Annotated in this window: 105 protein-coding genes and 1 other RNA gene (2 of these 106 running past the window's edge); 59 read left to right on the forward strand and 47 right to left on the reverse strand. The window is 64.2% G+C overall.

The window, feature by feature from the left end; translation table 11 throughout:
* The 16 genes from CR917_RS04840 to yaaA form a co-directional block, all read right to left on the reverse strand.
* On the reverse strand, positions 1-413 hold the 5' portion of the coding sequence (locus CR917_RS04840) for an SDR family oxidoreductase (RefSeq protein ID WP_054914855.1). The gene continues 412 nt to the left of window position 1, outside the view; 413 of the gene's 825 nt are visible here — the first part of the coding sequence; the start codon lies at positions 411-413; the stop codon falls past the left edge of the window.
* A complete protein-coding gene (locus CR917_RS27255; RefSeq protein ID WP_158255577.1) occupies positions 304-783 on the reverse strand; it encodes a thioredoxin family protein in 480 nt (159 codons plus the stop codon). Before CR917_RS27255 ends, CR917_RS04840 begins: the two co-directional genes overlap by 110 nt.
* A 76-nt stretch (positions 784-859) precedes the next feature.
* Positions 860-1,324 (reverse strand): hypothetical protein, encoded by a 465-nt coding sequence (locus CR917_RS04850; RefSeq protein ID WP_043860996.1) that lies wholly within the window; start codon positions 1,322-1,324, stop codon positions 860-862.
* Positions 1,325-1,460: 136 nt separating this feature from the next.
* Positions 1,461-2,912, reverse strand: coding sequence for a mannose-1-phosphate guanylyltransferase/mannose-6-phosphate isomerase (locus CR917_RS04855; RefSeq protein ID WP_043860997.1), 1,452 nt, complete (start codon positions 2,910-2,912; stop codon positions 1,461-1,463).
* A 33-nt stretch (positions 2,913-2,945) separates the two neighbouring features.
* Positions 2,946-3,593 (reverse strand): alginate O-acetyltransferase AlgF, encoded by a 648-nt coding sequence (locus tag CR917_RS04860; RefSeq protein ID WP_043860998.1) that lies wholly within the window; start codon positions 3,591-3,593, stop codon positions 2,946-2,948.
* Between the two features lie 12 nt (positions 3,594-3,605).
* Positions 3,606-4,769: an alginate O-acetyltransferase gene (locus CR917_RS04865; RefSeq protein WP_054914853.1), complete on the reverse strand. Its 1,164-nt coding sequence runs from the start codon at positions 4,767-4,769 to the stop codon at positions 3,606-3,608.
* Between the two features lie 11 nt (positions 4,770-4,780).
* The gene (locus CR917_RS04870) at positions 4,781-6,238 is read right to left on the reverse strand and encodes an MBOAT family protein (protein ID WP_054914852.1); all 1,458 of its coding nucleotides are present in this window, start codon (positions 6,236-6,238) and stop codon (positions 4,781-4,783) included.
* Between the two features lie 127 nt (positions 6,239-6,365).
* Positions 6,366-7,472 (reverse strand): mannuronate-specific alginate lyase, encoded by a 1,107-nt coding sequence (locus CR917_RS04875; RefSeq protein ID WP_058541092.1) that lies wholly within the window; start codon positions 7,470-7,472, stop codon positions 6,366-6,368.
* Positions 7,473-7,479: 7 nt separating this feature from the next.
* Entirely contained in the window at positions 7,480-8,922 is a 1,443-nt protein-coding gene (locus CR917_RS04880) for an alginate O-acetyltransferase (RefSeq protein ID WP_043861001.1), read from the reverse strand.
* Positions 8,923-8,933: 11 nt separating this feature from the next.
* A complete protein-coding gene (gene algG / locus CR917_RS04885) occupies positions 8,934-10,493 on the reverse strand; it encodes a mannuronan 5-epimerase AlgG (protein ID WP_043861002.1) in 1,560 nt (519 codons plus the stop codon).
* Positions 10,494-10,511: 18 nt separating this feature from the next.
* A complete protein-coding gene (locus CR917_RS04890; protein WP_104571966.1) occupies positions 10,512-11,996 on the reverse strand; it encodes an alginate export family protein in 1,485 nt (494 codons plus the stop codon).
* On the reverse strand, positions 11,993-13,381 hold the full coding sequence (algK, locus tag CR917_RS04895) for an alginate biosynthesis TPR repeat lipoprotein AlgK (protein ID WP_218278972.1): 1,389 nt from the start codon (positions 13,379-13,381) through the stop codon (positions 11,993-11,995). Before algK ends, CR917_RS04890 begins: the two co-directional genes overlap by 4 nt.
* A gap of 103 nt (positions 13,382-13,484) precedes the next feature.
* Positions 13,485-14,651, reverse strand: a complete 1,167-nt coding sequence (locus CR917_RS04900) for an alginate biosynthesis protein Alg44 (protein ID WP_043861005.1) — start codon at positions 14,649-14,651, stop codon at positions 13,485-13,487.
* Between the two features lie 36 nt (positions 14,652-14,687).
* Positions 14,688-16,178, reverse strand: coding sequence for a mannuronan synthase (gene alg8, locus CR917_RS04905; protein ID WP_370409113.1), 1,491 nt, complete (start codon positions 16,176-16,178; stop codon positions 14,688-14,690).
* Between the two features lie 62 nt (positions 16,179-16,240).
* On the reverse strand, positions 16,241-17,557 hold the full coding sequence (locus tag CR917_RS04910; RefSeq protein WP_104571967.1) for a nucleotide sugar dehydrogenase: 1,317 nt from the start codon (positions 17,555-17,557) through the stop codon (positions 16,241-16,243).
* Between the two features lie 796 nt (positions 17,558-18,353).
* Entirely contained in the window at positions 18,354-19,133 is a 780-nt protein-coding gene (yaaA, locus tag CR917_RS04915; RefSeq protein WP_043861008.1) for a peroxide stress protein YaaA, read from the reverse strand.
* A 132-nt stretch (positions 19,134-19,265) separates the two neighbouring features.
* Here yaaA and CR917_RS04920 point away from each other — a divergent pair, with 132 nt between their 5' ends.
* The 6 genes from CR917_RS04920 (at position 19,266) to CR917_RS04945 (ending at position 24,334) form a co-directional block, all read left to right on the forward strand.
* Positions 19,266-20,384 carry a polysaccharide deacetylase family protein gene (locus tag CR917_RS04920; RefSeq protein ID WP_104573146.1) on the forward strand — a complete coding sequence of 373 codons (1,119 nt, stop codon included), beginning with the start codon at positions 19,266-19,268 and terminating at the stop codon, positions 20,382-20,384.
* Positions 20,385-20,721: 337 nt separating this feature from the next.
* Positions 20,722-22,116, forward strand: coding sequence for a PhoH family protein (locus CR917_RS04925; protein ID WP_043861009.1), 1,395 nt, complete (start codon positions 20,722-20,724; stop codon positions 22,114-22,116).
* Between the two features lie 97 nt (positions 22,117-22,213).
* On the forward strand, positions 22,214-22,687 hold the full coding sequence (moaC, locus tag CR917_RS04930) for a cyclic pyranopterin monophosphate synthase MoaC (protein ID WP_058540865.1): 474 nt from the start codon (positions 22,214-22,216) through the stop codon (positions 22,685-22,687).
* Positions 22,684-22,929: a MoaD/ThiS family protein gene (locus tag CR917_RS04935; protein WP_043861011.1), complete on the forward strand. Its 246-nt coding sequence runs from the start codon at positions 22,684-22,686 to the stop codon at positions 22,927-22,929. Before moaC ends, CR917_RS04935 begins: the two co-directional genes overlap by 4 nt.
* Before the next feature lies 1 nt (position 22,930).
* A complete protein-coding gene (gene moaE / locus CR917_RS04940; RefSeq protein ID WP_043861012.1) occupies positions 22,931-23,377 on the forward strand; it encodes a molybdopterin synthase catalytic subunit MoaE in 447 nt (148 codons plus the stop codon).
* A gap of 177 nt (positions 23,378-23,554) precedes the next feature.
* Positions 23,555-24,334: an ABC transporter substrate-binding protein gene (locus tag CR917_RS04945; RefSeq protein WP_043861013.1), complete on the forward strand. Its 780-nt coding sequence runs from the start codon at positions 23,555-23,557 to the stop codon at positions 24,332-24,334.
* A gap of 28 nt (positions 24,335-24,362) precedes the next feature.
* Here CR917_RS04945 and CR917_RS04950 read toward each other — a convergent pair whose 3' ends face one another.
* The 5 genes from CR917_RS04950 to algW all read right to left on the reverse strand — a co-directional run bounded on the left by CR917_RS04950 (position 24,363) and on the right by algW (position 29,747).
* Positions 24,363-24,989 carry a transcriptional regulator gene (locus CR917_RS04950; RefSeq protein ID WP_054914846.1) on the reverse strand — a complete coding sequence of 209 codons (627 nt, stop codon included), beginning with the start codon at positions 24,987-24,989 and terminating at the stop codon, positions 24,363-24,365.
* Between the two features lie 73 nt (positions 24,990-25,062).
* Complete coding sequence (locus CR917_RS04955) at positions 25,063-26,007, reverse strand: ornithine cyclodeaminase family protein (protein ID WP_104571968.1); 945 nt, start codon at positions 26,005-26,007, stop codon at positions 25,063-25,065.
* Between the two features lie 196 nt (positions 26,008-26,203).
* Entirely contained in the window at positions 26,204-27,670 is a 1,467-nt protein-coding gene (gene rhlB / locus CR917_RS04960) for an ATP-dependent RNA helicase RhlB (RefSeq protein WP_256589625.1), read from the reverse strand.
* Between the two features lie 102 nt (positions 27,671-27,772).
* The gene (locus tag CR917_RS04965) at positions 27,773-28,432 is read right to left on the reverse strand and encodes an alpha/beta hydrolase (protein WP_043861016.1); all 660 of its coding nucleotides are present in this window, start codon (positions 28,430-28,432) and stop codon (positions 27,773-27,775) included.
* Between the two features lie 157 nt (positions 28,433-28,589).
* Positions 28,590-29,747 carry a Do family serine endopeptidase AlgW gene (gene algW / locus CR917_RS04970; RefSeq protein WP_043861017.1) on the reverse strand — a complete coding sequence of 386 codons (1,158 nt, stop codon included), beginning with the start codon at positions 29,745-29,747 and terminating at the stop codon, positions 28,590-28,592.
* A gap of 240 nt (positions 29,748-29,987) precedes the next feature.
* Between algW and CR917_RS04975 the strand changes: the two genes are divergently transcribed.
* From CR917_RS04975 to cysN, 3 genes are all read left to right on the forward strand, one after another.
* On the forward strand, positions 29,988-30,746 hold the full coding sequence (locus tag CR917_RS04975) for a Nif3-like dinuclear metal center hexameric protein (protein ID WP_104571970.1): 759 nt from the start codon (positions 29,988-29,990) through the stop codon (positions 30,744-30,746).
* A 136-nt stretch (positions 30,747-30,882) separates the two neighbouring features.
* Complete coding sequence (gene cysD / locus CR917_RS04980; RefSeq protein WP_058540870.1) at positions 30,883-31,800, forward strand: sulfate adenylyltransferase subunit CysD; 918 nt, start codon at positions 30,883-30,885, stop codon at positions 31,798-31,800.
* Positions 31,801-31,814: 14 nt separating this feature from the next.
* A complete protein-coding gene (cysN, locus tag CR917_RS04985) occupies positions 31,815-33,716 on the forward strand; it encodes a sulfate adenylyltransferase subunit CysN (protein ID WP_088515546.1) in 1,902 nt (633 codons plus the stop codon).
* A gap of 155 nt (positions 33,717-33,871) precedes the next feature.
* Here cysN and CR917_RS04990 read toward each other — a convergent pair whose 3' ends face one another.
* Entirely contained in the window at positions 33,872-34,351 is a 480-nt protein-coding gene (locus CR917_RS04990; RefSeq protein WP_043861021.1) for an Lrp/AsnC family transcriptional regulator, read from the reverse strand.
* 127 nt (positions 34,352-34,478) lie between these two features.
* Between CR917_RS04990 and CR917_RS04995 the strand changes: the two genes are divergently transcribed.
* Positions 34,479-35,675 carry a methionine gamma-lyase gene (locus tag CR917_RS04995; protein WP_043861022.1) on the forward strand — a complete coding sequence of 399 codons (1,197 nt, stop codon included), beginning with the start codon at positions 34,479-34,481 and terminating at the stop codon, positions 35,673-35,675.
* A 25-nt stretch (positions 35,676-35,700) separates the two neighbouring features.
* Positions 35,701-38,382: an alpha-ketoglutarate dehydrogenase gene (gene mdeB / locus CR917_RS05000; protein ID WP_104571971.1), complete on the forward strand. Its 2,682-nt coding sequence runs from the start codon at positions 35,701-35,703 to the stop codon at positions 38,380-38,382.
* A gap of 129 nt (positions 38,383-38,511) precedes the next feature.
* Here mdeB and CR917_RS05005 read toward each other — a convergent pair whose 3' ends face one another.
* Positions 38,512-38,943 carry a YhcB family protein gene (locus CR917_RS05005; protein ID WP_043862040.1) on the reverse strand — a complete coding sequence of 144 codons (432 nt, stop codon included), beginning with the start codon at positions 38,941-38,943 and terminating at the stop codon, positions 38,512-38,514.
* A 137-nt stretch (positions 38,944-39,080) separates the two neighbouring features.
* On the opposite strand from CR917_RS05005, the gene CR917_RS05010 reads away from it, so the two are divergent.
* The 3 genes from CR917_RS05010 (at position 39,081) to zapE (ending at position 42,266) form a co-directional block, all read left to right on the forward strand.
* Complete coding sequence (locus CR917_RS05010; protein ID WP_054914842.1) at positions 39,081-39,716, forward strand: alpha/beta hydrolase; 636 nt, start codon at positions 39,081-39,083, stop codon at positions 39,714-39,716.
* A gap of 24 nt (positions 39,717-39,740) precedes the next feature.
* Positions 39,741-41,090 carry a tryptophan--tRNA ligase gene (locus tag CR917_RS05015; RefSeq protein WP_043862042.1) on the forward strand — a complete coding sequence of 450 codons (1,350 nt, stop codon included), beginning with the start codon at positions 39,741-39,743 and terminating at the stop codon, positions 41,088-41,090.
* A gap of 81 nt (positions 41,091-41,171) precedes the next feature.
* Positions 41,172-42,266, forward strand: a complete 1,095-nt coding sequence (zapE, locus tag CR917_RS05020; protein ID WP_043862043.1) for a cell division protein ZapE — start codon at positions 41,172-41,174, stop codon at positions 42,264-42,266.
* An 85-nt stretch (positions 42,267-42,351) separates the two neighbouring features.
* On the opposite strand, the gene CR917_RS05025 is transcribed toward zapE, so the two are convergent.
* Positions 42,352-43,248: a GlxA family transcriptional regulator gene (locus CR917_RS05025; protein ID WP_167400212.1), complete on the reverse strand. Its 897-nt coding sequence runs from the start codon at positions 43,246-43,248 to the stop codon at positions 42,352-42,354.
* Between the two features lie 215 nt (positions 43,249-43,463).
* The gene (locus tag CR917_RS05030; RefSeq protein WP_104571972.1) at positions 43,464-44,504 is read right to left on the reverse strand and encodes an NADP(H)-dependent aldo-keto reductase; all 1,041 of its coding nucleotides are present in this window, start codon (positions 44,502-44,504) and stop codon (positions 43,464-43,466) included.
* A 247-nt stretch (positions 44,505-44,751) separates the two neighbouring features.
* On the opposite strand from CR917_RS05030, the gene rplM reads away from it, so the two are divergent.
* From rplM to CR917_RS05065, 7 genes are all read left to right on the forward strand, one after another.
* Entirely contained in the window at positions 44,752-45,180 is a 429-nt protein-coding gene (rplM, locus tag CR917_RS05035) for a 50S ribosomal protein L13 (RefSeq protein WP_043862045.1), read from the forward strand.
* A gap of 14 nt (positions 45,181-45,194) precedes the next feature.
* Complete coding sequence (gene rpsI, locus CR917_RS05040; RefSeq protein ID WP_043862046.1) at positions 45,195-45,587, forward strand: 30S ribosomal protein S9; 393 nt, start codon at positions 45,195-45,197, stop codon at positions 45,585-45,587.
* 284 nt (positions 45,588-45,871) lie between these two features.
* The gene (petA, locus tag CR917_RS05045; protein WP_043862047.1) at positions 45,872-46,465 is read left to right on the forward strand and encodes a ubiquinol-cytochrome c reductase iron-sulfur subunit; all 594 of its coding nucleotides are present in this window, start codon (positions 45,872-45,874) and stop codon (positions 46,463-46,465) included.
* Entirely contained in the window at positions 46,465-47,676 is a 1,212-nt protein-coding gene (locus tag CR917_RS05050) for a cytochrome bc complex cytochrome b subunit (RefSeq protein WP_043862048.1), read from the forward strand. The genes petA and CR917_RS05050 overlap by 1 nt, the downstream gene beginning before the upstream one ends.
* Positions 47,676-48,455, forward strand: a complete 780-nt coding sequence (locus tag CR917_RS05055) for a cytochrome c1 (protein ID WP_043862049.1) — start codon at positions 47,676-47,678, stop codon at positions 48,453-48,455. The genes CR917_RS05050 and CR917_RS05055 overlap by 1 nt, the downstream gene beginning before the upstream one ends.
* A 118-nt stretch (positions 48,456-48,573) precedes the next feature.
* Complete coding sequence (locus tag CR917_RS05060) at positions 48,574-49,191, forward strand: glutathione S-transferase N-terminal domain-containing protein (RefSeq protein WP_043862050.1); 618 nt, start codon at positions 48,574-48,576, stop codon at positions 49,189-49,191.
* 17 nt (positions 49,192-49,208) lie between these two features.
* Complete coding sequence (locus CR917_RS05065; protein WP_043862051.1) at positions 49,209-49,637, forward strand: ClpXP protease specificity-enhancing factor; 429 nt, start codon at positions 49,209-49,211, stop codon at positions 49,635-49,637.
* A 45-nt stretch (positions 49,638-49,682) separates the two neighbouring features.
* Here the strand turns inward: CR917_RS05065 and CR917_RS05070 are convergent, their stop codons facing one another.
* From CR917_RS05070 to CR917_RS05090, 5 genes are all read right to left on the reverse strand, one after another.
* Positions 49,683-49,901, reverse strand: coding sequence for a YgdI/YgdR family lipoprotein (locus CR917_RS05070; protein WP_043862052.1), 219 nt, complete (start codon positions 49,899-49,901; stop codon positions 49,683-49,685).
* Positions 49,902-49,993: 92 nt separating this feature from the next.
* Positions 49,994-50,572: a BON domain-containing protein gene (locus CR917_RS05075; RefSeq protein ID WP_043862053.1), complete on the reverse strand. Its 579-nt coding sequence runs from the start codon at positions 50,570-50,572 to the stop codon at positions 49,994-49,996.
* On the reverse strand, positions 50,569-51,162 hold the full coding sequence (locus tag CR917_RS05080) for a phosphoheptose isomerase (RefSeq protein ID WP_043862054.1): 594 nt from the start codon (positions 51,160-51,162) through the stop codon (positions 50,569-50,571). Before CR917_RS05080 ends, CR917_RS05075 begins: the two co-directional genes overlap by 4 nt.
* Positions 51,163-51,297: 135 nt before the next feature.
* Entirely contained in the window at positions 51,298-51,669 is a 372-nt protein-coding gene (locus CR917_RS05085; protein WP_043862055.1) for a YraN family protein, read from the reverse strand.
* A complete protein-coding gene (locus CR917_RS05090) occupies positions 51,669-53,483 on the reverse strand; it encodes a penicillin-binding protein activator (protein ID WP_104571973.1) in 1,815 nt (604 codons plus the stop codon). Before CR917_RS05090 ends, CR917_RS05085 begins: the two co-directional genes overlap by 1 nt.
* Positions 53,484-53,671: 188 nt before the next feature.
* Between CR917_RS05090 and rsmI the strand changes: the two genes are divergently transcribed.
* The 18 genes from rsmI (at position 53,672) to lpxC (ending at position 73,057) form a co-directional block, all read left to right on the forward strand.
* Positions 53,672-54,547, forward strand: a complete 876-nt coding sequence (gene rsmI / locus CR917_RS05095) for a 16S rRNA (cytidine(1402)-2'-O)-methyltransferase (RefSeq protein WP_043862057.1) — start codon at positions 53,672-53,674, stop codon at positions 54,545-54,547.
* 67 nt (positions 54,548-54,614) lie between these two features.
* Positions 54,615-54,974: RNase P RNA component class A (gene rnpB / locus CR917_RS05100), an RNA gene on the forward strand.
* A 308-nt stretch (positions 54,975-55,282) separates the two neighbouring features.
* Entirely contained in the window at positions 55,283-55,738 is a 456-nt protein-coding gene (mraZ, locus tag CR917_RS05105; RefSeq protein ID WP_043862058.1) for a division/cell wall cluster transcriptional repressor MraZ, read from the forward strand.
* The gene (rsmH, locus tag CR917_RS05110; RefSeq protein ID WP_043862059.1) at positions 55,735-56,682 is read left to right on the forward strand and encodes a 16S rRNA (cytosine(1402)-N(4))-methyltransferase RsmH; all 948 of its coding nucleotides are present in this window, start codon (positions 55,735-55,737) and stop codon (positions 56,680-56,682) included. The genes mraZ and rsmH overlap by 4 nt, the downstream gene beginning before the upstream one ends.
* The gene (gene ftsL / locus CR917_RS05115) at positions 56,679-56,972 is read left to right on the forward strand and encodes a cell division protein FtsL (protein ID WP_043862060.1); all 294 of its coding nucleotides are present in this window, start codon (positions 56,679-56,681) and stop codon (positions 56,970-56,972) included. Before rsmH ends, ftsL begins: the two co-directional genes overlap by 4 nt.
* Positions 56,972-58,705: a penicillin-binding protein 2 gene (locus CR917_RS05120; RefSeq protein ID WP_162484872.1), complete on the forward strand. Its 1,734-nt coding sequence runs from the start codon at positions 56,972-56,974 to the stop codon at positions 58,703-58,705. The genes ftsL and CR917_RS05120 overlap by 1 nt, the downstream gene beginning before the upstream one ends.
* The gene (locus tag CR917_RS05125) at positions 58,705-60,171 is read left to right on the forward strand and encodes a UDP-N-acetylmuramoyl-L-alanyl-D-glutamate--2,6-diaminopimelate ligase (RefSeq protein WP_078479520.1); all 1,467 of its coding nucleotides are present in this window, start codon (positions 58,705-58,707) and stop codon (positions 60,169-60,171) included. Before CR917_RS05120 ends, CR917_RS05125 begins: the two co-directional genes overlap by 1 nt.
* Complete coding sequence (gene murF, locus CR917_RS05130; protein WP_058540877.1) at positions 60,164-61,531, forward strand: UDP-N-acetylmuramoyl-tripeptide--D-alanyl-D-alanine ligase; 1,368 nt, start codon at positions 60,164-60,166, stop codon at positions 61,529-61,531. The genes CR917_RS05125 and murF overlap by 8 nt, the downstream gene beginning before the upstream one ends.
* Entirely contained in the window at positions 61,531-62,613 is a 1,083-nt protein-coding gene (gene mraY / locus CR917_RS05135) for a phospho-N-acetylmuramoyl-pentapeptide-transferase (RefSeq protein ID WP_043862064.1), read from the forward strand. The genes murF and mraY overlap by 1 nt, the downstream gene beginning before the upstream one ends.
* 6 nt (positions 62,614-62,619) lie before the next feature.
* Complete coding sequence (murD, locus tag CR917_RS05140) at positions 62,620-63,966, forward strand: UDP-N-acetylmuramoyl-L-alanine--D-glutamate ligase (protein ID WP_104571974.1); 1,347 nt, start codon at positions 62,620-62,622, stop codon at positions 63,964-63,966.
* Entirely contained in the window at positions 63,963-65,177 is a 1,215-nt protein-coding gene (gene ftsW, locus CR917_RS05145; protein ID WP_054914837.1) for a putative lipid II flippase FtsW, read from the forward strand. The genes murD and ftsW overlap by 4 nt, the downstream gene beginning before the upstream one ends.
* The gene (gene murG / locus CR917_RS05150; protein ID WP_104571975.1) at positions 65,167-66,246 is read left to right on the forward strand and encodes an undecaprenyldiphospho-muramoylpentapeptide beta-N-acetylglucosaminyltransferase; all 1,080 of its coding nucleotides are present in this window, start codon (positions 65,167-65,169) and stop codon (positions 66,244-66,246) included. The genes ftsW and murG overlap by 11 nt, the downstream gene beginning before the upstream one ends.
* Positions 66,239-67,693, forward strand: a complete 1,455-nt coding sequence (gene murC, locus CR917_RS05155) for a UDP-N-acetylmuramate--L-alanine ligase (protein WP_043862068.1) — start codon at positions 66,239-66,241, stop codon at positions 67,691-67,693. The genes murG and murC overlap by 8 nt, the downstream gene beginning before the upstream one ends.
* Positions 67,690-68,646 (forward strand): D-alanine--D-alanine ligase, encoded by a 957-nt coding sequence (locus CR917_RS05160; RefSeq protein ID WP_043862069.1) that lies wholly within the window; start codon positions 67,690-67,692, stop codon positions 68,644-68,646. The genes murC and CR917_RS05160 overlap by 4 nt, the downstream gene beginning before the upstream one ends.
* Before the next feature lie 4 nt (positions 68,647-68,650).
* A complete protein-coding gene (locus CR917_RS05165; protein ID WP_043862070.1) occupies positions 68,651-69,517 on the forward strand; it encodes a cell division protein FtsQ/DivIB in 867 nt (288 codons plus the stop codon).
* Between the two features lie 15 nt (positions 69,518-69,532).
* Positions 69,533-70,786, forward strand: coding sequence for a cell division protein FtsA (ftsA, locus tag CR917_RS05170; RefSeq protein WP_043862071.1), 1,254 nt, complete (start codon positions 69,533-69,535; stop codon positions 70,784-70,786).
* A gap of 56 nt (positions 70,787-70,842) precedes the next feature.
* Entirely contained in the window at positions 70,843-72,033 is a 1,191-nt protein-coding gene (gene ftsZ / locus CR917_RS05175; RefSeq protein WP_043862072.1) for a cell division protein FtsZ, read from the forward strand.
* Positions 72,034-72,145: 112 nt separating this feature from the next.
* Positions 72,146-73,057, forward strand: a complete 912-nt coding sequence (gene lpxC, locus CR917_RS05180) for a UDP-3-O-acyl-N-acetylglucosamine deacetylase (RefSeq protein WP_043862073.1) — start codon at positions 72,146-72,148, stop codon at positions 73,055-73,057.
* A 99-nt stretch (positions 73,058-73,156) separates the two neighbouring features.
* On the opposite strand, the gene CR917_RS05185 is transcribed toward lpxC, so the two are convergent.
* Positions 73,157-73,606, reverse strand: a complete 450-nt coding sequence (locus tag CR917_RS05185) for a DUF721 domain-containing protein (RefSeq protein ID WP_054914835.1) — start codon at positions 73,604-73,606, stop codon at positions 73,157-73,159.
* A gap of 263 nt (positions 73,607-73,869) precedes the next feature.
* On the opposite strand from CR917_RS05185, the gene secA reads away from it, so the two are divergent.
* The 4 genes from secA to CR917_RS05205 all read left to right on the forward strand — a co-directional run bounded on the left by secA (position 73,870) and on the right by CR917_RS05205 (position 79,622).
* Positions 73,870-76,605 carry a preprotein translocase subunit SecA gene (gene secA / locus CR917_RS05190; protein WP_054914834.1) on the forward strand — a complete coding sequence of 912 codons (2,736 nt, stop codon included), beginning with the start codon at positions 73,870-73,872 and terminating at the stop codon, positions 76,603-76,605.
* 124 nt (positions 76,606-76,729) lie between these two features.
* Complete coding sequence (gene argJ, locus CR917_RS05195) at positions 76,730-77,947, forward strand: bifunctional glutamate N-acetyltransferase/amino-acid acetyltransferase ArgJ (protein ID WP_078479527.1); 1,218 nt, start codon at positions 76,730-76,732, stop codon at positions 77,945-77,947.
* A 101-nt stretch (positions 77,948-78,048) separates the two neighbouring features.
* The gene (locus tag CR917_RS05200; RefSeq protein WP_088515537.1) at positions 78,049-78,681 is read left to right on the forward strand and encodes a glutathione S-transferase; all 633 of its coding nucleotides are present in this window, start codon (positions 78,049-78,051) and stop codon (positions 78,679-78,681) included.
* Positions 78,678-79,622: a Nudix family hydrolase gene (locus CR917_RS05205; protein WP_043862078.1), complete on the forward strand. Its 945-nt coding sequence runs from the start codon at positions 78,678-78,680 to the stop codon at positions 79,620-79,622. The genes CR917_RS05200 and CR917_RS05205 overlap by 4 nt, the downstream gene beginning before the upstream one ends.
* A gap of 78 nt (positions 79,623-79,700) precedes the next feature.
* On the opposite strand, the gene CR917_RS05210 is transcribed toward CR917_RS05205, so the two are convergent.
* Genes CR917_RS05210 through CR917_RS05220 form a run of 3 tightly spaced genes read right to left on the reverse strand, consistent with a single transcriptional unit; the run spans position 79,701 to position 83,264 of the window.
* A complete protein-coding gene (locus CR917_RS05210; protein WP_043862079.1) occupies positions 79,701-80,261 on the reverse strand; it encodes a cob(I)yrinic acid a,c-diamide adenosyltransferase in 561 nt (186 codons plus the stop codon).
* A 2-nt stretch (positions 80,262-80,263) separates the two neighbouring features.
* A complete protein-coding gene (locus CR917_RS05215) occupies positions 80,264-82,300 on the reverse strand; it encodes an ATP-binding protein (protein WP_054914831.1) in 2,037 nt (678 codons plus the stop codon).
* Between the two features lie 46 nt (positions 82,301-82,346).
* Entirely contained in the window at positions 82,347-83,264 is a 918-nt protein-coding gene (locus CR917_RS05220) for a putative 2-dehydropantoate 2-reductase (RefSeq protein ID WP_043862081.1), read from the reverse strand.
* 116 nt (positions 83,265-83,380) lie between these two features.
* On the opposite strand from CR917_RS05220, the gene CR917_RS05225 reads away from it, so the two are divergent.
* The 3 genes from CR917_RS05225 (at position 83,381) to CR917_RS05235 (ending at position 86,269) form a co-directional block, all read left to right on the forward strand.
* Positions 83,381-83,866, forward strand: a complete 486-nt coding sequence (locus tag CR917_RS05225) for a YajQ family cyclic di-GMP-binding protein (RefSeq protein ID WP_043862082.1) — start codon at positions 83,381-83,383, stop codon at positions 83,864-83,866.
* Positions 83,867-83,983: 117 nt separating this feature from the next.
* Positions 83,984-84,829 carry a mechanosensitive ion channel family protein gene (locus CR917_RS05230; RefSeq protein ID WP_043862083.1) on the forward strand — a complete coding sequence of 282 codons (846 nt, stop codon included), beginning with the start codon at positions 83,984-83,986 and terminating at the stop codon, positions 84,827-84,829.
* A 195-nt stretch (positions 84,830-85,024) separates the two neighbouring features.
* Complete coding sequence (locus CR917_RS05235) at positions 85,025-86,269, forward strand: MFS transporter (RefSeq protein WP_104571976.1); 1,245 nt, start codon at positions 85,025-85,027, stop codon at positions 86,267-86,269.
* Here the strand turns inward: CR917_RS05235 and CR917_RS05240 are convergent.
* The gene (locus CR917_RS05240) at positions 86,266-87,819 is read right to left on the reverse strand and encodes an AmpG family muropeptide MFS transporter (protein ID WP_043862085.1); all 1,554 of its coding nucleotides are present in this window, start codon (positions 87,817-87,819) and stop codon (positions 86,266-86,268) included. The two genes, CR917_RS05235 and CR917_RS05240, sit on opposite strands and share 4 nt — an antisense overlap.
* 43 nt (positions 87,820-87,862) lie before the next feature.
* Complete coding sequence (locus CR917_RS05245) at positions 87,863-88,216, reverse strand: MGMT family protein (RefSeq protein WP_043862086.1); 354 nt, start codon at positions 88,214-88,216, stop codon at positions 87,863-87,865.
* Positions 88,217-88,359: 143 nt separating this feature from the next.
* On the opposite strand from CR917_RS05245, the gene CR917_RS05250 reads away from it, so the two are divergent.
* The 5 genes from CR917_RS05250 to groL all read left to right on the forward strand — a co-directional run bounded on the left by CR917_RS05250 (position 88,360) and on the right by groL (position 92,975).
* Complete coding sequence (locus CR917_RS05250) at positions 88,360-89,367, forward strand: DUF481 domain-containing protein (protein WP_043862087.1); 1,008 nt, start codon at positions 88,360-88,362, stop codon at positions 89,365-89,367.
* 100 nt (positions 89,368-89,467) lie between these two features.
* Positions 89,468-90,199 (forward strand): HugZ family protein, encoded by a 732-nt coding sequence (locus tag CR917_RS05255; RefSeq protein ID WP_104571977.1) that lies wholly within the window; start codon positions 89,468-89,470, stop codon positions 90,197-90,199.
* Between the two features lie 66 nt (positions 90,200-90,265).
* On the forward strand, positions 90,266-90,724 hold the full coding sequence (locus CR917_RS05260) for an FxsA family protein (protein ID WP_054914827.1): 459 nt from the start codon (positions 90,266-90,268) through the stop codon (positions 90,722-90,724).
* Between the two features lie 261 nt (positions 90,725-90,985).
* Entirely contained in the window at positions 90,986-91,279 is a 294-nt protein-coding gene (locus tag CR917_RS05270; RefSeq protein ID WP_009050540.1) for a co-chaperone GroES, read from the forward strand.
* 46 nt (positions 91,280-91,325) lie between these two features.
* Positions 91,326-92,975 (forward strand): chaperonin GroEL, encoded by a 1,650-nt coding sequence (groL, locus tag CR917_RS05275; RefSeq protein WP_043862090.1) that lies wholly within the window; start codon positions 91,326-91,328, stop codon positions 92,973-92,975.
* An 87-nt stretch (positions 92,976-93,062) separates the two neighbouring features.
* On the opposite strand, the gene CR917_RS05280 is transcribed toward groL, so the two are convergent.
* Positions 93,063-93,818 carry a phosphatase PAP2 family protein gene (locus tag CR917_RS05280; RefSeq protein WP_078479532.1) on the reverse strand — a complete coding sequence of 252 codons (756 nt, stop codon included), beginning with the start codon at positions 93,816-93,818 and terminating at the stop codon, positions 93,063-93,065.
* A 180-nt stretch (positions 93,819-93,998) separates the two neighbouring features.
* Between CR917_RS05280 and colR the strand changes: the two genes are divergently transcribed.
* The 5 genes from colR (at position 93,999) to CR917_RS05305 (ending at position 97,693) form a co-directional block, all read left to right on the forward strand.
* On the forward strand, positions 93,999-94,682 hold the full coding sequence (colR, locus tag CR917_RS05285; protein WP_043862092.1) for a two-component system response regulator ColR: 684 nt from the start codon (positions 93,999-94,001) through the stop codon (positions 94,680-94,682).
* A complete protein-coding gene (locus CR917_RS05290) occupies positions 94,672-95,973 on the forward strand; it encodes a HAMP domain-containing sensor histidine kinase (protein WP_043862093.1) in 1,302 nt (433 codons plus the stop codon). The genes colR and CR917_RS05290 overlap by 11 nt, the downstream gene beginning before the upstream one ends.
* Before the next feature lie 97 nt (positions 95,974-96,070).
* Positions 96,071-96,751 (forward strand): class I SAM-dependent methyltransferase, encoded by a 681-nt coding sequence (locus CR917_RS05295; protein WP_043862094.1) that lies wholly within the window; start codon positions 96,071-96,073, stop codon positions 96,749-96,751.
* A gap of 4 nt (positions 96,752-96,755) precedes the next feature.
* Entirely contained in the window at positions 96,756-97,469 is a 714-nt protein-coding gene (locus tag CR917_RS05300; protein WP_043862095.1) for a lipopolysaccharide kinase InaA family protein, read from the forward strand.
* Positions 97,466-97,693, forward strand: coding sequence for a hypothetical protein (locus CR917_RS05305; RefSeq protein WP_043862096.1), 228 nt, complete (start codon positions 97,466-97,468; stop codon positions 97,691-97,693). The genes CR917_RS05300 and CR917_RS05305 overlap by 4 nt, the downstream gene beginning before the upstream one ends.
* Positions 97,694-97,774: 81 nt before the next feature.
* Here CR917_RS05305 and CR917_RS05310 read toward each other — a convergent pair whose 3' ends face one another.
* The 9 genes from CR917_RS05310 to CR917_RS05350 all read right to left on the reverse strand — a co-directional run bounded on the left by CR917_RS05310 (position 97,775) and on the right by CR917_RS05350 (position 111,131).
* Positions 97,775-100,822, reverse strand: a complete 3,048-nt coding sequence (locus CR917_RS05310; protein ID WP_054914825.1) for a multidrug efflux RND transporter permease subunit — start codon at positions 100,820-100,822, stop codon at positions 97,775-97,777.
* A 13-nt stretch (positions 100,823-100,835) separates the two neighbouring features.
* Entirely contained in the window at positions 100,836-101,987 is a 1,152-nt protein-coding gene (locus CR917_RS05315) for an efflux RND transporter periplasmic adaptor subunit (RefSeq protein ID WP_104571979.1), read from the reverse strand.
* Positions 101,988-102,150: 163 nt separating this feature from the next.
* The gene (locus tag CR917_RS05320) at positions 102,151-103,248 is read right to left on the reverse strand and encodes a DUF1513 domain-containing protein (protein WP_088515534.1); all 1,098 of its coding nucleotides are present in this window, start codon (positions 103,246-103,248) and stop codon (positions 102,151-102,153) included.
* Positions 103,249-103,250: 2 nt separating this feature from the next.
* On the reverse strand, positions 103,251-104,315 hold the full coding sequence (locus CR917_RS05325; RefSeq protein WP_043862100.1) for an imelysin family protein: 1,065 nt from the start codon (positions 104,313-104,315) through the stop codon (positions 103,251-103,253).
* A 14-nt stretch (positions 104,316-104,329) separates the two neighbouring features.
* On the reverse strand, positions 104,330-105,757 hold the full coding sequence (locus CR917_RS05330; protein ID WP_043862101.1) for a di-heme oxidoredictase family protein: 1,428 nt from the start codon (positions 105,755-105,757) through the stop codon (positions 104,330-104,332).
* Positions 105,758-105,926: 169 nt separating this feature from the next.
* The gene (locus CR917_RS05335) at positions 105,927-107,258 is read right to left on the reverse strand and encodes an imelysin family protein (protein ID WP_043862102.1); all 1,332 of its coding nucleotides are present in this window, start codon (positions 107,256-107,258) and stop codon (positions 105,927-105,929) included.
* 144 nt (positions 107,259-107,402) lie between these two features.
* Positions 107,403-109,454 (reverse strand): bifunctional diguanylate cyclase/phosphodiesterase, encoded by a 2,052-nt coding sequence (locus tag CR917_RS05340; RefSeq protein WP_054914822.1) that lies wholly within the window; start codon positions 109,452-109,454, stop codon positions 107,403-107,405.
* Between the two features lie 294 nt (positions 109,455-109,748).
* Positions 109,749-110,345 carry a superoxide dismutase gene (locus CR917_RS05345; RefSeq protein ID WP_054914821.1) on the reverse strand — a complete coding sequence of 199 codons (597 nt, stop codon included), beginning with the start codon at positions 110,343-110,345 and terminating at the stop codon, positions 109,749-109,751.
* Positions 110,346-110,531: 186 nt separating this feature from the next.
* Positions 110,532-111,131: a LysE/ArgO family amino acid transporter gene (locus tag CR917_RS05350; protein ID WP_043862105.1), complete on the reverse strand. Its 600-nt coding sequence runs from the start codon at positions 111,129-111,131 to the stop codon at positions 110,532-110,534.
* Positions 111,132-111,253: 122 nt separating this feature from the next.
* Here CR917_RS05350 and CR917_RS05355 point away from each other — a divergent pair, with 122 nt between their 5' ends.
* From CR917_RS05355 to CR917_RS05365, 3 genes are read left to right on the forward strand one after another with little or no spacing between them, the layout of a single operon-like run.
* Complete coding sequence (locus tag CR917_RS05355) at positions 111,254-112,180, forward strand: LysR family transcriptional regulator ArgP (RefSeq protein WP_043862106.1); 927 nt, start codon at positions 111,254-111,256, stop codon at positions 112,178-112,180.
* A gap of 12 nt (positions 112,181-112,192) precedes the next feature.
* On the forward strand, positions 112,193-113,188 hold the full coding sequence (locus CR917_RS05360; protein WP_104571980.1) for an NAD(P)-dependent oxidoreductase: 996 nt from the start codon (positions 112,193-112,195) through the stop codon (positions 113,186-113,188).
* 39 nt (positions 113,189-113,227) lie between these two features.
* A complete protein-coding gene (locus CR917_RS05365) occupies positions 113,228-114,052 on the forward strand; it encodes a hypothetical protein (RefSeq protein WP_058540893.1) in 825 nt (274 codons plus the stop codon).
* A gap of 109 nt (positions 114,053-114,161) precedes the next feature.
* On the opposite strand, the gene CR917_RS05370 is transcribed toward CR917_RS05365, so the two are convergent.
* Positions 114,162-114,229 carry the 3' portion of an alkene reductase gene (locus tag CR917_RS05370; protein ID WP_043862109.1) on the reverse strand. Its footprint extends 982 nt past the window's final position, so the window shows 68 of its 1,050 coding nt (coding positions 983-1,050); the start codon falls outside the window, past its right edge; its stop codon occupies positions 114,162-114,164.

A 114,229-nucleotide genomic window follows, 5' to 3' on the forward strand; every position in this document is an offset into this window, starting at 1 on the left:
GGGGTGACCAGCACACCCGACACGCTGCCGATGTTCACCACCAGGCCGCGATTGCGTCGCAGCAAGGGGAACAGTGCACGGGTCACACCGATCAGTGCGAACACGTTGGTCTCGAACTGGCGCTGCATGGCCTCGACACCGCCGTCCAGCAGCGGCCCCATCGCGCCGTAGCCGGCGTTGTTGATCAGGATGTCGAGGCCGCCATGGGCCGTTTCGATGGCGTCGGCCAGGCGCACCAGGGCGTCCTCGTCGTTGACGTCCAGCTGGCGGCTGCTGAAGCCGGCCTTGATCAGCGTGGCGACGTCATCGGCCTTGCGCGCAGTCGCCCACACGTCGTAGCCGGCGGACTTGAAGCTGTCGGCGAGGGCGCGGCCGATGCCGCTGGAGCAACCGGTGATCAGGACGACGGGCATGGAAGGGGGCTCTCCTCAGAATGTGGTGTTCGGTCAGGGCGTCGATCAGCCGGGTGATGCTCGTGGCGCACACCACGAGGTTGGGGCCGGCGACGGGCAACAGGATATGTGAAGGCAGGTAGTGCAGCGACAGGCTCTGGAACAGGCAGGTCAGGGCCGGTTCTTGCGGGTGATCCTCGAACAGGTCGACGTTGAAATAGTGGAAGTCGACCTGAGGATGTTGACTGCCAAGCCGTGCAACATCGGGATGCATCGTGCGGCAAGGCGGGCAACTGGCCGAGCCCACCATGACCATGGCCGGGCGTTGGCGTGTGCAATCGTCGAGCAGCGCCTGGAGCTGGTCGAGGCGGGTCACGGGCCTGAGTGACATGGTGGTGCCTCCTGCAAGAATTGCGGTGCGCTCCATTCAACCCCGGCTGGCGTGTCTCAGGTAACTGGCAAAAATACTAGTTGGCAAAGCCACCCTGCAGGTGCTCGGCACGAAATTCCAGGGTTTGCGGGCGGTAGCCTGAGCGCAGGGGGGGCAGGGGCAGGCAGTCGTGCCAGCTGGCCTCGGGCTGCAGGTCGCCGGGGCCGCGGTAGCGCGGTGCGGCGTAGGTGTTCTCGGCCAGGTTGACGGTGTCGCCGGGGGCGTAGGCGGCCACGCGCCAGCGCAGCTCGACCAGCGGCACGCGGTTGGCGTTCTTTATCTGTACGCGCAGCGGCCGGTCGGCCGGGCAGGCGTCGGGGGCGTAGTCCAGGCGCAGTTCCAGGCGGGCCAGCTGGCTGGCCTCGCGGTTGTCCAGCCACACCACCCACAGGCCCACCAGGCCCAGGCCGAGCAGCGCGGCCATGGAGATCGGCAAGGCCTTGGCCGGGTAGCGCAGCAGCAGGACCAGCCAGGTGAGGATGAGCAGGATACCGATGAACATGGAGGGCGCCTTGGGTGCGGATGAAGGATCATCCTACCCTGATAAAAGCATCGCGGGTCAAGCCCGCTCCCACAGGTTCGATGGCGACCGTTGTGGGAGCGGGCTTGACCCGCGAAAGGGCCTTCCGGGCTTCAGATCACTGCGCGATGGTCTTGATCGACACCCCGCGCTCCACTGGCGTGGAGCGCCCGTAGATGTCTTCGAAACGCTCGATGTCGTCCTCGCCCAGGTAGCTGCCCGACTGCACCTCGATGATCTCCAGAGGGATCTTGCCCGGGTTGCGCAGGCGGTGCACCGAGGCGATCGGGATGTACGTGGACTGGTTCTCGCACAGCAGGAACACGTTCTCGTCGCACGTCACCTCGGCCGTGCCCGACACCACGATCCAGTGCTCGGCACGGTGGTGGTGCATCTGCAGCGACAGGCTGGCGCCGGGTTTTACCGTGATGTGCTTGACCTGGAAGCGCCCGCCCATGTCCACCGAGTCATACGAGCCCCACGGGCGGTACACCTCGCAGTGGTTCTGGGTTTCGTTGCGGCCCTGGGCGTCCAGGGTGTTGACCATCTGCTTGACCCCCTGAACCTTGTCCTTGTGCGCGATCATCATGGCGTCCTTGGTCTCGACCACCACGATGTTCTCCAGGCCGATCACCGATACCAGCTTGCCGTTGCCGTGGATCATGCAGTTGTGGCTGTCCTGCACCACCACGTCGCCCTTGGTCACGTTGCCGTTGGTGTCCTTCTCGTGCACGTCCCACAGCGACGACCAGCAGCCCACGTCGCTCCAGCCCGCACTCAGCGGCACCACGCAGGCGCGCTGGGTCTTTTCCATCACCGCGTAGTCGATGGAGTTGTCCGGGCAGCAGGCGAAGGTGGCCTCGTCGATGCTGATGCTGTCGCCGTCTTCCAGGCTGCGCTCCAGGGTCAGCAGGCAGGTGTCGTAGATGTCGGGGTCGTGCTTTTTCAGCTCTTCGAGGAAGCGGCTGGCGCGGAACAGGAACATGCCGCTGTTCCAGTAGTAGCCGCCACTTTTGACGAACTCGGTGGCGCGTTTTTCGTCAGGTTTTTCAACGAACTGTGCCACGCGGCTGATGCCTTCGGGCAGCAGGGCGTCCTGGCTCGACTTGATGTAGCCGTAGCCGGTTTCCGGCTTGGTCGCCGGCACCCCGAACAGCACCATTTCGCCGCGTTCGGCGGCCACCGTGGCCAGGGCCAGGGCGCGTTGCAGGGCCTTCTGGTCGTCCAGCACGTGGTCGGCCGGCAGCACCAGCATCAGCTCGTCGCGGCCTTCGTTGACCAGTTTCATGGCCGTGAGCGCCACGGCCGGCGCGGTGTTGCGCCCGAACGGCTCCATCAGGATCGCCTGGGTGTCCAGGTTCAGGTTGGCCAACTGCTCGTTGACGATGAAACGGTGGTCCTTGTTGCACACCACGATGGGCGCGTCCATGCCGTCGAACACCAGGCGCGACAGGGTTTGCTGGAACAGCGTGTGTTCACCGGTCAGGGCCAGGAACTGCTTGGGGAATTGCTTGCGCGACAGGGGCCACAGACGCGAGCCGCTACCACCGGACAGGATGACTGGAATCATGGGTAATCTCCGAACGTTGAAAGGGGCAGTTGATTAACGGGTGGACACAGGGCGCTTGACCCAGACCGGCGACAGGTTGCTGCCACTGCCGGTCACATACAGCACGGCCGCTTCGCCACGTTCGAGCGCAACGGGCTTGAGGTCGCTGACTTTCTTGTCGCCTTCATACAGCGCCAGGCTGACCTTGACCGGGTTGATCTCGCGCTCGCCGCGCGCCTTGGCCGCCACCGGCTTGACCACTTCGGTCTTGCCATCGGCGGTCTTCAGGGTCAGGGCCTGGTCGCTCAGGTTCTGCACGCGTACCAGGGATTTCTGCTTGTTCTTGAACGGCGGTTCCTCGACCAGTTGCGGCTGGCCGCTGCCGTGGTTGACCAGGGTGTAGTAGTGATCGCCCGCCAGCTTGACCGGTACGGTCTGGCTGCCGACCTTGGCGCTGTAGTCGCCCTGGGGCATGAAGCTGAAATCGCTGCTGCCCTGGGCGGCCACTTCGCTGATCTGGGTGTTGCCGACACTGGCGGCCACCGGCTGGTTGCCGGCGTTGTACAGGCGCACGAAGGTCGAGCCCTTGGGCGCGCTGGGGCCATACAGTGCGGCGTCGGCGCCGGCCCAGGCCTGCAGCGAGAGCAGGCTCATGCCGGCGGTCAGGGCGAATGCTTTGGCAATGCGGTGCTTGGTGGTCATGTGCAGTTCCTCTCAGTGTTGCGTCCGATTGGACGACAGGGCCATGTCTTGATTGGCGGTACGGGTTTGCTTCAGCTGGGCGATCCACTGCGGATCGAAGGCGCTGAGGTCGTTTTTCATTGGCAGATAACGTTCCGGGAACTCCCATACCAGCACCTGTGGGGCGCTGGTCTTGAAGGCGTCGGTCTGCAGGTACTTGAGCATCGGCAGCAGCGGGCCATGGCCGTCCTCGGCGTAATTGACCACGTCGCTGCGCAGCGCCTGCTGCAACGCACCGAGGAAGTTCCAGTGCGGGTTGGCGCTGTAGCTGGTGCCGATCAGCGCCACGGGGATCTCGTTGTCGGCAAACAGCGCGTCGTCGCTGTCGGCCTGGTCCTGGGCCCGGGCAGGGCGGGTGGTGCGTTGCTGCAGGCTGTCCGGGGCCGGCAGCAGGTGGCTGAACAACGGGTCCAGCGGCAGGAAGTTGGTGAGGTCGCCCTTGTACGGTGTGGCGGCTTTGGCTTCGGTGACGAACTGCTGCGGCGTGCCGCTGAGCAGGGTCTGGCGGGCCACGGCTTCGGCCAGGTGGCGTGCCACCACCTCGGCGCCCAGTGGTGTCCAGTGGGTGTCGGTGCGCAGGAACACCTGGCCCTGGGCCTTGGCCGCCTGCAGCGGGCCGAGCAGGTCCGGGGCGAACACGCCGGCCTGGCGCGCCTTGGCATGGAACTGGTTGTACAGGTCGGCATGCAGGCTGGCGGGCGTCTGCTCACCGATGTACTCCGGGTACAGGCGGGCCTTGGCCGGAATGATCGCCAGCACCAGTTGCACACCGTGCTGCTTGAGGGTGTCGCGCACGCCGCGGATCAGTGCGAGGTTCTCGGCCTCGAACTGTTCGCTGCCGGCCACCGGCTTGAACTCTTCATCGCTGAACAGCCATTGCTCGCGGCCCAGCACCACACCCGGGCGGCCTTCGTTGAACAGTTTGAAGTCCAGCGCCGCCCAGAGGTTGGTGCCCAGGCGCTTGATCGGGAACTGCGCGTCGTAGTGGGTTTCGGCGGCCTTGGCCAGCTTGCCGTCGAGCAGGGACATCTGCGCGGTGCGCTGGAAACTGCCCAGGCCCCCCAGCGACCAGATGCCCAGGCCCAGCAGCAGGGCCATGAACAGCACGGCGTAGAGTTTGCGTAATGATCGGGTCATGGTCGGCTCGCTCAGAACTGGAAGTAGAGGAACGGCGAGTAGCTTTGCGCCGAGAGTTTGAGGATCGAGGCCACGAACAGCAGCAGCACCAGCGCGCGGGTCATGTACAGGCCCCAGTCCAGGCTCACGCTGCCGTCGCCATGCACGGCCACCGGGCTGGCCTTGGCCGTGGGCTTGGCGTTGCGGTAGAAGTCGCGCAGGCCGAAGAACGCCAGGCTCAGGTAGGCGATCACCAGGGTGGCCACTTGCAGGCCGGTGAGGCTGGCGCGGTTGAGCTCCGACAGCTGCCATTCACCGAAGCTGAACATGGCGCCGTACATGCGCCCGGCCACGTGCAGGTTTTCGGCGCGGAAGATCACCCAGCCCATCACCACCAGCAGGAAGGTGAAGGCCCACTTGACCGGGTTGAAGCGCTGCGGGTTGGTGTCCAGGCCCAGTGCGCGCTCGATCGCCAGCCACATGCCGTGCCAGGCGCCCCAGATGATGTAGGTGAAGTTGGCGCCGTGCCACAGGCCGCCCAGCAGCATGGTCAGGAACAGGTTGCGGTAGGTGGCGAAGGTGCCGCCGCGGTTGCCGCCCAGGGTGATGTACAGGTAGTCGCGCAGCCAGGTGGACAGGCTGATGTGCCAGCGCCGCCAGAACTCGGTGATCGACTGGCTGATGTAGGGCTGCTTGAAGTTCTCCATGAAGCGAAAGCCCATCATCAGGCCCAGGCCGATGGCCATGTCGCTGTAGCCGGAGAAGTCGAAGTACAGCTGCGCGGTGTAGGCCAGTGCGCCCAGCCAGGCGTCGCCGGTGGTCGGGTTCTGCAGGGCGAAGCAGTGGTCGGCGACCACCGCCAGGGTGTCGGCGATGAACACCTTCTTGATGAAGCCCTGCATGAACCGCGTGCAGCCTTCGGAGAACTTGTCCAGGGTGTGGGTGCGGTGGTTGAACTGGTCGGCCAGGTCGCGAAAGCGCAGCACGGGGCCGGCGATCAGGTGCGGGAAGATCGCCACGAACGCGGCGAAGTCGATCAGGTTGCGGGTGGCCGGGGTGTCGCCGCGGTACACGTCGATGATGTAGCTGATCGACTCGAAGATGTAGAACGAGATGCCGATGGGCAACAGGATGTGGGTGAGGATGAACGGCTCCAGGCCGTACGAGGTCATGATCGCGTTGATGCTGTCGACGCCGAAGTTGGCGTACTTGAAGTAGCCCAGGATACCCAGGTCGACCACCACCCCCAGCAGCAGCCAGCGCTGGGCCGGCTTGGTGCGCACGCCGGCGGCGCCCACCTTGAGGCCGATCCAGTAGTTCCACAGGGTGACCGCAGCGAACAGCGCCAGGAAGTCCACCCGCCACCAGGCGTAGAACACGTAGCTGGCCAGCAGCAGCAGGGCGTTGCGGTAGCGTTGCCCGCTCAGGTAGTACAGGCCGAGAAAGATCGGCAGGAACAGGAACAGGAACACATTGGACGAGAACACCATCCCGATCTCTCCTTGTCGTTATCCACAATCGGGGCAGCAGCCCCCCAAACCCCCCGCTGAAATTGCGGGGGAACCAGATCAAACGCATCGCGGGTCAAGCCCGCTCCCACAGGGATTGCGGTCGTTGCTACTTCTTCTGTTCTGCCTGCGGGTCGTAGACGCGCGTCAGGTCGCCGCCCAGGCGGAAACTCTTGAACGGCTGCATCGCGTGCTTGCGCTTGAGCGCATCGGCGTCGCACTGGTACAGGCTGCACCACGGCTCAAGCCAGGCGTATTTGCTGTCGATCTTCAGATCGTCCATGTCCTGCTTCTGGCCATTGCGCGCCTTGAACGCACTCGGGTCTCTGGCCCCGGACAACACCCGCTCGCCCAGGCGCTTGAGCGCGCCGTTGTTTTCCGGGCGCAGGTCCACGCCGTTGGCCTGGGCGAAGCTGGCGATCATCGACAGCGGCGGCAGTGCGTAGTTGTGGTACGCCAGGGCGCGCTGCTTGCGCTTCATCTCGTTGGGCAGAAAGCCCTGCGCATCGACCTGGTTGGCACCCACGCGGTACTCCTTCACGGCCCAGTCGAACAGGTCGCGGCGATCGGTCGCCACCGCCGTGGCCATCACCGACCAGGCGGCCCAGTACGAGTGGTTGTTGATCTTTTCCAGCGGCAGGTCGCTCCAGTCCTTGACCGTCTGCTCGGCCAGGCGCGCGAACCATTTCTCGATCTGTTCGGCCTGGGCCTGGTGCGCCGCCAGTGGCTGTGCGTTGGAAAACTTCAGGCGCAGGTATGCCGAGCTCAGGCTGCCCAGCGCCCATTTGCGCATCGACTTGCCGGTGTGGTTGTAGTCGGTGGACATCAGCGCATCGGCCTGCGCCCAGGTGCCCAGCCACTGCAGGGTGCAGTCCAGCTGCTGCGGGCGGCCGTCGCGCATGTACTGCATCACCTGCTTGCTGACCCCGCGCTCCAGCGTGGTGATGCTGGCGGTGGAGTCGCGAAAGGCCTGTTCGGATGCCTTGTTCAGCGTCGCGCGGGCCTTGTCCGAGCCTTCGTACTTGCTGCGAAACTGCAGCGCGCCGGTGTAGGGCTTGGGCACGGCCTCACAGGTGAAGTCGTTGGGGCTGGTCTTGGGTTTCTCGATGCCGGCGTAGTAGCCCTGCGGCGGGACCAGCCCGCCGGCCTGCACCGCCGGGCCGAACAGGGCCAGGGCGAGCAGGGCGGGGGTGGCAAGGGTGCGGATGGATGTCATGTGCGCCTCACAGGCCGGCCTGGGCAGCATGCTGCCCGGCGCCGGCGATCGGGTTGCGTGTACACAGCCTGGCCTGGACCTTCTGGCTGCCGCTTTCGGGACCCTGCACTTCCACCGCGAGCAAGGTCTGGTTGGCCCAGTCCTCGTCCTCGCGCAGTTGGAAGGCGAAGCGTCCGTCGGTGTCGGAGGTTTCGGGTTTTTCGATCTTCAGGTCCTCGTGACGACCATTGAGGTACCACAGGGTGGCCTGCAAGGTCTTGACCGACTTGTCTTCGAACTGGATGTCCAGTTGATGACGGCCGTTGACCAGGTTCTTGATCACGCCGTTCTTGCCATTGACCAGCAGCTCGTTGGTGCCCGGCTTGAGCGAGGTGCTGACGCTCATCTGCGCAGGCTTGCCTTCGCAGCCGTTGTCGAGCAGGGCGAGCATCTGGCGCCAGATGGTTTCCTGGTCCAGGCGGTACAGCGGCGAGAACTCCCACACCAGGATCTTGGGCGGGTTGTTCTGGAACTCTTCGCTGCCCAGGTACTGGATCATCGAACCTTCCAGGCCGCCACCGGGGAACGCGACGTTGAGCACGTCGGCGCCGATGTACTGCTGCAGAAAACCCGAGAAGTTGTAGTTCTTGCCGCTGTGGCTGGTGCCCACCAGGGTGATCTGCGGGTTGCCCGAGTCGCCGAACAGGTCGTCGCCGCCACTCTCGCCCTTGGGCTCGGTGACGAACTGGTCCATGTACTGCACCGCGTAGCTGGTGCCGCACAGTTGGCCGGCGACGTTGTGCAGGGTGCCGGTCTTGCCCATGCGGCCGGACGGGTGGCTTTCGAATTCACGCCGCGGGATGTCGGCGAAGGCCGGCATGCTGTGCACGGTGTCGGCCACGATTTTTGCCGCACGCTCGGCGCCATAGGGCGTCCAGTGCTGGTCGCCGCGGAAGTAGAAGTCCTTGCCCTGCTGCGCGGCCGGCAACTGTTCGTTGGTCAGCGGCGACAGGTCGGGCACGTTGTAGCCCATTTGGGCGAAGCGCTTGAGCATGGCCTGGTAGTTGCGCAGGGCCTTCTCGTAGTTGAACGCGGCCTTGTCGGCCGGGTTGAGCATGTTGCGGTTCACCAGGCCACGGGTGGGCTGGTACACCACCACCAGTTCCACGCCGCGCGCCTTGAACGCATCGTGCACCTGCTGCAGGCGTTTGTAGCCGGCCGGGGTGGTGGTGAACTCGGTGCGCAGGTCTTCGCGGGTACGGAACAGCCAGTCGCCCTGGGCTTGCACCAGGGTGGTGAAGTTCTGCTGGTAGCGGGTGGTGTAGCGGCTGGCATCGTGGGCTTCGGGGCACAGTTGGCAGCACGGCTGGGCGGTGAAGCTGGGCGCCTGCACCTCGTCGGCACGCACGCCGTTGCTGATCGCCAGCAGCGCCGCACTCAGGCCAAGCAGTTTCATCAGATGTGGGGTCATGTCAGGTTTCCTCAATCCGCCATGTCGGTCTGGCGTTCGACCGGGTCGATCAGTACGGCTTTGCCCTGGCGCACCATCAGGTCGAGAATCTCGTCCTGGCGATCGCCCAGCACCCCGGAGAAACTGATGCCGCTGGACTTGCTCGGGGCCAGCATCGACACCCGGTACAGCTCCACGCTCAGGGGCGAGTCGATCGACAGCGGGCCGCTGCCGTTGGCCGCCAGTTCACCGCCCACCACGATCAGCGACACCTTGGTGTCGAATGGGTCCAGGTCGATGTCGCGGTCGGTATCGGACAGGTCCTTGATGTGCCCGTACACACCCACCAGGCCGTTGGCCATGGCGAGGTTTTCGTACAGGCGGATGTTCACGCTGTTGCGCACGCGGATGCCGTGGCGACGGTTGCTGATGACCTTGTTGCCCCAGATCAGGTTGTCGCCGCTTTCGTACAGGGTGATGCCGTCGGTGTGGTTGCGGTAGATCTCGTTGTAGGCGATCAGGTTGTTGACGCTGTTGCGGTCGATCACCACGCCCGAGAGCTTGTTGTCGTAGCTCTTGTTGTTGATGATCCAGCTGTCGTTGACCTCGCGCGAGACGATGATGCCGTGCTTCTTCTTGGTGCCATGCACGGTGTTGCCGGCGATGATCAGGCGGTGCGAACGGTCGTGGGGGTCGATGCCGTACACGATGTTGTCGCGGTAGGTGTTGTCCTTGACCACGAAGTCGCTGGTCTCGTAGCAGTAGAAGCCGTACCACATGTCGCTGAACTCGGAGCCGATGATCCAGCCGGTGGGTTCGGGGCGGCCCATCTGCTTGGCCATGTTGGGCGTGTACTGCGAAATGCTCACGCCGTAGGACTTGCTCTGGGCATAGCCGAAGCTGGCCATGCGGGTGTTGACGATGTAGGTCTCGGTGCCGCCCCACGAGAGCAGGAACGGGCGAAATTCCTTGGGTGTGCGGAAGGTCGCCGGGCCGTTGTCCTTTTCGCGCCAGCCGGTGACGCGGGTGTCGCTGACGAACAGCTTGCCGTCGTTGACGATGAACGCACCGCCTTCCTGGGACAGGCGCAGTTCCTTGACCTTGGCATCGATCTCGAGCACGCCCTTTTGCCCCACCACGATCGGCAGGCGCGACAGGTACACCCCCGGCGCGGTTTCACGCAGGTACTGGGCCGGCACGTGCTTGCTCAGCTCGGTGAAGTCGACATGCCCGTCATCGACGAAGATCGCCTGCGGGATGCCGTGCTGGCGGGCTACCCATTCGGCCATCTTGTTGTCGCCGCCGATGAACTCCTTGAGGGCGTCTTCCTGCAGCATGCGGCGTACCGTGACCTTGCCCTTGCGTGCACGCTGGATCTTGGCCTGCACCGCTTCGGCGGTGTAGCCGCTGAGGTCGGGCAGGGTCGGCGCCGGGATCTGCAACGGCTCGATCGGCGCGCTGCTGACGGTGTAGGTCTTGGCGTGCTGCAGCTCTTTGGCCGGGCTGGCCACGGGCAGGCCGTTGGCCAGGGCGATGCTGCTGGCCAGCAGCAGGCTGCCGGCGATCAGCGTGTTGAGCGGGTAAAGGTTCATGTCAATGCACTCCAGGCATCAGAAACGCCAGATCACGTCGATGAAGGCGCGGTGCATGTACGAGTCCGCTTCCTTGCCATAGGCGTCGCCTGGCTTGAACACCCCACCGCGAAAGCGCACCAGTGCCGACGGTTCGTCGATCGACTGGCTCAGCGCGGCCGGCAGCAGGCCCTGCTTGAAGTACTTGGTGACCACCAGGTCCATCTCCTGGCCGAGGTCTTTTTCGCCCTGGATCAGCGGGCGGTTGATGCCGTCATCATCGACCACTGCGTTGATGCCGCTGCTGCCGATGTTCTGCTTGCCGTCGACGCGCCAGAACTTGTGGTACACCAGGCTTGCGTCGTAGTCGTCGCGCAGTTGCCAGGAGGTGAACAGGGTGGCGGTCTGCAGGTTGCCCAGCTCGCCACGGAAGGCCTCGCCGAAGCGGTGTACACGCGAGCGGGTGCCGGTGAAGTTGGAGCGGTTGCTCTCAAGGCCCGTCTGTTCGAAGTTGCCCGAGCCGTCGCTGCCACCGCCGCCGCTGCCGCGGGCATAGGCCGCGCCGACCTGCCAGTTGGGGTCCAGGCGCAGGCGGATGCCCAGGTCGGTGGCCCAGGCGTTGACATCGCCGCTCTGCTTTTGCGTGGCCAGCTGGTCGCCGTTGGCCAGGGTGGTGGCGCTCAGGCGATCACGGTCGCCGGTGAGCCAGGTGACGCTGCCCCAGTAGTTGACGGTGTTCTGGTTGCGCCAGTTGTAGGCGTCGCTGTTGGCCTCAAGGCCCAGCCAGGTGAGGTCGCCGTTGCGGGTCTTGTCCAGCGGGTCGAGGGTCTCGCCCGGGTTCTTCAGCTTGCCGTCGTCGTGGGTGTGGTGCGCGCGCAGGCCGACCCAGTGGCCGGGGGTCCATTGCGCGGCCACGTCGCCGTAGACGTGCAGGCGGTCCTTGTCTTCGGGGGCCAGGTCGGTGAGGTCGGTGCGGTACTCGCTGAAACGCTGGGCCACGCCGGCGTTGGCGCGCAGCAGGGTGGTGTCGAAGGTCCAGTTCAGCGCCTCGATGTTGGTGTCGCGCCACATGCCGTCGTCGCTGCGCAGGCGCTGGCGGCCCAGGCGCAGTTGCTCGCCGGGGTAGGCGGTCAGGCCGCTGTAGCCGACCCAGAACTCGCGCATGGCCAGGTAGCTCTTGTCCTGCTCGCGGCCGCTGGCGCGGCGGGTTTCGACCTGGCTGTCGTCGTCGGCCTGGCGCAGGGTGTCGGTGTCGATGGTGTCGGTGGCGGTGACCGCCTGGCCCATGGCGTAGGCGCTCCAGTTGCCGCGCTCGCCATACACCCAGGGGCGCAGGTCCAGGCCCAGGCCGTTGACGTCGCCGCCGGAGCGGGTGCCCAGGTCGCGGTCATCCTCGGACTGGCCGGTGACTTTCACTTCCAGGCCGAAGTTCTTCTCGGCGGTCATCGCGGCCAGGGTCGGGCACGACCAGAGCAGGGCACAGCCCAGGCCCAGGCCGGCCTTCATCCACGGGTTGAGTGTCATAGGGATTCCTCGCCGTCTTGTTCGGTGGTGTCCTGCAGGGCCTGCATGGCCTGGGCGCCGGGGCCCTGACCCATGGCGCCACGGGCCTGGCGCTCCTGTTGCAACAGGCGCTGGGCCTGGGCCTTCTGCGGGGCGGATAGCTGCTGGTCGAGCTCGCCGGCCATCGCCGTCGATTGCTCGCTGGGGTTGGCCTGCGCCAGTTGCGCGAACACCCAGGCGTTGACCAGGTCCTGGCGAATGCCGCGACCTTCGCTGAACAGTTGGGCCAGCGCGTAGTCGGCGCTGAGCTGGCCACCACGGGCGGCGCGCAGCAGGTGATCGACGGCTTTCTGCGGTTCGACCTGGCCCAGATAGCCACGGCGGTAGAGCTGGCCGAGGTAGTAGTGGGCGCTGATTTCGCCGGCATCGGCGGCGGACTGCAGGTGCGTCTGGGCTTTTTTCGCGTCGGCCGGCACGGCCTTGCCTTCGTAGTAGAGGCGGCCCAGCAGCAGCTCGGCGCGCGGTTGTGCGGCCTCGCGGCCCTTGTCGATGTAGGCCAGCAGTTGGTCGCTGTCGCCCAGCTCGGGGAAGCTGTAGAGCAGTTGCGCCAGGCTGACCCAGGACGCGGGGTTGCTCGGTGCGACCTGTTCGAGCAGGGCCTGGGTGGTTTTCTCGTCGGTCTGGCCCAGGCTGGGGTCGGCCAGTACGCGGGCCACGCTGTCGACCCGGCTGGCCGGTACCGCACCGCGGGCATAGGCGGCCTTGAGCTGGTCGATCAGCGCGGCCTGTTGTTCGGGCTGGGCACGCTTCTGGTACACGCTGGCCAGTTCCACATAGCAGATGTCGGTGCTGGCCAGTGCGGCCTTGCAGATACGCTCCACCTCGTCCAGGTGCTGGTCGTAGGTGTTCTGGGTACGGTACAGCAGCACCTGGGCCAGGCCCGCCTCGGGGTAGCCGGCGGCGCGCCATTGGTCGATCTGCTGCTGGGCATCGAGGTCGGGGAAACTCTGCGGGTATTGCAGGTAGAGCATGGCCAGCGGGATCAGGGTGTTGCTTTCGCCGGCGGCGAAGGCCTGCTTGAGCAGGCCCTGGGCCTCGTGGCGCTCGGCCTCGCTGCTGTCGGGCTTGGCCACCAGCAGACGGCCGAGGCGGGCCTGGGCGCGGGGCGAGGTGCGGGCGGCGGCGCGGTAGGTGGCCTCGGCCTGCCTGAGCTTGGCCGGGTCACCGGTCTCGACCTGGATATCGGCCAGGCCTACCTGGGCCTCGCTGTAGCCCAGGTCGGCGAGTTGCTGGTAGTTGCGCTCGGCCAGGGCGGTGTCGCCGCGCTTGAGGGCTTCGTTGGCCAGGCGCTGGTCGGGCAGGCCGGCGCAACCGGCCAGGCTGATGGCCAGGGCCAGTGCACCCATCGGTAGGAGCCGGCCTTGCCGGCGAAGGGGGCTGCACGATTCGCCGGCAAGGCCGGCTCCTACAGGGATCGCGGTGTGTTGGGTAGTCACCGGCATGTCCTCTTCAAAGCCCACGGGCCACGGCCTTGTCGATCAGCCAGTCCATCGACGGACCCCGGTCGCTGTTGACCGACACCGGGCGCCCGGCCAGCTCGCTGGGCATCGGCGCATCCGGCTTGATCTGCACGCGAATGTCCGAAGACAGGTCGTCGCTGTTCTGGCTGGTGCTGCTGACGATGCGACCCTGGCGCACGTCGTCTTCGCCGGCCACCTGGAAGTTGACGCGGGTGCCGGGCTGCACTTCGTCGAACTGGCGGTAGCTGAAACGGGCCTCGATGATCGGGTTGGTGGTGCGCGGGATCAGTTGGAAGATCACTGCGCCCTTGCTCGCGTATTGCCCGTCATCCACCAGCTGCCTGGCCACCACGCAGTCGCACGGGCTGGTGAGGGTGCCGCTGAGCTGCTTGCCGAACAGTTCCTCGACCCGCGCCGGCTCCAGTTGCTGGTCGTCCAGGTGGCCCTTGAGCAGGTCGAGCATGCTGGTGTTGAACGAGGCCAGCGGCGCGCCCTTGACCACCGGGCCGTCCGCCTTCACCAGGCTCTGCACGGTGCCGTCGCGCGGCATGGTGACGTTGGTGGTGGGGACGCTGACCACCCCGGCCTCGGCATGGCTGACGAAGTACAGGCCGTACACCGACTTGGCGATGAAGCCGAACGCGGCCACGCCGACCACGAACACGCCGAGGCTGAAGGTGACCGCACGCAGGCGGCCGAAAGCGCTCAGGCCGCCGCCGGTGTCCTTCTGCTTGCGTGCCTTGGTGAAGTTGTCGCGTTGCAGGGTGCTGAGCACGTCGCCGATGCTGATCAGCTCGCCCGACAGGTGCGAGGTGATGATGTGGCGCAGGGTGGCGATGTCGCGCTGTTCCAGGTTCTGGAACTGCACGCCGGTACGACCGTCGGCGACGTTGTGCGAGCGCACCTGGAACTCGATGTCGATGGCCAGGCCCAGGTTGTCGACCACGAACTGCAGGCGGCCGCGCACCACTTCGCCGACCTTCAGCGGGTGGCGGGTGTAGAAGCTCAGGCCACCGGCCGAGAGGTCCTCGACCTTGACTTCGAGGGTCTCGCGGTTGGCCCCCAGGTAGCGCAGCTTGGCGGGGATCTTTACCCGGGCGTGCTGACGCTGGGCTTCGGACTCATGCACGACATTGGCATTCACGGCGGTATTCATGGCGATATGTTCCTGTTTATTCCGTAGGGCGGCGGCTCACACGACCATGAACAGCACAGCGACGAAGATGCTGGCTGCCGAGAAGGTCATGGTCCGCGAAGACCAGGTGTTGAACCATTGTTGAAAGCTCGCGAGGTCGCGTTTGAGCGCAGTGGGCTGGCGGGTCCAGGACTGCTTGTCGAGGCGGAAGAACACGTAGATCTTCATGATTGCGCCGACGATCTGGTTGTAATAGAGAATCAGCGGGTAGGCCGGGCCGATGGCATGCCCCGAGCACATCAGCATCAGGGTCAGGATCAGCCGGGTGATGCCGATCCACAGCAGGTACACCAGCAGGAAGGCAGGGCCGAACTTGAGGCTGGCGATCAGCGCCACGGTGAGCCCGAGCAGGCTGGTCCACATCGACACGCGCTGGTCGAACAGCACCACGCTGGTGAACAGGCCGAGGCGGCGAACGCCCAGGCCCAGGGCGCGGGAGTTCTGGCGCAGGTTGTTGCCGTACCAGCGGTACATGAGCTTGCGGCTGGCCTTGATGAAGCTCTTTTCCGGCGGGTGCTCGACCGTGTTGATCGCCGCATCCGGCACGTAGAACGTGTCGTAGCCCAGGCGCATGAGGCTGAACCAGCTGGACTTGTCGTCGCCGGTGAGGAACTTGAAGCGGCCCAGGCGCCAGTGCTGCAGCGAGTCGTTCTCGACGTCCTTGATGAACTCGGGGTTGGTCACCACGGCGGCGCGGAACACCGACATGCGCCCGGTCATGGTCAGCACGCGCTTGGACAGGGCCATCGAGCACATGTTGATGTGGCGCTGGGCAAAGCGCAGCTTGTGCCACTCGCTCATGATGTAGCCGCCGCGCACTTCGCAGAATTCGTTGGTGGTCAGGCCACCGACATTGGGGTAGAGCTTGAACCAGGGCACGGTCTTGGCCACCACGCCTTCGCCGAGCACGGTGTCGCCGTCGATCACCGCGACCACTGCGTTCTCGTCGGGCAGGTGGCGCGAGATGGCGCGAAAGCCGTAGGCCAGGCCGTCACGCTTGCCGGTGCCGGCGATGCGCACGAAGTCCAGGGCCACGCGGTCGGGCGGGTTGAACTTGGCCCACAGGCTTTTCACCAGCAGTTCGTCGCTCATTTCCACCAGCGAGCAGACCACGGTGGTGGGATAGCCGCAGTCGATTGCCTCGCGGATCACCGAGCTGTACACCTGCGCGGTGGTCAATGCGTCGATGCGAAAGCTGGTGACCATCAGGTACACGTGCGACGGGTCGGCCGCGCTGCCCAGTTTGCGCACCTTGCGTCGCAGCATCGGGTAGACGATGTAGAGGAACAGCATGCCCCGCACGAAGTGCGTGGCACCCATGGAATAACGCCAGATTCCGACAGCGCCGATGAGGAAGATGAAGTCCTTGGAGTCGGGGTCGAAAACGGTCTTGGGCAAGGCCAGGGCGATCAGCATGAGCAGGCTCACGTAGAACAGCCATCCGGCGACCTGTAGCAGGCCGTGCTTGAGCCTTTGCATGGTGTGCATCCGTAGCGAATGAATGGGAAGGAACTGCACGGGGCTGGGGCGACCCCGTGCAGTGGCTGCTGTTACCAGCAGATGCCTTCGGTGCGGCTGGTGGGGCAGGTCGGCTTGCCCATGAAGCCGACCAGGTCGATGACCTGCTTGCCGGCCGGGGCCTGTTGCGCCAGCGCACGGAACTTCTCGTCGCGGTTACCCAGCACGATCACGTCGGCGTGGTTGACCACCTGCTCGAAGTCGGCGTTGAGCAGGGACGAGACGTGGGGGATCTTCGACTCGATGTAGTCCTTGTTGGCGCCGTGCACGCGGGCGTACTCGACGTTGCTGTCGTAGATGTTGAGCTCGTAGCCCTTGCCGATCAGGCGTTCGGCCAGTTCCACCAGCGGGCTCTCGCGCAGGTCGTCGGTGCCGGCCTTGAAGCTCAGGCCCAGCAGGGCAACCTTGCGCTTGTCGTGGCTTTCGATGATGTCGAAGGCGTTCTGCACCTGGGACTCGTTGCTGGTCATCAGCGAGTTGAGCAGCGGCGCCTTCACGTCCAGGCTGCCGGCGCGGTAGGTGAGGGCGCGCACGTCCTTGGGCAGGCACGAGCCGCCGAAGGCGAAGCCTGGGCGCATGTAGTACTGCGACAGGTTCAGGGCCTTGTCCTGGCACACCACTTCCATCACTTCGCGGCCATCGACGCCGCAGGCCTTGGCGATGTTGCCGATCTCGTTGGCGAAGGTGACCTTGGTGGCGTGCCACACGTTGCAGGTGTACTTGATCATCTCGGCCACTTCGATGTCCTTGCGGATGATCGGGGCGTCGAGCTCTTCGTAGAGGGCCTGCAGCACGTCGCCGCTGGCGCGGTCGAGTTCGCCGATGACAGTCATCGGCGGCTGGTCGTAGTCCTTGATCGCGGTGCTTTCGCGCAGGAACTCGGGGTTGACCGCCACGCCGAAATCGACGCCGGCCTTCTTGCCCGAGCAGTCTTCGAGAATCGGGATCACCACGTTCTTGACGGTGCCCGGCAGTACGGTGCTGCGCACCACGATGGTGTGGCGGCTGCTCTTGTCGCGCAGTACCAGACCGATTTCGCGGCACACCGACTCGATGTATTCCAGGCCCAGGTCGCCGTTCTTCTTGCTCGGCGTACCGACGCAGATCATCGACACGTCGCTGTCGCGAATGGCCTGGGCAAAATCGGTGGTGCCCCGCAGGCGCTGGTTGGCAATGCCTTGCTGCAACAGGGCTTCGAGGCCCGGTTCCACGATGGGGGATTTGCCCTGGTTGATCAGGTCGATCTTGGTCGCCGATACATCAACGCCGATCACTTCATGGCCCCGGGCGGACAGGCAGCCCGCACAGACCGCACCTACATAACCCAAACCAAAGATGCTGATACGCATCGCATTCACCTCATGTGTTTATCATGTCGGCGCACAACTAAGCGCCAGACCGGGTTGGTTGACCAGCAAATTCAGGGTGCACGGAAGTGTCACGGTTAAACCGCTAACTGCCGGCAGGCAAATTAAATTGGAGTGCGAAAAATAAACGGCACTCAAGTTGGCGGCTAATGGCCATTTACATTAGGGGGTGAGCCCTGGACGGTATCCGTCTTTATTGCAGTACCCACTGCGTGTACTGCTGTGCTTGTTATTTCAAGTGGATTAAATCCTTTGAAATCAACCACTAGGACGATTTTTAAGGGTGCTCTCTCCTGGCTTGGACGCGTAATCTTGTCGAACAATTGCGCGGACAAAAAAGTGCTTTCAAAACTTCCTGATACTGTCCATTTGTCATGTACGTCATCTCTCACATCCATCACGAGATAATCCGTACCGGTGGTATGAGCGAGCCTCAAGGGGATAAGTTCCAGGCTCGCCCGAGTCGCCGTGAAGGATTTTTTAATATTTCAACAGTTGACGATACTTTCACTTTGATAGCACACGGCAGTTTCGTCCCGTGTCTGTAGGGCAAACTTGCAAGGGGATGTTTTTATGCCAGCATGAAAAAAAATTTCAGGATATTTCGTCAGAAAACTACGAACGGTCTTATGACGTTTGGCGATAGGGCTAGAGGGGGTGGTTTTTTGGCGCCACGGGATTGGCGCCTGGCGGGCTGTGAGGACGCCATCGCGAGTCAAGCCCGCGCCCGCAAGGATTCAGGTGATCCCGGGGGGAGCGGGGGGACCCGCGATGCTTTCTACTCGGCCGGGTGGTCGCGCAGGAACACCAGGTTGTCCGGTTTGGACTGCTCGGCACTGTAGTAGTAGCCCTGCACGTCGAACTGCTTGAGCCGCTCGGGGTCGTCGATGCGCTCCTGGGTCACGAACCGGGTCATCATGCCCCGCGCCTTCTTGGCATAGAAGCTGATGATCTTGTACTGGCCATTCTTGAAGTCGCGAAACTCGGTGTTGATCACCCGCGCCTTCAACGCGCTGCGCTTGACCGCCGAGAAGTACTCGTTGCTGGCCAGGTTCAGCAGCAGGTCGTCGCCTTGTTCGGCCAGCGCCTGGTTCAGCCACTCGCTGATGCGCGTGCCCCAGAAGGCGTAGAGGTCCTTGCCGCGGGCGTTGGCCAGCTTGGTGCCCATCTCCAGCCGGTAGGGCTGCATCAGGTCCAGCGGACGCAGCAGGCCGTACAGCCCCGACAGCATGCGCAGGTGCTGCTGGGCATAGGTGAAGTCGTCTTCGCTCAGGCTCTGTGCATCCAGGCCGGTGTACACGTCGCCCTTGAACGCCAGCAGCGCCTGCTTGGCGTTGGCCGGGGTGAAGTTCGGGGTCCAGCTGCCGAAGCGCGCGGCATTGAGGCCGGCCAGCTTGTCCGAGAGGTGCATCAGGTCGCTGATCTGCTGCGGCGAAAGTTCGCGCAGTTGCAGGATCAGTTCCTGGGAGTCGTCCAGGTATTGCGGCAGGGTGTGCCGCTGGGTAACGGGCGGGGTGTCGTAATCGAGGGTCTTGGCGGGTGAGATCACCGTCAGCATGAGGTCGGCTCCTTGAATCGTGGCGTCGATTCTACGGGCGGGGGGCGCCGATCTCCAGCTATCGCGCCAATAGCGAAGACCCTGGCGGCGCTTGGCGCTATAGTGCGCGGCGAGAAAATGGAGAGTGTGATCGTGCGCATAGCCCTTCTTTTACTGGCCGGCCTGCTGAGCACGCTGGTGCACGCTGCCCCGGTCGAGCTGGCCCGGTTCGACCGCAGCGTGTGGCCCGAACAACTCGACAGCCCGGCCCTGTTCGATGTGGCCTCGCGTGCCGAAATCCTCAGCTTTGCCCGCGTGCTGTATGACAGCGAGGCCCTGAGCGAGGCGCAGCTGGCCGAGCGCCTGAACCTTCGCCAGGTCAACCTGGTGACGCTGAATGCGTTGCGTCAGCGCCTGTGGCAGCGGCTGTGGCGCAACTATGACCTGGCCCAGCAGAGCTGCGAGCAGGACGCCTCGTTCTGCTACGCCATCGACAGCTTGCCGGACCTGCGCCAGCAGGCGGGCAAGTTCAGTGTTGCAGACGATTCGTTCTACGCCGGTTGGGCGCAGCCAAGCCGGCGTTTTCACGAGTACTACCTGAACGAGCAGTTGCGCAAGGCGGCGCTGTTCACCCAGACCTCCAGCGAGGTGGAGCGGTTTTCCGACCAGGAGCGCGATGGCCAGGCACTCAACGACCGGCTGTTCGTGCTCAGCTTCGATGGCGGCCCGGGGCCGGCTACCGAGGCGCTGACCGACTACCTGCGCCGGCAGAAGCTTGGCGGGCTGTTCTTCGTGGTGGGCAAGAACCTGCAGGCGCGCCGCGACCAGACCTCGGCCGCGGCGCTGCAGCAACTGTATGCCGGGCAGTGCGTGGGGCTGCAGGGCTGGCAGTACAGCTCGCATGCGCAGTGGACCGGCTGGCAGGACTCGGTTGTCTCCAGCCGGGCATTGGTACAGAGCAGCCTGCCCGAGGCATTCGTGCCGCTGTTTCGCCCGCCCTACGGGCAGCGCCGCGCCGACAGTGCGGCGTTTTTTGCCGGCCAGCAGCTGCAGGTGATGTTGTGGGATATCGACGCCCAGGACCAGGCCGGGTTGAATGCCGAGCAGTCGGCGCAGCGGGTGCTGAGCCTGATGCTGCTGTGGCGCCGCGGGGTGATCCAGTTTCATGACGGCCAGCCCAGGGCCCAGGCGGCGATCGACTGGTTGCTGCGGCACACGGCCCAGAGCGGGATTGGCTGGGGCAACTGCCGGGAATTTGCCGAAACCCCGTAATCGCTGGGCGCGGCGGCACCCGGCGGAAAAAATCGCCAGGCGTTCATCGGGGTTTGATCATTAACTGTAGTGGTGCTTGCGGCTCACGCCAAGGGCTTGACCGCACAACGAAAAATAAACTTCAAAAAAACGTAAAAACGCTTTTTATCGTCACGGGTTTTGCGGTATCAAGAAGTCAGACCGCCGAACCCTGCAGCACAGGTGGCGTACTAATGGCCCCTCCTTTGTTCGCAGCTTCCCTACCGTAACGACGCGGCCAGGGGGAGACCGGCGGTCACTTCGCGGCGCAGCACCGCCCAGGTATTGCGTCGTCTGGCCCCTACAAAGGTGACCGAGTATGGATGATCAAGGACGTAACGTTTCTTCCAACCAGCCAATCCTTTACGTGCTCGATACCAATGTTCTGATTCACGATCCGAACGCCTTGCTGAATTTCGAGGAACACCACGTCGCGCTGCCGATGACCGTGCTCGAGGAGCTCGACAAACTCAAGACCGGAAAACACACGATCGCCGCCGAATGCCGCCAGGCCATTCGTCTGATCGACCAGACCCTGGGCGATGCCACGCCCGAGGATGTCGAGCAGGGCGTACCGATCCAGCGCGGCAAGAGCGGCCCCAAGGGCTTCCTGTCGATCCTGATGACCCCACGCGCCGAACCCAACCGGCTGCTGCCAGAACACCTCAACGACAACATCATCATCAACCAGTTGCTCGAGCTGCGTAGCCGGCGCAAGGAACTGGACGTGGTGCTGGTGACCAAAGACATCAACATGCGCCTCAAGGCCCGCGCCTGCGGTATCGCCGCCGAGGACTACAGTACCGATCAGCTGGTCGACGACGTTTCGTTGCTGCCCAAGGGCTACCATTCGGTCAGCGGCTCGTTCTGGGACCGCGTCAACAAGGTCGAGACCCGCCAGGAGCGCGGGCGCACCTGGCACCGCGTGCAGCTGGCCGACAACCTGCCGGCGGTTCACATCAACGAGTTCATCATCGACGAGCAGGGCTTCGTCGGCTGGGTCAAGGGCATCCGTGACAGCGAGTTGCTGCTGCTCGACCTGCATCAGGAGCCACTGCTGCACCAGGAAGCCTGGGGCCTGAAACCGCGTGACATCCATCAGGGCCTGGCGCTGTTCGCCCTGCTCGACCCCGACATCCACCTGGTCAACCTCACCGGTGCCGCAGGTTCGGGCAAGACCATCCTGGCACTGGCCGCAGCCATCGAGCAGACCATGGTCAGCAAGCGCTACCGGCGCATCATCGCCACCCGCAGCGTGCAGGGACTGGACCAGGAAATCGGCTTCCTGCCGGGCACCGAAGCGGAAAAAATGGAGCCCTGGCTGGGGGCGATCACCGACAACCTCGAAGCCTTGCACATGGACGACGAAAACACCCATGGCAGCGTCGAGTACATCCTCGAGCGCGTGCCGTTGCAGTTCAAGTCGCTCAACTACATTCGCGGTCGCAGCTTCCAGCAGAGCCTGATCCTGATCGACGAATGCCAGAACCTCACCCCGCACCAGATGAAGACCATCATCACCCGTGCCGGGGCCGGTTCCAAGGTGATCTGCCTGGGCAACCTGGCGCAGATCGACACCCCTTACCTGTCCGCCACCAGCTCGGGCCTGACCTACCTGACCGAGCGCTTCAAGGACTTCCCCAACGGCGTGCACATCACCCTGCAGGGCGTGCCCCGTTCGGTCCTGGCCGAATACGCCGAATCCCACCTGTAACCCCTGCCACCGGGCGGCCTTGTGCCGCCCGGTTTTTTCCGCTGCCTAATGTTGACCCCTGGGTTTACAATCGGTGCTCCTGATCAGGAGTAACCCTGTGCTGACTCATCTCGATTCCCAAGGTCGGGCCAACATGGTCGACGTCACCGACAAAGCCGTCACCTCGCGCGAGGCGGTGGCCGAAGCGCGGGTGCGCATGCTCCCGCAAACCTTGCAGATGATCGTGGCTGGCGGCCACCCCAAGGGCGACGTGTTTGCCGTGGCGCGCATTGCCGGCATCCAGGCGGCAAAGAAGACCAGCGATCTGATCCCGCTGTGCCACCCGTTGATGCTCACCAGCGTCAAGCTCGAGCTGACTGGCGAAGGCGACGACACGGTGCATATCGTGGCGCGCTGCAAGCTGGCCGGGCAGACCGGCGTCGAGATGGAGGCCCTGACGGCCGCCAGTGTGGCGGCGCTGACGATCTACGACATGTGCAAGGCGGTGGACCGGGGCATGACCATCCACAGCGTGCGTGTGCTGGAAAAACTGGGCGGCAAGAGCGGGCACTACCAGGTGGAGGCGCCATGAACATCGACGTGGTGTATTTCGCGCGGTATCGCGAGGCGCTGGACAGCGACGGCGAACGCCTCGACGGGCCGTTCGACAGCGTCGACGATGTGCGCAAGGCCCTGCTGGCACGCGGGGAGGGGTACGCGATGCTGGGCGAGCAGAACCTGATGTGCGCGCGCAACCAGGAGTTGTGCAGGCTCGACGAGCCGGTGGCCGACGGCGACGAAGTGGCGTTCTTTCCGCCCGTGACCGGGGGCTGAGGTGGGCGTTCGAGTGCAGGCCGGCGCGTTCGACCCCGGCGCCGAGACCAATGCGATGCACGCGGCCAACGTCGGGGTGGGCGCGGTGGTGTCGTTTGTCGGCTATGTGCGCGACTTCAACGACGGTCGCGAGGTGGCGGGGATGTTCCTGGAGCATTACCCGGGCATGACCGAAAAGGCCCTGGCCAAGATCGTGCTGGAGGCCGAGCAGCGCTGGCCGTTGCTCAAGGTCGAAGTGCTGCACCGTATCGGCGCATTGCAGCCGGGCGAGCCGATCGTGTTCGTGGGTGTAGCCAGTGCGCACCGGCAGGCGGCGTTCCAGGCGTGCGACTTCGTGATGGACTATCTCAAGACCCGCGCGCCGTTCTGGAAGAAGGAGCAGACCGGCGAGGGGCCGCGCTGGGTCGAGGGGCGCCAGAGTGATGCGGACGCTGCGGGGCGTTGGTAGACGCCCCGCCGGCAAGGCTGGCTCCTGCAACGGTACGGTGCCGCGAATCGGTTGAAAATTAATACACAAAAGTCCAGTATGGAATTATAAGTACAAAATAGTTCCAGGCTGCCTTGTGCCCGCCGCTTTTTCCTCTGTCTTGCAACACACCCCAACAACGAGCGAGAGAGACCGCTGATGAAAACCCCATCCCTGTTGGCCGCGCTGGCGTTGAGCCTGTTTGCCGCCGCCCCGTCGTTCGCCGCTGAAAAGACCCTGCGCATCGGTATCGAAGCCGCCTACCCACCGTTCGCGTTCAAGACCGCCGACGGCGCTATCAGTGGCTTCGACTACGACATCGGCAACGCCCTGTGCGCGCAGATGCAGGTCAAGTGCCAGTGGACCGAACAGGAATACGACGGCCTGATCCCGTCGCTCAAGGTCAAGAAGATCGACGCCGCCCTGTCGTCGATCACCATCACCGAAGACCGCAAGAAGTCGGTGGACTTCACCCACAAGTACTACTTCACCTCCGCACGCCTGGCCATGAAGGCCGGCAGCCAGGTCGATGACGACTTCGCCAACCTCAAGGGCAAGCGCATCGGCGTGCAGCGCGCGACCACCACCGACCGCTATGTGACTGCGGAACTGGTGCCCAAGGGCATCGAGATCGTGCGCTACACCAGCAACGAGGAAATCTTCATGGACCTGGTGGCCGGTCGCCTGGACGGTGTGTTCGCCGACACCATCCCGCTTGAACAGGGCTTCCTGGAGACGCCCAAGGGCAAGGGTTACGGGTTTGTCGGGCCAGAGCTGAAAGACCCCAAGTACGTGGGTGAGGGCGCCGGGATCGCGGTGCGCAAGGGCAACGCCGAACTGGTCGCCCAGCTGAACGCGGCCATCGACGCCATTCGCGCCAATGGCGAGTACCAGAAGATCCAGGCCAAGTACTTCAAGTCCGACATCTACGGCGACTGACCGTCGCCTGCCCGAGGCCTGAGTTCGTTCAGGCCTTGAGCTCCTTGAGGTGCTTGTACACCGTGGCCCGGCCCATGTTCAGCACGTTGGCCACGTAGTTGGCGGCGCTCTTGCCGCGAAACGCACCCTCGGCATGCAAGGCCAGCACCAGTTCGCGCTTGTGGTCGCGATTCAGGTTGCTCAGTGCCAGCTGGCGCTCGCGCAGCCAGCTGTTGAGAAACGTGTTGATGCGCTCCTGCCAGTCATCGCGAAACAGCGCGTCGGGCTGGGCGATCAGCCGGGTGGGCGAGAGAAACAGGTCCAGCGCCGCCTTGGCGTTTTCGAACATCGAGATGTTCAGGTTGATGCACAGCACGGCCTGCGGCTTGCCCTGGGCGTCGCGCAGCACGGTGCTGAGCGAGCGGATCTTCTGCCCGTCCCAATTGAGCTTTTCATAGGGGCCGATGTTGGTTTCGTCGGTACCTGCCTCGAACATGTCTTCCAGGGCCGCATCGTCGCCGATCTCGCGCTTGGACAGGTTGTTGGCGATGTAGTCGATCTTCTGGCTGCGCAGGTCGTGCAGCACCACCTCGGCGTGGGGGAAGAACAGCGTGGCGATGGCGTCGGCAATCGCGCGAAAGTTGCTCAGGGCGGGGTCGTGGGGCGGTATCGGCATGCAGGCGGGCTCCAGGCGGTGTCAGCGCCCTAGGCGAAGGGCGCTGGGAGTGTGCCGCAAACGCGGGCGGGCGTCACCCGTGCAGGCGGTACAGGGCGTTGGCCAGGGCGATGTCTTCCAGGCCCAGGCCGATGGAGCGGAAGAAGGCATGGCGCTGGTAGGTCGGGCGCGGCGCCTGCTCGCTGAGCAACTGGGCCAGGTCGCCGATGATGACGTCGGCCTGCCAGCCGTGCTGCTCGCTGGCGATGCGCATCTCGCCGGCCGAGCCGGGGGTGGTCAGGCGGTAGTCGCAGTACACGTCCATGTCGGTCAGGCACTCGGGCGGCACTTCGTGGGCGCGTACCGCGTTGGTGCTGATCGAGGTGATCAGGGCCGGCTTGCTCAGCTGGCGCGGGTCGATCACAGGCTTTGCCGACGAGGTGCACAGCATGATCACGTCGGCGTCGTGCAGTGCTGATTGCAGGTCGTCCACCAGGCTCAGGCGCGGGTCGAGTGCACCGAGGGCTTCGCGCTGCTCGGCGCTTTTATCCTTGAGGCCTGGCGAGTGCAGGCGGATGTCCTGCCAGTCGCGCACGCCGCGTACATAGTGCAGGTGGGCCTGGGCGATGGGGCCGCTGCCGATCACGGTCAGGCGCCTGGCGCTGGTGGGGGCCAGGGCGTCGACCGCGACGGCGGTGGTGGCAGCGGTGCGTGCGGTGGTCAGTTCGCCGGCGTCGCACAATAGCAGTGGCTGGCCGCTGTCCATGGACATCAGCAATGTCCAGGCGGTGATCAGCGGCGCGCCTTCGCGCACGATGTAGGGCGAGGTCTTGACGCCGTAGACGCGGTCTTCGGCGAGTACCCCGCCGTAGTTGATGAAGTCGCCCCTGCCGGCCGGGAACTCCACCAGCTGTTGCGGCGGCTGCACGGCCTGGCCGGCGGCCAGGTCACGGAACAGCTTGCGCAGGATCTGCGGCACGTCCACCTGCGCGAGCAGTTGGCGGGCCAGGGGCTGGTCGATCACGCGTGGGGTAGACATGCGGCGCTCCGTTTGAACTATTTTGTCTATTATGGACAAATAGTTTAATTGCGCCAACCCTATCGCGGGTCGAGCCCGCCCCCACAATCATTACTGTTGTCTCTGTGGGAGCGGGCTTGACCCGCGATGAGCCAGCCCGGTCAGCGCAAAAAAAAACGCAGCCGGCGAGGGCTGCGTTTTCTGTCCATCAATCGACTCAGTGATGCTTGCGCGCCACCGGCTTGAGCAGCTCGGTCGGCGGGGTCTCGCAACTGATCTTGCGCCCCAGCAATGCCTCGATACCCGGCAACTGGTACGAATCATCCTCACCGGCGAAGCTGATCGACACGCCACTGGTACCCGCACGGCCGGTACGACCGATACGGTGCACGTAGTCGTCCGGGTCTTCGGGCAGGGTGAAGTTGATCACGTGGCTGATGCCGTCGATGTGGATCCCGCGACCGGCCACATCGGTGGCCACCAGCACGGTGACCCGGCCTTCGCGGAAATTCTCCAGGGTCTTGATGCGCTTGTGCTGCGGCACATCGCCCGACAATTGCGCGGCATTCACGCCGTCACGCACCAGGCGCTCTTCGATACGGCGCACCTCGTCCTTGCGGTTGGCGAACACGATGACCCGCTCCCACTTGTTCTCGGTCACCAGGTTGTACAGCAGCTTGTACTTGTCGGCACCGGCTACCGCATACACATGCTGCTCGACGGTTTCGCTGGCAACGTTCTCCGGCTCGATCTCGACGATGGCCGGGTCGGTGGTCCACTGCTGCGCCAGGTTCATCACGTCTTCGGTGAAGGTGGCCGAGAACAGCAGCGTCTGGCGCTCGCTCTTGGGCGGGGTCTGGCGGATGATCTGGCGAACCTGCGGGATGAAGCCCATGTCGAGCATGCGGTCGGCTTCGTCCAGCACCAGCACCTCGACCATGTCCAGGTGCGCTTCACCGCGCTGGTTGAAGTCCAGCAGGCGACCCGGGGTGGCCACCAGGATGTCGCAGTGGCGTGCCTCAAGGGCCTTGAGCTGCTTGTCGAAGTCCATGCCACCGACAAACGTCATCACGTTCAGGCCGGTGTACCTGGTCAGCTCGGCGGCGTCCTTGGCGATCTGCACCACCAGTTCGCGGGTAGGGGCAATGATCAGCGCCCGCGGCTCGCCCATGTAGCGCTCTTTGGGCGGCGGGGTCTGTTGCAGCTGGCTGATGATCGAGATCAGGAACGCGGCGGTCTTGCCGGTGCCGGTCTGGGCCCGGCCGATCGCATCCTTGCCACGCAGGGTGAAGCCCAGTACTTCGGCCTGGATCGGCGTGCAGTACGGGAAGCCCAGGTCGTGGATGGCATGCATCAGCTCGGGCGAGAGCTTGAAGTCGTGGAAGCGGGTCTTGCCCTCTTGCGGTTCCACCACAAAGTCTTCCAGTTTCCAGGTGCTGGCCTGGGGTTTTGGCTTGCGCTCGCGGCGCGGCTTGGCCTCGGCCGGTTTGCTCGCCGGTTGCTCCAGGGGTTTTTCCGCCGGCTTTTCGGCGCGCGCTGGCGCGGCGGCTTCGGTCTGAGCCTTGAGCGGCGCGGCGGGAGCCGGGGCCTTGGGTGCTGCGGGCGGCTGCACGGTAGCAACGCTTTCGGTGGCGAGTTGCTCAACCTCGCTCTTTCCGAACATCTTCTTGAGTGCTTTGAGCACGGTCATCTCATCAATTGGTTAAGGAATGTACGCCGGCCAGTGTAATGCAAGATTCGGGCGCGGCGTAGTGGATTGCTCCGACAACTACAGACAAGGCGTTTTTTAGCGCAGACGCTCGATCAGCCAGGCGCCGATGTCCTGGATTTCCTCGGGCAGCACGGCGTGTTCCATCGGGTATTCCTTCCACTGCACGGTGACGCCCCAGCTGTTCAGGTACTCGAAGGCGGCACGCCCCATGGACGGGATGACCACCGGGTCGTACACGCCGTGCAGGCACAGCGCCGGAATGCGCTGCTGGCTGGCGCTGAGCACGGTGCTGTCGGTGAAGGTCGGGGCGTAGGTGGAAAGGGCCATTACCCCGCCCAGCGTCTCCTGCCACTTTACATAGGCGGTGTGCAGAACCACTGCACCGCCCTGGGAGAAGCCGGCCAGGATGATGCGCGACAGGGCGACGCCCTTGGCCTGTTCCTGCTTGATCAGGTCGATGACCGCCTGTGCCGAGGCGTCGAGTTGCGCTTCGTCGATGGCGCGTGCACCCGGCGTCAGCGCCTTGATGTCGTACCAGCTGGGCATGGCGTAGCCATTGTTGATGGTGACCGGCTGGGTGGGTGCCTGCGGCATCACGAAGCGAGTGCTCAGCAGCACTTCCTGCAGGGCTTCGGCCACCGGCATGAAGTCGTAGCGGTCGGCGCCCAGGCCATGCAGCCAGATGACACAGGCGTCGGCGGTTTTCTGGGGTTCGAGAATCAGGGGATTGGTCATGACTGCTCCGAAAAAGTGCACGCAGGCCGGGGTGCGTGCTTGAAAAAAGGCATCGCTGGCGTTGCGTGCAAGGCTGTCACAGAACAGTCGGTTGTGCCAATCACCCGCCGCACCCCGGTGCTGCGCCGATGCGGCGTCAGGCCGGCGCGGCCAGGGGTCAGTCCTCTTCCTTGGGCGCGGGTGCAGGCGGTGGACGCAGGCCGATCTCGGCGATCAGCTTCAGCGGCTTGCCGTTGCGCACCACTTCAATGGCCACCTTGTCGTTGGGCTTGATCCGCGCCACCTGGTTCATCGAGCGCCGACCATCGCCGGCCGGTTCGCCATTGATGCTCAGAATCACGTCACCCAGCTGCAGGCCGGCCTTCTGCGCCGGCCCGTCGCGGAAGATGCCCGCCACCACGATGCCTGGCCGGCCCTGCATGCCGAACGACTCGGCCAGCTCCTGGCTCAGCGGTTGCACCTCGATGCCCAGCCAGCCGCGAATCACCTGACCATGCTCGATGATCGACTTCATCACCTCCAGCGCCAGCTTGGTGGGGATGGCGAAGCCGATGCCCTGCGAGCCGCCGGACTTGGAGAAGATCGCGGTGTTGATGCCGGTCAGGTTGCCATTGGCATCCACCAGCGCGCCACCGGAGTTGCCCGGGTTGATGGCCGCGTCGGTCTGGATGAAGTCTTCGTAGTTGTTCAGGCCCAGCTGGTTGCGCCCGGTGGCGCTGATGATGCCCATGGTCACGGTCTGGCCGACGCCGAACGGGTTGCCGATGGCCAGCGCCACATCACCGATGTGGATGTTGTCCGAGCGCCCGATGGTGATCGAGGGCAGGTTCTTGAGGTCGATCTTGAGCACGGCCAGGTCGGTTTCCGGGTCGCTGCCGATCACCCGTGCCAGGGTCTCGCGGCCGTCCTTGAGCGCCACCACGATCTGGTCGGCGCCGGAGGTCACGTGGTTGTTGGTCAGCAGGTAGCCCTCCGGGCTCATGATCACCGCCGAGCCCAGGCTCGATTCCCAGCGCCGCTGCTTGGGCAGGTTGTCACCGAAGAAGCGGCGGAACTGCGGGTCTTCGAACAGCGGGTGCGCGGTCTTGTTGACCACCTTGGTGGTGTACAGGTTGGCCACTGCGGGGGCCGCATTGCTCACCGCATCGGCATACGACACGGGGCCCTGCATCAGCCGCGTGGTCTGCGGCGCCTGCTGCAGGTTGACGTCCTGGCTGGGCAGGCCGACCCATTGGGGAAATTGCTGGATGACCAGCAGGGCGATCAGTACGCCGGTGACCAGTGGCCAGGCAAAGTAACGCAGAGCCTTGAACATGAGATGGATCCTGGGAGGTGGCCAGAGCCGATGCCGCAGTGGGGAGTAGATGAACGCGCGCGATCATACTGCGGCAAGGCCCGTGCAGGAACTGCTAAATCACGTCGAGCCATGACGGTCATGGCGCCGCGCCCCCGGGCAGTTGCCGTCGGTTTCCCCAAAAACGGTCGACGGCTCATAATGGCGGCCATTATACGAGGCCTTGTGCCACGCTGAACCGCTGAATTGAGGAGTCTTTGCATGGCTGTTGCCCTGAGCACCCTGGTCGAGGAAGCCGATCGCTACCTTGGCAGCGCAAAAATCCAGGACTACTGCCCCAACGGCCTGCAGGTCGAGGGCAACCCGCAGGTGTCGCGCATCGTCACCGGCGTCACCGCCAGCCAGGCATTGCTGGACGCTGCGGTCGAGGCGGGCGCCGACCTGGTGCTGGTGCACCACGGCTACTTCTGGAAGGGTGAGAACCCCTGCATCACCGGCATGAAGCAGCGCCGCCTCAAGACCCTGCTCAAACACGACCTGAGCCTGCTGGCCTACCACCTGCCGCTGGACCTGCACCCCGAGGTGGGCAACAACGTGCAGCTGGCGCGCCAGCTGGACATCACCGTCGAGGGCCCGCTGGACCCGACCAACCCGCGGGTGGTGGGCCTGGTGGGCTCGCTGGCCGAACCGATGTCGGCGCGGGATTTCGCGCGCAAGGTCAGCGACGTGATGGGCCGCGAACCGCTGCTGATCGAAGGCGACGAGGTCATTCGCCGGGTGGGCTGGTGCACCGGCGGCGGCCAGGGCTACATCGACCAAGCGATTGCCGCAGGGGTCGACCTGTACCTGAGCGGCGAGGCGTCGGAGCAGACTTTCCACAGTGCTCGCGAGAACGGCATCAGCTTCATCGCCGCCGGCCACCACGCCACCGAGCGTTACGGGGTGCAGGCGCTGGGCGATTACCTGGCACGTCGATTCGCTCTGGAACACCTGTTCATCGACTGCCCGAACCCGATCTGAGGCTAAAACGCCAAGGCATATTCTTATACTGTTTCGTTCTAGTAGCCTGCCTAAATAGAATCGGGTGCTGTGATAAAGTGGCCCGCTCGAACACGGCCCGCTGGCCGTCCATAAGATTGATTTTCCGTGAGTAGCCATGGTCGACAAGCTGACGCATTTGAAACAGTTGGAGGCGGAGAGCATCCACATCATTCGTGAGGTGGCCGCCGAGTTCGACAACCCGGTGATGCTGTACTCGATCGGCAAGGATTCGGCCGTGATGCTGCACCTGGCGCGCAAGGCCTTCTTCCCGGGCAAGCTGCCGTTTCCGGTGATGCACGTCGACACCCAGTGGAAATTCCAGGAGATGTACAGCTTCCGCGACAAGATGGTCGAGGAAATGGGCCTGGAGCTGATCACCCACGTCAACCCCGATGGCGTTGCCCAGGGCATCAATCCGTTCACCCACGGCAGTGCCAAGCACACCGACATCATGAAGACCGAGGGCCTCAAGCAGGCGCTCGACAAGCACGGCTTCGACGCCGCCTTCGGTGGCGCGCGGCGCGACGAAGAGAAGTCGCGGGCCAAGGAGCGCGTGTACTCGTTCCGTGACAGCAAGCACCGCTGGGACCCGAAGAACCAGCGCCCAGAGCTGTGGAACGTGTACAACGGCAAGGTCAACAAGGGCGAGTCGATTCGCGTGTTCCCGCTGTCGAACTGGACCGAGCTGGATATCTGGCAGTACATCTACCTCGAAGGCATCCCGATCGTGCCGCTGTACTTTGCAGCCGAGCGCGAAGTGATCGAGAAGAACGGCACCCTGATCATGATCGATGACGAGCGCATCCTGGAGCACCTCTCGGATGAAGAGAAGGCTCGCATCGTCAAGAAGAAAGTGCGTTTCCGTACCCTTGGCTGCTACCCGTTGACGGGCGCGGTGGAGTCGGAGGCCGAGAGCCTGACCGACATCATTCAGGAAATGCTCCTGACGCGCACTTCCGAGCGCCAGGGCCGCGTCATCGACCACGATGGCGCAGGTTCCATGGAAGACAAGAAACGTCAGGGCTATTTCTAAGTTAGGGTCAGACCATGTCGCACCAATCCGAATTGATCAGCGAGGACATCCTCGCCTACCTGGCCCAGCACGAACGCAAGGAACTGCTGCGCTTCTTGACCTGCGGTAACGTCGACGACGGCAAGAGCACCCTGATCGGGCGCCTGCTGCACGATTCCAAGATGATCTACGAAGACCATCTGGAAGCCATTACCCGCGATTCGAAGAAAGTCGGCACCACCGGTGACGACATCGACCTGGCATTGCTGGTCGACGGCCTGCAGGCCGAGCGCGAGCAGGGCATCACCATCGATGTGGCCTACCGCTATTTCTCCACGGCCAAGCGCAAGTTCATCATCGCCGACACCCCGGGCCACGAGCAGTACACCCGCAACATGGCCACCGGTGCGTCCACCTGCGACCTGGCGATCATCCTGGTGGACGCGCGCTACGGCGTGCAGACCCAGACCCGCCGGCACAGCTACATCGCTTCGCTGCTGGGCATCAAGCACATCGTCGTGGCCGTGAACAAGATGGACCTCAAGGGCTTCGACCAGGACGTGTTCGAAGGCATCAAGGCCGACTACCTGAAGTTTGCCGAAGCCATCAACATGACCCCCAGCAGCCTGCACTTCGTGCCGATGTCGGCGCTCAAGGGCGACAACGTGGTCAACCGCAGCGAGCGTTCGCCGTGGTACACCGGCCCTGCGCTGATGGAAATCCTCGAAACCGTGGAAGTGGCGGCCGACCGCAACTTCACCGACCTGCGTTTTCCGGTGCAGTACGTCAACCGTCCCAACCTGAACTTCCGTGGCTTTGCCGGCACCCTGGCCAGCGGCGTGGTACACAAGGGCGACGAAATCGTGGTGCTGCCGTCGGGCAAGAGCAGCCGCGTGAAGTCCATCGTCACCTACGAAGGTGAGCTGGAGCAGGCCGGCCCGGGCCAGGCCGTGACCCTGACCATGGAAGACGAGATCGACATCTCCCGTGGCGACCTGCTGGTGCATGCCGACAACGTCCCGCCGGTGACCGACCAGTTCGACGCCATGCTGGTGTGGATGGCCGAAGAGCCGATGCTGCCGGGCAAGAAATACGACATCAAGCGCGCCACCAGCTACGTGCCGGGCTCGATTGCCAGCATCGCCCACAAGGTCGATGTGAACACCCTGGAACAGGGCGCTGCGAGTGCGTTGCAGCTCAACGAGATCGGCAAGGTCAAGGTGAGCCTGGATGCTCCGATCGCGCTGGACGGCTACGACAGCAACCGCACCACCGGCGCGTTCATCATCATCGACCGCCTGACCAACGGCACCGTGGGCGCGGGCATGATCATCGCGCCACCGGTACTGCCTCACGGCAGCACCGGCCAGCATGGCAGGCAGGCCCACGTGACCACCGAGGAGCGTGCCTTGCGCTTCGGCCAGCAGCCGGCCACCGTGCTGTTCAGCGGCCTGTCGGGCGCGGGCAAGAGCACCCTGGCGTATGCCGTTGAGCGCAAGCTGTTCGACATGGGCCGTGCGGTGTACGTGCTCGACGGGCAGAACCTGCGCCATGACCTGAACAAAGGCCTGCCGCAGGACCGTGCCGGGCGTACCGAGAACTGGCGTCGTGCTGCGCATGTGGCGCGTCAGTTCAACGAAGCGGGCTTGCTGACCCTGGCCGCGTTCGTGGCACCGGATGCCGAAGGCCGTGAACAGGCCAAGGCGCTGATCGGCAAGGAGCGCTTGCTGACCGTTTACGTCCAGGCTTCGCCGTTGGTGTGCCGTGAGCGTGATCCGCAGGGGCTGTACGCGGCCGGTGGCGACAACATCCCGGGCGAGAGCTTCCCGTATGACGTGCCGCAGGATGCGGACCTGGTGATCGACACCCAGAGCGTTGGCGTGGAAGAGGGCGTCAAGCAGGTACTGGAACTGCTGCGCAAGCGTGGCGCGATCTAAGCGCTGCTGCTGAATGAAAAGCCCGCGATGGTGAAGGCCATCGCGGGCTTTTTTGTGGCGGCTGGCCGCTTCGCCGGCAAGGCCGGCTCCTACGGTGAGCGCAAGGCCATGCAGGAGCAGGCCTTGCCGGGGAAGTGCCCAGCGGACACGCCGCTTCAAATATGCTTCTGTGCCACCGGAATCACCCGCTTCTCCTTCACCGCCTTGAACGAGAAGCTCGAATAGATCTCCTTCACCCCCGGCAGCCGCTGCAGTACCTCGCGGGTGAACTCGCCGAACGACTCCAGATCCCGTGCCAGAATCTCCAGCAGGAAGTCATAGCGCCCGGAGATGTTGTGACACGCCACGATTTCGGGGATATCCATCAGCCGCTGCTCGAATGCCCGGGCCATCTCCTTGCTGTGCGAATCCATCATGATGCTGACGAAGGCGGTCACTCCGAAGCCCAGGGCCTTGGGTGACAGGATGGCCTGATAGCCGGTGATGTAGCCCGACTCCTCCAGCAGCTTGACCCGCCGCCAGCACGGCGAGGTGGTCAGGGCGACGCTGTCGGCGAGCTCGGCCACGGTCAGTCGGGCGTTGTCTTGCAGCGCGGCCAGCAGTGCGCGGTCGGTACGGTCGATGGCGCTAGGCATGTCTTGCCCTCCATAGCCTGTTCTTGTTGTTTTTATGTCAGTGAGCGGCGCTTTTCGTAGGCGTATTTGGAAAAATTTAAGCCGGTCTGTGGAATAAGCTTATAATAAACCACAAGAGGCGGTTGCCATGCACGGCTCCAACAAGCTCCCAGGATTTGCCACCCGCGCCATTCACCATGGCTACGACCCCCAGGACCACGGCGGCGCACTGGTGCCACCGGTCTACCAGACCGCGACGTTCACCTTCCCCACCGTGGAATACGGCGCTGCGTGCTTTGCCGGCGAGCAGGCCGGGCATTTCTACAGCCGCATCTCCAACCCCACCCTCAACCTGCTGGAAGCACGCATGGCCTCGCTGGAAGGCGGCGAGGCCGGGCTGGCGCTGGCCTCGGGCATGGGGGCGATCACGTCCACGCTATGGACGCTGCTGCGCCCCGGTGACGAGGTGCTGCTGGGCAACACCCTGTACGGCTGCACCTTTGCCTTCCTGCACCACGGCATCGGCGAGTTCGGGGTCAAGCTGCGCCATGTGGACATGGCCGACCTGCAGGCATTGGAGGCGGCCATGACGCCGGCCACCCGGGTGATCTATTTCGAGTCGCCGGCCAACCCCAACATGCACATGGCCGATATCGCCGGCGTGGCGAAGATTGCACGCAAGCACGGCGCGACCGTGGTGGTCGACAACACCTACTGCACGCCGTACCTGCAACGGCCACTGGAGCTGGGCGCCGACCTGGTGGTGCATTCGGCCACCAAGTACCTGAGCGGCCATGGCGACATCACTGCTGGCATTGTGGTGGGCAGCCAGGCACTGGTGGACCGTATACGTCTGCAGGGCCTCAAGGACATGACCGGTGCGGTGCTCTCGCCCCATGACGCCGCACTGCTGATGCGCGGCATCAAGACCCTCAACCTGCGCATGGACCGCCACTGCGCCAACGCTCAGGTGCTGGCCGAGTTCCTCGCCGGGCAGCCGCAGGTGGAGCTGATCCATTACCCGGGCCTGGCGAGCTTCCCGCAGTACACCCTGGCCCGCCAGCAGATGAGCCAGCCGGGCGGCATGATCGCCTTCGAACTCAAGGGCGGCATCGGTGCAGGGCGGCGGTTCATGAACGCCCTGCAACTGTTCAGCCGGGCGGTGAGCCTGGGCGATGCCGAGTCGCTGGCGCAGCACCCGGCAAGCATGACTCATTCCAGCTATACCCCAGAGGAGCGTGCGCATTACGGCATCTCCGAGGGGCTGGTGCGGTTGTCGGTGGGGCTGGAAGACATCGACGACCTGCTGGCCGATGTGCAACAGGCACTCAAGGCGAGTGCCTGAACCCGTCACGGATGAGGTCAATGCAATGGTGGCAATGATGAACCTTGTGCCTGGCGACGGCGTGCCCGGTGACAGCGACCCTGGCGAAACCGCAGAGTGGCTGGAGGCGCTGGAGTCGACCCTGGCGCACTGCGGCCCGGCCCGCGCGCGGTTTCTGCTCGAACAATTGGAGGCGCATGCCCGCGAACTGGGCCTGGAGCGTGGTGCCCAGCCGTACTCGGCGTACCGCAACACCCTGTCGCTCGAACATCAGGGCGCCTACCCGGGCGACCTGGAACTGGACGAGCGCATCACCAGCATCCTGCGCTGGAATGCCCTGGCGATGGTGGTGCGTGCCAACCATGCCTACGGTGACCTGGGCGGGCACATCGCCAGTTACGCTTCGGCCGCAGAGATCTTCGAGGTGGGGTTTCAGCATTTTTTTCGCGGCGAGGAGGGCGGCGAGCAGCGCACGGCCGACCTGGTGTTCTTCCAGCCACACTCGGCGCCCGGCATCTATGCCCGGGCCTTTCTTGAAGGGCGCCTGAGCGAGGCTCAGCTGGCCAGCTATCGGCAGGAGGTCGCAGGCGATGGCCTGTGCTCCTACCCGCACCCGTGGCTGATGCCCGACTTCTGGCAGTTTCCCACCGGGTCGATGGGCATCGGCCCGCTAAACGCCGTGTACCAGGCGCGCTTCATGCGCTACCTGCAGCACCGCGGCCTGGCCGATACCGCGCAGCGCCATGTGTGGGGCGTGTTCGGCGATGGCGAGATGGACGAGCCCGAATCCATCGCCGGGCTGACGCTGGCGGCCCGTGAGCAACTCGACAACCTGACCTTCATCGTCAACTGCAACCTGCAGCGCCTGGATGGTCCGGTGCGTGGCAATGGCCAGATCATCCAGGAGCTGGAGTCGCTGTTCAGCGGCGCCGGCTGGAACGTGATCAAGGTGTTGTGGGGCTCGGAATGGGATGCGCTGTTTGCCCGCGACAGCGAGCACGTGCTGCTGCGCCAGCTGGCGGCAACCCCCGACGGCCAGTTCCAGACCCTGGGGGCCAATGACGGCGCCTACAACCTGGAACACTTCTTCAACCAGCACCCGGCCTTGCAGCGCCTGGTCGAGCACATGAGCTCGGCCGAGATCAACGCGCTCAAGCGCGGTGGCCATGATTTTCGCAAGCTGTATGCCGCCTTTGCCGCCGCCAAGGCGTGCAAGGGCCGGCCGACGGTGATCCTGGCCAAGACCAAGAAGGGCTACGGCATGAGTGCGGCCGGCGAGTCGCGCATGACCGCGCACCAGGCCAAGAAGCTCGACGTGCAGGCGCTGCTGGCCTTCCGTGACCGCTTCCACCTGCCCTTGAGCGATGCGCAGGTGGAGCAGTTGCAGTTCTACCGGCCGGACGAAAACAGCCGGGAGATGCGCTACCTGCGCGAGCGGCGCAATGCCCTGGGCGGCAGCCTGCCGTCGCGGCGGCCCCAGGCGCGCACGCTGCCGGTACCGGCGCTGGAGGTGATGGGCGGTTTTGCGCTGCACGCCGAGGGCAAGGAAATGTCCACCACCATGGCTGCGGTGCGCATGCTCGGTGCCTGGCTCAAGGCCCCGGAGCTGGGGCCGCGGGTGGTGCCGATTGTCGCCGATGAAGCGCGCACCTTCGGCATGGCCAGCCTGTTCCGGCAGATCGGCATCTACTCGCCCCATGGGCAGCGCTACGAACCCGAAGATGCCAGTTCGCTGCTCTCCTACAGGGAGTCGCGCGATGGTCAGTTGCTGGAGGAGGGCATCACCGAGGCCGGGGCCCTGTCGTCCTGGGTAGCGGCGGCCACCTCCTATGCGGTGCATGGCGAGCCGATGTTGCCGGTGTACATCTATTACTCGATGTTCGGCTTCCAGCGGGTCGGCGACCTGATATGGGCGGCGGCCGACCAGCGTGCACGGGGCCTGCTGCTGGGGGCTACGGCAGGGCGCACCACCCTGGGCGGCGAAGGCTTGCAGCACCAGGATGGCTCGAGCCTGGTGATGGCGGCCATGGTGCCCAACTGCCGCGCCTGGGAGCCGTGCTTTGCCGGCGAACTGGTGGTGATTCTGGAACACGCGGCGCGGCGCATGCTGATGGAGCAGTGCGACGAGTTTCACTATGTGGCGGTGATGAATGAAAGTTATCCACACCCCTCCCTGCCACCTGAAGCACATGCGGCAGTGTTGCGCGGGATGTACCGGTTTGCCGAACAGCCGGTGGAGCATGCCCTGGGGCGGGTTCGCCTGCTGGGCTCCGGGGCGATCCTGCGCGAGGTGATCGCCGCGAGCGAGCTGCTGGCGGCGGACTGGGGCATCGCCAGCGAGGTGTTCAGTGTGACCAGCTTCAGCGAACTGGCGCGTGATGCACGGGATGTGCAGCGCGGGCAGCGTCTGGGGCTGGGCGGCAGCAGCCATCTGGCGCAGTGCCTGGTGGGGGATGCGCCGGTGATTGCCGCGACCGATTATGTTCGTGCCTGGCCACAACTGATTGCCGAGTACGTGCCGGCGCCGTACGTGACGCTGGGCACCGACGGCTTCGGGCGCAGCGATACGCGCCAGCGGTTGCGCCAGTTCTTCGAGGTGGACCGCTTCAGTGTGGTGCTGGCCAGCTTGCAGGCGCTGGTGGATGACGGGCTGCTGGAGGTCGATGTGATGGCGCAGGCACGGGCCAGGTATCCGGCGCTGGATGCGGCGGGCCCCTGGTATCGTTGATGTGAGGGGATGAAAAAAGGGGCCGGTGATCGGCCCCTTTTTTCTTTGTGTCAGATGGTTGGGTGTGGCATTCGCCGGCAAGGCCGGCTCCAGCAGGAGCGCGCCATGCCAGTGACGGGGCCGCTGCGATCAGCGCTTGAGCCCGTAATGCTCATCCAGCATGCCCGGGGTGTTCGGTGCCTTGGGCGCGTAGTCGCGTGGCACTTCGGTGTCCTTGGGCGGGGTCAGACGGTCACGCGGGCCCTGCGCTTCGGAGTGCAGTGCGGCCAGCAGGCGCTGACGGGTCTGTTCGTCCAGGGCCAGACGGTTGGCGCCTTCGGCCAGGTGGTCCTGCACTTCCTGGTAGCTCTGGGTCAGCTTCTTGACCAGCGCCGCGGTGCTGTTGAAATGGGTCACCACTTCACTCTGATAACTGTCAAAACGTTCCTGGATATCGTCCAGCTGCCGCTGGGTGCTGCTCGGGGCGGCATTGGGCAAGAGGCGGGCGACCAGGAAACCAACGACTACACCCACTACCAGGGCCAGGGTCGGCAACAACCAAACTAAGAGCGAGAGTTCCACGAGTCCTTCCTCTATAAACGGCTTTGCTTTACGTTAACGGCTCGGACCTGCGCTGTATACCGCGAGCGATCGCAAATATCTCAGACAGAATCATCAGCTAGACGAGTCGACCCCTCCAGAGGTCACGGAGTTCACCCTTGCTTATCCGCGAAACCCCCGTATTCATCGATGGCCCGGTTGGCCAGCTGGAAGCCCTGTACCTGGACGTGGCAGACCCTCGCGGCATCGTCCTGCTGTGCCACCCCAACCCCGTGCAGGGCGGCACCATGACCAACAAGGTGGTGTCGATGCTGCAGCGCACCGCACGCGATGCCGGCTACATCACCCTGCGCTTCAACTACCGCGGTGTAGGCCAGAGCGCTGGCAGCCATGACATGGGCAGCGGCGAAGTCGACGATGCACAGGCCGCTGCAGCCTGGCTGCGCGAAAAACATCCCGAATTACCTTTGACGCTGATGGGCTTCTCCTTCGGCGGCTTCGTCGCGGCCAGCCTCGGCGGCCGGCTCGAAGCCCAGGGCGTCACGCTCAAGCACCTGTTCATGGTAGCCCCGGCAGTGATGCGCCTTGGCGGTACCGACGGCCTGCCGCAGGCAGGTGCCTTGAGCGTGATCCAGCCCGAAACCGACGAGGTGATCGATCCGCAGATCGTCTACGCCTGGTCCGATGCACTGGCGCGCCCCCATGAGCTGCTGAAAGTGGCAGAATGCGGTCACTTTTTTCACGGCAAGCTGACCGACCTCAAGGATCTGGTGCTGCCACGCCTTTCGAACTGATACAAGCCTGATAAGCGATTACCCATGACCACTCGTATCCTTACCGGTATCACCACCACGGGCACGCCGCACCTTGGCAACTATGCCGGTGCCATCCGCCCGGCGGTCCTCGCCAGCCAGCAGCCGGGCGTCGACTCGTTCTACTTCCTGGCCGACTACCATGCGCTGATCAAGTGCGACGACCCGCAGCGCATCCAGCGCTCGCGTCTGGAAATCGCCGCCACCTGGCTGGCCGGCGGCCTGGACCCGGAACGCGTGACCTTCTACCGCCAGTCCGACATTCCCGAGATCCCCGAGCTGACCTGGCTGCTGACCTGCGTGGCGGCCAAGGGCCTGCTCAATCGCGCGCATGCCTACAAGGCCTCGGTGGACAAGAACCTGGAAAGCGGCGAAGACCCGGATGCGGGCGTGAGCATGGGCCTGTACAGCTATCCGGTGCTGATGGCGGCGGACATCCTGATGTTCAATGCCAACAAGGTGCCGGTGGGGCGCGACCAGATCCAGCACGTGGAAATGGCTCGTGATATCGGGCAGCGCTTCAACCACCTGTTCGGCCAGGGCAAGGACTTCTTCGCCATGCCCGAGGCGCTGATCGAGGAAAGCGTGGCCACCTTGCCGGGCCTGGACGGTCGCAAGATGTCCAAGAGCTACGACAACACCATCCCGCTGTTCACCAGTGCCAAGGAGATGAAGGACGCGATCTCGCGCATCGTCACCGACTCGCGCGCGCCGGGCGAGGCCAAGGACCCGGACAACTCGCACCTGTTCACCCTGTTCCAGGCCTTTGCCACCGCCGAGCAAGCCGAAGCCTTCCGCAGCGAGCTGCTGCAGGGGCTGGGTTGGGGCGAAGCCAAGCAGCGCCTGTTCCAGCTGGTCGACGGCCAGTTGAGCGCGCCGCGCGAGCATTACCACCAGCTGATTTCCCGCCCGGCGGACCTGGAGGATATTCTTCTGGCCGGCGCGCAGAAGGCCCGCAGGATCGCCACGCCGTTTCTTGAGCAACTGCGCGAAGCAGTGGGCCTGCGCTCGTTCCGCAGCACGGTTCAGGTCAGCGGTGAAACCAGGAAGAAGGCGGTCAAGGCGGCACGCTTCGTGAGCTTCCGTGAAGAGGACGGCAGCTTCCGCTTCCGTCTGCTGGCAGCCGACGGCGAGCAGTTGCTGCTGTCGCGCAGCTTTGCCGACGGCAAGGCGGCCGGCGCGGTGAGCAAGCAGTTGCAACTGGGCCAGCCGCTGGATGTACGTGACGAAGGCCTGGGCTTCAGCCTGTGGCTGGAAGGCGAGTGCGTGGCCGACGGCCCGCAGTTCGCCGATGCCACGGCGCGCGATGCCGCCATCGAGAGCCTGCGCGCTGCCTTGCAGCCCCAGCAGGACTGACCGTCAATCGCAAGTCTGATTGCCATTACCCGGGGCCGTCGCTACAGTGACGGCCCGCTTTTGTTGCCTTGCTAACGAATTATGACGCCCCTAGAACGATATCAAGCAGATCTGAAACGTCCCGAATTCTTCCATGACGCGGCGCAGGAAACAGCGGTGCGTCACTTGCAGCGCCTGTACGACGACCTGGTCGCGGCGCACAACAGCAAGCCGGGTGTGTTCGGCAAGCTGTTCGGCAGGAAAGAGCAGGCGCCCGTCAAGGGCCTGTATTTCTGGGGTGGGGTAGGGCGCGGCAAGACCTACCTGGTCGATACGTTCTATGAGGCGCTGCCTTTCCCGCAGAAGGTGCGTACGCACTTCCACCGCTTCATGAAGCGCGTGCATGAGGAAATGAAGACCCTCAAGGGCGAGAAGAACCCGCTGACCATCATTGCCAAGCGGTTCTCCGACGAGGCGCGGGTGATCTGCTTCGACGAGTTCTTCGTGTCCGATATCACCGACGCGATGATCCTTGGCACCCTGATGGAGGAGCTGTTCAAGAACGGCGTGACCCTGGTGGCCACCTCCAACATCGTGCCGGACGGCCTGTACAAGGACGGCCTGCAGCGTGCGCGCTTCCTGCCGGCAATTGCCCTGATCAAGCAGAACACCGACATCGTCAACGTCGACAGCGGCGTGGACTATCGCCTGCGTCACCTGGAGCAGGCCGAGCTGTTCCACTTCCCGCTGAATGAAGCGGCCCACGAAAGCCTGCGCAAGAGCTTTCGCGCATTGACGCCGGAATGCACCCAGGCGGTGGAAAACGACGTGCTGATGATCGAGAACCGCGAGATCCGTGCGCTGCGTACCTGCGACGACGTGGCCTGGTTCGACTTCCGCGAACTGTGCGACGGCCCGCGCAGCCAGAACGACTACATCGAACTGGGCAAGATCTTCCATGCGGTGCTGCTCAGTGGCGTGGAGCAGATGGGCGTGGCCACCGACGATCTGGCGCGTCGCTTCATCAACATGGTCGACGAGTTCTACGACCGCAACGTCAAGCTGATCATCTCGGCTGAAGTGGAGCTCAAGGACCTGTACACCGGCGGGCGCCTGAGCTTCGAGTTCCAGCGTACCCTGAGCCGCTTGCTGGAGATGCAGTCCCACGAGTTCCTGTCGCGGGCACACAAGCCTTAAGTCGCGTCACTGCTGTCGCGGCTCAGCCCGCTCCCACAGAGGTTTGCAGCGAACCTGTGGGGCGGGCGTGACCCGCGATAGGCCCTCAGGCCTCCTGCATGAATTGCTGCCGATACTGGTTAGGCGACAGCTCCGTGTGCTGCCTGAACAATCGCGCAAAAAAGCTGGCGTCGTCATAGCCCACCTCGTAGCTGATGGTCTTGATGCTCTTGCGCGTACCCGACAGCAAGCCCTTCGCCGTCTCGATCCGCAGCCGTTGCAGATAATGCAGCGGCTTGTCCCCCGTCGCACTCTGGAACCTGCGCATGAAGTTGCGGATGCTCATGCCATGGTTGCGTGCCACGTCCTCGAAACGGAACTTGTCGGCGAAGTGTTCCTCCAGCCACTGCTGGATCTGCAGGATGATCAGGTCCTGGTGCAGCTTCTGTCCGCCAAAGCCCATGCGCCCCGGGGTGTAGTTGCGTTGCACCTCGTAGAGGATGTCGCGGGCCACGGCCTGGGCCACGTTGGCCCCGCAGAAGCGCTCGATCAGGTAGATGTACAGGTCGCAGGCCGAGGTGGCGCCGCCGGCGCAATAGAGGTTGTCGGCATCGGTGAGGTGTTTGTCCTGGTTCAGCGACACCTTCGGGAAGCGTTCGGCGAACTGGCCGAAGAAGCGCCAGTAGGTGGTGGCCTCCTTGCCATCGAGCAGGCCGGCCTCGGCCAGCCAGAACACGCCGCTGGCCTCGCCGCACAGCACAGCGCCTCGGGCATGCTGCTCGCGCAGCCAGGGCAGTACCTGGGGGTAGCGCTGGCACAGGGCATCGAAGTCGTCCCAGAACGCCGGCAGGATGATCACGTCGGCCTGCTCGAGGCCGCTGTCCACCGGTAGCTGCACGCCGCTGAAGCTCTGCACGGGCAGCCCGTCGGGGCTCACGAGGCGGGTTTCGAACATCGGTTGCAGGCCCAGGCCCAGTTGCTTGCCATAGCGCAGGCTGGCCAGGTGGAAGAAATCCTTGGCCTGCATCAGGGTCGATGCGAATACCTTGTCGATGGCCAGGATGCTGACGCGCCGCAGCGATGCGGTAGGTTGGGTAAACATCATTGTCGTTATTCTTATAGGGTAGAGTGGTCAATCACCGGCTGGATCGTCTTATTTTTTGGCGATTGTGTCTACCCTCGGTTCCCGCAGCGGGCTGCGGGAACCGTTGCAGCGCTTTACGGGGCGGGGTTGGGCTGATCCTGGTGGATCGCATCGATGGCGGCCAGCAGCTCGTCACCGAGCTTCAGGCTGGCGCTTGCCAGGTTGCTGTCCAGTTGCGCCAGCGAGGTGGCGCCGATGATGTTGCTGGTCACGAACGGCTGCTGGGTCACGAAGGCCAGGGCCATCTGTGCCGGGTCCAGGCCGTGCTCGCGGGCCAGGGCCACATAACGGCTGCACGCGGCGACGGTCTGCGGGTTGGAATAGCGCGAGAAGCGGTTGAACAGGGTCAGGCGGCCGTTTTCCGGGCGCGCGCCGTTCTCGTACTTGCCCGACAGCATGCCGAAGGCCAGCGGCGAGTAGGCCAGCAGGCCGCACTGCTCGCGGATGGCGATTTCCGCCAGGCCCACTTCGAAGCTGCGGTTGAGCAGGTTGTACGGGTTCTGGATCGAGACCGCACGGGGCCAGCCGCGGCTTTCGGCCAGTTGCAGGAACTTCATGGTGCCCCACGGGGTTTCGTTGGACAGGCCGATGTGGCGGATCTTGCCTGCCTTGACCTGTTCGTCGAGCACTTCGAGGGTTTCTTCCAGCGGCGTGAAGTGGTCCTGGGGCAGGTGCTGGTAGCCCAGCTTGCCGAAGAAGTTGGTGCTGCGCTCGGGCCAGTGCAGCTGGTACAGGTCGATCCAGTCGGTCTGCAGGCGCTTGAGGCTGGCGTCCAGGGCTGCCACGATGTGCTGGCGGTTGTGCTTGAGCTGGCCGTCGCGAATGTGGCTGATGCCGTTGCCGGGGCCGGCCACCTTGCTGGCCAGGATCCAGCCGGCGCGATCGCCGCGCTGGCTGAACCAGTTGCCGATGATCTGCTCGGTGGCCGAGTAGGTTTCCGGGCGCGGCGGCACCGGGTACATCTCCGCGGTATCGATGAAATTGATCCCGGCCGCCTTGGCCCGTTCGATCTGGGCGAAGCCCTCGGCCTGGTCGTTCTGCTCGCCCCAGGTCATGCTGCCCAGGCACAATGCACTCACGTTGAGGTCGGTGCGACCCAGCTGGCGATACTCCATGACGATCTCCACGGCAAAAGAAGCATAAAAGCAGGTTGATATTTTTTCTGCAATCTGGATAATTCTGCACCTCTCTCAGCAGTGGAAGTGATGCCCCGCCGCCGAAGAATCTTGCCGAGTATTGGACGTGCTGACCCGAGCCCCCGATAGCGTCCGTATCCGGCTGCCTTTGACCTTGTCAAAGTACGCACTATTCAGTAAGATCTGCCGTCTTAAAATTGCGGGACGGCCCCTGAGGCTATAAAGAATGAAAACTTTTACTGCTAAACCGGAAACAGTAAAACGCGACTGGTTCGTCGTTGACGCTGCTGGCAAGACCCTGGGTCGTCTGGCCACTGAGATCGCGAGCCGTCTGCGTGGCAAGCACAAGCCAGAATACACCCCTCACGTTGACACCGGCGACTACATCGTCGTGATCAATGCCGAGCAGGTACGTGTTACTGGTGCCAAGACTTCGGACAAAATGTACTACTCCCACTCCGGTTTCCCGGGCGGCATCAAGGAAATCAACTTCGAAAAGTTGATCGCCAAAGCGCCTGAGCGCGTGATCGAGACCGCGGTAAAGGGCATGCTGCCTAAAAACCCGCTGGGTCGCGACATGTACCGTAAGCTGAAAGTCTATGCGGGCGCTGTACACCCTCATACTGCTCAGCAGCCCCAAGAACTGAAGATTTAACGGAATAGTTCATTATGTCGGCGACTCAAAATTACGGCACTGGCCGTCGCAAGACTGCAACCGCACGCGTTTTCCTGCGTCCGGGTACTGGCAGCATCTCCATCAACAACCGCTCCCTCGAGACCTTCTTCGGTCGTGAAACCGCGCGCATGGTAGTTCGCCAGCCGCTGGAACTCACCGAAACCACCGAGAAGTTCGACATCTACGTCACCGTCATCGGTGGTGGTGTCAGCGGTCAAGCGGGCGCTATCCGTCACGGTATCACCCGTGCACTGATGGACTACGACGAAACCCTGCGTGGCGCTCTGCGCAAAGCTGGCTTCGTTACCCGTGACGCTCGTGAAGTCGAGCGTAAGAAAGTGGGTCTGCGTAAAGCACGTAAGCGTCCTCAGTACTCCAAGCGTTAATTCGCTTCGACGTTCAAAAAAAGCCCGGTTCCTGGTGGAACCGGGCTTTTTTTATGTCTTGAATAAAAGGGGCTGCCGACCCTGTGTGACAACTTGCCGCATAGACGCAGGTCAAGTGCTATAAGGGATACAGCCTTTATGCCGGGTAATAACCTTGTCTTCGATGGGTCTTTTCATTACCATGCGGCAAATTTTTAGCAGTTCGAAATTTATTTTTAGCAGTTCGAAATTTACTTAGTAGATGCCTGTTGCAACAGGCCACAAAGCTGATGGGAGAGGACTGAATGAGCAATGACGGCGTCAATGCAGGCCGGCGTCGCTTCCTGGTAGCAGCCACGTCCGTGGTGGGTGCTGCAGGAGCGGTGGGGGCTGCGGTCCCGTTCGTAGGGTCATGGTTTCCCAGTGCCAAGGCGAAAGCTGCCGGTGCACCGGTCAAGGTCAACATCGCCAAGGTGGAGCCCGGCCAGCAGATGATTGCTGAATGGCGCGGCCAGCCCGTGTTCATCGTCCGCCGCACCGAGGAGATCCTGGGCAACCTGAAGAAGATCACCGGTGAGCTCTCCGACCCCGAGTCCAAGGCGTCGGAGCAGCCGGCCTACGTCGACCCGTCGAACCGCTCGATCAAGCCGGAAATCCTCGTGCTCGTCGGCCTGTGCACCCACCTGGGCTGCTCGCCGACCTTCCGTCCCGAAGTGGCGCCTGTCGACCTGGGTCCCAAGTGGGTGGGTGGCTACTTCTGCCCATGCCACGGCTCCCACTACGACCTCGCCGGCCGCGTCTACAAGTCCCAGCCAGCGCCGCTCAATCTGCCAGTGCCACCGCACTCGTACGAGTCGGATGACATCATCGTCGTCGGCGTCGATCAGGAGAACGCGTGATGAGTAAGTTCATGGACTGGGTTGACGCCCGCTTCCCCGCCACCAAGATGTGGGAAGATCACCTGAGCAAGTACTACGCACCGAAGAACTTCAACTTCTTCTATTTCTTCGGCTCCCTGGCCCTGCTGGTCCTGGTCAACCAGATCGTGACCGGCGTGTGGCTGACCATGAGCTTCACCCCTTCGGCCGAAGAGGCGTTCGCCTCGGTCGAATACATCATGCGTGACGTCGAATACGGCTGGATCCTGCGCTACCTGCACTCCACGGGTGCGTCGGCGTTCTTCATCGTGGTCTACCTGCACATGTTCCGTGGCCTGCTCTACGGCTCGTACCAGAAGCCACGCGAGCTGGTATGGCTGTTCGGCATGCTGATCTACCTGGCGCTGATGGCAGAGGCCTTCATGGGCTACCTGCTGCCCTGGGGCCAGATGTCGTACTGGGGTGCCCAGGTGATCATCTCGCTGTTCGGCGCCATCCCGGTCATCGGCGGCGACCTGACCCAGTGGATCCGTGGCGACTACCTGATCTCCGGCATTACCCTGAACCGCTTCTTCGCCCTGCACGTGGTGGCCCTGCCGATCGTGATTCTCGGCCTGGTGGTGCTGCACATCCTGGCGCTGCACGAAGTGGGTTCGAACAACCCGGATGGCGTGGACATCAAGAAGAAAAAGGACGAGAACGGCATTCCGCTGGACGGCATCCCGTTCCACCCGTACTACACCGTCAAGGATATCGTCGGCGTGGTGGTGTTCCTGTTCGTCTTCTGCATGATCGTGTTCTTCTTCCCGGAAATGGGCGGCTACTTCCTGGAGAAACCCAACTTCGAACAGGCCAACGCGTTCAAGACCCCGGAGCACATCGCCCCTGTGTGGTACTTCACGCCGTTCTACGCGATCCTGCGTGCGGTACCCGACAAGCTGCTGGGCGTGATCGCCATGGGTGCTGCGATCGCGGTGCTGTTCGTGCTGCCATGGCTGGACCGTAGCCCGGTCAAGTCGATGCGCTACAAGGGCTGGATGAGCAAGGCCTGGCTGTGGGTGTTCTGCATCTCCTTCGTGATCCTGGGCGTGCTCGGCGTGCTGGCGCCAACCCCGGGTCGCACCTTGCTGTCGCAGGTATGTACCTTCCTGTATTTCGCCTACTTCATTCTGATGCCGTTCTACACCAGGCTCGAGAAGACCAAACCGGTTCCGGAAAGGGTGACTGGCTGATGAAAAAGCTATTTGCAGTATTGCTCCTGGCAGTGATGCCTTCGCTGACCTTCGCCGCCGAACACGGCGTGGAACTGGACAAGGTCGACATCGACCTGACCGACAAGGCCGCCATGCAGGACGGCGCACGGACCTTTGCGAACTATTGCATGGGTTGCCACAGCGCCAAGTTCCAGCGTTACGAGCGTGTCGCCGATGACCTGGGCATCCCGCACGAGCTGATGCTCGAGAAGCTGGTGTTCACCGGCGCCAAGATCGGCGACCACATGAACATCGGCATGCAGCCGGCCGACGCCAAGGCCTGGTTCGGTGCGGCGCCGCCCGACCTGACCCTGGTGGCGCGGGTACGCGGCACCGATTGGCTGTACAGCTACCTGCGGGCCTTCTACGAGGACCCGTCACGCCCTTGGGGTGTGAACAACAAGGTCTTCCCCAACGTTGGCATGCCAAACGTGCTGGTGGGCCTGCAGGGGCGTCAGGTGGTCGGTTGCAAGCAGATCCAGACCGTGGTCGAGGGCAAGAAGCAGTTTGACCCGCTCACCGGTGCCCCGCTGACCCACGAAGCGTGCGATCAGCTGACCATCGTGCCGAAATCCGGTACCCTGACCGACGAGCAGTTCGACGAGAAGGTCAAGAACCTGGTGACCTTCCTGGCCTACTCGGCCAACCCGGTCAAGCTGCAGAGCCAGCGCATCGGCACCTACGTGCTGCTGTACCTGGCCTTCTTCTTCGTGTTCGCCTACCTGCTCAAGCGCGAATACTGGAAGGACGTGCACTGATCACAGGGTAAAATCTGTTAGTTTAACGCGCGCCCTGGGGTCCCTCTGCAGTATGGAGGGCCCCCAGGGCGCGTTTGCATTTGTAATTTCATAAGTTCAACACGCGAGGAGGACCCCCATGGGCGTGACCAATCGGTTAGCCTGCTACTCCGACCCCGCTGATCATTATTCTCATCGGGTGCGCATCGTTCTCGCCGAGAAAGGTGTCGGCGTCGAGATCATCAGTGTCGAAGCCGGGCGCCAGCCGCCCAAGCTGCTGGAAGCCAACCCGTATGGCAGCGTACCGACCCTGGTTGATCGTGACCTGGCGTTGTATGAGTCGACCGTGGTGATGGAATACCTCGACGAGCGCTACCCGCACCCGCCGCTGTTGCCGGTCTACCCGGTGGCGCGTGCCAACAGCCGCCTGCTGATCCACCGTATCCAGCGTGACTGGTGTTCGCTGGTGGACCTGATTCTCGACCCGCGCAGCAAGGAGCCTGCCCGCGTGCAGGCGCGCAAGGAGCTGCGCGAGAGCCTTACCGGCGTTTCGCCGTTGTTCGCCGACAAGCCTTGTTTCCTGAGTGAGGAGCAAAGCCTGGTGGATTGTTGTCTATTGCCCATACTGTGGCGTTTGCCGGTATTGGGTATCGAACTGCCGCGGCCAGCCAAGCCGCTGCTCGATTACATGGAGCGTCAGTTTGCGCGGGAAGCCTTCAAGGCCAGCCTGTCCGCCGCTGAACGCGATATGCGTTAGGTTTTAAGGAGCCGTTGATGAACTCCAGTCGTCCGTATCTGGTGCGAGCCTTGTATGAGTGGATCGTGGACAACGATTGCACGCCGCACATGCTGGTCAATGCCGAGTACCCTGCGGTGCAGGTGCCTCAGGGCTTCGCCAGCGATGGCCAGATCGTTTTGAACGTGTCGCCCAATGCCGTGCGTCACTTGCACATGGATAACGAAGCCGTGAGCTTCGAGGGGCGTTTCGGTGGGGTTGCCCACACGCTGTACGTGCCTGCCGGCGCCATCCTGGGTATCTATGCCCGTGAGAATGGCCAGGGCATGGTGTTCGAACTCGAGCCGCCCCTGATGGAGGATGACGACCTCGAGGACGAGGGCGTCGAGCCGGATGATGACGGTCCGCCGAGTGGCGGGCAGCCGCCGCGGCCAAGTGGGCGTCCGAGCCTGAAAGTGGTGAAATGAAAAAAGGCGACCTTGCGGGGTCGCCTTTTTTTTGGGCCTGTGTGCTTACAGGTCGGTGATGGTGCGCACCTGATCCTTGTTCACACGGGTGCGTTTGCCGTCGAGCTGCTGGAACTCGTAGAAGCCGGAGCTGCGTTCGAGTTTCGGCGCGTCGACCGCCTGGAACTCACGGCCGTCATTGAGGGTGATCAGGCTTGGGGTGGAGCAGCCGGCCAGGGTGGCGAAGGTAGCGATCAGCAGGGTGGCGAACAGGCCGTTCTTCATGGGTATTCCTGTGGGGTGTCGGTGGGGGTTGCGGTGCGCCGGCGGCTTCACGCCCTTCACCGGCGAGGCCGGCGAAGGGCGTGAAGCCGCGGTCAGTCGATGTATTCGAACAGCTTGACGATCTTCTGCACACCCGACACGCCTTGCACCAGGTTGGTGGCCTGATTGGCTTCCTGCTGGGTCAGCAGGCCCAGCAGGTAGACGATGCCGTTCTCGGTCACCACCTTGATGCGCGAGCCGGGGATGTTGCTGTCGGTCAGCATCTGGGCCTTGATCTTGGTGGTCAGCCAGGCGTCATTGTTGCGCGCCAGCAGTGAGGAGGGCGGCAGCACCTGAAGTTCGTTGTGCACCTTCTTGACCCGCTGCACCTGACCGGCGGTCTGCTCGGCCAGGCTCTTGAGGTCGGCGCGCGGGGTCTGCCCGGCCAGCAGCACGATGCCGTTGAAGCTGGTGACGACGATGTGCGAGTTCTTGTCCAGGTCCGGGCTGGCCTTGGCCACGTTTACCGCTACCTTGGTTTCGATCAGCGAGTCGTCGATCTTGCTGCCGAAGGTGCGGGTGCCGCGATCGTCCTCGATCGGGTTTTCGCGGCTGGCAGTAATCACCGAACTGCAGCCGGTGATGCTCAGGCACAGGGTCAGGGCCATCAGGCCAAGGCGATTAGGGGTCATTCTTCACTCCCGAACAATTGGCTGTCGATCAAGTCGCAAAGGCAGTGGATCGCCAGCAGGTGGACTTCCTGGATGCGTGCGGTGACGGTGGCCGGTACGCGAATCTCCACATCTTCGGGCAGCAGCAGCGAGGCCATGCCGCCGCCATCGCGTCCGGTCAGAGCTACGACAATCATTTCGCGATCATGTGCGGCCTGGATCGCCTGAATGATGTTCGCCGAGTTGCCGCTGGTGGAAATCGCCAGCAGCACGTCGCCCGGTTGGCCCAGGGCGCGGATCTGCTTGGAGAAGATCTCGTTGTAGCTGTAGTCGTTGGCGATCGAGGTAATGGTCGAGCTGTCGGTGGTCAGCGCGATGGCCGGCAGGCTCGGGCGCTCGCGCTCGAAGCGGTTGAGCAGTTCGGACGAGAAGTGCTGGGCATCGCCCGCCGAGCCGCCGTTGCCGCAGGCGAGCATCTTGCCCTCGTTGAGCAGCGCGTTGACCATCACCTGACTGGCTTGCTCGATGTGTGGTGCAAGGACTTCCATCGCCTGTTGCTTGGTGTTGATGCTGGCCTGGAATAGCTGGCGAATTCGGGATTGCATGTCCATCTGTGTGACCTTAAGTGGGGCGGCTGGTCGGGCGTGTCGCAACGTCTTGAAGATCCTGCGGCACATGACTGTGCAGCCCGCGAAACAAAGAGCAAAAAAGTTGAGTGGGTAACGGATGCATCAAGCGGGGCGGGTTCAACTGTCGAAAGCGTTCTTCAGCCAGTCGAGCGGTGTGCCCGAGTGGCCGCGGCCCTGCAGGGCAATCACGTCGAAACGACAGGGCTGGTTGGCCCAGCGCGCCTCCTGCTGCAGAAAATACTGGGCCGCTAGCACCAGTTTTTGCTGTTTGCGGGTATCGACGCTGGCCAGTGCTCCGCCAAAGCCCGCGTGCAGCCGGTAGCGGACTTCGACGAATACTACTGTATCGCCGTCAAGCATGACCAGATCAAGCTCGCCGCGTTTGCATCGCCAGTTCTGCGCCAGCAACTGCAGGCCCTGCGCCTGAAGGTAATGCAGGGCCTGCTGTTCGGCCGCGATACCCGCGGCCTGGCGAGAACCGTCGGGCATCAGCGCGGGGTGTCCGGCAGGCGCTTGACCTGACCGCCGGTGAACTCGGCCCATGGCAACTGGCGCTCGATGCGCTGGTTGGCGCTCATGCTCAGGCTGCCGGACAGGCCTTCGATACGGTTGTCCGGCAGTGCCTTGAGCTGGCCCAGGCGCGGCGCGAGGCTGTAGGCATCGGCACCCATCGCGTACAGGCGACCGATGCTGCCGGCCGCTTGCGGCCACTTGCGTACCACCTGCTGGCGCAGGCTGTTGCCGGTGTCGAGCAGCCACGGCGTTTCGCAGAAGCGAATGCCGTTCATGTCGTTGTACTCGTTGACGTTGCCGCTGGCGCTGTACACGTTGGAGGTGGCGTACACCGGTACGTCACCGGCGTACTGGAAGTTCAGTGTCGGCTTGATCTGCTGGGCCTGGGTCGGGGTTGCGGCCAGGAAGATGAAATCGATGTCCTGGCGACGCGATGGCTGTGCCGAGACACTGCCGCCCACGGTGCTCTGCAGGCTCTTGGCGCGGCCTTCGCTCTGGCGCAGCTGGAACAGGTCGGCGATCTGCTGGGCCAGGGCTACCGGCTGCGACACGTGGGCAGCGGCAATCAGGGTGCCGCCCTTGGCTTCCCAGTCCTGGCGGAAGGCCTTGAGTACGCGATCGCCCCATTCGCCGCTCGGCACCAGGGCCACGGCACGACGCATGCCGTCGGCCTGGGCGCGGCGCGAGACTTCGCGGGCTTCGTCTTCGGCGGCCAGGCCGAACTGGAACAGTTGCGCCGGGCCGGTCTGGCCGGCGTCGCTGTAGTTCAGTGCCAGGGTGGTGATCGGCAGTTGCGGGTAGGCGCTCAACTGCTTGACCAGGTTCTTCTCGAGCGGGCCTACCACCAGCTGGACGCCGCTGGCCTGGGCCTTGCGGTAGAAGTCATCGAGGGAGGTCAGGCGCGAGCTGTCGAAGACTTCGACCGAAGGCGGCTTCTGGCCGGCCTGCTGGGCCTGGAAGTGCGCCGCCATGAAGCCGTCGCGCAGGGCGCGGGCGACACCTGCCAGCGGGCCTTCCTGGGGCAGCAGCAGGGCGATCTTGGTCAGCGGTTGGCTGGCCAGTTCCTTGAGTTTGAGCAGGGGCTGTGGCAGTTGCACGGCGGCAGGGTGGCCGGCGTGCTGGTTGCGCCAGCTTTCGATGGCGGCCTGCTGCTGTTCGAGGGTGCCGGCGCTCTTGACGGCCAGGGCCAGGCTGGTCCAGCCGGCCATCACGTCGGTGCCGGTGCCTTGCAGTTGTTCGGTGGGCAGGGCGGCAACCAGGTTCCAGATGGCCTCGTGGTTGGCACTGGCGGCGGCGCCGCTGAGCAGGGGAGCCATGGCGACGCGCTGTTGCGCGGCAGCCAGGGTCTGGCCATCGGCTTCCAGGGCGGCGGCGTGCACGCTGCGGGTGCGCACCTGAAGCTCGGGCGGCAGTTCGTCCAACCGGGCCAGGCTCGGGTGGCTCAGGGCGGTGAGGGCGGCCTTGGGCTGGTTGCGGCTCATCGCCAGCTCGGCGCCAAGGGTGCTGGCGAACACTTGCTGGGCCGGCTTGAGGGTATCTAGCGGCACCTGCTCGAGGATCCGCGAGGCCCGTGCGAAGTCTTTCTGGTGGTAGGCCAGGTCAGCGGCGCTCAGGCGCAACAATGCGGCCTTTTCAAGCGTCTTGCTGGTGGCGGCCTGGTCGAGCAGTTGCTCGATGCTGGCATCCGGAGTGCGCGGCAGCTCACCCAGGCTGGACGAGGGCGAACTGGCGCAGGCTGCCAGCAGGGCAGCGAGGCAGAGGGCTGAGAGCAGCCGCAGGCAAGCGATCATGTAAAAATCCTGTTACTCGATCAAATTAACCTGCAATTGTACCCAAGCGCTGGCCGGGGCGCGATCTTGCTGGCGTTAATCCTTCAATATAGGTTGCCCTGCGCAGGCGTGCCGCCGCTGTGGGTAACGCATTGTTGCCGCCTTACAGGCTACAATGGCGCTTTGTTCTCTATTTACAGGTGTGTGCTGTGACCGATGCTCCAGGTGCTTCCAATTCCACTGCCGGCAAGCTTTTCGTGGTGGCTACGCCCATTGGCAACCTGGATGACATGAGCGCCCGGGCCTTGAAGGTGCTGCGCGAGGCGGCGCTGATCGCGGCCGAGGACACGCGCCACTCGGTTCGCCTGCTGCAGCACTTCGGCATCAACACGCCGCTGGCCGCCTGTCACGAGCACAACGAGCGCGACGAGGGCAGCCGCTTCATCACGCGCCTGCTGGCCGGCGACGATGTGGCGTTGATCTCCGATGCCGGTACGCCGCTGATCTCTGACCCGGGCTACCACCTGGTGCGCCAGGCGCGAGCGGCGGGCATCGATGTGGTGCCGGTACCGGGCGCCTGCGCACTGATAGCGGCGTTGTCGGCGGCGGGCCTGCCGTCCGACCGGTTCATCTTCGAGGGTTTTCTGCCGGCCAAGGCGGTAGGTCGCCGCGCACGCCTGAGCCAGGTCAAGGAAGAACCCCGTACGCTGATTTTCTATGAGGCGCCGCACCGCATTCTGGAGTGTCTGCAGGACATGGAGGCGGTGTTTGGCGGCGAACGGCCGGCGTTGCTGGCTCGTGAGCTGACCAAGACCTTCGAGACCCTGAAGGGGCTGCCCCTGGCCGAGCTGCGCGCGTTTGTCGAAAACGACAGCAATCAGCAGCGTGGGGAGTGCGTGGTGCTGGTGGCGGGCTGGACCGCCCCGGAGAACGAAGAGGCCGTGAGCAGCGAAGTGATGCGCGTGCTTGATCTTCTGCTGGCAGAGATGCCGCTCAAGCGTGCAGCAGCCCTGGCGGCGGAAATTACCGGGGTGCGGAAGAATGTTTTGTATCAAATAGCGTTGGAAAAACAGAAAGACCACTAATGTCATAGTGATATTATTTGTTTTATCGCTTGTTCTCGGGGCCCGCTGCCGTTAACCTTTGCGGCGGAGAGTCGATTGGACAGTCGCTGCCTTCTTTTGTTCCGCAAAAGAGGGGGGAGGAAAGTCCGGGCTCCATAGGGCGGAGTGCCAGGTAATGCCTGGGGGGCGTGAGCCTACGGAAAGTGCCACAGAAAATAACCGCCTAAGCACTTCGGTGCCGGTAAGGGTGAAAAGGTGCGGTAAGAGCGCACCGCACGGCTGGCAACAGTCCGTGGCTAGGTAAACCCCACTCGGAGCAAGACCAAATAGGGTTCCATATGGCGCGGCCCGCGTTGGAACCGGGTAGGTTGCTAAAGGCGTCCAGTGATGGCCGTCGTAGAGGAATGACTGTCCTCGACAGAACCCGGCTTACAGATCGACTCTCCACCTTTTCCCTTCCTGCTTGATTCGATAGCAGATGTGTTCTGGTAATACCAAAAAAATCTTACTCTTCATAAATCACTTTAACTTTGCACTCTATCCGTTTGAGTGAATTTGCCTTTCCCCGTCAAAACCCCTCTCGTTTCTCCTCTTTGTATCGCCTTGTTGCTCTAAATCGCCGATCTGTAAGGGTTTTCCTTATAAGCGCGCCTTGACGGTGTGGTGGGCGGATTCCTATAGTGTGCGCAAGTGGCGGAAAGTGGCATGAAGTGGGTTTTCAGACACAAAAAAGCTAACATTTAGGGAAGTGCAGCCGTGTTTCGCGGAGCCAACGCAATCAACCTCGACGCAAAAGGCCGTCTCGCAATGCCGAGCCGGTACCGTGACGAGCTCGATTCGCGCAGTTCCGGGCAGTTGATCGTGACGATCGACGCGGTTGATCCCTGCTTGTGCGTGTATCCGCTGGATGAGTGGGAACTGATCGAAGCCAAGCTGCGTGCCTTGCCGTCGTTACGCGAAGAGAACCGTCGCCTGCAGCGTCTGCTGATCGGCAATGCGGTGGATCTGGAGCTCGACGGCAGTGGGCGTTTCCTGGTGCCACCGCGTCTGCGCGAGTACGCCAAGCTGGACAAGCGGGCGATGCTGGTGGGGCAACTGAACAAATTCCAACTGTGGGACGAGGACGCCTGGAACGCTGTTGCTGCAGCTGACCTGGTGGCCATTCAACAACCGGGCGCGATGCCTGATGAACTGCGTGATCTGATCCTGTGACTATAGATAGTGGCTTCAAACACATCACCGTACTGCTTGACGAAGCCGTCGAGGCTCTCGCCGTACGCGCCGATGGCTGCTATCTGGATGGCACCTTCGGGCGTGGCGGGCACAGCCGGCTGATTCTCCAGCACCTGGGGCCGCAGGGCCGGCTGCTGGGGTTCGACAAGGACCCACAAGCGATTGCCACCGGGCAAGCGCTGGCGGCCGAAGACGGCCGCTTTGTCATTGTGCAGCGCAGTTTCGCCGAGCTGGGCGCCGAAGTCGCCGAGCGGGGCCTGTCCGGCAAGGTCAATGGCATCTTGCTCGACCTGGGCGTGTCCTCGCCGCAGCTCGATGACCCCGAGCGCGGCTTCAGTTTCATGAACGACGGCCCGCTGGACATGCGCATGGACCCGAGTCGTGGCGTCAGCGCCGCCGAATTCATCGCCACCGCGCCGGCCGAAGAAATCGCCCGCGTGTTCAAGGAGTACGGCGAAGAGCGTTTCGCCAAGCGCATGGCCAACGCCGTGGTCGCCCGTCGCGAGCAGCAACCCTTTACCCGTACCGCCGACCTCGCCGAAGTGCTCAAGGTCGCAAACCCCGCGTGGGAAAAGGGCAAGAACCCCGCCACCCGTGCTTTCCAGGGGCTGCGCATTCACGTCAACAACGAGCTGGGCGACCTCGAAGCCGGGCTCGAGGCTGCCCTCGACACGCTCGAGATCGGTGGCCGTCTGGTGGTCATCAGCTTCCATTCGCTGGAAGACCGCATCGTCAAGCTGTTCATGCGCAAGCTGGCCAAGGGAGAGGCCGACAACCTGCCGCGCAACCTGCCGGTACAACACAAGCCCTTCGAGCCCAAGATCAAGGTCCATGGCAAGGCGCAGTTCGCCTCCGAGGCCGAGCTCAAGGCCAACCCGCGCTCGCGTAGTGCGGTCATGCGTGTGGCGGAGAAGCTGCGTTGAGCAGGCTTTTTGCCAAGCCTTTGCCAGGCGGCAGCTTCCTGATGCTGCTGCTGTTCATTGGCGTGCTCGTTTCGTCGGTGGCGGTGTCCTACAGTGCGCACTGGAACCGCCAGTTGCTCAATACCCTGTACGGCGAGCTGAACGAACGCGACAAGGCGCAGGCCGAGTGGGGCCGGTTGATTCTGGAGCAGAGCACCTGGACCGCCCACAGCCGCATCGAGAACCTGGCCAGCGAACAGCTGCACATGCGCATTCCCGCCGCTGACGAAGTACGGATGGTGGCGCCATGATGAAACTTGAAGGCGCACTCTACCCGTGGCGGTTCCGCGTTGTGGTCGGCCTGCTGGTGATCATGGTGGGGGCCATTGCCTGGCGTATCGTCGACCTGCAGGTGGTCGACCGCGACTTCCTCAAGGGGCAGGGCGATGCCCGCAGCCTGCGTCACATTCCGATTCCTGCGCACCGCGGGCTGATCACCGACCGCAACGGCGAGCCGCTGGCCGTGAGTACGCCGGTCACCACCCTGTGGGCCAACCCCAAGGAAATGCAGGCTGCCAAGGACCGCTGGCCGGCGCTTGCCGCCGCGCTCAAGCAGAACCCGCAGCAACTGGCCGAGCGCCTCGAACAGCAGGCCAACAAGGAATTCATCTACCTGGTCCGCGGCCTTACCCCGGAGCAGGGCCAGGTGGTGCTCGACCTCAAGGTGCCCGGCGTGTACGGCATCGAGGAGTTCCGCCGCTTCTATCCCGCCGGCGATGTCGCTGCGCACATGGTCGGGTTCACCGACCTCGACGATCACGGTCGCGAGGGGGTGGAGCTCGCCTACGACGAGTGGCTGGCCGGGGTGCCCGGCAAGCGGCAGGTGATCAAGGACCGGCGCGGCCGGCTGATCAAGGACGTACAGGTCACCAAGAACGCCAAGGCCGGCAAGACCTTGGCGTTGTCCATCGACCTGCGTCTGCAGTACCTGGCCACCCGCGAATTGCGTAACGCGATTGCCGAACAGGAAGCCAAGGCCGGTAGCCTGGTGATCATGGATGTGAAGACCGGCGAAGTGCTGGCCATGGTCAACCAGCCCACCTACAACCCCAACAACCGCCGCAGCATGTTCCCGGCGGCGATGCGCAACCGTGCCATCATCGACGTGTTCGAGCCGGGCTCCACGGTCAAGCCTTTCTCCATGAGCGCCGCCCTGCAAAGTGGGCGCTGGAAGCCGACGGACAAAGTCGAGGTCTATCCGGGCACCCTGCAGCTGGGCCGCTACACCATTCGTGACGTGTCCAGGAGCGAAGGCCCGATCCTCGACCTGACCGGCATCCTGATCAACTCCAGTAACGTGGGCATGAGCAAGATCGCCTTCGATATCGGTGGCGAATCCATCTACCGCGTGATGTCGCAACTGGGCCTGGGCCAGTACACCGGCCTGGGCTTCCCGGGCGAGCGTGTCGGCAACCTGCCCAACCACCGCGAGTGGCGCAAGGCCGAGACCGCGACCCTGTCCTACGGCTACGGCCTGTCGGTGACCGCGTTGCAGCTGGTGCATGCCTACGCCGCGCTGGCCAACAACGGCAAGATGGTACCGCTGAGTATTCTCAAGGTGGACAAGACCCCGGAAGCCACCCAGGTGGTGCCCGAGGATACCGCCAAGACTATTCAGGGCATGCTGCAGCAGGTCATCGAAGCGCCACGTGGCGTGTTCCGTGCGCAGGTGCCTTCCTATCACGTGGGCGGCAAGTCGGGTACGGCCCGTAAGGCCACCGTCGGTTCCAAGGGCTACACCGAGAACGCCTACCGCTCGCTGTTCACCGGCTTCGGCCCGATGAGCGATCCGCGCTATGCCATCGTGGTGGTGATCGACGAGCCGAGCAAGGGTGGCTACTTCGGCGGCCTGGTATCGGCGCCGGTATTCAGCAAGGTCATGTCCGGCACCCTGCGACTGATGAACGTGCCGCCAGACAACCTGCCGGCTCCTACTCCACAGCAGCAGGCCGGTGCTGCGCCCGCCAAGGGAGGGCGCGGTTGATGTCGATGCCATTGAGTAAGCTGTTTGCCCTGAGCGGCAACAACGACCCGTTGATCCGCGAACTGACCCTGGACAGCCGCAAGGTCCGCGCCGGGGACTTGTTCCTGGCGGTGCCGGGTGCGCGTGTCGACGGCCGTGAGCATATTGCCGATGCGCTCAAGCGCGGCGCGGCAGCCGTGGCCTATGAAGTGCAGAACACCACCGTGCTGCCGATCACCGATGTGCCGATGATTCCGGTCAAGGGCCTGATTGCCCAGCTGTCGGATATCGCGGGGCGCTTCTATGGCGAGCCGAGCCGCCAGCTCGAGCTGATCGGCGTGACCGGCACCAACGGCAAGACCAGCGTCACCCAGCTGGTGGCCCAGGCGCTCGACCTGCTGGGCCAGCACTGCGGCCTGATCGGCACCCTGGGTACCGGTTTCTACGGCCAGCTGCAAAGTGGCCGGCTGACCACGCCAGATCCGATTGCCGTGCAGTCGACTCTGGGCGACCTGAAGAAGGCTGGCGCCAAGGCCGTGGCCATGGAAGTGTCCTCCCATGCGCTGGAACAGGGCCGGGTAGCGGCACTGGCCTTCGACATCGTGGTAATGACCAACCTGTCACGCGATCACCTGGACTACCACGGCAGCATGGAGGCCTACCAGGCCGCCAAGGCGCGCCTGTTCGCCTGGCCCGACCTGCGCTCGCGGGTGGTCAATCTGGACGATGCCTTCGGGCGTGAGCTGGCGGCGCAGAAGGGTGATTCGCGCCTGATCAGCTATAGCCTCGTCGACGCTGCCGCCTCGCTGTACTGCCGCGAAGCGAAGTTCGACGACGATGGCGTGCGTGCGGTGCTGGTAACGGCACAGGGCGAGCATATGCTGCGCAGCCGCCTGCTCGGGCGCTTCAACCTCAGCAACATGCTGGCCGCGGTCGGCACGCTGATGGCGATGGATCATCCGCTGGACGAAATTCTCAAGGTCACGCCGCAGCTCGAAGGCCCTGTAGGGCGCATGCAGCGCCTGGGCGGTGGCAGCAAGCCGTTGGTGGTGGTCGATTACGCTCACACCCCCGATGCCCTGGAAAAGGTCCTCGAAGCCCTGCGTCCCCATGCGCAAGGCAAGCTGCTGTGCCTGTTCGGCTGCGGCGGCGACCGCGATCGCGGCAAGCGCCCGCTGATGGCCGAAGTGGCCGAGCGCCTGGCCGACCGCGTGCTGGTCACCGACGACAACCCGCGCAGCGAGGCGCCCCAGCAGATTTTCGACGATATCCGCCCAGGCTTCGCCCGGGGTGAAAGCGTCGAGTTCATCGCCGGCCGTGGCCCGGCGATTGCGCACCTGATTGCCACCGCCGCTGCCGACGACGTCATCGTGCTGGCGGGCAAGGGGCACGAGGATTACCAGGAGATCAACGGCGAGCGCCATGACTTCTCCGACCTGGTCGAGGCCGAGAGAGCCCTGGCAGCCTGGGAGGCCCCGAATGCTTGAGTCAATGTCCCTCAGCCAGTTGGTAGCGCCGCTGCAGGGCCGCCTGCATGGCCAGGATGCAACCTTCGATGGCGTCAGCATCGACAGCCGCGCGATCACCCCTGGCCAGTTGTTCGTCGCCCTGGCCGGGCCGCGTTTCGACGGTCACGATTACCTGGACGAAGTGGCAGCCAAGGGCGCCGTTGCGGCGCTGGTGCAGCACGAAGTGCCGGGCAGCAGCCTGCCGCAACTGGTGGTTGCCGATACCCGCCTGGGCCTGGGCCAGTTGGGGGCGCTCAATCGCGCCGCCTTCGACAAGCCGGTTGCCGCAATCACCGGCTCCAGTGGCAAGACCACGGTCAAGGAGATGCTGGCCAGCATCCTGCGCACCCGCGGGCCGGTACTGGCCACCCGTGGCAACCTCAACAACGACTTCGGCGCACCGCTTACCCTGCTGGAGCTGGCCCCGCACCATACGGCGGCGGTCATCGAGCTGGGCGCCTCGCGCATCGGCGAAATCGCCTACACCGTCGGCCTGACCCGGCCGCAGGTGGTGATCATCAACAACGCCGGTACCGCTCATGTGGGTGAGTTCGGCGGGCCGGAGAAAATCGTCGAAGCCAAGGGCGAGATCCTCGAAGGCCTGGGCCAGGATGGCGTGGCGGTATTGAACCTGGATGACAAGGCGTTCGGCATCTGGAAGCAGCGCGCCGGCCATCACCCTGTGATCACTTTTGCCCTGGCCAATGCCGACGCAGATTTTCATGCCACCGACATTCGCCACGACGAACGCGGCTGCCCCGGTTTCGAATTGCGCAGCCCGCTGGGCAACGCCCGCGTCCAGCTCAACCTGCTGGGCACTCACAATGTCAGCAACGCCCTGGCCGCCGCGGCTGCCGCACAGGCTTTCGGCGTGACACTGGAAGGCATCGTCGAGGGTCTTGACGCGGTGCAGCCGGTCAAGGGCCGCACCGTGGTGCACATGGCGCCCACCGGTGTGCGCGTGATCGACGACAGTTACAACGCAAACCCCACCTCCATGTGCGCTGCCGTTGATATACTCGCCGGCTTTTCCGGGCGTACCGTCCTGGTGCTCGGGGATATTGGCGAATTGGGCCAGTGGGCCGAGGAAGGGCATCGGCAGGTCGGCGCATACGCCAGGGGCAAGGTTGCAGCACTTTATGCCGTGGGCCCGATGATGGCCGAAGCGGTCAAGGCATTTGGCACCGGGGCCCATCATTTCGCCACTCAAGCTGACTTGATCGACGCCGTTCGCGTCGAGCAGGCCAACAACACCACCATTTTGATCAAGGGTTCGCGCAGCGCTGCGATGGAAAACGTCGTGGCGGCCTTGTGCGGTTCCAGCGGGGAGAAACATTAATGCTGCTGCTGCTGGCTGAGTATCTGCAACAGTTCTACAAAGGCTTCGCGGTCTTTCAGTACCTGACCCTGCGCGGGATTCTGGGTGTACTGACCGCGTTGTCGCTGGCCCTGTGGTTGGGCCCCTGGATGATTCGTACCCTGCAGATTCGCCAGATCGGTCAAGCCGTGCGCAATGACGGCCCGCAATCGCACCTCTCCAAGTCCGGCACCCCGACCATGGGCGGTGCGCTGATTCTGTCTGCCATTGGCGTGAGCACGCTGCTGTGGGCCGACCTGACCAACCGTTATGTGTGGGTGGTGCTGATCGTCACCCTGCTGTTCGGCGCCATCGGCTGGGTCGACGACTACCGCAAGGTGATCGAGAAGAACTCGCGTGGCCTGCCAAGCCGCTGGAAGTACTTCTGGCAATCGGTGTTCGGCCTGGGCGCGGCGATCTTCCTGTACATGACCGCGCCCACCAGCGTGGAAACCACCCTGATCGTGCCGATGCTCAAGGATGTCACCATCCCGCTGGGCATCGGCTTCGTGGTGCTGACCTATTTCGTCATCGTGGGCTCGAGCAACGCGGTCAACCTGACCGACGGCCTGGACGGCCTGGCGATCATGCCGACGGTGATGGTCGGTGGTGCGCTGGGTATCTTCTGCTACCTGTCGGGCAACGTGAAGTTCGCCGAATACCTGCTGATCCCCTACGTGCCGGGCGCCGGCGAGCTTATCGTGTTCTGCGGCGCGCTGATCGGCGCGGGCCTGGGCTTTCTGTGGTTCAACACCTACCCGGCGCAGGTGTTCATGGGTGACGTCGGTGCCCTGGCACTGGGTGCCGCGTTGGGCACCATTGCCGTGATCGTGCGTCAGGAGATCGTGCTGTTCATCATGGGCGGCGTGTTCGTGATGGAGACCCTGTCGGTGGTGATCCAGGTGGCTTCCTTCAAGCTGACCGGCAAGCGCGTGTTTCGCATGGCACCGATCCACCACCACTTTGAACTCAAGGGTTGGCCCGAGCCTCGGGTGATCGTCCGCTTCTGGATCATCACCGTGATTCTCGTGCTGTTCGGCCTTGCCACCCTGAAACTGAGGTAGAAACGAGTGTCCCTGATCGCGTCTGACCACTTCCGCATCGTTGTCGGCCTCGGCAAGAGCGGCATGTCCCTGGTTCGCTTCCTGGCGAACCGGGGCATTGCGTTTGCGGTGGCCGATACCCGCGAGAACCCGCCGGAGCTGGCGACCTTGCGTCGCGACTACCCGCAGGTGGAAGTGCGTTGTGGCGAACTGGATGTGGAGTTCCTGTGCCGTGCCGACGAGCTGTACGTCAGCCCCGGCCTGGCCCTTGCGACCCCGGCCCTGCAGCAGGCGGCCGCCCGCGGCGTGAAGCTGTCGGGCGACATCGAGTTGTTCGCGCGCAATGCCAAGGCGCCGATCATTGCCATCAGCGGTTCCAATGCCAAGAGCACCGTCACCACCCTGGTCGGGGAGATGGCCGTTGCGGCAGGCAAACGTGTGGCAGTGGGCGGTAACCTCGGTACCCCGGCACTGGACCTGCTGGACGACGCCATCGAGCTGTACGTGATGGAGCTGTCGAGCTTCCAGCTGGAGACCACCGATCAGCTGAATGCCGAAGTGGCCACCGTGCTCAACGTCAGCGAAGACCACATGGACCGCTACAGCGGCCTGCCGGCCTATCACCTGGCCAAGCACCGGATCTTCCGTGGCGCACGGCAGGTGGTGGTCAACCGCCAGGATGCCCTGAGCCGTCCGCTGCCGATGGAAAACGTGCCGTGCTGGACGTTCGGCCTGAATGTGCCCGACTTCAAGGGCTTCGGGCTGCGCGAAGAGAACGGCGAGAAGTACCTGGCGTTCGAGTTCCAGACCCTGATGCCGGTGCGCGAGCTGAAGATCCGTGGTGCGCACAACCAGTCCAACGCCCTCGCGGCGCTGGCCCTGGGGCATGCTGCAGGCCTGCCGTTCGACGCCATGCTGGCCAGCCTGCGCACCTTTGCCGGCCTGGCCCACCGTTGCCAGTGGCTGCGCGAGCGTGACGGCGTGAGCTGGTACGACGACTCCAAGGCCACCAACGTCGGTGCCGCGCTGGCGGCCATCGAAGGCCTGGGTGCGGATATCGACGGCAAGCTGGTGCTGGTGGCCGGCGGCGACGGCAAGGGCGCGGATTTCTCGGCGCTGCGTGCCCCGGTGGCGGCGCACTGCCGCGCCGTGGTGCTGCTGGGCCGTGATGCCGAGCGCCTGGCCCAGGCGTTGGGCGACAGCGTGCCGCTGATTCGCGTCAGCAGCCTCGACGAGGCCGTGCAGCAGGGCGCCGCGCTGGCCCAGCCAGGCGACGCCGTGCTGCTGTCGCCTGCCTGCGCAAGCCTGGACATGTTCAAGAACTTCGAAGAGCGTGGGCGCCTGTTCGCCCAGGCCGTGGAGGGGCTGGCATGATCTTCGGCATCATCAAGCCTTATCCGTCCCCCCTGGTCACCGGTCGCGGCATCGACCTCGATTTCGCCATGCTCGCTGGCTGCCTGGCGCTGCTGGGCCTTGGCCTGGTGATGATCACCTCGGCCTCCTCGGAAGTGGCCGCGTTGCAGTCGGGCAACCCGCTTTACCACATGATCCGTCACCTGGTGTACGTGGCCATCGGCCTGGTCGCCTGCGTCGTCACCATGATGGTGCCGATCGCCACCTGGCAGCGCATGGGCTTCATGATGCTGGTCGGTGCCTTCGGGTTGCTGGTGCTGGTACTGGTGCCGGGCATCGGCCGCGAAGTGAACGGCTCGATGCGCTGGATCGGCTTCAGCTTCTTCAACGTGCAGCCTTCCGAAATCGCCAAGGTGTTCGTGGTGATCTACCTGGCGGGCTACCTGGTGCGCCGCCAGACCGAGGTGCGCGAGAGCTGGATGGGCTTCTTCAAGCCGTTCATCGTGCTGCTGCCGATGGCCGGCCTGCTGCTGATGGAGCCGGACTTCGGCGCCACGGTGGTGATGATGGGCGCCGCCGCGGCGATGCTGTTCCTGGGCGGGGTGGGGCTGTTCCGCTTCAGCCTGATGGTGGTGCTGGCGGTGGCGGCGGTGTTCATTCTGGTACAGGCGCAGCCCTACCGGATGGCGCGCCTGATCACCTTCACCGACCCCTGGTCGGATCAGTTCGGTTCCGGCTATCAGCTGACCCAGGCCCTGATTGCGTTCGGTCGCGGTGAGTGGCTGGGCGTGGGCCTGGGCAACAGCGTGCAGAAGCAGTTCTACCTGCCCGAAGCACACACCGACTTCGTGTTCTCGGTACTGGCCGAAGAGCTGGGCGTGGTCGGTTCGCTGCTGACCGTTGCGCTGTTCGTGTTCGTCAGCCTGCGCGCGATGTACATCGGTCTGTGGGCCGAGAAAGCCAAGCAGTTCTTTGCCGCCTACATGGCCTACGGCCTGGCCTTCCTGTGGATCGGCCAGTTCCTGATCAACATCGGGGTGAACGTCGGCCTGCTGCCGACCAAGGGCCTGACCCTGCCGTTCCTCAGCTACGGCGGCAGCTCGTTGGTGATCTGCTGCGTGTGCATGGGCCTGCTGCTGCGCATCGAGTGGGAGAGCCGCACGCACCTGGGCAGCGAAGAGCATGAATTCGATGAGAGCGATTTTGCCGAGGAGCCAAGACATGGCCGTTGAAGGCAAAAACGTATTGATCATGGCAGGCGGCACCGGGGGCCACGTGTTCCCGGCCCTGGCCTGCGCCCGTGAGTTCCAGGCACGCGGTTACACCGTGCACTGGCTGGGCACCCCACGCGGTATCGAAAACGAGCTGGTGCCCCAGGCCGGGTTGCAACTGCACCTGATCCAGGTCACCGGCTTGCGTGGCAAGGGCAAGCTGTCGCTGCTCAAGGCGCCGTTCACCCTGTTCAAGGCGGTGCTGCAGGCGCGGCGCATCATCCGTCGGCTCAAGCCGGTGTGTGTGGTCGGCTTTGGCGGCTATGTGACCGGCCCGGGCGGTGTGGCGGCGAAGCTGGCTGGCGTGCCCGTGGTGATCCACGAGCAGAACGCCAAGGCCGGTACCGCCAATCGGCTGCTGGTGCCGCTGGCAGGCCGAGTCTGCGAAGCTTTCCCGAACACCTTCGAGGCCAGCGACAAACTGCGCACCACCGGCAACCCGGTGCGCGGCGAGCTGTTCCTGGAGCCTGTGCGCGAGCCACTGGCCGGGCGCCGCGCGCGCCTGCTGGTGCTGGGCGGCAGCCTGGGCGCGGAGCCGTTGAACAAACTGTTGCCGCAGGCCCTGGCCCTGGTACCCGAGGCCCTGCGCCCCGAGGTGTTCCACCAGGCCGGCAAGCAGCATGACCAGATTACCGCCGAGCGCTATCGCGAGGCCGGGATCGAGGCTCAGGTAGAGCCGTTCATCAAAGACATGGCCCACGCCTATGGCTGGGCCGACCTGGTGATCTGCCGGGCCGGTGCGCTGACCGTCAGCGAACTGGCTGCGGCCGGTCTGCCCTCGATGCTGGTGCCGCTGCCCCATGCCATCGACGATCACCAGACCCACAACGCCCACTATCTGGCACGTGAAGGCGCCGCCTTCCTGATGCCGCAAGCGACAACTGGCGCAGCGCAGCTCGCTGAACGCCTGAACGAGGTACTGATGCAACCGCAAAAACTCGACACCATGGCCAGCACCGCACGACGCCTGGCCAAACCCGCGGCTACCAGCACCGTGGTCGATATCTGCCTGGAGGTGGCCCATGGTTGAAAGCCAGAAAGCCATCCCGCAACCTGAAATGCGCCGTATCCGCCGCATCCACTTCGTCGGTATCGGCGGCGTGGGCATGTGCGGTATTGCCGAGGTATTGCTCAACCTGGGTTACCAGGTTTCCGGCTCGGACCTCAAGGCCTCGCCGGTCACCGAGCGCCTGGAGTCCTTTGGTGCCGAAATCTTCCTTGGCCACCGCGCCGAGAACGCCGCCAGTGCCGATGTACTGGTGGTGTCCAGTGCCATCAATACGGCCAACCCGGAAGTGGCGACGGCCCTTGAGCGGCGTATCCCCGTGGTACCGCGTGCCGAGATGCTCGCCGAACTGATGCGCTATCGTCACGGCATCGCGGTAGCCGGTACCCACGGCAAGACCACCACCACCAGCCTGCTGGCCTCGGTGTTCGCCGCCGGCGGCCTGGACCCGACCTTCGTGATCGGTGGCCGGCTGAACGCAGCAGGTACCAATGCACAACTGGGTACCAGCCGCTACCTGATTGCCGAAGCCGACGAAAGCGACGCCAGCTTCCTGCACCTGCAGCCGCTGGTGGCCGTGGTCACCAACATCGACGCCGACCACATGGCGACCTATGAGGGCGACTTCAACAAGCTGAAGAAGACCTTCGTCGAGTTCCTCCACAACCTGCCGTTCTACGGCCTGGCCGTGGTGTGCCTGGATGATCCGGTGGTGCGCGAGATCCTGCCGCTGGTCAAGCGCCCGGCAGTGACCTACGGCTTTGCCGAGGAAGCCGACGTGCGCGCGATCAATGTGCGCCAGTCGGGCATGCAGACCCACTTCACCGTGCTGCGCCGTGACCGCGAGCCGCTGGACGTGTCGGTGAACATGCCGGGCAACCACAATGTGCTCAATGCACTGGCCACCATTGCCATCGCCACCGACGAGGGCATCAGCGACGAGGCCATCGTGCAGGGGCTTTCGGGCTTCCAGGGCGTGGGCCGACGTTTCCAGGTGTACGGCGAACTGCCGGTCGACGGTGGCAGCGTGATGCTGGTGGACGACTACGGTCACCACCCCACCGAAGTGGCGGCCGTGATCAAGGCCGTGCGCGGTGGCTGGCCGGAGCGCCGCCTGGTGATGGTTTACCAGCCGCACCGCTACAGCCGTACCCGCGACCTGTACGACGACTTCGTGCAGGTGCTGGCCGATGCCAACGTGCTGCTGCTGATGGAGGTCTACCCGGCCGGCGAAGAGCCGATCCCGGGGGCTGACAGCCGCCAGCTGTGCCACAGCATCCGTCAGCGTGGCCAGTTGGACCCGATCTACATCGAGCGCGGCATCGAGCTGGCGCCATTGGTCAAGCCGCTGCTGCGTGCCGGTGACATCCTGCTGTGCCAGGGTGCCGGCGACATCGGTGGCCTGGCCCCGCAATTGTTGAAAAGCCCATTGTTCGCGGGCGCGGTTGCCACCGCAGGGAAGGCCAAATGACTGCTCAATACTCCAAGCTGCACTCGACCATCGACCCGAAGGCCTTCGGCCGTGTCGGCGTGCTGTACGGCGGCAAGAGCGCCGAGCGCGAGGTGTCGCTCAAGTCCGGCGCCGCAGTGATCGAGGCGCTCACCAGCGCCGGCGTCGAGGTGATCGCCATCGATGTGGGTGACGATCTGCTCGACCGTCTGCAGCGCGAGAAGCTCGACCGCGCCTTCATCATTCTCCACGGCCGTGGCGGTGAAGACGGCAGCATGCAGGGCCTGCTCGAGTGCCTGGGTATCCCCTACACCGGCAGCGGCATCCTGGCGTCGGCCCTGGCGATGGACAAGTTGCGCACCAAACAGGTGTGGAAAAGCCTGGGTATTCCAACCCCGCACCACGCGGTGCTGGCCAGCGAGCAAGACTGTATTTCTGCGGGCGCGGAACTGGGCTTCCCTTTGATCGTCAAACCGGCCCATGAAGGCTCCAGTATCGGTATGGCGAAAGTGAGCAGCGTCGAAGAATTGATCGTTGCCTGGAAGGACGCCGCCACCTACGACTCGCAAGTATTGGTTGAACAATGGATTCACGGTCCGGAGTTCACCATTGCCGTGCTGCGCGGCCAGGTGCTGCCGCCGATTGCGCTGGGCACCCCGCACACGTTCTACGACTACGACGCCAAGTACGTCGCCAACGATACCCAGTACCGCATTCCGTGCGGCCTGGACGCTGCCAAGGAACAGGAACTGATCGAACTGACCGCACGTGCGTGCGACGCCATCGGCATTGCCGGCTGGGGTCGTCTGGACGTGATGCAGGACGAGCAGGGCAACTTCTGGCCTCTGGAAGTCAACACCGCACCAGGCATGACCGATCACAGCCTGGTCCCAATGGCGGCACGCGCGGCCGGCCTGGACTTCCAGCAGTTGGTGCTGGCGATCCTGGCGGCCAGCGTCGAGGCGCGAGGTTAAGCCCATGCAAGGCGCGATGGTACGTCATCAGCAACCCGCCACCGGCCGCAAGCCGGTGCCGCGCGGTGCCAGCCGGATGGTGGCCAAGGAGCCACTGTCGGCGCGCCTGCCCAAGGCCAATTTCAGCGTGTTCAAGCGTCTGCTGTGGCCGGTTCTGCTGGTAGTGGCCGGGTTCGGTGCCTACGAGGGCGCACAGCGCCTGATGCCGTATGCCGACCGGCCGATCACCAAGATCGCCGTGCAGGGCGACCTGAGCTACATCAGCCAGCAGGCCGTGCAGCAGCGTATCGCGCCCTATGTGGCCGCCAGCTTCTTCACCGTCGACCTGGCCAGCATGCGCACCGAGCTCGAGCAGATGCCGTGGATCGCGCATGCCGAAGTGCGCCGCGTGTGGCCGGACGAAGTGGTGATCCGCCTCGAGGAACAGCTGCCGGTGGCGCGCTGGGGCGACGAGGCCCTGCTCAACAACCAGGGCCAGGCCTTCACCCCGCGCGAGCTGGCCAACTACGAGCACCTGCCGCAGCTGTTCGGGCCGCAGCGGGCGCAGCAGCAAGTGATGCAGCAATATCAGGTACTGAGCCAGATGTTGCGGCCCATGGGCTTCTCGATCGCCCGGCTGGAACTGCGCGAGCGGGGCAGCTGGTTCCTGACCACCGGTGCCGGCAGCGCCGGGCCGGGTATCGAGTTGCTGCTGGGGCGCGACCATCTGGTGGAAAAGATGCGCCGCTTCATTGCCATTTACGACAAGACGCTCAAAGAACAGATCACGAACATCGCCCGCATCGATCTGCGTTACGCCAATGGCCTGGCCGTTGGCTGGCGGGAACCGAATGCACCGACGACAGCCCAACCCGCTGTTGCGAAGAATTAGAGAGAGGCAGGACCCATGGCAAATGCGCATAGCGGCAAAATGATCGTCGGGCTGGATATCGGTACGTCCAAGGTGGTTGCACTGGTGGGCGAAGTGGCCGCCGATGGCACCCTGGAAATCGTCGGTATCGGCACCCATCCATCGCGCGGGCTGAAGAAGGGCGTGGTGGTCAATATCGAATCCACCGTGCAGTCGATCCAGCGCGCCGTCGAAGAGGCCCAGCTGATGGCTGGCTGCCGGATTCACTCGGCGTTCGTTGGCGTGGCGGGCAATCACATCCGCAGCCTGAACTCCCACGGTATCGTCGCCATCCGCGATCGCGAAGTCAGCGCGGCGGACCTGGAGCGGGTGCTGGACGCGGCCCAGGCCGTGGCCATCCCGGCCGACCAGCGGGTGCTGCACACCCTGCCGCAGGACTACGTGATCGACAACCAGGAAGGCGTGCGCGAGCCGCTGGGCATGTCCGGCGTGCGCCTGGAAGCCAAGGTGCACGTGGTCACCTGTGCGGTCAATGCAGCACAGAACATCGAAAAATGCGTGCGCCGCTGCGGCCTTGAAATCGACGACATCATCCTCGAGCAACTGGCCTCGGCCTACTCGGTGCTGACCGATGACGAAAAAGAGCTGGGCGTGTGCCTGGTGGACATCGGTGGCGGTACCACCGACATCGCGATCTTCACCGAGGGCGCCATCCGCCACACGGCGGTGATTCCGATTGCCGGCGACCAGGTGACCAACGACATCGCCATGGCGCTGCGTACCCCCACCCAGTACGCCGAAGAGATCAAGATCCGCTACGCCTGTGCCCTGGCCAAACTGGCCGGTGCCGGCGAAACCATCAAGGTGCCGAGCGTGGGTGATCGTCCGCCGCGCGAACTGTCGCGCCAGGCCCTGGCCGAAGTGGTCGAGCCACGCTACGACGAACTGTTCACCCTGATCCAGGCCGAACTGCGTCGCAGTGGCTACGAAGACCTGGTGCCGGCCGGCATCGTGCTCACTGGCGGTACCGCCAAGATGGAAGGCGCGGTGGAACTGGCCGAAGAGATTTTCCACATGCCGGTACGCCTGGGCGTGCCTTACACCGTGCGGGGCCTGAGCGACGTGGTGCGCAACCCCATCTATTCCACCGGCGTGGGCCTTCTGACCTATGGCCTGCAGAAGCAGTCCGAAGGCGTGACCCTGACCGGTATCAGCAGCAACAGCTATGGCGATGAACCGAAGGCCCCGGTGCTTGAGCGACTCAAGCGCTGGGTCCAGGGCAACTTTTAAGTTTCAAAGCAGTAGTAGTAGGCGCAAAAAACTAGAGAACTGAAAGGAGAGGGAAAATGTTCGAGCTCGTAGACAACGTCCCGCAAAGCCCGGTCATCAAAGTGATCGGCGTCGGTGGCGGCGGTGGCAACGCCGTCAATCACATGGTCAAGAGCAACATCGAAGGCGTCGAATTCATCTGCGCCAACACCGATGCTCAAGCGCTGAAAAACATCGGCGCGCGCACCATCCTGCAACTGGGTACCGGCGTGACCAAGGGCCTGGGTGCAGGTGCCAATCCGGAAGTCGGTCGTCAGGCCGCGCTGGAAGACCGTGAGCGCATCGCCGAAGTGCTGCAAGGCACCAACATGGTGTTCATCACCACCGGCATGGGCGGCGGTACCGGTACCGGTGCTGCTCCGATCATCGCCGAAGTGGCCAAGGAAATGGGCATCCTCACCGTTGCGGTGGTGACCCGTCCGTTCCCGTTCGAAGGTCGCAAGCGCATGCAGATCGCCGACGAGGGCATCCGTGCCCTGGCCGATAGCGTCGATTCGCTGATCACCATTCCGAACGAGAAGCTGCTGACCATCCTGGGCAAGGATGCCAGCCTGCTGTCGGCCTTCGCCAAGGCTGACGACGTGCTCGCCGGTGCCGTTCGCGGTATCTCCGACATCATCAAGCGTCCGGGCATGATCAACGTCGACTTCGCCGACGTGCGTACCGTGATGAGCGAGATGGGCATGGCCATGATGGGTACCGGCTGCGCCAGCGGTCCGAACCGTGCGCGTGAAGCGACCGAGGCGGCCATCCGCAACCCGCTGCTCGAAGACGTCAACCTGCAGGGCGCCCGCGGCATCCTGGTGAACATCACCGCAGGTCCTGACCTGTCGCTGGGTGAATACTCCGATGTGGGCAGCATCATCGAGGCATTCGCCTCCGACCACGCCATGGTCAAGGTCGGTACCGTCATCGACCCGGACATGCGCGACGAGCTGCACGTCACCGTGGTAGCCACCGGCCTGGGTGCCAAGATCGAGAAACCGGTCAAGGTCATCGACAACACCCTGCAAGCGTCCGCTGTACAGACCCCAGCCCCTGCACCGGCCCGTCCGGAGCAACCTTCGGTCAACTACCGCGATCTGGAGCGTCCGACCGTCATGCGCAACCAGGCTCACGCCGGGGCCGCTGCGGCACAGAAGCTGAACCCGCAGGACGACCTGGATTATCTGGATATCCCGGCTTTCCTGCGTCGTCAGGCCGATTAATGGAATTTATCAGGGCTATGAAGGTGATTGGTGTTCAGCAAAGGCCGGGTCTGCTATTATCCTCAGCCTTTGTTGATACCAGTTCGCAATTTGCGCTGAAGCGGCCAATGCCATGATTAAACAACGCACCCTGAAAAATATCATCCGTGCCACAGGTGTCGGCCTGCACTCCGGGGAAAAGGTTTACCTGACCCTCAAGCCCGCCCCTGTGGATACCGGCATCGTATTTTGCCGTGCCGACCTCGACCCTGTGGTGCAGATCCCTGCCCGTGCGGAAAATGTCGGCGAGACGACCATGTCCACGACACTGGTCAATGGCGATACCAAGGTAGACACGGTAGAGCACCTGCTCTCGGCCATGGCTGGCCTGGGCATCGATAACGCCTACGTCGAGCTCTCCGCGTCCGAAGTGCCAATTATGGACGGCAGCGCCGGGCCCTTTGTATTCCTGATTCAATCTGCCGGCCTGGAAGAACAGGACGCAGCCAAGAAGTTCATCCGCATCCTGCGTGAAGTGACAGTGGAAGACGGCGACAAGCGCGCCACTTTCCTGCCTTTCGAAGGGTTCAAGGTGAGTTTCGAGATCGATTTCGACCACCCGGTGTTCCACAACCGGACCCAGAGTGCCAGCGTGGACTTTTCCAGCACCTCGTTCGTGAAGGAAGTCAGCCGCGCCCGTACCTTCGGGTTCATGAGTGACATCGAGTACCTGCGCAAGCACAACCTCGCCCTCGGCGGCAGCGTGGAAAACGCCATCGTCGTGGACAAGGATGGCGTGCTCAACGAAGACGGCCTTCGCTACGAAGACGAATTCGTCAAGCACAAGATCCTCGATGCGATTGGCGACCTCTACCTGCTGGGCAACAGCCTGATCGGCGAGTTCAAGGGCTACAAGTCCGGACACGCGCTGAACAATCAGCTGCTGCGCAAGCTGATCGAGGAAACCGATGCGTGGGAAGTGGTGACGTTCGAAGATGCCAGCACGGCACCGATCTCTTACATGCGTCCGGTTGCGGCAGTGTAAGTACGAACTCTCTCTTCTTTAGTTATTTTTTGGGGCTGCCTTCGGGTGGCCCTTTTTTATTGCAGCGCAGTCGCAGGTTTGCGAGCGCTGTGCGCTCGTCTATCCCTTGCCGTGCCTGGCCAGGCGCTCCAGCGCCGCCTTGAGCTTGGGGTCGGTGATCCCTTCGGCCGTAGCGTGGATGTTCTGCGCCGAACGTGTCGAGATGTCCATCGGGTGCCCCGCCGCGGGTGCCACACCGGCCACCGGCTGCACCCTGAAATTGATGCGGGTCAGGCTGCTGAAGGCCTCCATCATCTGCAACTGGCGCAGCAGGCGTTTCTGCTGGTAACGCAGGCGCGTGGCCCAGTGCCCGTCGGTGACGATCAGCAGCAGCGTACCCTCGCGCCACGAGGCCACATGGCAATGCTCACGCGCTGCCGGCTGCAACTGGCTCTCCACCAGGCGCTGCAGCTGGGCCAGGCGCTGGGCCTGGCTGAACAGGGCCTTGAGCGGTCGCGCTTCACGCAAAAGCACGGCGGGTGCACGGGCGGGCAGGGGGCGAAAAGCCATGGGCAGGGTCCGAAAAGTACAGTGGCGCCATCTTAACAGATCGCCCCGCCGGTAATTCTTCATGTGACGATGGGTTGAAGTTGGCGAAAAAGGCCTTATTGTAAAAAAGCCCCGTCAAAAAGCGCTGTGCCAGCATCGTGGAAATCCGCCACTTTCCTCACCATCGTTTCCGGGTAGAATGCTCGTTCGCATGCGGCCATAAGGGCTGCACGGGCGACTCACGGGGCCGCCCTCCATCCCTACGTGTGGAAGATCCTGCCAATATGTTTGCGCCTTTGTTAAAAAAACTTTTTGGAAGCAAGAACGAGCGTGAAGTCAAACGCATGCTCAAGACGGTACAGATCGTCAATGCCTTCGAAGAGCAGATGGTCGCCCTGACGGACGAGCAGTTGCGGGCCAAGACCGCAGCGTTCAAAGAGCGCCTGGCCAAAGGCGAGACCCTTGACCAACTGTTGCCCGAAGCCTTCGCCGTTGCGCGCGAGGCCGGCAAGCGGGTCATGGGCATGCGTCACTTCGATGTACAGCTGATCGGTGGCATGACCTTGCACGAGGGCATGATCGCAGAGATGCGTACCGGTGAAGGCAAGACCCTGGTGGCGACCCTGGGCGTGTACCTCAACGCGCTGTCCGGCAAGGGCGTGCACGTGGTCACGGTCAACGACTACCTGGCCCGCCGCGACGCCAACTGGATGCGCCCTCTGTATGAATACCTGGGCCTCACCGTGGGTGTGGTCACCCCGTTCCAGCCGCCGGAAGAAAAGCGCATCGCCTATGCCGCCGACATCACCTACGGCACCAACAACGAATTCGGTTTCGACTACCTGCGCGACAACATGGCGTTCAGCATGGAAGAGAAATTCCAGCGCGAGCTGAATTTCGCCGTGATCGACGAAGTCGACTCCATCCTGATCGACGAAGCCCGTACCCCGCTGATCATCTCCGGCCAGGCCGAAGACAGCTCCAAGCTGTACATCGAGATCAACAAGCTGATCCCGCAGCTCAAGCAGCACATCGAAGAGGTCGAAGGCCAGGTCACCCAGGAAGGCCACTACAGCATCGACGAGAAGACCCGCCAGGTCGAACTCAACGAAGCCGGCCACCAGTACATCGAAGAGATGCTCACCCAGGTCGGCATGCTGGCCGAGGGCGAGAGCCTCTACTCGGCGCACAACCTGGGCCTGCTGACCCACGTGTATGCCGGCCTGCGTGCCCACAAGCTGTTCCACCGCAACGTCGAGTACATCGTGCAGGACGGCCAGATCCTGCTGATCGACGAGCACACCGGCCGCACCATGCCGGGCCGTCGCCTGTCCGAGGGCCTGCACCAGGCCATCGAGGCCAAGGAAAACCTGAACATCCAGCCCGAGAGCCAGACCCTGGCCTCGACCACGTTCCAGAACTACTTCCGCCTGTACAACAAGCTGTCCGGCATGACCGGTACCGCTGACACCGAAGCGTTCGAATTCGCCCAGATCTACCAGCTCAACGTGATGGTGATCCCGCCGAACAAGCCGCTGGCGCGCAAGGACTTCAACGACCTGGTCTACCTGACCGCCGAAGAGAAGTACACCGCGATCATCGCCGACATCAAGGAGAGCATGGCTTCCGGGCGTCCGGTGCTGGTGGGTACCGCCACCATCGAAACCTCCGAGCACATGTCCAACCTGCTGATCAAGGAAGGCATCGATCACAAGGTCCTGAACGCCAAGTTCCACGAGAAGGAAGCCGAGATCATCGCCCAGGCCGGTCGCCCGGGTGCACTGACCATCGCCACCAACATGGCCGGTCGTGGTACCGACATCCTGCTGGGCGGCAACTGGGAAGTCGAAGTGGCTGCCATGGACAACCCGACGCCCGAGCAGGTTGCCCAGGTCAAGGCCGACTGGCAGAAGCGTCACCAGCAGGTGATCGAGTCCGGTGGTCTGCACGTGATCGCCTCCGAGCGCCACGAATCGCGCCGTATCGACAACCAGCTGCGTGGCCGTTCCGGCCGTCAGGGCGACCCGGGCTCGAGCCGCTTCTACCTGTCGCTGGAAGACAGCCTGATGCGCATCTTCGCCTCCGACCGGGTCAAGAACTTCATGAAGGCCCTGGGCATGCAGTCCGGCGAGGCCATCGAGCACCGCATGGTCACCAACGCCATCGAGAAGGCCCAGCGCAAGGTCGAAGGTCGCAACTTCGACATCCGCAAGCAACTGCTCGAATTCGACGACGTGGCCAACGAGCAGCGTAAGGTCATCTACCACATGCGCAACAGCCTGCTGGCGGCGACCAACATCGGCGACACCATCGCCGAGTTCCGCCAGGAAGTGCTCGATGCCACCGTGGCCCAGCACATCCCGCCACAGTCGCTGCCCGAGCAGTGGGACGTGCCGGGCCTGGAAGCGGCACTGGCCAGCGATTTCGGGGTCAAGCTGCCGATCCAGCAGTGGCTGGACGAAGACGACCACCTGTACGAAGAGACCCTGCGCGAGAAGTTGATGGCCGAGCTGATGGCGGCCTACAACGAGAAGGAAGAGCAGGCCAGCGCCGATGCCCTGCGTACCTTCGAGAAGCAGATCCTGCTGCGTGTGATCGACGACCTGTGGAAAGACCACCTGTCGACCATGGATCACCTGCGCCACGGTATCCACCTGCGTGGCTACGCCCAGAAGAACCCGAAGCAGGAATACAAGCGCGAGTCGTTTGCCCTGTTCCAGGAACTGCTGGACTCGATCAAGCGCGACACCATCCGCGTGCTCTCGCACGTTCAGGTTCGCCGCGAAGACCCGATCGAAGAGGAAGCACGCCTGCGCCGCGAAGCCGAAGAGCTGGCCCAGCGCATGCAGTTCCAGCACGCCGAGGCCCCTGGCCTGGAAGCGGGCGAGCTGCTTGAGGAGGGCGCCGACGTCGCCGTGGCCGCAGCGCCGGTGCGCAACGAGCAGAAGCTGGGCCGCAACGAACCCTGCTGGTGCGGTTCGGGCAAGAAGTTCAAGCAGTGCCACGGCAAGATCGACTGATCGCACCGCCGTTGCCCCCTGCTGATATCTGAACACCGCGCCGCGACGGGCCCAACCGTCGCGGCGTTGTTCCATCTCAAGCGCCGGTATCTCGAGCCGGCGCCTTTTTTCTAGGAGCGCTTTCATGGCTGTCGGTCTTGGTCCTTTGCCAACGTTGCACCCGGTTCCAGGTTTTGAACTCGGTATTGCCTCTGCGGGCATCAAGCGCCCCGGGCGCAAGGACGTTGTGGTAATGCGCTGCGCCGAAGGCTCCAGCGTTGCCGGCGTGTTCACCCTCAATGCGTTCTGCGCTGCCCCGGTGATCCTGGCCAAGCAGCGCGTGCAGGGCAGTGTGCGTTACCTGCTGACCAACACCGGCAACGCCAACGCCGGTACCGGCGCCCCCGGCCTGGCCGCTGCCGAGCGCACCTGCGCCAGGCTGGCCGAGCTTGCGGGTGTCGACGCCGATGCGGTGCTGCCGTTCTCCACCGGTGTGATCGGTGAGCCACTGCCGGTCGAGAAGATCGAAGGCGCGCTGCAGGCCGCCCTGGACGACCTGTCGGAAAACAACTGGGCCGAGGCCGCCACCGGCATCATGACCACCGACACCCTGCCCAAGGGGGCCAGCCGCCAGTTCCAGCATGACGGCGTGACCATCACCGTGACCGGCATCAGCAAGGGCGCCGGGATGATCCGCCCGAACATGGCGACCATGCTCGGCTACATCGCCACCGACGCCAAGGTGGCGCCGGCCGTGCTCAAGGACCTGCTGCTGGACGGCGCCAACAAGTCGTTCAACCGCATCACCATCGACGGCGATACCTCGACCAACGATTGCTGCATGCTGATCGCCACCGGCAAGGCCGACGTGGCTGAAGTGACCGAAGCCCGCGGCCCGCTGTTCGACGCGCTGAAAAAGGCGGTGTTCGAGGTGTGCATGGAAGTGGCCCAGGCCATCGTGCGTGACGGTGAAGGCGCGACCAAGTTCGTGACCGTTCAGGTCAACGGTGGTGGCAATCATCAGGAATGCCTGGACGTCGGCTATGCCGTGGCGCATTCGCCGCTGATCAAGACCGCGCTGTTCGCCTCCGACCCGAACTGGGGCCGGATCCTGGCAGCTGTGGGCCGTGCTGGCGTGCCGAACCTGGACGTGAGCCTGATCGACGTGTACCTGGACGATGTGTGCATCGCCAGCAAAGGCGGCCGCAACGCCACCTACACCGAGGCCCAGGGCTCGGCCGTGATGGCCCAGGAAGAGATCACCATCCGCATCGACCTGGGGCGTGGCGACTGCAGCGAGACGATCTGGACCACCGACCTGTCCCATGAGTATGTGAAGATCAACGCCGAATACCGTACCTGACCGTATTGCGGGTCAAGCCCGCTCCCTCAAGGATTGCAGTAACCCTGTGGGAGCGGGCTTGACCCGCAATAGGCCCCCGCACATCCCGATGGAGCCCACCCATGAGCTACCAACTGATCATCGGCGACAAGCTGTATTCCTCCTGGTCGCTGCGCGCCGCCCTGGCCCTCGAACTGGCCAGGGTGCCCTACACCGAACTGCTGATCACCCTCAACCAGCCCGATACCCGCCAGCGCATCCTGGCGCACTCCGCCACCGGCAAGGTGCCCCTGCTCAAGTCCGAACACGGCACCATCGCCGATTCGCTGGCAATCGCCGAGTACCTGGCCGAGCGCCACCCTGAAGCCAACCTGTGGCCCAGCGACATCGCTGCCCGGGCCCAGGCGCGTTCGGCCTGTGCGCAGATGCACAGTGGCTTCTTCGCCCTGCGCAGCACCATGCCGATGAATCTGGACCACGATCAGGCCCTTGAGAGCATTCCACTCGAGGTGCAGATCGACATCGACCGCATCGTCGCCCTGTGGTCCGAGTGCCGCCTGGTGGCCAAGACCCCGGGCCCGTACCTGTTCGGCGAACTGAGCCTGGCCGACGCCTTCTTCGCCCCGGTGGCGGTGCGCCTGCGCAGCTACCGTGTCGAACTGCCAGCGGCAGCCGCCGCCTACGTCGAGGCCATCTACCAGTGGCCGGCCTTCCAGGCCTGGCAGCAGGCTGCGCTGGCGGAGCGTGCGTCGTGAAGCGGGTGCATGTTGCCGCTGCGGTGATCCGTGGCACCGACGGGCGCATCCTGATTGCGCGCCGTGCCGACAGCCAGCACCAGGGCGGCCTGTGGGAGTTTCCCGGCGGCAAGGTGGAGGCGGGGGAGGCGGTCGAGATCGCCCTGGCCCGCGAGCTGCACGAGGAACTGGGCATCGTCGTGACCCGTGCACGGCCTTTGATCAAGGTGCGTCACGACTACCCCGACAAGCAGGTGCTGCTGGACGTGTGGGAGGTCGACGGCTTTACCGGCGAGCCCCATGGCGCCGAAGGCCAGCCACTGGCCTGGGTGTCGCCACGCGAACTGCCGCAATACGACTTCCCTGAAGCCAACCAGCCCATCGTGGCGGCCGCGCGGTTGCCTGGCCACTACCTGATCACCCCGGGCGAACTGGAAGCCCCGCAGTTGCTGCGCGGCATCCAGAAGGCGATTGCCGGCGGGATCAAGCTGGTGCAGTTGCGTGCGCCCAACGGCTACGACCCCAAGTACCGCGATGTGGCGGTGGATGCGGTGGGGCTGTGTGCCGGCAAGGCGCAGTTGATGCTCAAGGGGCCGCTGGAGTGGCTGGGCGATTTCCCGGCGGCAGGGTGGCACCTTACGGCCGAGCAGTTGCGCAAATATGCGCCCAAGGGCCGACCGTTCCCCAGGGAGCGCTGGCTGGCCGCGTCGTGTCACAACGCCGAAGAACTGGCGCTGGCCGAGCAGATGGGGGTGGATTTCGTCACCCTGTCGCCGGTGCAGGCGACCCAGACACATCCCGAGGCGGTACCGTTGGGCTGGGAGCAGGCCAGCGAGCTGATCGAAGGCTTCAACCGGCCGGTGTATGTGCTGGGTGGCGTGGGGCCGGCTGATTGCGAGCGGGCCTGGCAGTTCGGCGCCCAAGGCGTGGCCGGGATTCGGGCGTTCTGGCCTGAGGCCTGAGTGAAGCCTCGCCGGCAAGGCCGGCTCCTACAGACGGCGCTGACCTTTGTAGGAGCCGGCCTTGCCGGCGAAGCGGCGTCATGGCCTGGCCGCAGCCTGCCACAACACCTCCGCCACCCCCTGGCGCCGCGCAATCACCCGCGCCGCCACGAACAGCAAGTCCGACAGCCGATTGATGTACGCCAGCCCCACCCCCGCCAGCGGCTCTGCCGCATTCAACTGCTGACACCGCCGCTCCGCACTGCGGGCCAGGCTGCGGCATACATGCGCCTGGGCAATCAGCGCTGAACCGCCCGGCAGAATGAAGTTCTCCAGAGGCCCCAGCTCTTCGTTCCAGTGGTCGATCGCCGCTTCCAGGCGCTGCACCTCGGCCTCGTTCAAGGCCTGGTAACTGGGCATCGCCAGCTCACCACCCAGGTCGAACAGCCGATGCTGACACGGCGCCAGCACTTCGACCACCTCGTCCAGGTGTTGCTCGGCCAGGCCTGCCAGCAACACGCCCAGCTGGCTGTTGAGCGTGTCCACCTCGCCGATGGCCTCGATGCGCGGATGGTCCTTGGCGACGCGACGGCCGTCGCCCAGGCCGGTTTCGCCCTTGTCGCCGGTGCGGGTGTAAATCTTCGACAAGCGAAAACCCATGCTCATGACTCCATCGTTGGCGGGCCGGGGGGTGGCATCGGCAGGTTGCTCAACGGCAGGCGCAAGGTGAAGCACGTGCCCTGACCTGGCGCCGACTGCACCTCCATCTGGCCCTTGTGGTTGTTGGTGATGATGAAATACGACACCGACAGGCCCAGGCCAGTGCCCTGGCCGATTTCCTTGGTGGTGAAGAACGGCTCGAAGGTGCGCTTGCGCACCGCCTCGGGCATGCCCACGCCGTTGTCTTCGACCTGGATCTCGGCCCACGGCGGGTTGAGCCGGGTACGCAGGATGATACGCCCCGGTTCGCTGTCGTCTTCGCGCTGGTGAATCGCCTGGGCGGCGTTCTTGAGCAGGTTGAGCAGCACCTGTTCCAGCTCGTTGGCGGTGCCGGGCACCGGGCCCAGGGCCGGGTCGAACTGGCGCACGATGGCCTGGCCCTTGAAGTCGAAGCCTTCGGTCAGGTCGAAGTCGTTGCCGGCGATCTCCACCGCCTGGTCGATCAATGCCGGCAGGTCGCACGGTGCCATCTGGCGGTTGCTGCGGCGGCTGAAGCTGAGCATGTGGGTGACGATCTTGGCCGCCCGTGCGCCGGCCTGCTGGATGCCATCGAGCAGCTGGGGTACCTGGCGGTTTTCCAGGTACTGGTTGACCGTACCCAGGTCGATGCCGGTTTCGCTGGCCTGCTCCAGGTTCTTCGGCAGGTCGGGGGACAGGCGTCGACGGATGTTCTGCACGTTGTGCAGGATCGCCCCCAGCGGGTTGTTGATCTCGTGGGCCATGCCAGCAGCCAGGCCACCGACCGAGAGCATCTTCTCCGACTGCACCATCATCTCTTCGAGCGACAGGCGCTGGGTGATGTCGTCGATGCGAATCACCACGCCGCGCCCGCCACCGCCCATCAGCGGGTAGAAGGTCAGGGCGTAGTGGCGCGCATCGTCGCCCCTGGTCCAGGTGACCCGCTCGATCTTGGCCACGCGGTGCTTCTCGACGCTTTCCTTGAGCTGCGGCAGGAACGGCTTGAGCGGCTCGAACGCGAGGAAGATCGGCTGGTTCAGCGCCTCGTCCAGCGGCGTGCCGGAAAGCGCGCTGGCCTCCTGGTTCCACTGGGTCACGTAGAGCTGTTCGTCCAGGGCGATCAGTGCCGAGGGCATGGAGTCGATGATGCTGTTGAGGTAGTTCTGAAAGCCGGTGAGCTTGCGCTCGATCTTGCTGCGCACCTGTACTTCGAGTTCCAGCTTGCGGTTGGTGTGACGGGTTTCCTCGGCCAGGCCCTGGGCCTGGTCATAGGCGGTCTGGAATTCATCGCGGGCGCGCTTGAGCTGCTGTTCGCGGGCTTCGATGCGCGACAGCATGGTGTTGAACGCCTCGGCCAGGCTGCCGATTTCGTCGCGGTTGCCGGGGCGCGCGCGCAGGGCATAGTTCTCTTCGCGGGTCACCTGGCGCGAGAGCTGTTCGAGCTGGTAGATCGGCTGGGTGATCAGGCGCTTGATCTGCCGCGCAATCAGCATCCATAGCAGGATGCTGAACACCAGGATGCCCAGGCTGGCGGTCAGTGTGCCGGTATAGAAGGCCATCGGCAGCTCGCTGCTGGCCACCAGCAGCAGATGCCCGGGCGGGTTGCCGGGGCGCGGCAGGGTTACCAGCTGGGTGCTGCGAAACTCGGTCAGGCGCCAGCTCTCGATGTTGCGGTAGCGCTTGGGCACAGCCAGGGGTTCGCCGTGCTGCAACTGCGCCAGCAGCTTGCCGTCGCTGCCATACAGCGCGGCGGCGCGCAGCGGGGTGTAGCTGTCCAGTTCCTTGAGCAGGTCGTTGGCCGCCTCTGGCGAGTCGGCGGCGCGCTGTGCCAGCTCCGGGTGCGATACCAGGCGGCCGATGGTCTGCAGGGCCTGGGGCGCCATGGCCTCCTGGGAGATCCAGTAGGCGGCGCTGATGAAGGTCAGGTTGGCCACCAGCAGAATGGTGATCAGCAGCACCAGCAGGGCGGCCAGCAGCTTCTGGCCGACCGGCAGGTTTTCCAGGCGTTCGCGCAAGGGCATGGTGACGGCGTGATCCTGTGGGTGGAGAGGCAGGGTAGCGTTGCCCTCAGTCGCTGGGCAACCCGCGTGCGTTCAGGTGTTCGACCAGGCGCCGGTGCAGCCGTTCAAGGTGCGCCAGATGGCGGCCGTGGCGGGCGGCAACGCGGCAGGCGTGGCCGAGCAGGTAGTGGATCTCGGTGCGTCGGCCCTGGCGCACGTCCTGGTACATGGAAGAGTAGTTCGCCGCCGTGGCCTGGATGACCCGTTCGACCTCGACCTGCAGGTCGGTGGCGGCTTCGGGCTGGCCGCAGTGCTGCAGCAGCTCGGCCAGCTCCGCGCACAGCGTGGCCACCTCGCAGTGATGCTCGGCCAGGCCGCCGTTGCGGCACGCATGCAGCACGGTCAGTGGGTTGATGGCGCAGTTGAGCGCCAGCTTGCGCCATAGCCGGGTGAGGATGTCCGGGGTCCACTGGTGCGGGATGCCGGCGTCGGTCAGGTCGTCGAGCCAATCGGGCGGCAGCGGGTTGGCCGGGTCGCCCAGCCAGTTGAAGCCATGCCCGGCAAAGTTCACCTGCCAGTCGGCTTCGCGAAACGCGCCCTCGGTGCTGGAGGCGAAGATGCAGCGTGCGTGGGGGACCTGGCTGGCGACTTCGTCCTGGCTGCCCAGGCCGTTCTGCAGCAGCACCAGCTCGGCATTGCGCGCCAGTCGCGGCGCCAGCTGCGCCACTGCCGCGGGCGCGTCGTAGGCCTTGCAGGCCACCAGCAGCCGGTGGATAGGCGTGCCTGCATCGGCGGTTTCGGCGGGGATCGCGTGGCGCTGCGCCTGGCCGTTGTGTACCAGGCTCAGGCCGCCCGCCGCCTCGTAGGCGTGCAGGCGCGCAGGGTCGCGCAGGATCAGGCGGACCGCCTTGCCGGCCTGTGCCAGGCGGCAGGCCCAGAGGCTGCCCAGGCTGCCGGCGCCGAGAATATGCCAGGTGCTGCTCATCTGCGTTTCGCAACCGTTATAATGAACCCGCATTTTAACCGTCAAACCCGGCACGCTCCATCATGCTCTGCGACCAGGGGCCCATGAGCGTGCGTTTATTTTTTTGGAGAATGGATATGCCGTCGTTCGACGTGGTATCGGAACTGGACAAGCACGAAGTCACCAACGCCGTGGAAAACGCGGTCAAGGAGCTCGACCGCCGCTACGACCTCAAGGGCAAGGGCAGCTTCGAGTTCAAGGAAAAGGAACTGACCGTCAACCTCACCGCCGAGGCCGAGTTCCAGCTCGAGGCGATGATCGACATCCTCAAGCTGGCGCTGGTCAAGCGCAAGATCGACGTGCAGTGCCTGGAGGTCAAGGATGCCTTCGCATCGGGCAAGGTGATGAAGCAGGAAGCGACGCTGAAGGAAGGCATCGACAAGGAACTGGCCAAGAAGATCGTCGCCCACATCAAGGACGCCAAGCTCAAGGTCCAGGCCGCCATCCAGGGCGAGCAGGTACGTGTCACCGGCAAGAAACGCGACGACCTGCAGGAGGCCATCGCGGCCCTGCGTGCCAAGGAGTTCGGCATGCCGCTGCAGTTCAACAACTTCCGCGACTGATCCCCGTGTACCCGGAACCTTGGCGCCGTTTCGGCGTCCGAGGTTTCTGCGGCCGCTGAAACGATTGCGGCGCCACGCTTTCCCCGTTTTTTGCCGCCCGGCATCAGGAGACAACCTATGGATTTGAACGCTGAAGTGGATCAGCTGGTCAGGACTTCGCAGACCTGGATCCCGATGATCATGGAATATGGCAGTCGCCTGTTGCTGGCGCTGCTGACCCTGGCCATCGGCTGGTGGGTGATCAACAAGGTCACCTACCGCCTGGGCAAGCTGCTGGCCCTGCGCAACGCCGACCTGGCGCTGCAAGGCTTCATCAGCAGCCTGGCGAACATCATTCTGAAGATCCTGCTGGTGGTCAGCGTGGCCTCGATGATCGGCATCGAGACCACCTCGTTCGTGGCCGCCATCGGTGCCGCCGGCCTGGCCATCGGCCTGGCCTTGCAGGGCAGCCTGGCGAACTTCGCCGGTGGGGTGCTGATCCTGCTGTTCCGTCCGTTCCGCCTGGGCGACTGGATCGAGGCCCAGGGGGTCAGCGGTACCGTGGACAGCATCCAGATCTTCCACACGGTGCTGCGTACCGGTGACAACAAGACGGTGATCCTGCCCAACGGCAGCCTGTCCAACGGCATCATCACCAACACCAACCGCCAGCCGACCCGCAAGGTGGTGTTCGATGTGGGCGTGGACTACGAGGCCGATCTGCAGGTAGCGCGCAAGGTGCTGCTGGACCTGGCCAATGACCCACGGGTGCTGCAGGAGCCGGGCGCGCCCCAGGCGGTGATTTCGGCACTGGGCGACAGCTCGATCACCGTGTCGCTGCGAGCCTGGGTGAAGACGGCTGACTACTGGGACGTGATGTTCATGCTCAACGAGCATGCGCGCGACCGGTTGAAGGCCGAGGGCATCGACATCCCGTTTCCGCAGCGGGTAATCCGTGTGGTGCAGGAAGCGGCCGTGCAGTAACACGCCTCGAGCTCATCGCGGGTCAAGCCCGATCCCACAGGTACATCATGTGTCTGGAGACAGTGATGACCGCGTGGGAGCGCGGCTTGCCCCGCGATTCGGGTGCACCGATTACACTTGTTCACTTCTTGTTACTGTCCGACCTTTGCCTTTTCTGGCATACAGGCTGGCTGATTTTCCCTGCCAGGCCTTGCCATGCTTACCCCGCTGATAAACATCACCCCGTTCCGGGCATTCTGTTTCGCCATGACCCTGGCGTTGTTCGAATTGCTGACCTACCTGGCCAGCGACGTGGTGATGCCTGCCATGCCCACGGTGGTGGGCGACCTGAATGCCAGCCCCGAATTCATCCCCCATGCGCTGAACCTCTACCTGCTTGGCGGTGTGCTGCTGCAGTGGCTGATCGGCCCGCTGGCCGACCGCTACGGGCGGCGTCCGCTGCTGCTGTGGGGGTGCGCCATCTTCTGCCTGGCCTGCCTGGCCACCTACTGGGTCGAGGGCATCGAGCTGTTCAACCTGCTGCGCCTGTTGCAGGGCATTGGCCTGGGCTTTGTGGTCACGGTCAGCTACCCGGCCCTGAACGAAGCCTTCAGCGAGGCGGATGCGGTGCGCATGATGGCCCTGCTGGCCAACATCGCGCTGCTTTCGCCGCTGCTCGGCCCACTGGTAGGCACCGTGCTGCTGGAATGGGTGTCGTGGCGCTGGCTGTTCGTACTGTTCGCAGGGTTCGCCGTGCTGACCTGGTGCGCGCTGTACCGCTTCATGCCTGAAACCCTGGGGGTGGAGCGACGCGACGGTACGCGCCTGGCCTTCCAGCCCATCCACCTGCTGCCCTTGCTGGCCGGTTACGGGCAACTGCTGGGCAACCGCCGCTTCGTTGCCGGCAGCGCTGCCCTGGGCCTGGTGGGCCTGCCGCTGATCGGCTGGATCGGTCTGTCGCCGGTGCTGCTGATTCATGACGAGGGCTTGAGCACCCTGGACTATGCACTGTGGCAATTGCCGGTGTTCGGCGGCCTGATTGCGGGCAACCTGATCATCAACCGCATTGCCGAGCGCTACAGCCTGCGCGTGCTGATCCGCAAGGCCCTGTGGCCGTATCTGATCGGCCTGGGCGCGGCCATGCTGGGCACCTGGCTGTACCCCTCGGTGTTCAGCCTGGTGGCGGGCATGTCGCTGTACGCACTGGGCCTGGGCATCGCCAACGCGGTGCTGTACCGCATGACGCTGTTCTCCAGCGAGCAGAGCAAGGGCCTGGTGTCGGCGATGCTGGGCATGATCACCATCGCCTTGCTGGGCCTGGGCGGCGCCTTGCTGGCGATGCTGGAGGCAGGGGCGAGCCTGTTGAGCTTCGCCCTGGCGGCAGGTTGCGCCGGGTTGCTGGCGCTGTGGCCGTTGCGCACGGTGCTGCAGGACGACGCCGAACTGGCGTCGCTGGTCTAGGCTCCGGGGCGCTCGGTGGTCTCGGGCTCCACGGGGGCCAGCTTGCCGCGCCGCAGTTCCTGGTGCCAGTGCAAGGCGATCAGGATCAGCGTTGGCACCCCGAGCATCGCGGTGATCAGGAAGAAGTCGTGATAGCCGTACTTCTCGACCATCACGCCTGAGTAGCCACCGATCAGGCGCGGCAACAGCAGCATGATCGAGCTGAGCAGGGCGTACTGGGTGGCCGAGAACTTCAGGTTGGTCAGGCTCGACAGGTAGGCCACGAAGGCCGAGGTCGCCAGACCCGAGCTGAAGTTGTCGAGCGAGATGGTCACCACCAGCATCTGCAGGTTCGGCCCCATGTCGGCGAGCATCAGGAACAGCAGGTTGGTCGCCGCCGAGGTCACACCGCCGATGAACAGGATCGGCAGGATGCCGAAGCGCACGATCAGCAGGCCGCCCATGCCGGCCCCGAACAGGGTCATGAACAGGCCGAAGATCTTGCTGACGCTGGCGATCTGGTCCTTGGTGAAGCCCTGGTCGATATAGAACACGTTGGCCATCACGCCCATCACCGTGTCCGACATGCGGTAGGTGGCGATCAGCCCCAGCAGCAGCAACGCCTGCCAGCGGTAGCGCACGATGAAGTCGTTGACCGGGGTCAGCACCGGGGCCAGCCCGCGTCGCCCCATGGACGACAGGCACAGCGTGGTGAGGGTGATGTAGAGGATCGCGCGCAGGAAGGCGCGGTCTTCAAGCAGCAGGTCGAGCAGGCTGGCGCCTTCGAACAGCACGCTGGCGAAATCGGTGTTGTACAGCTGGGTGAACATCGCAGGTACCGACACCAGCAGAATGATCAGCACGAAGACCGAGGCCAGCTGGTGGCCGAAGCCGTAGCGCGCCGCCGACAGCTGGGTACGCAGTGGTACGGGCGGCTCGCGCATCAGCAGGCTGGTGATCAGGGCGGGCACCATCAGCACGCCGAACAGCACATAGGTGCCGGTCCAGGCGCTGTGCTTGTAGCTGAAGCCGGTGGAGCCGAACCCTTCGGCAAAGAACAGCGCGCCCGCAGTGGCCAGCAGGGCGGCGACCCGGTAGCCGGCCATGTAGCTGGCGGCCAGGGCGGCCTGGCGCTGGTCGCCGGCGATCTCGAGGCGGTAGGCATCCACGGCGATGTCCTGGGTGGCCGAGGCGAAGGCCACCAGCACCGCCAGCGCGATCAGCCACGACAGGTGCTTCTGCGGGTCGCAAAAGCCCATGCCGACCAGGCCGATGACCACCAGGATCTGTGACAGCACCAGCCAGGAACGGCGTCGGCCAAGCTTGCCCAGCAATGGCAGGCGCCATTGGTCCAGCAGTGGCGACCATACCCACTTGAAGGCGTAGGCCAGGCCGATCAGGCTGGCATAACCGATGGTTTCACGGGCAACCCCGGCTTCGCGCAGCCATACCGACAGGGTCGAGAACACCAACATATAGGGCAGGCCGGCGGCAAAGCCGAGCAGCAACAGCACCAGGGTCGACGGGCTGGCATAGGCAGCGAGCGCAGCGCGCCAGGTTTTACGGGGCATGGGCCAACATCTGCCTCAAGTTTGCGAAAACAAAGCGCGCACTCTAACCGCTGTGCTCCATCGGGCGCCAGCCATGGCGCAACATATCCACACGATTGTTCCGGACGGTCACCCCTTCGGCCCGCAGGCGGGCCCGCTGCTCATCCCCGGAGGGCGTGCCAAGGGCCAGGCTCAGGCGTCCGCCGGCGCCCAGCACGCGGTGCCAGGGCAGGCGAGTGTCGCTCGGCAACTGGCTGAGGGTGCGCCCCACCCAGCGCGCCGCGCGGCCCAGGCCGGCGATGGCCGCCAGTTCACCATAGCTGACCACCTTGCCTGGCGGCAGTTGGCCCAGCACCAGGTAGAGCGCCGTCCGTCGGTCTTCTGCGCGCTGCTGCGCGTCGGTCAAGGCCGCGCTCATCGGGGCGTTGCGGGGCAGTGAAGGGGGCAGGGCGCACAAATACGAATTGAACTCATCGGCATTGGCTGGGTCAGTCCTTGTTCTGCTGGCGGGTATCTGGATAATGCCCGATTTTTCTGCGAACCCGAGTTTCTGTACTGCCTATGTATTCTAGAGCCTTGTTGTGCCTTGTGATGACCGGTGTCTGCGCCCCTGCGGTGGCCGATACCGTATGGATGAAGAACGGCGACCGGCTCAGCGGCAAGATCAAGGTCTTCGACGGTGGCAAGCTGGTGCTGCAGACCGAATACGGTGGCTCCATCGCGCTGGACTGGAAGAAGGTCAAGACCCTGGAGAGCGACCAGGAACTGCTGGTCAAGCAGGACGCCTACACCGGCGAGAAGGCCAAGTCGCTGCAGGCCGGTGAAGACGGCCAGGTGATCCTGGCCAATGGCGAGGCGCCCAAGGCGGTTGAACTGGCCAGCATCCAGCAGATCATGAAGCCCAAGCCGCTGGTCGAAGACATGCTGTGGAAGGGCAACATCGACCTGGCACTGGACTACAAGCGCGCCGAAACCGACAGTGACGACTACGACGTCGACTTCAAGACCACTGCCCGTCACGGTCGCTGGCGGCATAACGCCGAGGGCGAGTACAACCGCGAGACCAAGAACGACACGACCACCACCAACAACTGGAGCGCCGAATACGCGCTGGACCGCTTCATTACCGAGCAGTGGTTCTGGCAGGGGCGTCTGAACTACAAGCGCGACCACATCGAAGACCTGACCCGCCAGCGCACGGTCGGTACCGGCCCGGGCTACCAGTTCTGGGACGACGAGCTGGGCGCGTTCTCGCTGGGTTCGCTGCTCAACCGCACCGACTACGAGTACAGCGACGGCGGCAAGGACAACTTCTATTCGCTGGGCGTGAAGTGGGACTACAACCGCTACCTGATCGGCAAGTCGGTCGAGCTGTTCACCAACGGCGAGGTTGGCAAGCCGCTGGGCGGCGTGGCGGACTACAGCCTGGATGCCGAGGTGGGCCTGCGTTACAAGGTCACCGAATGGGCATCGCTGAACCTGAAGGCCGAGAAGGACATCATCAGCGGCACCAGCGACAGCGACCTGGACAAGACGCGCTACACCGTCGGCTTCGGCGTGGCCTGGTAAACCGCTTTCGCATTCAGGGGCCGGCGCCTGCAGGCCCCTTGGCAATCGCCACTGATAATGATTAGCTTGTCGCGATCACACCTTTCCCAGGAGCACCCCCGTGAGCGCGAAGGCTGCAAGGCAGGCAAGAGAGCTGCTGCTCAAGGAGTACCGTGGCGTACTCTCGACCCATTCCAAATCGATGCCCGGCTTCCCCTTCGGTTCCGTGGTGCCGTACTGCCTGGACGCCGACGGTAACCCGCTGATCCTGATCAGTCGCATTGCCCAGCACACCCACAACCTGCAAAAAGACCCCAAGTGTTCGCTGCTGGTAGGCGAGCGCGATGCCGAGGACGTGCAGGCGGTGGGTCGTCTTACCGTGATGGCCGAGGCCCACAAGCTGGCCGACCCCGAGGCCATCGAGGCCGCCGCCGGGCGCTATTACCGCTACTTCCCCGAATCGAGCCAGTACCACAGCGCCCACGACTTCGACTTCTGGGTGCTCAGGCCGGTGCGCCATCGCTATATCGGCGGCTTCGGCGCGATTCACTGGCTGGACGACGTGACCCTGGCCAACCCGTTCGCCGGCAAGGCCGAGGTGAGCATGGTCGAGCACATGAACGACGACCATGCCAACGCCATCGTGCACTACGTCGAGCTCAGCGGCCTGCCTGCCAGCGCACCGGCCTCGCTGGTAGGGATCGATACCGAGGGCATGCACCTGCGCATCGGCCAGGGCCTGCACTGGCTGGCGTTTCCAAGGTCTTGCAATACACCGATACAAGTACGCGAAGCCCTGGTTTTGCTGGCCCGCGCCGAACAGTGGCCTGATCGCGAGGCGGTCGAGGGTTGAAATTGCAACGGCCAGCAACCATTTAAGGTCGTACCTGCAAGGACATCTTGCGTAGAGGAACCCTTGATGCGTGCTTTTCTACTGCTGTTTCTGCTTTTCCCGGTGCTCGAGCTGTATGTGTTTTTCAAGGTCAGCACCGCGATCGGATTTTTCCCGGCGCTGCTGCTGATCATCGCGGGCTCGGCCCTCGGTGTGCTGGTGGTGCGGGTCGCGGGCCTTGCCACCGCGCTGCGTGCGCGGGCGAGCCTGCAGCGCGGCGAATTGCCGGCCGAAGACATGTTCCACGGCCTGATGCTGGCCCTGGGTGGCGGTCTGCTGTTGCTCCCCGGCTTCATCAGCGACGTGATCGGCCTGATCGTGCTGTTGCCGTTCAGCCGCCGGTTGCTGGCCAACAAGCTGCGCCAGCGCGCCGAAGCCCAGGCCATGCGTCAGCGCGCCTTCGGCGACGACCCGTTCAATGCGCCGCCCGGCGCACCGCGTCAGCCCAATGTGATCGAAGGCGAATACGAAAAGCGTGACCCGTGACGCGAGCGCTCGCCCGCGTAGCATGAAACGGCCCTTCGGGGCCGTTTTTCATTTGGCGCGCCGGGCTGCAAAAATTTTCATCGGCAAGCCTTGTAATCGCCTTGGCCGACCTCATGTATGGGTCACCGCAAGGTTTCTGGGCATTTGCCCCAGACAATACATGCGTGGCCCGCCCCGCGGTCCACGATCGGCTACGCCGAAAGCATCAACACGCCGGTAACGATACCGGCCGATGAAAACCACTATCAGGAGAGATCGACAATGAAGCTTCGTCCTCTGCATGACCGCGTCGTCATCCGTCGCAGCGAAGAAGAATCGAAAACCGCTGGCGGTATCGTTCTGCCAGGCTCGGCCGCTGAAAAACCCAACCGTGGCGAAATCGTCGCCGTGGGTACCGGCCGCATCCTGGACAACGGCGAAGTGCGCGCGCTGGCCGTGAAAGTGGGTGACAAGGTGGTTTTCGGCCCGTACTCGGGCAGCAACACTGTGAAAGTTGACGGCGAAGACCTGCTGGTAATGGCTGAGAACGAGATTCTCGCCGTTATCGAAGGCTGATCCGCTGGTTTCCCGTTACTCCAAAGTATTCAAGGATTAAACGATCATGGCTGCTAAAGACGTAAAATTCGGCGATTCCGCCCGTAAGAAAATGCTGGTTGGCGTCAACGTTCTGGCTGACGCGGTAAAAGCGACCCTGGGCCCGAAAGGCCGCAACGTGGTTCTGGCCAAGAGCTTCGGCGCGCCAACCATCACCAAAGACGGTGTTTCGGTTGCCAAGGAAATCGAACTCAAGGACGCCTTCGAGAACATGGGCGCCCAACTGCTGAAAGACGTGGCCTCCAAGGCTAACGACGAAGCGGGCGACGGCACCACCACCGCTACCGTTCTGGCTCAGGCCATCGTCAGCGAAGGCCTCAAGGCCGTTGCTGCCGGCATGAACCCGATGGACCTCAAGCGCGGTATCGACAAGGCCACCATCGCCATCGTCAAAGAGCTGAAGAACCTGTCCAAGCCATGCGCCGATTCCAAGGCCATCGCTCAGGTCGGTACCATCTCGGCCAACTCCGACACCTCCATCGGTGAAATCATTGCCGAAGCCATGGAAAAAGTCGGTAAAGAAGGCGTGATCACCGTCGAAGAAGGCTCGGGCCTGGAAAACGAACTGTCGGTTGTAGAAGGCATGCAGTTCGACCGTGGCTACCTGTCCCCTTACTTCGTCAACAAGCCGGACACCATGGTTGCCGAGCTCGACGGCCCGCTGCTGCTGCTGGTCGACAAGAAGATCTCCAACATCCGCGAACTGCTGCCAGTACTGGAAGCCGTTGCCAAGGCCGGTCGTCCGCTGCTGATCGTGGCTGAAGACGTCGAAGGCGAAGCGCTGGCTACCCTGGTGGTCAACAACATGCGCGGCATCGTGAAAGTGGCTGCGGTCAAGGCACCTGGCTTCGGCGACCGCCGCAAGGCCATGCTGCAGGACATCGCCGTTCTGACCGGCGGTACCGTGATCTCCGAAGAAATCGGCCTGAGCCTGGAGTCGACCACCCTGGAGCACCTGGGCAACGCCAAGCGCGTGACCCTGTCCAAGGAAAACACCACCATCATCGACGGTGCTGGCGTTGAAGCCGACATCGAAGCACGCGTCAAGCAGATCCGTGCCCAGATCGAAGAGACTTCCTCGGACTACGACCGTGAAAAACTGCAAGAGCGTCTGGCCAAGCTGGCTGGCGGTGTTGCCGTGATCAAGGTCGGTGCCGGCACCGAAGTTGAAATGAAAGAGAAGAAAGCCCGCGTTGAAGACGCCCTGCACGCTACCCGCGCAGCCGTCGAAGAAGGCGTGGTACCTGGCGGTGGCGTGGCGCTGGTTCGCTCGCTGCAGGCCATTGCCGAGCTCAAGGGCGACAACGAAGACCAGAACGTGGGTATCCAGTTGCTGCGTCGCGCCGTCGAGTCCCCACTGCGCCAGATCGTTGCCAACGCCGGCGACGAGCCAAGCGTGGTAGTCGACAAGGTCAAGCAAGGTTCGGGCAACTTCGGTTACAACGCTGCTACCGGCGAGTACGGCGACATGATCGAAATGGGCATCCTGGACCCTGCCAAGGTGACCCGTTCGGCTCTGCAGGCCGCGGCCTCGATCGGTGGTCTGATGATCACTACCGAAGCCATGGTTGCCGATGCGCCTGAAGACAAGGCTGCCGGTGGCATGCCTGACATGGGCGGCATGGGTGGCATGGGCGGCATGGGCGGCATGATGTAAGCCAGCCTTACCCGCTTGAAGAAGAGCCCCGCCTTGTGCGGGGCTTTTTTATGTCTGGCAGAAACCCTTCGCCAGCAAAGCTGGCTCCTACAGACGTTCGGCGAATCCTGTAGGTGCCAGCCTGGCTGGCGAAGCGGCCAGTGACGGCTTGCGATACAACACCAGCCAGTAGCACCCCAACCCGATCAGCCAGCAGAACACCGCTGTCCACACATTGTGCGAAAAGAAGTGGGCGCCCTGCAGCATCCTGCCCACCGAAAACACCACCCCCAGGCCAAAGGCGAACACCAGCGCGGCCTTGGCCAGGCGTGGCTTGCGATCACGCAGGACAAAAAACAGCGCAAACAGGGTAAACCCCGTGGCCGCATGCCCGCCCGGCCAGCAGCGCCCTGGCTTGTCGGTGGCGGGGCGGGCCTCTAACAGCTTGCTGTAGGTTTCCTGGCCGCCGAATTCGCTCAGGCTCCAGGGGCACTGCACCGCCGTCGCGGCCTTGAGCGGCGTCACGAAGCCGGTCGACAGGCCCATCGCCAGCACCAGGCAACCCAGTTCCCGGCGCCAGCTCTTGAGGGGCTGCAGCACAAAGCTGGCGGCAAAGCCGACGATGGCCAGCACCGCGAACAGGATCACCAGCTCCTTGGCGCGGTCATGCAGGATGTCTTCGAGAAAATAGCTGTGACGACCGATGAACTGGCCCGCCTGCGGGTCGAACGCGAGGTTGGCCAGGGCCATGTCCAGGTCGGTCAGCTCCAGCAGGATCAGGCACACGGCGGTCAGCAGCGGAATGCCCAGGGCAATCCACAGGTTCAGCGGGCGGGACGCGGGCAAAGGGGGAGTGGCAGGCATGGCAGGGTCCAGGCAGGCAATGGAAACTGCCGATTGTGTGCCGGCGCGCCTACGCTATGTGTGAAGCTGGGGTGAAAAAAATGTCAGTTGCGATTAAATCCATGCGGCGCTGGCGGGGCCTGGGCGATGGCCTTAAGCTGCGCCTGCCAAGCAGGCAAACGAGGACGGGGAGAGGTACCGATGCGAATTCTACTGGTTGAAGACAACCGCGATATCCTGGCCAACCTGGCCGATTACCTGGGCCTCAAGGGCTACACCGTCGACTGCGCCCAGGACGGCCTGTCGGGCCTGCACCTGGCTGCCACCGAGCACTACGACCTGATCGTGCTCGACATCATGCTGCCCGGCATCGACGGCTACACGCTGTGCAAGCGCCTGCGCGAGGATGCCCGGCGCGATACCCCGGTGATCATGCTGACCGCCCGCGACCAGCTCGACGACCGCCTGCAGGGCTTTCGCTCCGGCGCCGACGACTACCTGCTCAAGCCGTTCGCCCTGTCGGAACTGGCCGCGCGCATCGAAGCTGTGCTGCGCCGGGCCCAGGGCGGTGGCCGGCGCAGCCTGAACGTCGGCGACCTGAGCTACGACCTCGACACCCTGGAGGTCACCCGCCAGGGCAAGTTCCTCAAGCTCAACCCGGTCGGCCTCAAGCTGCTTGCAGTGCTGATGCAGAAGAGCCCCCACGTGCTGCGCCGCGAGGTACTGGAAGAAGCCCTGTGGGGCGACGACTGCCCCGACAGCGACAGCCTGCGCAGCCACGTCCACCAGTTGCGCCAGGTGATCGACAAGCCATTCGACAAGCCCCTGCTGCATACCGTGCACGGTGTTGGCTATCGACTGGCCGAGGGTCGTGATGGAGTTTAAGCAAAGCCTTGCCCAGCGCATCATCATCGCCTTCGCGCTGATGAGCGCGCTGGTGGCCGGGGCCTTCGCCTTCGGCATCGTGGCCACCGTGCACCTGGTGGAAGAGCGCCTGATCTCCTCGGTACTGGGGGGCGACCTCAAGCGCATGCTGCTGATGGACAGCGTATCGGAGTGGAGCCACCGCCCGCGGCCCGACCAGTTGTTCTACTACAGTGGCGGGCGCGACGACTTCGACCTGCCCAAGGACCTGCGCCACCTCACCCCGGGGTTTCACGAAGTGTTTCGCGAGCACCTGTCGTACCACGCCATGGTCGAGGTGGTGGACGGGCGGCACTACGTGCTGCTGCAGGACCAGAGCGATTTCGAAGAACGCGAGCGTGTGCTGTTCGCCGTGGTGGTGGTGGGCTTCGTGCTCAGCCTGGCACTGGCGGTGTTCCTCGGCTGGGTGCTGGCACGGCGGGTCATGGCCCCGGTGATCCGGCTGGCGCGCCAGGTGCGCCACCGCGACCAGTTGCTGGGCCTGGCGCCGCCCCTGGCGCCGGACTACGCGGCCGACGAAGTGGGGCAACTGGCGGTGGCCTTCGACGCCACCCTGGGGCGCCTGCGCGATGCACTGACCCGCGAGCGGCTGTTCACCAGCGATGTCAGCCATGAACTGCGCACGCCCCTGATGGTGCTGGCCAGCTCGTGCGAGCTACTGCTGGAGAACCCGGCCATCGACAATCGCGCCCGCGCCCAGGTCGAGCGCATTTCGCGGGCCACCGAAGAAATGCGCGAGCTGGTGCAGACCTTCCTCATGCTCGCCCGCGCCCAGCGCGACGAGGGTGCCGTCGCTTCGCGGGCAAGCCTGCGCGAGGTGGGCAACGAACTGATCGGCGTCTGGCGCGACACCATCGAGCAGAAGGGGCTTACCCTCACCTACCACGACACCGGCGCGCTGCCGACCCTGTACAACGCCACGTTCCTGCAATCGGTGATGGGCAACCTGCTGCGCAATGCGGCGCACTACACCGACCAGGGGTACATCCGCCTCACCCTGGAGCCCGATGGCTTCACCGTCGAGGACAGCGGCGTGGGAATTCCCGAGGAGCATCGCGAGGCCATGTTCCAGCCGTTCGTGCGCGGCGGCGAAAAACGCGGGGAAGGGCTCGGGCTGGGCCTGTCGCTGGTGCAGCGGATCTGCGAGGACCAGGGCTGGAGCGTCAGCCTGAGCGCCGCCGAACCCCATGGTTGCCGGTTCCATGTGAAATTGGGCACGGCCGGGTCGCAGGCCTCCGGAAACACCTTGTAACTTAGCGACGCAACCTGACATTTTTTTCACGTTCGCATGACCTGACGCCAACGTCGCCCTGCTTAAGGTAGGCGGCATTGGAGTCAGGAGATGCACCATGCGCAGTCCCATCAAGCTCAAGTTTTCCGAAAAGTACGACGAGCAGCACGCTCAACAGTACCTGCACAAGCACCAGGACGGCATTGCCCGCCGCTTGTCCCACCAGCGTGACGAGCAATTGGCCCGGCGTGCCCTGGCGCTGGCCGGCGAGCCTGGCCTGGTGCTGGACCTGCCCAGCGGTGCCGGCCGTTTCTGGCCGCTGCTGGCCGAAAAGGCCAACCGCGTGATCATCGGCGCCGACAATTCCGCCGCCATGCTGCAGATCGCCTGCGGGTCGCAACCGGCAGAAGTGGTCAAACGGGTACGGCCCTTGCAGACATCAGCCTTCGCCATCGATCTGCCGGACAACGCGGTAGACAGCATTTTCTGCATGCGGCTGTTCCACCACATTGGCGAAGCGGCCCATCGCAAGGCGATTCTTTCGGAGTTTCAACGGGTTAGCCGCGACAGCGTGATCATCTCGTTGTGGGTGGACGGCAACATCAAGGCCTGGCGGCGTAAACGCCTGGAAGCACGCCGTAACAACGGGCAGGCCGATGGCAGTTACCAGAACCGTTTTGTGTTACCAGCTGCTACGGTTGAACAGGAGTTCGAGGCCGCAGGTTTCCGTATTCAGGAACGAATGGACTTTTTGCCGTTCTATGCGATGTGGCGAGTTTACGTATTGCGCAAGGGGTGAAGGAATGGCTGTGGAAGGAACGGGCGGTACGGCGGTCTCGGATCAATTCGATTACTTCTGGCAGCGCCAGGGCGAATGGGTGGAGGCACCCAACCAGCGGCGTGGCGGCGAAAGCGGCGTGCAGCGCCTGAGCGACGAGACGGGCCATCTGCTTTATGCCAAGCGCCAGGTCGGGCATATCTACCGCAGCCTGCTGCACCCCTTCGGTCGCCCCACGGTATTGCGTGAGTTCGCTGCCCTGAGCAGTTTCGAGCAGTTGGGCGTGCGGGTGCCGCATATCGTCTATTGCGGCGTGGAGCGCGATGCCCAGCACCAGTGGCGGGCGCTGCTGGTCAGCGAGGCGCTGGACGGTTTCGAGGAGATCGACCTGTGGTACGCCGGCGGCGGGCGCGAGCAGCACGGCGAGGCGCTGCACGACCGGGTGCTCGAGGACCTGGCCGGCAACCTGGCGCGCATGCACCGCGGGCACTGGCAGCATGGCTGCCTGTACAGCAAGCATATTTTCGTGAAGGTGACCGGCGAGGGCGCGGATGCGCGTGCCGAGGTCGCCTTGCTGGACCTGGAGAAGTGCCGCCGGCGCATCAGCTGCCAGCGTGCGGCCGCCAATGACCTGAAGCAACTGCGCCGCCATTCGTCGTGGAACGATGCGGACTGGAAGAAGTTGCTCTACTTTTACGAAGTGGCGTTTGGCAGCGCTGTCAAAGGTTTAGAGCAATGAAACTAGAAATAGCACGAGGTTTGTTTCTGCTTGTGGCGTTGGCGGTGGCTTCGGTGGCTTTCGCCGCGTGGGAGGAGCCGCGTCCGCAGGTGCTCAGTTCCATCGACCTGGGCGCGCAGTGTCCGCTGCCACGGACGGCCAAGCCGGTCGTCACGGCGCAACCGGACCATGACCTGCTGTTGTTCCTGTTCGGCATGAGCCGGGGGCTGCGCTCCAACGGGTGATGAAGTGTATCGACGCGGGTCAAGCCCGCTCCCACAGGGTTGCAGTGATCCTTGCGGGAGCGGGCTTGACCCGCGATGCGTTCAACTCGATTCCAGCGCCGTACTTGGCATTTCCTTCCTGGCCAGCAACGTATACACGCACGGCAACACGAACAACGTGAACAGCGTGCCCACCGACATCCCGGTGGCGATCACCATGCCGATGTCGAACCGACTCACCGCCCCGGCGCCCGTCGCCAGTATCAGCGGCACCATGCCGAATACCATCGCCGCCGTGGTCATCAGCACCGGCCGCAGGCGTATCGCTGCCGCTTCCTCTACGGCATCCCGCGCAGTCAGCCCCTTGTGCAGGCGCAACTGGTTGGCGAACTCGACGATCAGGATGCCGTGCTTGCTGATCAGCCCGATCAGCGTCACCAGCCCCACTTGGGTGTAGATGTTCATGCTCGACCACCCCAGAAACAGCGGGATCAATGCTCCACAGATCGACAGGGGCACCGTCACCAGGATCACCAGCGGGTCGCGGAAACTCTCGAACTGCGCCGCCAGCACCAGAAAGATGATCGCCAGCGCCAGGCCGAAGGTCACCCACAGCGCACTGCCTTCCTGCACGAACTGACGTGCCTGCCCGCTGTAGTCGAAGGCGAAGCCTGCCGGTGCCTCCTGCTGGGCGATGCTGCGCACCGTCTCCAGGGCCTCGCCCATGCTCACCAGCGGGAAGCCCTGGATGATCGCCGAGTTCAGCTGCTGGAACTGGTTGAGCTGGCGCGGCCGCGCGCGGTCGCTGACGCTGATCAGGGTCGACAGCGGCAGCATCCGGCCCTGCTCGTTCTTCACGTAGTAGTTGTTCAGCCAGCCGGGGTTGTCGCGGTAGGCCTGCTCGACCTGGGCGATCACCTTGTAGCTGCGCCCCTCGATGGTGAAGCGGTTGATCTCGGCCTCGCCCAGCAGCGTGGCCAGGGTGCCGCCCAGGGCATCCATCGACACCCCCATCTGCGCCGCCTTGGCCCGGTCGATATCCACCACCACCTCCGGCTTGTCGAATGCCAGGTCGATGTCCAGGAAGGCGAACTTGCCCGAGGCCTGGGCGCGGTCCTTGACCCGTTGCGCCACTTCCAGCAACGACACGTAGTCATTCGGCGTGTTGATCACGAAGGCGAATGGCAGGCCTTCGCCGGTGCCCGGCAGGGAGGGCAGGTTGAAGCCGAAGATCTGCAGGCCGCTGATGGTCGCCAGCTTGGCCTGCACCTCGGGCAGCAACTCCATCTGGGTGCGGCTGCGCTGGTTCCACGGCTTGAGCAGAAAGCCGCCGATGCCCGATTGCACGCCGTTGAAGCCGTTGATCTGGAACGAGGAGTAGTACTCGGGGAATGACTTGAAGATCGTGATGAACTCGTCGGTGTAGGCGTTCAGGTAATCGAGGTTGGCCGGTTGCGGGGCGGTGGCCATCATGAAGATGATGCCCTGGTCTTCGTCCGGGGCCAGCTCGTTCTTGCTGAACATCAGAAACACCGGGATCAGGCACAGCACGATCAGGGCGAACACGATCACCACCGGCCGGGTCTCGAGGGTGCCGTGCAAAAGCGTCTGGTAGCGGCGCTTGAGCCGCTCGAACAGCTGGTCGAGGCGATGGGCCAGGCCGCTGGGGTTCTGCTCCGGGCGCAGCAGCAGGGCACACATCATCGGCGACAGGGTCAGCGCGACGATGCCGGAAATCACCACGGCCCCTGCCAGGGTCAGGGCGAACTCCTTGAACAGGGCCCCGGTGAGGCCCTCCAGGAAACCGATGGGGGCGTACACCGCCGCCAGGGTGATGGTCATCGAGACCACCGGCATGGCGATCTCCCGGGCGCCTTCCAGCGCGGCGTCGAACGGCGTCTTGCCCTCCTCGATATGGCGGTGGATGTTCTCCACCACCACGATCGCATCGTCCACCACCAGGCCGATGGCCAACACCATCGCCAGCAGCGTCAACAGGTTCAGCGAGTAGCCCATCAATTGCATGAAGAACAGCACGCCGATCATCGACAGCGGGATGGTGATCACCGGGATCAGCACCGAGCGCAGCGCGCCGAGAAACAGGAACACCACCACGATCACGATCAGCACCGCCTCGACCAGGGTCTTGACCACCTCGTCGATGGAGGCCTGGATGAACAGCGTGGCGTCATAGGCGATGGAGGCCTTGAGGTTGGGCGGCAACTGCGCTTCCAGCTCCGGCATCAGCTTGCGCACCTCCTTGATCACGTCCAGCGGGTTGGCGGCCGGGGTGGCCTTGATGCCGATGTACACCGACGGCGTGCCGTCGAACGAGCTGACCGTGTCGTAGTTCTCCGCGCCCATCTCCACCCGTGCCACATCGCCCAGCAGCACGCGGCTGTCGCCCTTGGTCTTGAGCGGGATGGCGGCGAAGGCTTCGGCCGACTTGAGTTCGGTGGTGGCGTTGATGCTGGTGACCACGTACTGGCCCTTGACCTCGCCGGCGGCGGACAGGAAGTTGTAGCGGCGCACCGCGGCAGTCACATCGCCGGCGCTCAGGCCGTAGCCGGCCAGCTTCACCGGGTCGATCCACAGGCGCATGGCGAACACCTGGTTGCCGAGAATCTCGGCTTCGGCCATGCCGGGCAGGGTAGCGAGCTTGGGCTGGATCACCCGCGACAGGTAGTCGGTGATCTGCGGGTTGCTCAGCTCCTTGCTGTAGAAGCTGATGTACATCAGCGCCGAGGCATCGGCGGCCTCCTTGCTCAGCACCGGGTCCTCGGCGTCCTGGGGCAGCTTGTTCTTGACCTCGTTGGCCTTGGCCAGCAGCTCGGTGAACAGCCGGTCGCTGTCGGAGCCGATGCGCGCGTAGATCGAGATCACCGAAAAATTCTGCCGGCTCACCGAGGTCATGTAGTCAATGCCTTCGGCACTGGCCAGGCTCTGCTGCAGGGGCTGGGTGATGTAGCCCTGGATGGTTTCGGCGTTGGCCCCTGGGTAGGCGGTGGTCACCGTGATCAGGGCGTTTTCCATCTGCGGGTACTGGCGGATCGGCAGTTTGCTCCAGGCCTGAAACCCCAGCAGCACGATCAGCAGGCTGACCACGCTGGCCAGCACCGGGCGACGGATGAACGGGTCGGTAAAGGCCATGGCGGTTCCTTGGTCAGTCGGCGCCGGGCTGGCTGGTCGGTTCGGCTTGCAGGGTCTTGTCGGCGCTCAGGGTGACGGCAGCGCCCTGGGTCAGCTTCAACTGGCCGGCGGTGACCACCGTTTCGCCGGGCGTGAGGCCCTTGGCGATCACCACCAGGCCGTCGCGGCGCTCGCCGGTCTCGACGAAGCGCCGCTCGGCGATCAGTTGCGGCTGGCCATCGGCCGTGGTCTGCACCTTGCCGTCTTCGGACTTTTTCGGCACGGCGACATACACCGAGTTGCCATAGAGGGTGTAGGTGACGGCGCTCTGCGGCACCACCACCGCGTTGCGCGGGTTGGGCAGCAACACCTGCAGGCTGGCGAACATGCCCGGCAGCAACGTGCCGTCGGGGTTGGCCAGGGTGGCGCGCACCTGCAGGTTGCGGGTGGTGTCGTCGACCTTGGGGTTGATCGCGCTGAGGGTGGCGGTGAAGCTGCGGTGCGGGTAGGCGGCCACCGAGACCAGCGCCTGCTGGCCGAGGCTGAGGTTGGGCAGCGCCTGTTCCGGCACGAAGAAGTCGACATACAGGCTGCTCAGGTCCTGCAGGGTGGCGATCACCGTGCCGCTGGCCAGGTAGCTGCCCAGGTCGACCTGGCGGATACCGATGGTGCCGGTGAACGGCGCGTTGATGCTCTTTTTCGCCAGGGATGCCTTGAGTTGCGCCACTACCGCCTGGTTGCGCAGCAGTTGGGCGCGCAGGCGGTCGAATTCGCCCTTGGAGATGGCCTGGCTGCCGACCAGCTGGCTGCCTCGCTGATAATCCACCTGGGCCAGCCCGAGGTCGGCCTGGGCGGTGCCGAGCAGGGCAGTCTCCACGTCGCTGTCCAGCTGCAGCAGCAGTTGCCCGGCCTTGACCTGCTGGCCGGATTCGAAGTGCAGGGCCTTGACCGTGCCGGCGATCTCCAGGCTCAGGTCCACCCCTTGCAGGGCCTTGAGGCTGCCCACGGCGGGCAGGCGGCTTTGCCAGGGCTGCTCGCGCGCCTCGGCGGCGGCAACGCTGACCGGCGGCTTGGGCGCGGAGAACTGCTGGATCTGGCGGTAGATGGACAAGCCCTTGTAGCCGCCCAGGGCCAGCACCAGCAGCAGGACGATACCCAGCATGATGAGCATGCGACGGCGCAGCATGGACCAGCTCCCTGGAAGCGTTGTTGCGCAAGTCTAGTCGGTCGCGGCGCAGGGGGCCGGGTGTTGCTTGGGGATATTTGCTGCTTCGCCGGCAAGGCCGGCTCCTACAGACGGCGCCCAACCCGTAGGAGCCGGCCTTGCCGGCGAAAGGGGCGACCGGATATCAGATCAGGTGCAGATGGTTGTCCCACAACCCCGAAGGCAGTTGCAGCGGTTGCCCCACCAGCGCTGCCTTGCGGCAGTCGTACAGCCGGCAACGCCCTTGCCCGGAGGTCACCACAAAGCCATCGGCCACTGCGCCCACGCCCGCGCAGTCCGGCATCGGCGCATCCAGCTTCACCTCGGCGCTGTCCAGGTCCCAGATGAACAGGCGGTTGGCCCGTGGCGCGGTCATCGCCACCAGTCGCAGCTCGCTGTGCACCGCCACGCTGGCGGTGTACTGGGCCATGGACTGCAACTGGTGCTCCGGCACCGGGAAGGCCACGAACGGCTGCCCCGGACGCTTGATCGCCAGCAATTCGGCGGTTTCGTCCGAGCCGCCCATGAACTGCTGGCACGCCAGCACGGTGCCGTCGTCGGCAATCGCCAGGTGGCGCACGCTGTTCATCTGCTGGCTCAGGGTTTCCTTGCTCAGCAGGGTGCCGTCGCGCTGCATCAGCACCAGGCTGGGCTGCATCGCATCCAGGTTCATCTCCACCCGGCTCTCGGCTTCGGTGCGGATACCGCCATTGGCCACCACCAGGGTCTCGCCGTCAGGCAGCCACGACACCTGGTGCGGGCCGATGCCGTGGGTCGGGATTTCCGAATGATGGGCCAGGCGTTCGCCTTCGAAGCGGTACACACCCAGCACGCCACGGCCCGGGTCGGTAGTGTCGTTCTCGGTGGCGTACAGCCATTCGCCGCCCTTGTGGATCACCGCGTGGCCATAGAAGTGCCGGTTCGGCTGCGAGGCCAGGGTCTGCAGCAGGCGCCCGTCGCGCAGGTCGATCAGGTAGCTCTCGGTCCCGGGGCGGCGCGCCACGAACAGCGCGATCGGCCGCTCGGGGTGGTTGATGATGTCGTGGCAGCGCAGGCCGACCTGGGTGGCGAACACCTGGGTGCCGTCCAGGCGATAGCCCACGGCATAGTGCTTGCCGTCGGCATCGTCACGGGCCGACAGCAGCAGCGGCTGCTGGCCCTTGCTGCGCCACAGGGTCCAGCCACCCAGGGTCAGGGCGCTGAGCAGCACGCTACCGAGTTTGAGGGCCTGGCGTCGCAACATGATCAGTCACCGTCGTTGGCATTGAAGCCCAGCTGGATGTTCAGCGCCTTGGCCAGTTCACCTTCATGCAGGCGGTGAACCACGTTCAGGCTGTCGTAGAAGGCGTTCAGTTGCTCGCGGCCGGCATCGTCCTGGAGCATTTCGCCCAGGGGCCGGTCGATCGCCTTCAGTTGCTTGAGGGCATCAGCATAGGCCGCGTCGATCTTGTCGGCCAGGGCCTTCTGGTCCTTGCCCAGCAGGCCGCGCAGGCCCTGGTTGTCGACCCCGACCCACACGGTCTGGGCGGCGATCAGGCTGGCTTCCAGGCTCTTGAGCGAGGAGTGGCTGCGCCAGGCTTCAGCCTGCAGCGGCTGCGGGATGCCCTTGCTCAGGCGACCCATCGGCGTGCCGAGCTTCTTCTTCAGGGTGTCCAGCGCGGTGACCTGGGCGCGCAGCAGGTCGGCGATCGCCTCATGGGAGTCGGCGTAGCGCTGGTTGGGGAACTTGGTCATCTGCGCCAGCATGCCGTCGGTGCTGTTCCAGCCCTTGAGGATCTCTTCGGCGAGGTTCTTCTGGTGTTCGCCAATGGCCACCAGCAGCGGGCAATAACGGGCCTTCTGTTCGGCGGTGGCGACGTCCGGCTTGCTGTCGAACAGGATGTACTCGTAGGCCGACAGGCCGCGGACCACGACGCTGGACTTGGCCACGGTCTCGGCATCCACCGGCTTGTCGCCGTTGACCAGTTGCTCGACCTGACGGCCCACCAGGTTCTTCTTGTCGGGCCAGAACTGCACCTGCCAGGCGCGGTTGCCCTCGGCCAGCGGGCCGATCAGCAGCGGTTGCAACTCGGCCCAGGCTTTTTGTGCGTGCAGGAAGTCGGCGCGTGCGGTGGCCAGGTCGGCCTTGCCTTCGCAGAAGGCCAGGGCGCTGACGGCCAGCTGGCGGTCGGCTTCGACCCAGCGGCTGTAGGTCGGCAGGATCACCTGCTTGGCGATCGCGGCAGAGGTCACGGCCTGCGGGTCCTGCGGCGAGCAGGCGCCCAGGGCGATGGCGGCGAGGCTGGTGAACAACAGCTTGGGACGGAACATGTCCGGCTCCTTCTCTAGAGTGAGTTCAGGAACGCCAGCAACGCGGCGCGTTGCTCGGCATTGAAGGTCAAGACGTGCTGGCGCGCAGGCTCGGCTTCGCCGCCGTGCCAGAGCACGGCCTCGAGCAGGTTGCGGGCGCGCCCGTCATGCAGAAACTGGGTATGACCACTGACGGTCTGATTCAGGCCGATGCCCCACAGCGGCGCGGTGCGCCAGTCCTGGCCACCGGCGGCGAATTCGCTGCGGTTGTCGGCCAGCCCCGGGCCCATGTCGTGCAGCAACAGGTCGCTGTAGGGGCGGATGGTCTGGTTGGCCAGCTCCGGCTCGGCGGCATTGGCCGAGGTGGTGAATGTGGGGGTGTGGCAGCCCTGGCAGCCGGCCTGGAAGAACAGGTTCTTGCCAGCCAGCACCTGGGGCGAATCGACGTCCTTGCGTACCGGCACCGCCAGGTTGCGGGTGTAGAACAGCACCAGGCGCAGGATGTTGTCGCTGACCTCCTGCTCGCCATCGGCGCCGTTGCCATTGGGCTGGGCCAGGCAATCGAGCTGCGCCGGGGTGCAGTCGTCGCGCGGCACCAGGCTGCTGGTCAGGCCCATGTCGCTGGAGAACGCATGGGCGTTCTGCTGGTTGAGGTTGGGTTGCCCGGCCTTCCAGCCGAAGCGGCCAAGTACCTGCTTGCCCTGGGCGTCGTCCCATACCAGGTTGGGCCGGCCACGAATGCCGGTGCCGTTGCGCCCCTCGGGGTCGGCGTTGGCCAGGATGGCCTCATCAGGGATGGCCTCGAGCAGGCCCAGGCCGATCATCGGCGGCGCGACGCGTGCCGAGAAGCGTGTGTCGGGGTGCATCGGGCCGTAGCCAAGCTGGGTGATCTGCAGCTGCGGCTTGCGCAGTTCGACCTGGGTGCCGTCCTTGAAGGTGACGTTCACCGGGGTGTAGCTGACCCGCACCTTGCCCTCGGGGGCCACGCCGGGCACGGCCATGTCCTGCAACTGCCCGCCATAGACCGGCTCGGGCACGATGCCCAGTTGCTCGATGACCTTGGCGTATTCGGGCTGGTCGGGGATCGACAGGCGCACCAGCATCGATACCGCGTTTTTGGCGCCCTCTGCGGGCGGGTGCCCGCGCCCGTCGCGAATATGGCAGTTCTGGCAGGCGTTGGTGTTGAACAGCGGGCCCAGGCCATCGCGTGCGGTGGTGGTGGACGGGGCGATCACCCACGGGCTGCGGAAGAAGCTGTTGCCCACGCTGAAGTCCAGGCGCTGGCTCGGGGTGAGGTTGGCCGAGGGCATGGAGTAGGCGTTGCGGTCGCGCTTGTTCACGGTGGTGCTGCCACCGGCACGCGCCTCGCCAGGTTCGGCCTTGGTGAAACGCGGGGCGTCGTCACAGGCGCTCAGGGCCAGGGCCAATAGCAGGGGAAGGGCGCGGTGAAGCGGAGCGGGCATCGAGAATCCTGAATGGCTAGCGTAAAACCGGCGTGCAAGCTTAGCAGGCGCGGGGGATATGAATAAGAGGGATTTGCGTTTGCTGGATGAAATCTGCTTCAGCTTCCAGCGAAGAGGTCCCACAAAAAAAGGCGACCCGAAGGCCGCCTCTGTTTCAGCACGCTACCACTCAGAACTCGTGGTCAGCGGTGTCCGGGTTCAGGTCGGTGATGCCCAGTTTGCCCGCAGCCTGTTCGATGGCACCGGTCTGCTTGACCAGCGCGGCGATGGCGTCACGCACGATCTGGTTGCCCGCAGCGTTGTCGGCAGCGATCAACTGGTCGTAGTGCTCACCCTTGAGGGCGTGGTCGACCATCACCTGGATCTTCGCCTCGGTGGCTTCCAGATCGGCCTTCAGGGTGTTGTCGGTGGCCGGATCGACCTTGGCCACCAGCGACGACAGGCTCGGGCCGCTCAGCTTGGTGCCGTCGGTGCGGGTGTACTCGCCCAGGTAGACGTTGCGGATACCCTTGGCGTCGTAGAAGTGCGAGTAGTGGGTGTTGTCGCTGAAGCAGTCCTGCTCGTCCTCAGGCGAGTTGGCTTCCAGCGAGACCTTCATGCGCTCGCCCGCGAGTTCGCCCAGCGACAGGCTGCCCATGCCGAACAGCATCTTGCGCAGGCCGTTGGCGACAGGTTCTGCCTCCAGGGTGGCGCGATAGTTGTCGGCCACTGCCGGCTTCCAGTTGCCGACCATTTCTTCCAGGTCGTTGACCAGCAGCTGGGTCACGGCCTTGAGGTAGGCACGACGACGCTCGTTGTGACCGCCGGTGGCGCCTTCGCCTTGCAGGTAGTCCGAGGCAGGGCGGTTGCCGGCGCCCGGGCCGGTGCCGTTGAGGTCCTGGCCCCACAGCAGGAATTCGATGGCGTGGTAGCCGGTGGCGACGTTGGCTTCCGAACCGCCCAGCTCGTTCAGGCTGGCCAGCTTCTCGGGGGTCAGGTCCTTGACGTCGACCTTGTCTTCGCCCACCTGGATCTCGGTGTTGGCGATGATGTTGGCGGTGGCGGCCGGGTTGCCCAGGGCGTGTTCATAGCTCTTGTCGACGTAGTCGATCAGGCCTTCGTCCAGCGGCCAGGCGTTCACCTGACCTTCCCAGTCGTCGATGATGGTGTTGCCGAAGCGGAACACTTCGCTCTGCAGGTACGGTACACGGGCGGCTACCCAGGCAGTCCTGGCGGCGGCCAGGGTGTCGGCGTCGGGCTTGGCAAGGAAGGCATCGACTGCGGTCTGCAGGGTCTTGGCGGTGCTCAGCGAGTCGCTGTACACGGCATACACCATCTCGGCGTAGTGCTTGACCACCGCCTGGGCGGCGGCTTCGTCGACGGCCCCGGACGCCTGGGTGGTGCTGGCGGCAGCAGGTGCGGCGGCCTGTGGTGCGGCGGCCTTGTCCTTGTCATCGCCGCAGCCGGCGAGGGAGATGGCAATGGCCAGCAGACTGGCGGTGGCCAGAGGCATACGAATCATGGGCTATTCCTGCGTCGAGAGGTTGAACAGGCGTGCAGCCGCACGCAAAGGTGCAACATAATGCGAAAGATATGCATTTTCTGTAAAGAGGTTGCCACGTAAAAATTCAAATGCTGTTCACGCTGCCCTTGGCGGCAGCGTCACTCACAGAATCGATACCTGGTTGCGTTGCGCCGCTTTGAGGAAGGCGGTCAGCTCGCGTGCCGGCAGCGGTTTGCTGTAGTGGTAGCCCTGACCTTCATGACAGCCCTGGGCAATGATGTAGGCTTCCTGCTCGGCGGTTTCCACGCCCTCGGCGATCACCTGCATGCCCAGGCTCTTGCCCAGCTGGATTATCGCGCGAACGATGGTGGCGTCGTCGTCATCGTCGAGCAGGTCCTGCACGAAGCTCTTGTCGATCTTGATCTTGTCCAGCGGCAGCGACTTGAGGTAGCTGAGCGAGGAGTAGCCGGTGCCGAAGTCGTCGATCGCAATCAGCGCGCCGGAGCGGCGCAGGCTCAGCAGGTGCTGGGCGGCAGTGCTGATGTCTTCCATCAGGCCGGTCTCGGTCACTTCCAGTTCCAGGCTGCGCGGCGGCAGGCGGTAGATCTGCAGCAGGTTGTTGACCACCCGGGGCAGCTCGCTGTGGTGCAGTTGCACGGTCGACAGGTTGACTGCCATGCGCAGGTCGCTGAAGCCCTGGTCGTGCCATTCGCGCAGTTGCCGGCAGGCCTGGTCGAGCACCCATTCGCCGATCACGATGATGTTGCCGTTCTGTTCGGCCAGCGGTATGAACTGATCGGGCGGAACCATGCCCAGCTCCGGGTGCTGCCAGCGCAGCAGCGCCTCGACGCCCACCACGCGGTGGTCGCGGTAGCTGATCTGCGGTTGGTAAACCAGGTACAGCTGATTGCGCGGCAGGGCTTCGCGCAGGTCCTTTTCCAGCTCGCGGCGCCGGCGCATCTCGCTGTCGACGCTGGCGATGTAGAACTGATAGCGGTTGCGCGAACGGCTCTTGGCCAGGGTCATGGTCTGTTCGGCCTTTTGCAGCAGCTTCTCGGTGCTGTCGCCGTCTTCGGGGAACAGGGTGATGCCGATGGTGGCGCGCAGGCGGATCTCCTGATGGTCCAGGGCGAACGGCGCTTCCAGGTCATCGAGAATGCTCTGGGCCAGCTCGGCGGCCTCGTAGGGTTGTTCGATGTCGGCCTGCACCAGCGCGAACTGGTCGCCGCCCAGGCGGGCGAGGGCACCCAGGCGACCGCTGTGGGCACGCAGGCGGTCGGCCAGGGCCAGCAGCAACTGGTCGCCGGCCTGGTAGCTGAATTGTTCGTTGATGCCCTTGAAGTCGTCCAGGCCTACGCACAGCACCGCAACCCGGCGCTGGAGGCGCCCGGCATCGACCAGGATCTTGTCCAGTTGCTGTTGCAGTTGCTGGCGGTTGGGCAGGCCGGTGAGAAAGTCGTACTGGGCCATGCGCAGCAGGCTGTTCTCGGCCTCGTGGCGCAGGTGGGTATTGCGTTCGATGGACGCCAACAGTTGGTTGGCGGTGTTCACCCACAGGCCCAGTTCGTTCTTCTCGTGGCCCTTGAGCAGCGGCAGCTGATGCTGGCTGGGGCGGTCGGGGTTGATCTGGGTGAGGTTCTCGATGAGCTTGGACAGTGGCTTGGTCAGCAGCCAGTGGTAGACCAGGTAAAGCACCAGCCCCATGGCCAGGGCGCGGAGCACGCCGGCAATGAAGATGATCACCGAATTGACCACGAAGCCCTGGCCGTAGGCGCCGGTATCGAGGGTGATGCTCAGGTCGCCGTAGTATTCGCTGTAGGGCGCGCGGCCGACGAGCTGGGTGGTGTAGGTGCGTTCCTGGCCGAGGATCAGGTCGGTGAGCCAGCGGGTCGGCAGTTCCTGCAGAGGGCGCGACTTTTCTGCCAGCATGGTTTCGTTGGGGTGGCCGATGGAGGCCATGCGCACGGACTCATCCTGGAACAGCCCCTCGATGACCTGCATGCCCATTTCGCGGTCCAGGCTGTATACGGCCTGGGTGGAAGGGTCGCGGAACATGTCGAGGATTCGCTGGGCGTCGTTGGCGACAGCCTGGCGGGTCTTGTAGGCATCGAAGACGATCTGCGCACAGCTGAGTACCACGCCCACGGCCAGTGCCGAGAGCAGGACCACTCTGAGCAACTTGACCGACAAGCTGTTTTTGAGTTCCAGCTTCAATGGGGTTTCCTTAATCCATGCGCATGGCATCATTTTGCCATCATCTGTGGCAATCCACTATCGGCCGTTGGCAGGATTCATGATCCAGCGGTCACTGTATCGGTTGCCCGGCCTTGCGACTTGAGCGATGTACGACAAGTTTCCCAACGATTGATGTTAGCGCGGTATGGGGGGGCAGCAAGAGAGGGTGTTGGTGAAATTGGTTAAAAAAGGTTGGTGGGTGGGGTTTTGCTCTTTGCCGCTTTTTCGGCATAAAAAAACCCGGCCTGAGCCGGGTTTTTTCAGAAGCAGCACTTATGCAGTGAAGGTCTTGCCTTCGAACTGCTCAGCCACGAACTTCCAGTTGACCAGGTTCCAGAACGCCTCGACATACTTCGGACGCACGTTACGGTAGTCGATGTAGTAGGCATGCTCCCACACGTCGCAGGTCAGCAGCGGGGTGTCACCGCTGGTCAGCGGGTTGCCGGCACCGATGGTGCTAGCCAGCGCCAGGGAGCCGTCAGCTTTCTTGACCAGCCAGCCCCAACCGGAACCGAAGGTGCCAACCGACGTCTTGGTGAACTCTTCCTTGAACTTGTCGAACGAACCGAACGCGGCGTTGATGGCTTCAGCCAGCGAACCGGTAGGCTGGCCACCAGCGTTTGGCGCCAGGCAGTTCCAGTAGAAGGTGTGGTTCCAGACCTGAGCGGCGTTGTTGAAGATACCGCCCGAAGAAGTCTTGACGATCTCTTCCAGGGTCTTGCCTTCGAACTCGGTGCCTGGCACCAGGTTGTTCAGGTTCACGACGTAGGTGTTGTGGTGCTTGTCGTGGTGGTATTCCAGGGTTTCCTTGGAAATGTGCGGCTGCAGGGCATCGTGTGCGTAAGGCAGCGGCGGCAATTCAAAAGCCATGGTGATTCTCCTAATCAGGTCTGTTGCGGTGAGCGCAAGGCCGATCACGGGCGGCCGGAATGCATCGGCGAGTTTTTACTCTTTGCGACGCAGATTCGGGATCATAGCACCGGGCCCTGACCTAAACCACGCAACAAGTGTATGGAATAGAGGTTCCAGAGCCTTTGCCGACACCTGACGAACGGGTCAGCCCAGCGCCAGTTGCAACGCCACCGCAAACATCATCACCGCCACCATCAGGTCCAGCAGGCGCCAGGTGCCAGGCCGGGCCAGCCACGGCGCCAACCAGGCCGCACCCAGCGCCAGGGTGAAGAACCACAGCAGCGAGGCACTGGCTGCACCCGCCACGTAGGCACCTGGCACGCTTTGCTGCGCACCCAGCGAGCCGATCAGCAACACGGTATCCAGGTACACGTGGGGGTTGAGCAGGGTCACCGCCAGGGCACTGAGCAACACCGCGCGACGCGAACGCTGACCCAGGCCCTCGCCCTGCTCCAGGCTCTGGCTGGAGCAGGCGCGTATCAGCGCCTTGCTGCCATACCACAGCAGAAACACCACCCCACCCCAGCGCGCGACCGCCAGCAGGGTCGGGTTCTGCGCCAGCACCGTGGCCAGACCGAACACGCCAAGCGCCACCAGCACCGCATCACAGAACACGCACAGCGCCGCCACCGGCAGGTGGTGCTCACGGCGCAGGCTCTGCGCCAGCACGAAAGCGTTCTGGGTGCCGATGGCCATGATCAGCCCGAAGGCGACCAGCAGGCCGTTGAGGTAGCTTTGCCACATGGGAGGTGCTCCGCGAAGCAGCCACACGGGCTGCCGAAAATACAGGGGGGATCGCTGGCTATTGTGCGGACAGTGGGCGTATAAGAAAAACCAATAAACCTCATCCGGCATTAGGGAAACTGATGTTCGACTACAAGTTGCTTTCCGCCCTGGCGGCGGTGATCGAGCAGGGCGGTTTTGAGCGGGGCGCACAGTTGCTCGGGCTGTCGCAATCGGCCATTTCGCAACGCATCAAGCTGCTGGAGGCGCGCGTTGGCCAGCCGGTGCTGGTACGCGCCGCGCCGCCAGCGCCCACCGAGATCGGCAAGCGCCTGCTCAACCATGTACAGCAGGTGCGCCTGCTCGAGCGCGACCTGCAGCATCAGGTGCCGGCGCTGGACGATGGCGGCCAGCCCGAGCGTCTGCGGGTAGCGCTCAACGCCGACAGCCTGGCCACCTGGTGGGCGGCGGCGGTCGGGGCGTTCTGTGCACAGGAGCGGGTGCTGCTGGAGCTGGTGGTGGAAGACCAGGAGGTGGGCCTCAAGCGCATGCGCGCTGGCGAAGTGGCGGCCTGCCTGTGCGCCAGCGAGCGACCGGTTGCCGGGGCGCGCAGCGAGCTGCTCGGCGCCATGCGCTACCGTGCGCTGGCCAGCCCCGACTTCATGGCGCGCCACTTTCCCCAGGGGGTAGAGGTGGCGCGTCTGGCCCGCACCCCGGCCGTGGTGTTCGGCCCGGACGATTTTCTGCAGCACCGCTACCTGGTGTCGCTGGGTATCGATGGTGCATTCCTGCATCACCTGTGCCCGTCTTCGGAGGGCTTTCTGCGCATGACCGAAGCCGGCGTGGGTTGGGGCCTGGTGCCCGAATTGCAGGCCCAGGCGCAACTGGCCAGCGGGCAGCTGGTGGAAATTCTGGCGGATAAGCCGATCGATGTGCCGCTGTACTGGCATCATTGGCGCAATGGCGGGCAATTGCTCGGCCAACTCACCGACCACCTGCGGCGCAGCGCCAGCAGTTGGTTGGTGCCGTGGTCGGGTTTGCCGGCGTCTGCATCATCTGCAAACAAGTAGGCGGAGTGCTTCATGCGAATTCTGGTCACCGGCGCAAGCGGCTTCATTGGCGGGCGCTTTGCGCGCTTTGCCCTGGAGCAGGGCATGGAGGTACGGGTCAATGGCCGGCGGGCCGAAGGCGTCGAGCACCTGGTGCGCCGCGGCGCCCAGTTCATTCCGGGGGACCTGGGCGACCCGGAGTTGGCCCGGCGGGTCTGCCAAGGCGTCGAAACCGTGGTGCACTGCGCCGGTGCGGTGGGCAACTGGGGACGCTACCAGGACTTTCACCAGGGCAACGTGGTGGTCACCGAGAACGTGGTGGAGGCGTGCCTGAAGGAACACGTTCGTCGCCTGGTGCACCTGTCCTCGCCGTCGATCTACTGGAACGGGCGCTCGCGCCTGGGGGTGACCGAAGAGCAGGTGCCGCGGCGCCTGCACGATGCCTACGCGACCACCAAGTACCTGGCCGAGCAGAAGGTTTTCGGTGCCCAGGAGTTCGGCCTGGAAGTGCTGGCCCTGCGCCCGCGCTTCGTCACCGGGGCAGGGGATGTGAGCATCTTCCCGCGCCTGCTCAAGATGCAGCAGAAACGCCGTCTGGCGATCATCGGCAACGGCTTGAACAAGGTCGACTTCACCAGCGTGCAGAACCTCAACGAGGCGCTGATCAACGCGGTGCTGGCCGGCAACGACGCGCTCGGGCAGGCCTACAACATCAGCAACGGCCACCCGCTGCCGCTGTGGGACGTGATCAATTACGTGATGCGGCGCATGGACCTGCCCCGGGTCACGCGCTACCGCTCCAGTGGCCTGGCCTACAGCCTGGGCGCGCTGAACGAGGGGGCCTGCCTGCTGTGGCCGGGCCGTCCGCAACCGACCCTGTCGCGCCTGGCGGTGCAGGTGATGAACAAGGATTTCACCCTGGACATCAGCCGCGCCCGCCAGCAACTGGACTACCGCCCGCAGGTCAGCCTGTGGGCGGCGCTGGATGAATTCTGCGGCTGGTGGAAGGCCCAGCACGGCGGCCACTGACTTATACTGGCGCTCATTTGCACTCACGGCGGTTGATCCATGCGCAACGATGCTCACGACGATTTCGATGATGTACCCAGCCTCAAGGCCGGCGGTCGCGATGATGACGACTTTGCCCCGGCGCCAGGTGCACGGGTGGCCGCCGTGCGCGGCAAACCGCGCAAGCCGGCGGCCACCGGGCCGTTGTGGGCGCTGGTGGGCGCTTCGTTCATCGCCCTGGCCGGGCTTGGCTGGTGGAGCTTCCAGCAGATTTCGCTGATGGAGCAGCAACTGGTGGCCACCCAGGAAAGCTTTGCGCGCATCAGTGAAGAAGCTGCCGGGCGCCTGCAGGACATCAGCGGCAAGGTGGCGGCCAGCGAGTCGAGCGTCAGCACCGGCAGCGAGGCACTGAAGCTGCAGATAAAGCAGTTGCAGGCCAGCCTCGCCGAGCAGAGCAAGCAGCAGCAGGGCGTAGCCGGGCAGCAGGGTGACCTGGGCAAGCGGCTGGAGCAGGCCCTGGCGCAGGTTGGCGAGCAGCAGGCGACCAATGCCCAGTTGCAGGCGCAACTCAAGGCCGTGGCCACGGAGCTGGCGGCGGTGAAGGCGGCGCAGGCTGATACCGGCAAGGTCGATGCGCAGCTCAAGAGCCTGTCGACGGAGATTGCCGCATTGAAGAAGCAGGGGGATCCGGGGGCGGCGATCCAGCGCCTGGAACAGGACCTGATCGTGCTCAAGAGCGAGCAGGAGAATCGCCCGGCGGCGGCTGCCGGGGCGGGTGCCTCGACGGCGGAGTTCGATGCGTTTCGCGGGCAGGTGACCCGCAACATCACCACCTTGCAGAGCCAGGTGCAGAACCTGCAACGGCAGATCAACGCCAAGCCCTGATCCGCTGTGAAGCTATCGCGGGTCAAGCCCGCTCCCACCGGTACAGTGGCTGTCTGCACACCACCGATACCCTTGTGGGAGCGGGCTTGACCCGCGAAAGAGCCGACGCTTACATCACCGGGTAATCGATGTACCCGACCGGGCCCTTGGAGTAGAACGTGTCAGGCCGTGGCTCGT

This window comes from Pseudomonas sp. BRM28 (assembly GCF_002939405.1).
GTDB lineage: Bacteria > Pseudomonadota > Gammaproteobacteria > Pseudomonadales > Pseudomonadaceae > Aquipseudomonas > Aquipseudomonas palmensis.

Coding starts and splice junctions, on each gene's coding strand:
- CR917_RS27255 (WP_158255577.1), bottom strand. CDS start 783: ATGTCACTCAGGCCCGTGACCCGCCTCGACCAGCTCCAGGCGCTGCTC.
- CR917_RS04850 (WP_043860996.1), bottom strand. CDS start 1,324: ATGTTCATCGGTATCCTGCTCATCCTCACCTGGCTGGTCCTGCTGCTG.
- CR917_RS04855 (WP_043860997.1), bottom strand. CDS start 2,912: ATGATTCCAGTCATCCTGTCCGGTGGTAGCGGCTCGCGTCTGTGGCCC.
- CR917_RS04860 (WP_043860998.1), bottom strand. CDS start 3,593: ATGACCACCAAGCACCGCATTGCCAAAGCATTCGCCCTGACCGCCGGC.
- CR917_RS04865 (WP_054914853.1), bottom strand. CDS start 4,769: ATGACCCGATCATTACGCAAACTCTACGCCGTGCTGTTCATGGCCCTG.
- CR917_RS04870 (WP_054914852.1), bottom strand. CDS start 6,238: ATGGTGTTCTCGTCCAATGTGTTCCTGTTCCTGTTCCTGCCGATCTTT.
- CR917_RS04875 (WP_058541092.1), bottom strand. CDS start 7,472: ATGACATCCATCCGCACCCTTGCCACCCCCGCCCTGCTCGCCCTGGCC.
- CR917_RS04880 (WP_043861001.1), bottom strand. CDS start 8,922: ATGACCCCACATCTGATGAAACTGCTTGGCCTGAGTGCGGCGCTGCTG.
- algG (WP_043861002.1), bottom strand. CDS start 10,493: ATGAACCTTTACCCGCTCAACACGCTGATCGCCGGCAGCCTGCTGCTG.
- CR917_RS04890 (WP_104571966.1), bottom strand. CDS start 11,996: ATGACACTCAACCCGTGGATGAAGGCCGGCCTGGGCCTGGGCTGTGCC.
- algK (WP_218278972.1), bottom strand. CDS start 13,381: ATGGGTGCACTGGCCCTGGCCATCAGCCTGGCCGGTTGCGCCGGCCTG.
- CR917_RS04900 (WP_043861005.1), bottom strand. CDS start 14,651: ATGAATACCGCCGTGAATGCCAATGTCGTGCATGAGTCCGAAGCCCAG.
- alg8 (WP_370409113.1), bottom strand. CDS start 16,178: ATGCACACCATGCAAAGGCTCAAGCACGGCCTGCTACAGGTCGCCGGA.
- CR917_RS04910 (WP_104571967.1), bottom strand. CDS start 17,557: ATGCGTATCAGCATCTTTGGTTTGGGTTATGTAGGTGCGGTCTGTGCG.
- yaaA (WP_043861008.1), bottom strand. CDS start 19,133: ATGCTGACGGTGATCTCACCCGCCAAGACCCTCGATTACGACACCCCG.
- CR917_RS04925 (WP_043861009.1), top strand. CDS start 20,722: ATGGATGATCAAGGACGTAACGTTTCTTCCAACCAGCCAATCCTTTAC.
- CR917_RS04935 (WP_043861011.1), top strand. CDS start 22,684: ATGAACATCGACGTGGTGTATTTCGCGCGGTATCGCGAGGCGCTGGAC.
- CR917_RS04945 (WP_043861013.1), top strand. CDS start 23,555: ATGAAAACCCCATCCCTGTTGGCCGCGCTGGCGTTGAGCCTGTTTGCC.
- CR917_RS04950 (WP_054914846.1), bottom strand. CDS start 24,989: ATGCCGATACCGCCCCACGACCCCGCCCTGAGCAACTTTCGCGCGATT.
- CR917_RS04955 (WP_104571968.1), bottom strand. CDS start 26,007: ATGTCTACCCCACGCGTGATCGACCAGCCCCTGGCCCGCCAACTGCTC.
- CR917_RS04965 (WP_043861016.1), bottom strand. CDS start 28,432: ATGACCAATCCCCTGATTCTCGAACCCCAGAAAACCGCCGACGCCTGT.
- algW (WP_043861017.1), bottom strand. CDS start 29,747: ATGTTCAAGGCTCTGCGTTACTTTGCCTGGCCACTGGTCACCGGCGTA.
- CR917_RS04975 (WP_104571970.1), top strand. CDS start 29,988: ATGGCTGTTGCCCTGAGCACCCTGGTCGAGGAAGCCGATCGCTACCTT.
- cysD (WP_058540870.1), top strand. CDS start 30,883: ATGGTCGACAAGCTGACGCATTTGAAACAGTTGGAGGCGGAGAGCATC.
- cysN (WP_088515546.1), top strand. CDS start 31,815: ATGTCGCACCAATCCGAATTGATCAGCGAGGACATCCTCGCCTACCTG.
- CR917_RS04990 (WP_043861021.1), bottom strand. CDS start 34,351: ATGCCTAGCGCCATCGACCGTACCGACCGCGCACTGCTGGCCGCGCTG.
- CR917_RS04995 (WP_043861022.1), top strand. CDS start 34,479: ATGCACGGCTCCAACAAGCTCCCAGGATTTGCCACCCGCGCCATTCAC.
- mdeB (WP_104571971.1), top strand. CDS start 35,701: ATGGTGGCAATGATGAACCTTGTGCCTGGCGACGGCGTGCCCGGTGAC.
- CR917_RS05015 (WP_043862042.1), top strand. CDS start 39,741: ATGACCACTCGTATCCTTACCGGTATCACCACCACGGGCACGCCGCAC.
- zapE (WP_043862043.1), top strand. CDS start 41,172: ATGACGCCCCTAGAACGATATCAAGCAGATCTGAAACGTCCCGAATTC.
- CR917_RS05030 (WP_104571972.1), bottom strand. CDS start 44,504: ATGGAGTATCGCCAGCTGGGTCGCACCGACCTCAACGTGAGTGCATTG.
- rplM (WP_043862045.1), top strand. CDS start 44,752: ATGAAAACTTTTACTGCTAAACCGGAAACAGTAAAACGCGACTGGTTC.
- rpsI (WP_043862046.1), top strand. CDS start 45,195: ATGTCGGCGACTCAAAATTACGGCACTGGCCGTCGCAAGACTGCAACC.
- petA (WP_043862047.1), top strand. CDS start 45,872: ATGAGCAATGACGGCGTCAATGCAGGCCGGCGTCGCTTCCTGGTAGCA.
- CR917_RS05050 (WP_043862048.1), top strand. CDS start 46,465: ATGAGTAAGTTCATGGACTGGGTTGACGCCCGCTTCCCCGCCACCAAG.
- CR917_RS05055 (WP_043862049.1), top strand. CDS start 47,676: ATGAAAAAGCTATTTGCAGTATTGCTCCTGGCAGTGATGCCTTCGCTG.
- CR917_RS05060 (WP_043862050.1), top strand. CDS start 48,574: ATGGGCGTGACCAATCGGTTAGCCTGCTACTCCGACCCCGCTGATCAT.
- CR917_RS05065 (WP_043862051.1), top strand. CDS start 49,209: ATGAACTCCAGTCGTCCGTATCTGGTGCGAGCCTTGTATGAGTGGATC.
- CR917_RS05070 (WP_043862052.1), bottom strand. CDS start 49,901: ATGAAGAACGGCCTGTTCGCCACCCTGCTGATCGCTACCTTCGCCACC.
- CR917_RS05075 (WP_043862053.1), bottom strand. CDS start 50,572: ATGACCCCTAATCGCCTTGGCCTGATGGCCCTGACCCTGTGCCTGAGC.
- CR917_RS05080 (WP_043862054.1), bottom strand. CDS start 51,162: ATGGACATGCAATCCCGAATTCGCCAGCTATTCCAGGCCAGCATCAAC.
- CR917_RS05085 (WP_043862055.1), bottom strand. CDS start 51,669: ATGCCCGACGGTTCTCGCCAGGCCGCGGGTATCGCGGCCGAACAGCAG.
- CR917_RS05090 (WP_104571973.1), bottom strand. CDS start 53,483: ATGATCGCTTGCCTGCGGCTGCTCTCAGCCCTCTGCCTCGCTGCCCTG.
- CR917_RS05120 (WP_162484872.1), top strand. CDS start 56,972: ATGAAACTTGAAGGCGCACTCTACCCGTGGCGGTTCCGCGTTGTGGTC.
- CR917_RS05125 (WP_078479520.1), top strand. CDS start 58,705: ATGTCGATGCCATTGAGTAAGCTGTTTGCCCTGAGCGGCAACAACGAC.
- murF (WP_058540877.1), top strand. CDS start 60,164: ATGCTTGAGTCAATGTCCCTCAGCCAGTTGGTAGCGCCGCTGCAGGGC.
- mraY (WP_043862064.1), top strand. CDS start 61,531: ATGCTGCTGCTGCTGGCTGAGTATCTGCAACAGTTCTACAAAGGCTTC.
- ftsW (WP_054914837.1), top strand. CDS start 63,963: ATGATCTTCGGCATCATCAAGCCTTATCCGTCCCCCCTGGTCACCGGT.
- murG (WP_104571975.1), top strand. CDS start 65,167: ATGGCCGTTGAAGGCAAAAACGTATTGATCATGGCAGGCGGCACCGGG.
- murC (WP_043862068.1), top strand. CDS start 66,239: ATGGTTGAAAGCCAGAAAGCCATCCCGCAACCTGAAATGCGCCGTATC.
- CR917_RS05160 (WP_043862069.1), top strand. CDS start 67,690: ATGACTGCTCAATACTCCAAGCTGCACTCGACCATCGACCCGAAGGCC.
- CR917_RS05165 (WP_043862070.1), top strand. CDS start 68,651: ATGCAAGGCGCGATGGTACGTCATCAGCAACCCGCCACCGGCCGCAAG.
- ftsA (WP_043862071.1), top strand. CDS start 69,533: ATGGCAAATGCGCATAGCGGCAAAATGATCGTCGGGCTGGATATCGGT.
- ftsZ (WP_043862072.1), top strand. CDS start 70,843: ATGTTCGAGCTCGTAGACAACGTCCCGCAAAGCCCGGTCATCAAAGTG.
- lpxC (WP_043862073.1), top strand. CDS start 72,146: ATGATTAAACAACGCACCCTGAAAAATATCATCCGTGCCACAGGTGTC.
- CR917_RS05185 (WP_054914835.1), bottom strand. CDS start 73,606: ATGGCTTTTCGCCCCCTGCCCGCCCGTGCACCCGCCGTGCTTTTGCGT.
- secA (WP_054914834.1), top strand. CDS start 73,870: ATGTTTGCGCCTTTGTTAAAAAAACTTTTTGGAAGCAAGAACGAGCGT.
- argJ (WP_078479527.1), top strand. CDS start 76,730: ATGGCTGTCGGTCTTGGTCCTTTGCCAACGTTGCACCCGGTTCCAGGT.
- CR917_RS05200 (WP_088515537.1), top strand. CDS start 78,049: ATGAGCTACCAACTGATCATCGGCGACAAGCTGTATTCCTCCTGGTCG.
- CR917_RS05210 (WP_043862079.1), bottom strand. CDS start 80,261: ATGGGTTTTCGCTTGTCGAAGATTTACACCCGCACCGGCGACAAGGGC.
- CR917_RS05215 (WP_054914831.1), bottom strand. CDS start 82,300: ATGCCCTTGCGCGAACGCCTGGAAAACCTGCCGGTCGGCCAGAAGCTG.
- CR917_RS05220 (WP_043862081.1), bottom strand. CDS start 83,264: ATGAGCAGCACCTGGCATATTCTCGGCGCCGGCAGCCTGGGCAGCCTC.
- CR917_RS05225 (WP_043862082.1), top strand. CDS start 83,381: ATGCCGTCGTTCGACGTGGTATCGGAACTGGACAAGCACGAAGTCACC.
- CR917_RS05230 (WP_043862083.1), top strand. CDS start 83,984: ATGGATTTGAACGCTGAAGTGGATCAGCTGGTCAGGACTTCGCAGACC.
- CR917_RS05235 (WP_104571976.1), top strand. CDS start 85,025: ATGCTTACCCCGCTGATAAACATCACCCCGTTCCGGGCATTCTGTTTC.
- CR917_RS05240 (WP_043862085.1), bottom strand. CDS start 87,819: ATGCCCCGTAAAACCTGGCGCGCTGCGCTCGCTGCCTATGCCAGCCCG.
- CR917_RS05245 (WP_043862086.1), bottom strand. CDS start 88,216: ATGAGCGCGGCCTTGACCGACGCGCAGCAGCGCGCAGAAGACCGACGG.
- CR917_RS05250 (WP_043862087.1), top strand. CDS start 88,360: ATGTATTCTAGAGCCTTGTTGTGCCTTGTGATGACCGGTGTCTGCGCC.
- CR917_RS05260 (WP_054914827.1), top strand. CDS start 90,266: ATGCGTGCTTTTCTACTGCTGTTTCTGCTTTTCCCGGTGCTCGAGCTG.
- CR917_RS05270 (WP_009050540.1), top strand. CDS start 90,986: ATGAAGCTTCGTCCTCTGCATGACCGCGTCGTCATCCGTCGCAGCGAA.
- groL (WP_043862090.1), top strand. CDS start 91,326: ATGGCTGCTAAAGACGTAAAATTCGGCGATTCCGCCCGTAAGAAAATG.
- CR917_RS05280 (WP_078479532.1), bottom strand. CDS start 93,818: ATGCCTGCCACTCCCCCTTTGCCCGCGTCCCGCCCGCTGAACCTGTGG.
- colR (WP_043862092.1), top strand. CDS start 93,999: ATGCGAATTCTACTGGTTGAAGACAACCGCGATATCCTGGCCAACCTG.
- CR917_RS05290 (WP_043862093.1), top strand. CDS start 94,672: ATGGAGTTTAAGCAAAGCCTTGCCCAGCGCATCATCATCGCCTTCGCG.
- CR917_RS05295 (WP_043862094.1), top strand. CDS start 96,071: ATGCGCAGTCCCATCAAGCTCAAGTTTTCCGAAAAGTACGACGAGCAG.
- CR917_RS05300 (WP_043862095.1), top strand. CDS start 96,756: ATGGCTGTGGAAGGAACGGGCGGTACGGCGGTCTCGGATCAATTCGAT.
- CR917_RS05305 (WP_043862096.1), top strand. CDS start 97,466: ATGAAACTAGAAATAGCACGAGGTTTGTTTCTGCTTGTGGCGTTGGCG.
- CR917_RS05310 (WP_054914825.1), bottom strand. CDS start 100,822: ATGGCCTTTACCGACCCGTTCATCCGTCGCCCGGTGCTGGCCAGCGTG.
- CR917_RS05315 (WP_104571979.1), bottom strand. CDS start 101,987: ATGCTGCGCCGTCGCATGCTCATCATGCTGGGTATCGTCCTGCTGCTG.
- CR917_RS05320 (WP_088515534.1), bottom strand. CDS start 103,248: ATGTTGCGACGCCAGGCCCTCAAACTCGGTAGCGTGCTGCTCAGCGCC.
- CR917_RS05325 (WP_043862100.1), bottom strand. CDS start 104,315: ATGTTCCGTCCCAAGCTGTTGTTCACCAGCCTCGCCGCCATCGCCCTG.
- CR917_RS05330 (WP_043862101.1), bottom strand. CDS start 105,757: ATGCCCGCTCCGCTTCACCGCGCCCTTCCCCTGCTATTGGCCCTGGCC.
- CR917_RS05335 (WP_043862102.1), bottom strand. CDS start 107,258: ATGATTCGTATGCCTCTGGCCACCGCCAGTCTGCTGGCCATTGCCATC.
- CR917_RS05345 (WP_054914821.1), bottom strand. CDS start 110,345: ATGGCTTTTGAATTGCCGCCGCTGCCTTACGCACACGATGCCCTGCAG.
- CR917_RS05350 (WP_043862105.1), bottom strand. CDS start 111,131: ATGTGGCAAAGCTACCTCAACGGCCTGCTGGTCGCCTTCGGGCTGATC.
- CR917_RS05355 (WP_043862106.1), top strand. CDS start 111,254: ATGTTCGACTACAAGTTGCTTTCCGCCCTGGCGGCGGTGATCGAGCAG.
- CR917_RS05360 (WP_104571980.1), top strand. CDS start 112,193: ATGCGAATTCTGGTCACCGGCGCAAGCGGCTTCATTGGCGGGCGCTTT.
- CR917_RS05365 (WP_058540893.1), top strand. CDS start 113,228: ATGCGCAACGATGCTCACGACGATTTCGATGATGTACCCAGCCTCAAG.